This is a genomic window from Stenotrophomonas sp. GD04145 (assembly GCF_029835135.1).
Classification (GTDB): Bacteria; Pseudomonadota; Gammaproteobacteria; order Xanthomonadales; family Xanthomonadaceae; genus Stenotrophomonas; species Stenotrophomonas maltophilia_P.
Genome location: NZ_JAODZG010000008.1, coordinates 57,672 through 146,686 on the forward strand (window position 1 = coordinate 57,672; position 89,015 = coordinate 146,686).

77 protein-coding genes and 3 pseudogenes (1 of these 80 only partly in view) are annotated in these 89,015 nt (G+C 65.8%); 43 read left to right on the forward strand and 37 right to left on the reverse strand.

Features of this window, described 5'->3' with window-relative positions:
- The 8 genes in view from N7367_RS06620 to N7367_RS06655 are tightly spaced (at most 28 nt apart) and all read right to left on the reverse strand, a layout consistent with a single transcriptional unit that may run on beyond the window.
- On the reverse strand, positions 1–817 hold the 5' portion of the coding sequence (locus N7367_RS06620; protein WP_279942023.1) for a hypothetical protein. Its footprint begins 1,364 nt before the window's first position; only the first 817 of its 2,181 coding nucleotides appear in the window; it begins with the start codon at positions 815–817; the stop codon falls past the left edge of the window.
- On the reverse strand, positions 814–1,941 hold the full coding sequence (locus N7367_RS06625) for a BatA domain-containing protein (RefSeq protein WP_279942024.1): 1,128 nt from the start codon (positions 1,939–1,941) through the stop codon (positions 814–816). The genes N7367_RS06620 and N7367_RS06625 overlap by 4 nt, the downstream gene beginning before the upstream one ends.
- A complete protein-coding gene (locus N7367_RS06630) occupies positions 1,938–2,831 on the reverse strand; it encodes a DUF58 domain-containing protein (protein ID WP_279942025.1) in 894 nt (297 codons plus the stop codon). Before N7367_RS06630 ends, N7367_RS06625 begins: the two co-directional genes overlap by 4 nt.
- A 7-nt stretch (positions 2,832–2,838) precedes the next feature.
- Positions 2,839–3,822 (reverse strand): MoxR family ATPase, encoded by a 984-nt coding sequence (locus N7367_RS06635; protein ID WP_279942026.1) that lies wholly within the window; start codon positions 3,820–3,822, stop codon positions 2,839–2,841.
- Between the two features lie 15 nt (positions 3,823–3,837).
- On the reverse strand, positions 3,838–4,545 hold the full coding sequence (locus tag N7367_RS06640; RefSeq protein ID WP_065174125.1) for a DUF4159 domain-containing protein: 708 nt from the start codon (positions 4,543–4,545) through the stop codon (positions 3,838–3,840).
- Positions 4,545–5,879, reverse strand: coding sequence for a TldD/PmbA family protein (locus tag N7367_RS06645; protein ID WP_053515946.1), 1,335 nt, complete (start codon positions 5,877–5,879; stop codon positions 4,545–4,547). Before N7367_RS06645 ends, N7367_RS06640 begins: the two co-directional genes overlap by 1 nt.
- 21 nt (positions 5,880–5,900) lie before the next feature.
- Positions 5,901–7,535, reverse strand: coding sequence for a TldD/PmbA family protein (locus N7367_RS06650; RefSeq protein WP_279942027.1), 1,635 nt, complete (start codon positions 7,533–7,535; stop codon positions 5,901–5,903).
- Between the two features lie 28 nt (positions 7,536–7,563).
- Positions 7,564–9,195: a TldD/PmbA family protein gene (locus N7367_RS06655; protein WP_279942028.1), complete on the reverse strand. Its 1,632-nt coding sequence runs from the start codon at positions 9,193–9,195 to the stop codon at positions 7,564–7,566.
- A gap of 652 nt (positions 9,196–9,847) precedes the next feature.
- Here N7367_RS06655 and N7367_RS06660 point away from each other — a divergent pair.
- The gene (locus N7367_RS06660) at positions 9,848–10,462 is read left to right on the forward strand and encodes a DUF938 domain-containing protein (RefSeq protein WP_279942029.1); all 615 of its coding nucleotides are present in this window, start codon (positions 9,848–9,850) and stop codon (positions 10,460–10,462) included.
- 39 nt (positions 10,463–10,501) lie between these two features.
- Here the strand turns inward: N7367_RS06660 and N7367_RS06665 are convergent, their stop codons facing one another.
- Positions 10,502–14,188: an indolepyruvate ferredoxin oxidoreductase family protein gene (locus N7367_RS06665; RefSeq protein WP_053519983.1), complete on the reverse strand. Its 3,687-nt coding sequence runs from the start codon at positions 14,186–14,188 to the stop codon at positions 10,502–10,504.
- A gap of 172 nt (positions 14,189–14,360) precedes the next feature.
- Here N7367_RS06665 and N7367_RS06670 point away from each other — a divergent pair, with 172 nt between their 5' ends.
- Positions 14,361–14,999: a tetratricopeptide repeat protein gene (locus N7367_RS06670; RefSeq protein WP_065182080.1), complete on the forward strand. Its 639-nt coding sequence runs from the start codon at positions 14,361–14,363 to the stop codon at positions 14,997–14,999.
- 72 nt (positions 15,000–15,071) lie between these two features.
- On the opposite strand, the gene N7367_RS06675 is transcribed toward N7367_RS06670, so the two are convergent.
- Positions 15,072–16,556, reverse strand: coding sequence for an AAA family ATPase (locus N7367_RS06675; protein ID WP_065182079.1), 1,485 nt, complete (start codon positions 16,554–16,556; stop codon positions 15,072–15,074).
- A 123-nt stretch (positions 16,557–16,679) separates the two neighbouring features.
- On the opposite strand from N7367_RS06675, the gene N7367_RS06680 reads away from it, so the two are divergent.
- The 9 genes from N7367_RS06680 (at position 16,680) to N7367_RS06720 (ending at position 25,675) form a co-directional block, all read left to right on the forward strand.
- Positions 16,680–17,309, forward strand: coding sequence for a ParA family protein (locus tag N7367_RS06680; RefSeq protein WP_053519980.1), 630 nt, complete (start codon positions 16,680–16,682; stop codon positions 17,307–17,309).
- 51 nt (positions 17,310–17,360) lie between these two features.
- The gene (locus N7367_RS06685) at positions 17,361–17,837 is read left to right on the forward strand and encodes a histidine phosphatase family protein (RefSeq protein ID WP_065174130.1); all 477 of its coding nucleotides are present in this window, start codon (positions 17,361–17,363) and stop codon (positions 17,835–17,837) included.
- Positions 17,838–17,841: 4 nt separating this feature from the next.
- The gene (locus N7367_RS06690) at positions 17,842–18,459 is read left to right on the forward strand and encodes a YceI family protein (protein WP_164152954.1); all 618 of its coding nucleotides are present in this window, start codon (positions 17,842–17,844) and stop codon (positions 18,457–18,459) included.
- Complete coding sequence (locus N7367_RS06695; RefSeq protein WP_065174132.1) at positions 18,456–20,528, forward strand: phospholipase D family protein; 2,073 nt, start codon at positions 18,456–18,458, stop codon at positions 20,526–20,528. Before N7367_RS06690 ends, N7367_RS06695 begins: the two co-directional genes overlap by 4 nt.
- Positions 20,529–20,538: 10 nt before the next feature.
- Entirely contained in the window at positions 20,539–20,973 is a 435-nt protein-coding gene (locus N7367_RS06700; protein ID WP_053519976.1) for a hotdog fold thioesterase, read from the forward strand.
- Between the two features lie 120 nt (positions 20,974–21,093).
- Positions 21,094–21,885 (forward strand): lysophospholipid acyltransferase family protein, encoded by a 792-nt coding sequence (locus N7367_RS06705; RefSeq protein ID WP_053519975.1) that lies wholly within the window; start codon positions 21,094–21,096, stop codon positions 21,883–21,885.
- A gap of 7 nt (positions 21,886–21,892) precedes the next feature.
- Positions 21,893–22,927, forward strand: a complete 1,035-nt coding sequence (locus tag N7367_RS06710) for an alpha/beta fold hydrolase (RefSeq protein ID WP_279942052.1) — start codon at positions 21,893–21,895, stop codon at positions 22,925–22,927.
- Positions 22,928–22,983: 56 nt separating this feature from the next.
- Positions 22,984–25,053 carry a tetratricopeptide repeat protein gene (locus tag N7367_RS06715; protein ID WP_180876356.1) on the forward strand — a complete coding sequence of 690 codons (2,070 nt, stop codon included), beginning with the start codon at positions 22,984–22,986 and terminating at the stop codon, positions 25,051–25,053.
- 10 nt (positions 25,054–25,063) lie between these two features.
- Positions 25,064–25,675, forward strand: a complete 612-nt coding sequence (locus N7367_RS06720) for a YbhB/YbcL family Raf kinase inhibitor-like protein (protein ID WP_279942030.1) — start codon at positions 25,064–25,066, stop codon at positions 25,673–25,675.
- An 83-nt stretch (positions 25,676–25,758) separates the two neighbouring features.
- Here the strand turns inward: N7367_RS06720 and N7367_RS06725 are convergent, their stop codons facing one another.
- On the reverse strand, positions 25,759–26,586 hold the full coding sequence (locus N7367_RS06725) for an META and DUF4377 domain-containing protein (RefSeq protein ID WP_053520265.1): 828 nt from the start codon (positions 26,584–26,586) through the stop codon (positions 25,759–25,761).
- 73 nt (positions 26,587–26,659) lie between these two features.
- Positions 26,660–27,454: an undecaprenyl-diphosphate phosphatase gene (locus N7367_RS06730; protein WP_053520271.1), complete on the reverse strand. Its 795-nt coding sequence runs from the start codon at positions 27,452–27,454 to the stop codon at positions 26,660–26,662.
- A gap of 219 nt (positions 27,455–27,673) precedes the next feature.
- On the opposite strand from N7367_RS06730, the gene glnA reads away from it, so the two are divergent.
- From glnA to N7367_RS06790, 12 genes are all read left to right on the forward strand, one after another.
- The gene (gene glnA / locus N7367_RS06735) at positions 27,674–29,083 is read left to right on the forward strand and encodes a type I glutamate--ammonia ligase (RefSeq protein WP_053520266.1); all 1,410 of its coding nucleotides are present in this window, start codon (positions 27,674–27,676) and stop codon (positions 29,081–29,083) included.
- Positions 29,084–29,402: 319 nt separating this feature from the next.
- Complete coding sequence (locus tag N7367_RS06740) at positions 29,403–29,741, forward strand: P-II family nitrogen regulator (protein ID WP_004134334.1); 339 nt, start codon at positions 29,403–29,405, stop codon at positions 29,739–29,741.
- Positions 29,742–29,763: 22 nt separating this feature from the next.
- On the forward strand, positions 29,764–31,191 hold the full coding sequence (gene amt / locus N7367_RS06745) for an ammonium transporter (protein WP_053520267.1): 1,428 nt from the start codon (positions 29,764–29,766) through the stop codon (positions 31,189–31,191).
- 137 nt (positions 31,192–31,328) lie between these two features.
- A complete protein-coding gene (locus tag N7367_RS06750; protein ID WP_065174137.1) occupies positions 31,329–32,075 on the forward strand; it encodes an N-acetylmuramoyl-L-alanine amidase in 747 nt (248 codons plus the stop codon).
- Positions 32,076–32,219: 144 nt separating this feature from the next.
- Positions 32,220–33,380, forward strand: a complete 1,161-nt coding sequence (locus N7367_RS06755; RefSeq protein WP_279942031.1) for an MltA domain-containing protein — start codon at positions 32,220–32,222, stop codon at positions 33,378–33,380.
- 163 nt (positions 33,381–33,543) lie between these two features.
- Positions 33,544–34,497 (forward strand): alpha/beta hydrolase, encoded by a 954-nt coding sequence (locus N7367_RS06760; protein WP_279942032.1) that lies wholly within the window; start codon positions 33,544–33,546, stop codon positions 34,495–34,497.
- 144 nt (positions 34,498–34,641) lie between these two features.
- Positions 34,642–34,923, forward strand: coding sequence for a hypothetical protein (locus N7367_RS06765; protein WP_053520269.1), 282 nt, complete (start codon positions 34,642–34,644; stop codon positions 34,921–34,923).
- Between the two features lie 82 nt (positions 34,924–35,005).
- The gene (locus N7367_RS06770; protein WP_279942033.1) at positions 35,006–37,051 is read left to right on the forward strand and encodes a TonB-dependent receptor; all 2,046 of its coding nucleotides are present in this window, start codon (positions 35,006–35,008) and stop codon (positions 37,049–37,051) included.
- Positions 37,052–37,116: 65 nt separating this feature from the next.
- Complete coding sequence (locus tag N7367_RS06775) at positions 37,117–38,178, forward strand: ATP-binding protein (RefSeq protein WP_053518064.1); 1,062 nt, start codon at positions 37,117–37,119, stop codon at positions 38,176–38,178.
- The gene (ntrC, locus tag N7367_RS06780) at positions 38,171–39,619 is read left to right on the forward strand and encodes a nitrogen regulation protein NR(I) (RefSeq protein ID WP_074902337.1); all 1,449 of its coding nucleotides are present in this window, start codon (positions 38,171–38,173) and stop codon (positions 39,617–39,619) included. Before N7367_RS06775 ends, ntrC begins: the two co-directional genes overlap by 8 nt.
- 93 nt (positions 39,620–39,712) lie before the next feature.
- A complete protein-coding gene (locus N7367_RS06785; RefSeq protein WP_053518061.1) occupies positions 39,713–40,279 on the forward strand; it encodes a superoxide dismutase family protein in 567 nt (188 codons plus the stop codon).
- A 32-nt stretch (positions 40,280–40,311) separates the two neighbouring features.
- Positions 40,312–40,932: a superoxide dismutase family protein gene (locus N7367_RS06790; protein WP_279942034.1), complete on the forward strand. Its 621-nt coding sequence runs from the start codon at positions 40,312–40,314 to the stop codon at positions 40,930–40,932.
- A 151-nt stretch (positions 40,933–41,083) separates the two neighbouring features.
- Here N7367_RS06790 and N7367_RS06795 read toward each other — a convergent pair whose 3' ends face one another.
- Positions 41,084–41,971: a hypothetical protein gene (locus tag N7367_RS06795; RefSeq protein WP_053518057.1), complete on the reverse strand. Its 888-nt coding sequence runs from the start codon at positions 41,969–41,971 to the stop codon at positions 41,084–41,086.
- A 93-nt stretch (positions 41,972–42,064) separates the two neighbouring features.
- Between N7367_RS06795 and N7367_RS06800 the strand changes: the two genes are divergently transcribed.
- Positions 42,065–43,360: an acetyl-CoA C-acetyltransferase gene (locus N7367_RS06800; protein ID WP_111186508.1), complete on the forward strand. Its 1,296-nt coding sequence runs from the start codon at positions 42,065–42,067 to the stop codon at positions 43,358–43,360.
- A gap of 97 nt (positions 43,361–43,457) precedes the next feature.
- On the opposite strand, the gene N7367_RS06805 is transcribed toward N7367_RS06800, so the two are convergent.
- The 3 genes from N7367_RS06805 to N7367_RS06815 form a co-directional block, all read right to left on the reverse strand.
- A complete protein-coding gene (locus N7367_RS06805) occupies positions 43,458–44,768 on the reverse strand; it encodes a heme biosynthesis HemY N-terminal domain-containing protein (protein WP_279942035.1) in 1,311 nt (436 codons plus the stop codon).
- A complete protein-coding gene (locus N7367_RS06810; RefSeq protein WP_279942037.1) occupies positions 44,765–45,751 on the reverse strand; it encodes a uroporphyrinogen-III C-methyltransferase in 987 nt (328 codons plus the stop codon). The genes N7367_RS06805 and N7367_RS06810 overlap by 4 nt, the downstream gene beginning before the upstream one ends.
- 104 nt (positions 45,752–45,855) lie before the next feature.
- Positions 45,856–46,662, reverse strand: a complete 807-nt coding sequence (locus tag N7367_RS06815) for a uroporphyrinogen-III synthase (RefSeq protein WP_053518049.1) — start codon at positions 46,660–46,662, stop codon at positions 45,856–45,858.
- A 35-nt stretch (positions 46,663–46,697) separates the two neighbouring features.
- On the opposite strand from N7367_RS06815, the gene N7367_RS06820 reads away from it, so the two are divergent.
- The 5 genes from N7367_RS06820 (at position 46,698) to N7367_RS06840 (ending at position 49,781) form a co-directional block, all read left to right on the forward strand.
- A complete protein-coding gene (locus N7367_RS06820) occupies positions 46,698–47,165 on the forward strand; it encodes a YiiD C-terminal domain-containing protein (protein ID WP_053518047.1) in 468 nt (155 codons plus the stop codon).
- A gap of 32 nt (positions 47,166–47,197) precedes the next feature.
- Positions 47,198–47,623: a hypothetical protein gene (locus N7367_RS06825; protein WP_053518045.1), complete on the forward strand. Its 426-nt coding sequence runs from the start codon at positions 47,198–47,200 to the stop codon at positions 47,621–47,623.
- A 56-nt stretch (positions 47,624–47,679) separates the two neighbouring features.
- On the forward strand, positions 47,680–48,117 hold the full coding sequence (locus N7367_RS06830; protein WP_053518043.1) for a rhodanese-like domain-containing protein: 438 nt from the start codon (positions 47,680–47,682) through the stop codon (positions 48,115–48,117).
- A gap of 100 nt (positions 48,118–48,217) precedes the next feature.
- Complete coding sequence (gene secB, locus N7367_RS06835; RefSeq protein ID WP_004153553.1) at positions 48,218–48,736, forward strand: protein-export chaperone SecB; 519 nt, start codon at positions 48,218–48,220, stop codon at positions 48,734–48,736.
- A 19-nt stretch (positions 48,737–48,755) separates the two neighbouring features.
- A complete protein-coding gene (locus tag N7367_RS06840) occupies positions 48,756–49,781 on the forward strand; it encodes an NAD(P)-dependent glycerol-3-phosphate dehydrogenase (protein WP_279942038.1) in 1,026 nt (341 codons plus the stop codon).
- Between the two features lie 151 nt (positions 49,782–49,932).
- Here the strand turns inward: N7367_RS06840 and N7367_RS06845 are convergent, their stop codons facing one another.
- From N7367_RS06845 to N7367_RS06860, 4 genes are all read right to left on the reverse strand, one after another.
- Positions 49,933–50,412, reverse strand: a complete 480-nt coding sequence (locus tag N7367_RS06845; RefSeq protein ID WP_180876373.1) for a nuclear transport factor 2 family protein — start codon at positions 50,410–50,412, stop codon at positions 49,933–49,935.
- Between the two features lie 96 nt (positions 50,413–50,508).
- On the reverse strand, positions 50,509–50,880 hold the full coding sequence (locus N7367_RS06850; RefSeq protein ID WP_279942041.1) for a hypothetical protein: 372 nt from the start codon (positions 50,878–50,880) through the stop codon (positions 50,509–50,511).
- A gap of 561 nt (positions 50,881–51,441) precedes the next feature.
- On the reverse strand, positions 51,442–52,227 hold the full coding sequence (locus N7367_RS06855) for an SDR family NAD(P)-dependent oxidoreductase (RefSeq protein ID WP_279942043.1): 786 nt from the start codon (positions 52,225–52,227) through the stop codon (positions 51,442–51,444).
- Between the two features lie 26 nt (positions 52,228–52,253).
- Entirely contained in the window at positions 52,254–53,240 is a 987-nt protein-coding gene (locus tag N7367_RS06860; RefSeq protein ID WP_279942044.1) for an oxidoreductase, read from the reverse strand.
- A 115-nt stretch (positions 53,241–53,355) separates the two neighbouring features.
- Between N7367_RS06860 and N7367_RS06865 the strand changes: the two are divergent.
- Both N7367_RS06865 and N7367_RS06870 read left to right on the forward strand, forming a co-directional pair.
- Positions 53,356–53,679, forward strand: a pseudogene (locus N7367_RS06865) (helix-turn-helix domain-containing protein); the annotation flags it as partial.
- 366 nt (positions 53,680–54,045) lie between these two features.
- The gene (locus N7367_RS06870) at positions 54,046–54,570 is read left to right on the forward strand and encodes a transporter (protein ID WP_128989278.1); all 525 of its coding nucleotides are present in this window, start codon (positions 54,046–54,048) and stop codon (positions 54,568–54,570) included.
- Between the two features lie 82 nt (positions 54,571–54,652).
- Here the strand turns inward: N7367_RS06870 and arsB are convergent, their stop codons facing one another.
- Genes arsB through N7367_RS06885 form a run of 3 tightly spaced genes read right to left on the reverse strand, consistent with a single transcriptional unit; the run spans position 54,653 to position 56,585 of the window.
- Complete coding sequence (arsB, locus tag N7367_RS06875; RefSeq protein WP_279942045.1) at positions 54,653–55,699, reverse strand: ACR3 family arsenite efflux transporter; 1,047 nt, start codon at positions 55,697–55,699, stop codon at positions 54,653–54,655.
- A gap of 14 nt (positions 55,700–55,713) precedes the next feature.
- Positions 55,714–56,217 (reverse strand): arsenate reductase ArsC, encoded by a 504-nt coding sequence (locus tag N7367_RS06880; protein WP_065182163.1) that lies wholly within the window; start codon positions 56,215–56,217, stop codon positions 55,714–55,716.
- 38 nt (positions 56,218–56,255) lie between these two features.
- A complete protein-coding gene (locus N7367_RS06885) occupies positions 56,256–56,585 on the reverse strand; it encodes a metalloregulator ArsR/SmtB family transcription factor (RefSeq protein WP_053518034.1) in 330 nt (109 codons plus the stop codon).
- Positions 56,586–56,602: 17 nt separating this feature from the next.
- On the opposite strand from N7367_RS06885, the gene arsH reads away from it, so the two are divergent.
- Positions 56,603–57,343: an arsenical resistance protein ArsH gene (gene arsH, locus N7367_RS06890; RefSeq protein WP_065182062.1), complete on the forward strand. Its 741-nt coding sequence runs from the start codon at positions 56,603–56,605 to the stop codon at positions 57,341–57,343.
- A gap of 34 nt (positions 57,344–57,377) precedes the next feature.
- Here arsH and N7367_RS06895 read toward each other — a convergent pair whose 3' ends face one another.
- The 9 genes from N7367_RS06895 to N7367_RS06935 all read right to left on the reverse strand — a co-directional run bounded on the left by N7367_RS06895 (position 57,378) and on the right by N7367_RS06935 (position 70,465).
- Positions 57,378–57,902 carry a DUF6622 family protein gene (locus N7367_RS06895; RefSeq protein WP_279942047.1) on the reverse strand — a complete coding sequence of 175 codons (525 nt, stop codon included), beginning with the start codon at positions 57,900–57,902 and terminating at the stop codon, positions 57,378–57,380.
- A 397-nt stretch (positions 57,903–58,299) separates the two neighbouring features.
- A complete protein-coding gene (locus N7367_RS06900; protein ID WP_149908951.1) occupies positions 58,300–60,099 on the reverse strand; it encodes an ATP-dependent helicase in 1,800 nt (599 codons plus the stop codon).
- Positions 60,096–61,022 (reverse strand): TOPRIM nucleotidyl transferase/hydrolase domain-containing protein, encoded by a 927-nt coding sequence (locus N7367_RS06905; RefSeq protein ID WP_224481832.1) that lies wholly within the window; start codon positions 61,020–61,022, stop codon positions 60,096–60,098. Before N7367_RS06905 ends, N7367_RS06900 begins: the two co-directional genes overlap by 4 nt.
- A 195-nt stretch (positions 61,023–61,217) precedes the next feature.
- Entirely contained in the window at positions 61,218–64,670 is a 3,453-nt protein-coding gene (locus N7367_RS06910) for a DEAD/DEAH box helicase family protein (protein ID WP_075077127.1), read from the reverse strand.
- Between the two features lie 13 nt (positions 64,671–64,683).
- Positions 64,684–66,693, reverse strand: a complete 2,010-nt coding sequence (locus N7367_RS06915) for an RNA-binding domain-containing protein (RefSeq protein ID WP_075077128.1) — start codon at positions 66,691–66,693, stop codon at positions 64,684–64,686.
- A 24-nt stretch (positions 66,694–66,717) separates the two neighbouring features.
- Complete coding sequence (locus N7367_RS06920) at positions 66,718–67,908, reverse strand: restriction endonuclease subunit S (RefSeq protein WP_075077129.1); 1,191 nt, start codon at positions 67,906–67,908, stop codon at positions 66,718–66,720.
- Positions 67,905–69,389, reverse strand: coding sequence for a class I SAM-dependent DNA methyltransferase (locus tag N7367_RS06925; RefSeq protein WP_075077130.1), 1,485 nt, complete (start codon positions 69,387–69,389; stop codon positions 67,905–67,907). The genes N7367_RS06920 and N7367_RS06925 overlap by 4 nt, the downstream gene beginning before the upstream one ends.
- Before the next feature lie 39 nt (positions 69,390–69,428).
- The gene (locus tag N7367_RS06930) at positions 69,429–70,058 is read right to left on the reverse strand and encodes a hypothetical protein (protein ID WP_075077131.1); all 630 of its coding nucleotides are present in this window, start codon (positions 70,056–70,058) and stop codon (positions 69,429–69,431) included.
- On the reverse strand, positions 70,055–70,465 hold the full coding sequence (locus N7367_RS06935; RefSeq protein WP_075077132.1) for a helix-turn-helix transcriptional regulator: 411 nt from the start codon (positions 70,463–70,465) through the stop codon (positions 70,055–70,057). Before N7367_RS06935 ends, N7367_RS06930 begins: the two co-directional genes overlap by 4 nt.
- Before the next feature lie 85 nt (positions 70,466–70,550).
- Here N7367_RS06935 and N7367_RS06940 point away from each other — a divergent pair, with 85 nt between their 5' ends.
- The 7 genes from N7367_RS06940 to N7367_RS06970 all read left to right on the forward strand — a co-directional run bounded on the left by N7367_RS06940 (position 70,551) and on the right by N7367_RS06970 (position 80,320).
- Entirely contained in the window at positions 70,551–70,835 is a 285-nt protein-coding gene (locus tag N7367_RS06940; RefSeq protein WP_075077137.1) for a DNA-binding protein, read from the forward strand.
- 223 nt (positions 70,836–71,058) lie between these two features.
- Positions 71,059–71,916, forward strand: a complete 858-nt coding sequence (locus N7367_RS06945) for a heteromeric transposase endonuclease subunit TnsA (protein ID WP_075077133.1) — start codon at positions 71,059–71,061, stop codon at positions 71,914–71,916.
- On the forward strand, positions 71,913–74,114 hold the full coding sequence (locus N7367_RS06950; protein ID WP_080469307.1) for a Mu transposase C-terminal domain-containing protein: 2,202 nt from the start codon (positions 71,913–71,915) through the stop codon (positions 74,112–74,114). Before N7367_RS06945 ends, N7367_RS06950 begins: the two co-directional genes overlap by 4 nt.
- Entirely contained in the window at positions 74,104–75,723 is a 1,620-nt protein-coding gene (locus N7367_RS06955; RefSeq protein ID WP_075077134.1) for an ATP-binding protein, read from the forward strand. Before N7367_RS06950 ends, N7367_RS06955 begins: the two co-directional genes overlap by 11 nt.
- Positions 75,724–75,725: 2 nt before the next feature.
- Positions 75,726–77,456, forward strand: coding sequence for a TnsD family Tn7-like transposition protein (locus N7367_RS06960; protein WP_075077135.1), 1,731 nt, complete (start codon positions 75,726–75,728; stop codon positions 77,454–77,456).
- Between the two features lie 5 nt (positions 77,457–77,461).
- Positions 77,462–79,078, forward strand: coding sequence for a hypothetical protein (locus N7367_RS06965; RefSeq protein ID WP_075077136.1), 1,617 nt, complete (start codon positions 77,462–77,464; stop codon positions 79,076–79,078).
- Between the two features lie 93 nt (positions 79,079–79,171).
- Complete coding sequence (locus N7367_RS06970; RefSeq protein WP_279942048.1) at positions 79,172–80,320, forward strand: transposase; 1,149 nt, start codon at positions 79,172–79,174, stop codon at positions 80,318–80,320.
- Positions 80,321–80,426: 106 nt separating this feature from the next.
- Here N7367_RS06970 and N7367_RS06975 read toward each other — a convergent pair whose 3' ends face one another.
- From N7367_RS06975 to N7367_RS06990, 4 genes and pseudogenes are all read right to left on the reverse strand, one after another.
- Positions 80,427–80,939 carry a TetR/AcrR family transcriptional regulator gene (locus tag N7367_RS06975; RefSeq protein WP_181453448.1) on the reverse strand — a complete coding sequence of 171 codons (513 nt, stop codon included), beginning with the start codon at positions 80,937–80,939 and terminating at the stop codon, positions 80,427–80,429.
- A gap of 108 nt (positions 80,940–81,047) precedes the next feature.
- Positions 81,048–81,935 carry a 3-hydroxyacyl-CoA dehydrogenase gene (locus N7367_RS06980; protein ID WP_016448220.1) on the reverse strand — a complete coding sequence of 296 codons (888 nt, stop codon included), beginning with the start codon at positions 81,933–81,935 and terminating at the stop codon, positions 81,048–81,050.
- Positions 81,932–83,713, reverse strand: a pseudogene (locus tag N7367_RS06985) (oleate hydratase). The gene N7367_RS06980 and the pseudogene N7367_RS06985 overlap by 4 nt, the downstream one beginning before the upstream one ends.
- A 187-nt stretch (positions 83,714–83,900) precedes the next feature.
- Positions 83,901–84,869, reverse strand: a complete 969-nt coding sequence (locus tag N7367_RS06990; RefSeq protein ID WP_075076220.1) for an IS5 family transposase — start codon at positions 84,867–84,869, stop codon at positions 83,901–83,903.
- A gap of 318 nt (positions 84,870–85,187) precedes the next feature.
- On the opposite strand from N7367_RS06990, the gene N7367_RS06995 reads away from it, so the two are divergent.
- Together N7367_RS06995 and N7367_RS07000 are read left to right on the forward strand one after the other, a co-directional pair.
- Entirely contained in the window at positions 85,188–85,979 is a 792-nt protein-coding gene (locus tag N7367_RS06995; RefSeq protein WP_023124372.1) for a 3-hydroxybutyrate dehydrogenase, read from the forward strand.
- Positions 85,980–86,017: 38 nt separating this feature from the next.
- Positions 86,018–87,214, forward strand: coding sequence for a patatin-like phospholipase family protein (locus tag N7367_RS07000; protein WP_023124371.1), 1,197 nt, complete (start codon positions 86,018–86,020; stop codon positions 87,212–87,214).
- 16 nt (positions 87,215–87,230) lie between these two features.
- Here the strand turns inward: N7367_RS07000 and N7367_RS07005 are convergent, their stop codons facing one another.
- The gene (locus N7367_RS07005) at positions 87,231–87,590 is read right to left on the reverse strand and encodes a CopD family protein (protein WP_049881948.1); all 360 of its coding nucleotides are present in this window, start codon (positions 87,588–87,590) and stop codon (positions 87,231–87,233) included.
- A 7-nt stretch (positions 87,591–87,597) separates the two neighbouring features.
- On the opposite strand from N7367_RS07005, the pseudogene N7367_RS07010 reads away from it, so the two are divergent.
- A pseudogene (locus N7367_RS07010) lies at positions 87,598–87,825 on the forward strand (TCP-1/cpn60 chaperonin family protein); the annotation flags it as partial.
- A gap of 224 nt (positions 87,826–88,049) precedes the next feature.
- A partial coding sequence (locus N7367_RS07015) for a transposase zinc-binding domain-containing protein (protein WP_279942053.1) occupies positions 88,050–89,015 on the forward strand: 966 nt, incomplete at its 3' end.

Here is an 89,015-nt window from a genome sequence, read left to right on the forward strand (position 1 = left end):
CGCGTACGGTCGGGGCACGGTCCGCCACCACGTCCAGGCGATACAGGCGTGTCGTGGCCAGTGCCGGTTCGCTGACCACGCGGTACAGCACCGGTGCACGGGCCACATCCTGCGCCTGCCAGTGGCCGTCGCGCTCGCTCAGCGGCACGCGCCGGCCATCGTGGAACTGCAGCCATGCGCTGCGAGGCGCACGATCAAAGCGCAGCGACCAGGACAAGCGGCTGTCGGCGGCGACCTTGGCATCGAGTGCGTTCTGGTTACGGGGTGGTTGACCCGTATAGGCCGGAGCCTCGATGCGCAGGCGGGTGGACTGCAGCTGCAACGGGCCCGCAACTGCCGGGGCAGCGGGGCGCGACGAGGACACGCCCGGCATGGACGGACCGGACCGTGGCCAGCCCAACGCAAGCAGTGCGACGGCGATCCCCCCGACCCAGCACAGCAGCAACGCGCCGCGCGGCCAGCGCGGACGCAGTTCCGGCATGGCGCGTTCGAGCGCGGCCTGCACATGGTCGCGCTGGCGCTGCTGCAGCGGATTGAGTGCGGCAGGATCGGCGAACAGGAGGTCGGCGCTGTCTTCGCTGGCCCCGCTGCCGTCAAGCCGGCGCTGCACCCAGCGGCGATCCAGGCGGCGGGCACGGACCGTGGCCAGCACCGTGCAGGCGAGCAGAGTGGCCGTCGCAACGATGCAGGCGATATCGAAACCGCCCAGGCGCAGTGCAAGCGTGGTCGCGGCCAGCGCCCACGGCAGTCCCAGCAGCAGAGTGATGGCGCCGCTACGGCGCCGTGCGCGCTGCCAGGCGCGTTGCAGCATCGTCATGCGGGCAGCCTCCGCCGCGCGCTGCTGGCCATCCAGCGCTCCAGTGCAAACAACAACACGATGGCCAGCAGCAGCCAGGCGGTGGGCTCACGCACGGCAGGCGTGGCAGCTGGCAGGGCGACCTGGCGCGGTGCGTGATCCTGCGCATCGCCTGAGCGCGGCGGCGGCGCGGGTTGCAACGCCTGCAGCAGGGTGTGCGGCAGGCGGGCATCGCGCAGCGCGGCATTGCCTGCGGCGTTCCATTCGCCGGGCAGGAACAGCAGGCGGCCGTGGCCAACGCGCTGCTGCCACAGCAGCGTGGCGCCTTCGGCGTCGCGCAGCAGCGCGCGTGCATCCGCTGCTGGCCGGGCGGCGGTCAGCACGCTGCCACCGTCCTGCAGCCATGCCTGCCAGTGAGCGGGCAGCGCATCGGCGCGGCTCCAGACACCGACTTCACCCGAAGCGGGCAGCGCATCCGCAGGCAAGGCGGGCGCGGGTGATCGGGTGCCCCATGCGCGCTGCAGCGCAGCCAGCCAGCGATGTGCCGCGGCCGGGGCATCAGCGTGCATTCGCAGTTGCGGCAGCGGGGTGGGCGCGGCCGTTGCGGCGGTCGCACGGGGATGTGTCTGCCATTGCACCGCCCGCGAGAGCTGCAGGCGCATGCCGTCGAGGCCGGGCAGCGGATCGGGCACGTGCACGGTCAGCGCGGTGCCGGCCGGCAGCTGCGCATCCAGTTCGCGCAGCAGGCTGGGCAGGGCCACATCCGTGGCCGGTGGTGGCTGGTCGATGGTGGGGAATCCGGGCGCAAGCCAGCGCCAGTTGTCGTCGCCGGCAGGAGCGCCGGCATGCAGCGCGGTCGCATCCAGACCGGGTGCGACGACCGTCCATGCGCCGGTAGCCGGCGCCGGTCCGGTCAATGCCGGCCGCGCCAGCAGCACGGCCAGCGCGGCAAGCAGCAGCAACCGCGCCAGCAGCAGCGGCCAGTCATCGAAGCGGATGCGCTGGCGCGGGCGGATCCGTGCACGCAGCCAGCGCAGCGCGGCGAAGTCCAGCGGCGTGTAGGGATGGCGACGCGCGAGATGGATCAGCAGCGGCAGCAGCCACGCCGCCAGTGCGGCCAGCCCGAGCGGAAACAGCAGGCTCACGCGCCGCCCCCGCGGCCGAACAGCGCCTGCAGCGGCTGGTCCACCGGTTGATCGAGCCAGCCGGTGGTACTGGCGATGCCACTGGCCTGCAGCCGCAGGTGCAGTGCTGTGTGTGCAGCGGTGAAACGCTGCAGGTAGTCGGCGCGGATCGCCGCGCCATCGCCGAGCAGTTCCTCGCCGGTTTCAGGGTCGCGGAACCGATGGCCGGCATCGAACGGGAAGTCGCGCTCGTCGGCGGTCAGCACCTGCAGCAGCAGTACCTCGCGGCGTGCACTGGCCAGCTGCTCCAGCAGCACGATGCCGGCGTCATCAAAGCCATCGCCGATGGCCAGCAGCAGGTCGCCCGGGCGAACGCGCTCCCACAGCGGGCGCAGCGTGTCACGGGCGGGCCAGCCGCCTCGTGGCTGCAGGGCACGCAGTTGCAGGTGCACGCGGTCGCGCTGGCGTGCGCCCTGCGCTGCGGGTACCAGCTGCAGGCCGTCGCCGGTGACGGTCAGCAGGCCGAAATGATCGCCCTGCTGCAGTGCCAGCTCGCAGACACAGGCGGCCAGCATGCGCATGTGATCCAGGCGGCTGCGTGCCGGCGCCCCACGGTCGGACTGGCCGGCCGATGCGGTGGCATCGAGCAGCAGCCATACCGTGATCGGGCTTTCGCGCTCCGACTCGCGCACGAAGAAGCGGTCCGAGCGCGCGTACAGTTTCCAGTCGATCTGGCGCAGTTCATCGCCGGGTTCGTAGGCGCGGTACTGGGCGAATTCCAGGCCGGCGCCACGACTGCGGCTCGCGTGCTGGCCGATGCCGCTCGCGCCGCTGGCCAGACGTGGCCGCAACCGCAGCGCGCGCAGGCGCGCTCGCAGTTCGGGAGGCAGGACCAGCGTGCCAGCACTCACGCGTGGATCACCCGGGGAACGGCACGGCGTGCAGCAGAGCGGCGACCACGTCGTCGGCGCGCTTCTGTTCGGCTTCGGCGGCGAACGACAGCAGCAGGCGGTGGCGCATCACCGGTGCAGCCAGGGCCTGCACGTCCTCGCGGGTGGCGGCGAAGCGGCCCTGCAGCAACGCGCGCGCCTTGGCCGCGAGCACCAGCGATTGCCCGGCGCGTGGTCCCGCACCCCACTTCACCCACTGGTTGATCGCCGCGGGCGCTTCCGGGCCGGGTCGGCTGGCACGCACCAGCCGCGTGATCCAGGCCAGCACATCGGGGCTGACGTGCACCTGGCGCACTGCCGCCTGCAGGGCGATGACCGCAGCGGCGTCCATCACCTTCGGCACCGCCGCGCCGGCACCGCCGGTGGTCTGTTCCAGGATCTGGCGCTCCTCGGCCTCGCTGGGGTAATCGACCAGGACGTGCAGCAGGAAGCGGTCCAGCTGGGCCTCCGGCAGCGGATAGGTACCGGCCTGTTCGATCGGATTCTGCGTGGCCAGCACGAAGAACGGCGCGGGCAGCGCATAGGTGGTGCCGGCATAGCTGACGGTGCGTTCCTGCATGGCTTCCAGCAGCGCGGCCTGGGTCTTGGGCGGCGTGCGGTTGAGCTCATCCGCCAGCAGCAGATTGGTGAAGACCGGCCCCTGCTGGAAGCGGAAATGACGATGGCCGGTGCCGTGGTCTTCCTCCAGCAGCTCGGTACCCAGAATGTCGCTGGGCATCAGGTCCGGCGTGAACTGCACGCGTCGGAACTGCAGCTCCAGCGCCTGCCCCAGCGAACGCACCAGCAGGGTCTTGCCCAGGCCGGGCGCGCCTTCCAGCAGGCAGTGGCCGCCGGCCAGCAGTCCGATCAGCAGCTGCTCGACCACCGTGTGCTGGCCGACCACGGCACGGGCCAGGGCGGCGCGCAGATCGTGCAGGCGCGGCAGCAGGGAATCGAGATCAGGGCGGGTCATGGGGGGGGCTCTCACTCAATTGTTCAATGCGTACATCACGATGTTGACGCCGAAGCGCGTGTTGTCCTCGGCCAGGAAGCGCTTGTTGCGCCAGTCGTAATCCCACTCGCAGCCATAATCCTTGTTGCTGTACAGCACGCCCAGGCGGCCATCGACCTCGATGCCCTTCAGATAGTCGTGTACCAGATCGTCGCCCCAGCCGTTCAACTCGAAGCTGGTGGCCGGTGGTCCATCGGGGAAGCGGAAGAAGCTGCGGTACAGCGCGTGGCTGTTGGGCAGCTTCTGCAGCGCCCTGGGCCCGAACAGGCGGCCCATCTGCGCCTCGAAGGAGGTTGCGAACAGGCCATCGATGTCATGGTTGCAGTCATCGACGAAGACGAAGCCTCCGTTGCGCACGTAGCGGACGAAGTTCTGCCGCTCGGCCGCGTTGAATTCCACCAGCGTGTGCCCGGCCAGGTAGCAGAAGGGCGCTTCCAGCATGCGTGGGTCGGCCAGTGCCACCACGTGTTCCTGCGGGTCCACGCGCAGCGAGGTGTAGTCGATCAGCGAAGTGATCAGGTTGGACGGCATGCGCGCGTCCACGTCCCAGTCGCCCGAGTCGTACTGCAGGCGGGTGAACCAGAAGTCGTAGCGCGAACTGCGCGGGCCTGCCTGTGCCCAGGCCGGAAGCGCGGCCGCCGAAGCGGCAGCAGCCAACCAGCGCAGGCAGGCCCGGCGATCCATCAGACGGCGTCGGACAACGAGGTGAAGGTGAAATCGCGCAGCTTCATCGGCGGGATCATCATCACGAAGCTCGACTCGTCGCCGGCCACGCGCACCGGCTTGCCCAGCTCTTCGATGTTGTTGAGCATGATCACCGGCGATTCGTTGAAGCGGAAGTTCTTCACCGGGTGCTTGATCTGGCCGTTCTCGATGTAGAAGGTGCCGTCACGGGTCAGGCCGGTCAGCAGCACGGTCTGCGGATCGACCATGCGGATGTACCAGGTGCGGGTGACCAGGATGCCCTTCTGGGTGCCACGCACCAGCTCGGCGGTGCTCTTCTCGCCACCGCTCATCAGCAGGTTGCCCGGCGTGGCCTTGGCGGTCTTGCCCTGCTTCTGCGCCCAGAAGCGCGAGTAGTCCAGGTTGGCCACCTTGCCGTTCTCGATGATGGCCAGGCGCTCGCGCGGCATGCCCTCGTTGTCCCACGGCAGCACCGGCGCTTCCGGGTGCCACGGATCGGCATACATGTTCACGCGTGGGTCGTAGACCTGCTCACCGAGCTTGTTGCCGCCGCCCTTCTTCGACAGGAAGCTGCGGCCTTCGTCGGCCGAGCGCGCACTGAAGAAATTCATCATGAAGCTGATCAGGCCTGCGGCCGCGGCCGGCTCCAGGATGACCGTGTACTTGCCCGGCTCCAGCGCCTTGGCTTCGGCCGATTCGGTGGCCTTGCGCATGGCGATGCGGACATCCTGGTCGGCCTTGAAGTCCGCCGCGTCCTTCAGGTTGCGGCCGACCCAGCCCGATCCGCGGCCGTCCTCGGTACGCACGGTGCAGGTGTAGTCGAAGTTGGTGGTGCGCTGGTAACCGAAGTTGCCGTTGCTGTTGGCAGTGGCGTAGAAGCCCTGGCCATCTTCAAGGAAGCCTGCGGCAATCAGTCCGTTGCCACGGCAGGGCGCGATCGAATCGGCGGCCACCTTGGCGCGGAATGCCGGATCGATGGCGGCGGTGGACTCGCTGAAGGTCGGGCTCGGCCGGTAGGTCTGCTTGCCGATGGCGGGCATGAACTCCGGGTTCTCCGGTGCCAGGCGGGCCAGATCCTCGGCGCGGCGCACCACGCGTTCCAGTGCGGCGTCGTCGAACTCGTTGATCGAGGCGGTGCCCACGCGCTTGCCGAAGGCCACGGTAACGGCCAGTTCGGTGTTGTCCACGATGCCGCTGGTGGAGACGTTGTTCAGGGCGAAACGGATGTTGCCGGCGATCGATCCCGCCAGCACGGCGGTGCATTCATCGGCCTTGGACAGGGCGATGACCTTGTCGAGGATGGCCTTGGCCTGGGCTTCGGTGAAGATACTCATGGTGTAAGGGCTCCTGACCGGTCAGCCGAGGCTGCGTGCGGTGTTGATGACATTGATGCCGTTGAAGCGTGCGGTCGACGAGCCGTGCGAAACCGCCGAGACCTGGCCCGGCTGGCCCTTGCCGTCGAAGAACGAGCCGCCCAGGCGGTAATCGCGTTCGTCGGCCACGGCGGTGCAGGCGTTCCAGAACTCCGGCGTGCGGATCTGGTAGGCCACGTCCTCCAGCATGCGGGTGATCTGGCCGTTCTTGATCTCGTAGAACAGCTGGCCGCCGAACTGGGCGTTGTAGCGCTGCTGGTCGATCGAGAACGAGCCGTCGCCGATGATGTAGATGCCGTTCTCCACGTCCTTGATCAGGTCCGGCACGCTCAGCGGCGTCTTTCCCGGTGCCATCGACACGTTGGCCATGCGCTGGAACTGCACGCTGGACCACGAGTCGGCATAGCAGCAGCCATCGGACTCGGTCTTGCCGAGGATGTGGGCCTGGTCGCGGATGGTCTGGTAGTCGACCAGCTTGCCGTTGCTGATCAGGTCCCAGCGCTTGCACTTCACGCCTTCATCGTCGTACGCGACCGCGCCGAGGCTGCCCGGCTGGGTCTTGTCGGCGAACACGTTCACCAGCTCGCTGCCGTACTGGAAGCGCTGCTCGCGCTTGTCCAGGGTGGCGAAGCTGGTGCCGGCGTAGTTGGCCTCGTAGCCGAGCACGCGGTCCAGCTCCAGCGGATGGCCGATCGACTCGTGGATGGTCAGCCAGGTGTGCGACGGGTCCAGCACCAGGTCGTACTTGCCCGGCTTCACCGACGGCGCCTTCAGTTTCTCCTGCGCCTGCTTGGCGGCCGCGATGGCGTCCTCCTTCATGTCGTAGGAGGAACTGTAGTTGACCACGCCGTTGGGGCTGACGACCTTGCCGGCGGCGGCGCCGTCCAGATACTCGTAGCCCAGGCCCATCGGCGCAGACAGGCCTTCGCGGGTGCGGAACTTGCCACTGGTCTTGTCGATGGCGGTGACGGTCATCGGTGCCCAGATGCGGTGCACGTCCTGGTCGATGTAGGAGCCATCGGTGGACGCGAAGTACTTCTGTTCATTGACCAGGAACAGCATCGAATTGACGAAGCTGGCACCGGCGCCGATCGCTGCGGCATTGACGTCCAGCAGCAGGTCGACCTTCTCCTTGATCGGCACCTCCATCGCATTCTTGCGGATCGGCGTGCGCCAGCTGACCTCGCCCACGCCGGGCGTGCTGGCCAGCTGCACCGGCGCGCTCTGCACGCCTGCGTTGGCCTTGGCGATGGCCGCGGCCTGCTGCGCGGCCCTGGCCACGTCGGCGGTACCCAACGCGTTGGTGGCGGCGAAGCCCCAGGCACCGTTGACGATTACGCGGATGCCCACACCGGTGGACTCGGTGTTCACCACGTTCTGCACCTTGTCTTCGCGGGTGATCACGAACTGCCGCAGATAGCGGCCGATGCGCACGTCGCAGTGGGTGGCGCCGGCACTGCGGGCGGCCTGCAGGGCAGCGTCGGCCAGGCGCTTCTTCAGCGCGGGGTCAAGGCTGGACTGCAGCTGCTCGGCGGCGATCACCTTGCCGAAGAAGGACGGCACGATCAGGCCGCCCGCGGTAAGGCCGGTCAGGGCCAGGAAGTCACGTCTGTGCAAGGCTGCTCTCCATAAACGATGGGGTGGCTCAAGCGCCGAGACTGCGCGCGGTGTTGATGATGTTGATGCCGTTGAAGCGGGTGGTGGACGAACCGTGCGACACCGCCGAGACCTGGCCCGGCTGGCCCTTGCCGTCGAAGAACGAGCCGCCAAGGCGGAAGTCGCGTTCGTCGCAGATGGCTGTACAGGCGTTCCAGAACTCCGGCGTGCGGATCTGGTAGGCCGCGTCCTCGACCATGCCGGCGATCTTTCCGTCCTTGATCTGGTAGTACAGCTGGCCGCCGAACTGCGCGTTGTAGCGCTGCTGGTCGATGGAATAGGAACCACGGCCGTGGATGTAGATGCCGTTCTCCACGTCCTTGATCATGTCCTCCACGCTCAGTGGCTGCTTGCCCGGCGCCAGTGAGACATTGGCCATGCGCTGGAACTGCACGCTGGACCAGGAATCGGCGTAGCTGCAGCCATGCGACGCATTGCGGCCGAGGATGTGTGCCTCATCGCGCGTGGCCTGGTAATCGACCAGGATGCCGTCGCGGACCAGGTCCCAGCGCAGCGTCTTGACGCCCTCGTCGTCATAGCCGACGGCACCGAGGCTGCCCGGTTGGGTCTTGTCGGCAAAGAAGTTGACGATGTCGCTGCCCCAGCGGAAGCCAGCATCGCGCTTGTCCAGGGTGGCGAAGCTGGTGCCGGCGTAGTTGGCCTCGTAGCCCAGCACGCGGTCCAGCTCCAACGGATGGCCGACGTTCTCGTGGATGGTCAGGAACAGGTTGGAGGGATCCAGTACCAGATCGTACTTGCCGGGCTTCACCGACGGCGCCTTCAGCTTCTCGCGCGCATGCCGCGCCGCTGCGATCGCATCTTCAACCGGATCGTAGGAGTCGCGGTAGGCGGTGATGCCGCCGGGCAGCTGCACCTTGCCGCGCGCGTCGCCATCGAGGAACTCGTAGCCCATGCCCATCGGCGAGGACAGACCGGCGCGGGTGCGGAACTTGCCGGTGGCCTTGTCGATGGCGGTGGCCGTGAAGGGCAGCCAGATGCGATGGATGTCCTGATCGATGAACGAGCCGTCGCTGGAGGCGAAGTACTTCTGTTCGTTGACCAGGAACAGGGTGGAATTGATGTAGTCGGCACCGGCGTTCATCGCCGCCGCATTCAGGCTCAGCAGCAGGTCGACCTTGTCCTGGATCGGCACCGCCATCGCGTTCTTGCGGATCGGGGTCTTCCAGCTCACATCGCCGACGCCGGTGACCGGTGCCAGCTGCACCGGCCGGCTCTGCAGGGGGGCGTTGGCGCGTGCGATGGCGGCGGCCTGCCCGACGGCGGCCAGGACCGCGGCGGGGGTCTGCTCGCGGGTGGCGGCGAAGCCCCATGCACCGTTGACGATGACCCGGATGCCGATGCCGGACGACTCGCTGTTGGTGACGTTCTGCACCCGCGCTTCGCGGGTGATCACGGCCTGGTTGAGGTAGCGGCCGATGCGCACATCGCAGTAGGTCGCCCCGGCCCGCTTGGCAGCGGCCAGCGCGGCCTCGGCCAGCACCTTCCTGCGGGCCATGTCGCCCGGTTCGAGCAGCTGCTCGGCGGCGATCAACCGCGCGTGCGGCAGCAGCAGGCCGGCCATGCCCAGACCGGATAAAGCCAGGAACTCACGTCGTTGCACAGCGCTCTCTCTCACTCGCGTGCGGCCGGCAACGGGCCAAGCCGATCACGTCAACTGCTCGACTTTCGCCAGCGGAGGGCAATCAGCACAAGTGACTGCAGTCATGGGTGGGGCGCGGCAGGGCTTGCAGCCCTGCACCTGCTGGAATCAACGTCAACGTCAAAAGCGGACTATCCGTGGGATGGCGGGGTGGGTCCGGTTGCGGGGGACGGCGTGAATACGTCCCTGTAGCCTCGGTCGCGCCATCCATGGCGCTCACGCCCCCGCAACCGGACCCACCCCGCCTTCGACAGTTGGCCGGCGGCCAGCAGATCCACGCCATGCGTGGATGAAAGCTGTTGGATATCGAATCAAATTCCGGGGTCAGATCCGCTCTCCTGCGGAAAACGGATCTGACCCCAAGAGTATTTCCGACAGATCGCGGCCAACTGTCGAAGGCGGGGCGCTGTGGGTTTGCGGGGTGTGAGCCGCATGGATGCGGCGACCAAGCCCCCATGGATGGGTTTACGGCGCCCCCGCAAACCCACAGTGCCCCGCCCTCCCACGGAATGCCGCGTTTGACGTTGATGTTGCTTCGGTGGGTGCAGGGCGCAGCCCTGCCGGACACCCTCCCTCGTGCACAATGGCCCGACCCCGTCCGGATGCCATCCCGATGTCGAGCAAGCCGTATTCAGAAGCCTGCGAACGCAACCGCGAACCGATCGCTGCCGCGCTCGATCCGTGGATGGGCGACCGCCACCGGGTACTGGAGATCGGCAGCGGCACCGGCCAGCACGCCGTGTTCTTCGCCGAACGCTGGCCCTGGCTGCGCTGGCAGCCCAGTGATCACCCGGACCATCTGCCGGGTATCGAGGCGTGGCGCGCCGAGGCGGCACTGCTGAACCTGCTGCCGCCGGTGGCGCTGCAGGTGGAACTGGCACCGGCAGCAGGGCTGTCGCTGCCGGTGGGCAGCCTGTTCGACGCCGCATTCAGTGCCAATACGCTGCACATCATGAGCTGGGAGCACGTGCAGGCGCTGTTTGCTGCGTTGCCGTCGGTGCTGCGACACGGCGCACTGCTGGCGGTGTATGGCCCCTTCAACTATGGCGGCCGCTACACCAGTGACAGCAATGCGCAGTTCGATGCCTGGCTGAAGGCGCGGGATCCGCGCAGCGGCATCCGCGACGCGGAGGCCGTGCAGGCGCTGGCCGCGGAAAGCGGCTTCACCCGCCTGCGCGATGTGGCGATGCCGGCCAACAACCGCCTGTTGGTGTGGCGGTTGGGCTAGGCAACCGCCACAGCTCACAGTGGCCGGCGCTGCTCCGGCTTACGCCACCTGCACGATATGCAGCGCCTTCGGGTTGCGCCACTGCGCCAGCAGCGCAGCTTCCCGCGCCTTGGCGCTCTCCACATGCGCTTCCTTGACGTGGCCGAAGCCGCGGATGTGCTCGGGGATGCTGGCGATCTCCACGGCCAACGCCAGGCGACCGTCATCCAGCCCGTCCAGCAGCAGCTGCACGGTGGCTTCGTAGTCGCCGATCAGCTTGCGCTCCATGCGGCGCTCGGCAGTGCGGCCGAACACATCGAAGGCACCGCCCCGCAGGAACTTCAGCTTCGCCAGCAGGCCGAACGCCTTGAACATCCACGGGCCGTACTCCTTTTTCTGCAGCCGGCCCTGTTCATCCTTCTTCGCGAACAGCGGCGGTGCCAGATGGAAGCGCAGCTGGTAGTCACCTTCGAACTGCTGCTGCAGCCGGCGCTGGAAATCGCCGCTGGTGTACAGGCGGGCGACTTCGTATTCGTCCTTGTAGGCCATCAGCTTGAACAGATAGCGGGCCACGGTCTCGGTCAGCGCGGTCGAGCCGCCGATGCGCTCGCGTTCGGCGGCGCGCACGCGTTCGACCACGCTGCGGTAGCGATCGGCGTAGGCGGCGTCCTGGTAGTCGACCAGGAACGCGGCGCGGCGTTCGATCATTTCATCCAGCGAGCGCGACAGGCGCGCGTCGTCCAGCGGCAGGAAGGCAACCTCGCCGCCATGCGAGGGCAGGCCACGCAGTTCGCGTTCGTCGCCAGTGTTGCGTGGCGCAGCGGTGGCACCCCACTCGTTGCCTTCCCACTCGCCCGGTGGCAGGGGATGCAGCGGGCCGGGCGTGGATTCGGTATCGGTATGGCGGTTGCGCACCAGGCCGGCGGCCTCCTGCACGGCCTGCGGATCGATCGCCGCCAGCCGGCCCCAGGCGAAGGCCTGCTGGTTCATCGCCACCGCCGCGCCGTTGAGCTCGATGGCACGCATCAGCGATTCGAACGACAGCGGCACCAGGCCCTGCTGCCAGGCGTAGCCGAGGATGAACAGGTTCGCGGCGATCGCATCGCCCAGCAGCGCCGTGGCCAGCTGGGTGGCATCGAGCAGCAGCGGCTCATCGCCGCCCAGCGCCACGCGCACGCCGGCGATGATGTCGGCCGCCGGGAACTGCATGTCGGGACGGGTGGTGAACGTGCCCGGCATCGCTTCGTAGGTGTTGAGCACGACCTGCGAGCGGCCTGCGCGCACCTTCGACAGTGCCCAGTAATCGTTGACCACCACCATGTCGCAGCCCAGTACGAGGTCGGCCTCACCGGCGGCGATGCGCACGGCGTGGATGTCCTCCGGCCGGCGTGCGATGCGGATGTGGGTGGTCACCGCGCCGCCCTTCTGCGCCAGGCCGGTCTGGTCGAGCACCGTGGCGCCCTTGCCCTCCAGGTGGCCGGCCATGCCCAGCAACGCGCCGATGGTGACCACGCCGGTACCGCCCACGCCGGTGATGAGGATGTTCCAGGGCTGCTCCAGGCTGCCGCGCACCGTCGGCGCCGGCAGGTTGTCCAGCAGGGACGATGCATCGCGCCGGCTGCCCTTTCGCGGCTTCCCGCCGTGCACCGTGACGAAACTCGGGCAGAAGCCATTCACGCACGAGTAGTCCTTGTTGCAGTTGGACTGGTCGATCTCGCGCTTGCGTCCGAACTCGGTTTCCTTCGGCAGCACCGAGACGCAGAAGCTCTTCTTGCCACAGTCGCCGCAGCCCTCGCAGACCAGCGAGTTGATCATCACGCGCTTGGCCGGATCTTCCAGCTTGCCGCGCTTGCGGCGCCGCCGCTTCTCGGTGGCGCAGGTCTGTTCGTAGATCAGGATCGAGACCCCCTTCACCTCGCGCAGGCGCTTCTGCACCTCGTCCAGCGCGCTGCGGTCGTGGAACTCGACGTCACTGGGGAAATGCTCGCGCTGGCGTGTCCACTTGGCGATGTCGTCGGACAGCACCACGATGGTGTGGATGCCTTCGGCGCGCATCTGCCGGGCGATATCCGGCACGCTGAGCGGGCCATCCACCGGCTGGCCACCGGTCATCGCCACCGCATCGTTGTAGAGGATCTTGTAGGTGATGTTGACGCCGGCCGCGATCGCCTGGCGGATCGCCAGCGAGCCGCTGTGGAAATAGGTGCCGTCGCCCAGATTCTGGAACACGTGTGGGGTATCGGTGAACGGCGCCTGCCCTGCCCAGGTCACGCCTTCGCCACCCATGTGGGTGAACGTGTCGGTGCTGCGGTCCATCCAGGTCACCATGTAATGGCAACCGATGCCGGCCAACGCACGTGAACCGTCCGGCACCGTGGTGGAGGTGTTGTGCGGGCAGCCCGAGCAGTAGTGCGGTACGCGCGGGAAGCTGGCGCGCGGCAACGCGAGCTCGGCCTCCTTCTGCTGCATCCACTGCAGGCGCTGTTCGATCGACTCGTTGTTGAAGAACCGCTGGATGCGCCGGCCGATCACGCCGGCGATGGTGGCCGGGGTCAGCTCGCCGGTGGACGGCAGGATCCATTCACCGGCTTCGTCGTACTTGCCGACGATGGACGGGCGCGGGCCCCAGCTGGCCGGCCAGTTGAAGAACTGCTCCTTCATCTGCCGCTCGATGAAGGCGCGCTTCTCCTCCACCACGATGATGTCGTCCAGGCCCTGCGCGAAGCGGGCGATGCCTTCCGGCTCCAGCGGCCAGGTCATGCCGACCTTGTAGACGCGGATGCCGATGTCGGCGCAGGCGGCCTCGTCCAGGCCCAGGTACTCCAGTGCCTGCAGCACATCCAGGTAGCTCTTGCCGGTGGTGACGATGCCCAGCCGTGCACGCGGCGCGTCCATCACCACCCGGTCGATGCCGTTGGCGCGGGCGAAGGCCTGCGCGGCCTTCACGGCATAGCGGTGCAGGCGCATCTCCTGGTCCAGCGGCGGGTCCGGCCAACGGATGTTGAGGCCGCCGGCCGGCATCGGGAAGTCGTCCGGCAGCACGATGCGACGCGCCAGCGGATCCACGTCGACCGATGCCGACGATTCCACCGTCTCGGCGATGGTCTTGAAGCCGACCCAGCGCCCGGTATACCGGCTCATCGCCCAGCCGAGCAGGCCCATGTCGAGAATGTCCTGCACGCCCGCCGGATTCAGCACCGGCATCATCGCGCTGACGAATTCGTCCTCGCTGCCGTGCGGCAGGGTGGAACTGCGGCAGGCATGGTCATCGGCCGCCAGCGCCAGCACGCCGCCATGACGGGACGTGCCTGCCGCATTGGCGTGCTTGAAGACGTCGCCGCAGCGGTCCACGCCCGGGCCCTTGCCGTACCACATGCCGAACACGCCCTGCACGTTGGCGCCGGGGAACAGGTTGGTCTGCTGGGTGCCCCAGACCATGGTGGCGCCCAGGTCCTCGTTCAGGCCGGGGGTGAACTTCACCCGCGCGGCCTCCAGGTGCGTGCGGGCGCGCCACAGCTCCAGATCGAAGCCGCCCAGGGGGCTGCCGCGATAGCCGCTGATGAACCCCGCGCTGTCGATGCCTTCGGCGGCATCCCGCAGCCGCTGCATCAGCGGCAGCCGCACCAGCGCCTGCACCCCGCTCAGGTAGATCCGTCCCTCGTTGCGGGTGTACTTGTGATCGAGCGTGTAATCACGGTCGATCAGGTCGGCGGAAGAGGGCGAGGTGAGTTGCGCGGTACTGGTCATGGCTGGCCCGGTCAGGATCGGCTGGCACCGGCCGCGTGCAGGCACGCGACGGGGAAGGCGCGAATTGTAGCAGTGAGGCCGCGCAGGCCCCGGCACTCGCGCCGGCGGCCATGCTGCGGTTAGGATCGGGAGGAGAGAGAGGGGCTGCGGTCGCAGCCCGGGGGAAGAAGGAATGTCAGTGGCAGTAAAGATCCTGACCGGCATCCTGCTGGTCTCGGGGGCGGCCTCCGCGTGGGCGGCGCCGGTATTGCCGGCGCCACAGGAGTTCTATTTCGACAACGATGCCGCGGCTGCGCCGATGGTGGTCGTGCAGCAGTCGCAGGGCGATGCTCTGGTGGCGCAGCTGCTCAAGCAGCGCGAGCGTGGCCGGCGCGTGGTGGAAGCGACCGTGCAGCTGGCCTCGGTGGCGATCGCGCAGGGCCGTACCGAACTTGGCGAGCAGCTGTACCGCGAAGCATTGAAGGATGCCCCGGTGCAGAGCAGCGTCGGTCGCGGCGTACGCTGGAACTATGGTTGGGACCTGCTGCGGCAGGGGCAGCCGGAGGCCGCGCTGGAGCAGTGGCAGGCCGCCGCCGGCAGTACGCTCAGCAAGCCGAGCTGGTTGCCGCCAAGCTACGCGTTGGCACTGTGGCGCCTGGGGCAGAAGGAGCAGGCCGTGCAGTGGTACGCCGCTGCCGTGCGCACCGAACCGTCGCAGTGGAGCGACAGCAGCCGCTACGCGCAGCTGCTGCCGCAGTGGCGCGAGGACGAGCGCGCGTCGCTGGCCGAAGTACAGCAGGCCTGGGCTGCCGCGCCGCCGGCCTGGCCCTGAGGGCAGGCGTGGTGCCGGGGTGCACCCGGCACCTGCAGAGGGCAACAGCCTGCGGCGCGGGTGGCAGACCGCTCAGTCGTCCGCAGACACCGTGCGACCGGACGCCCACTCGCGCAACGCCGCCACCTGCTCGGCCATCAGCACCGACAAGGGCCGTGTCGCTCGGATCTCGCCCATCAGCGTTTCGGTATCCAGCGGCCTGTTCTCGGCATGGGCCGCATACAGCCCGGCCACGATGGCCTGCTCGATCTCCGCACCGGAGAACCCGTTGGACGCTGCGGCAAGCGCCGGCAGCGCGAAGTCGTCTGCAGTGAGCTGGCGTCGCCCCAGGTGCAGGCGCAGCAGTTCCACCCGCACCTCGGGCGAGGGCAGGTCGACGAAGAAGATCTCGTCGAAGCGTCCCTTGCGCAGCAGCTCCGCGGGCAGCTCATGCACCTGGTTGGCGGTAGCGACGATGAACACCGGCGCCTTGCGTTCGGCCATCCAGGTCAGCAGGTAGCCAAGCACGCGGCGCGATACCCCACCGTCGTCGCCACCACTGGCCAGGCCCTTCTCGATCTCGTCCATCCACAGCACGCAGGGCGCCAGCTGCTCGGCCGAGGCCAGGGCCTGGCGCAGGTTGGACTCGGTCTCGCCGTGGTACTTGTTGTACAGCGCGCCCACGTCCAGGCGCAGCAGCGGTACGCCGAACCCGGCGGCGGTGGCCTTGGCCAGCATCGACTTGCCGCAGCCCTGCACGCCCAGCAACAGCATGCCGCGCGGTGGATCCAGCCCTGCCGGTGCCGAGCCGGCGATGAACGCGACACGGCGCTGGTTGATCCAGCGCTTGAGCCGGTTGGCGCCGGCCACGTCGCCGAAGCGCGCGCTGTCATGCTCGAAGAACAGGTGGCCGCTGCGGTTGAGCAGCTCGAACTTCAGCCGCGCCAGCTGCGGCAGGTCGTCGTCGCGCAGCGCACCGTCGGCGTAGATGAGCTGCCGGGCGATGCGCCGGGCGTCGACCAGGCTCAGGCCCTGCAGGTTCTTCAGGATCTTCTTCACCGCCTCGCTGTCGACCTCCACGCGGCGGCCACCGTGCTCGCGTGCATAGGCATCGGCCTCTTCGCGCAGCATCTTCAGCAGCGCATTGGCGTCGGGCAGGCGCGGGTTGAAGCGCACCGCCAGAGCTTCCAGCTCGGCCGGCAGCTCGACCTTGGCGCCGATCAGCACCAGCACATGGGGTTCGCTGTGGCGGCGCTGGATCAGGTCGCGCAACGCGCGCTGGTGGCTGGCATAGCCCAGATAGGGATGGAAATCGAGCAGCAGGTACACCCCGCGCTGGTCGGCCTGGCGGATCATCTGCAGCGCCGCGCTGGCATCGGGCGGTCCGACCGGCGCATCCTCGCTGTCCAGATCGATGCGGCGCAGGCCCTCGGTGATCGACCAGCGGTGCAGGGCCCGCCATACATGCATCAGTGTCTGCCGGAACAACTCGACGATGCGGCCCTCGTCCTGGGTCTCCACCACGATCAGGGGGGTGTTGGCGCGGATCAGCGCGCTCAGGTCCTGCAGTTCGCTCATGCGGGTTCGATCCTTCGGGGGCGTCACCATAGCAAAGCCGATGCCGACAGGTTCAGCGCGGCTCTACCTCCCGTCACCATCGCCGGTGTACGCTCGGGGCACGTACCCGGAAGCGAGGCTGGCATGAAGACGATCCTGGTGGCCGGTTCCAAGGGCGGGGTGGGCAAGACCACCGTCGCCACCCACCTGGCCGCGTACGCGGCATTGCAGGGCAAGGCCACGGTGATCGCCGATGCCGACCCGCAGGGCTCCAGCACCCGCTGGGCACAGCGCCGCGCCGGCCTGGAAAGCGCGGTGCTGCCGATCGACGTGTACCGGAAGAAGCAATGGGCCCAGAAGCTGCCCGATGGCACCGAGACCGTCATCATCGATGCGCCTGCCGGCGCGTTGGCCGACGATATCCCCCATTTCCTTGATGCCGCCGATGCGGTGGTGGTGCCGGTGCTGCCCTCGGCGCTGGACATCGAAGCCATCGTCGGCTTCCTCAACAGCCTGGCCCAGGTGCCGCGCGTGCACAGCCGCAAGCTGCCGGTGGGGCTGGTGCTCAACCGCACCAAGCCCTGGACCCAGACCTCGCAGCAGGCGCTGCAGATGCTGGCCGAATGGCCGTACCCGGTGGTCGCACAGCTGCGCGACAGCCAGAGCTACGTGGTCATGACCGGCCTGGGCCGCAGCCTGTTCGACTATCGCTCCGCCCAGGTGCGCGAGCACCAGGCCGACTGGGAACCTCTGCTGTCCTGGCTGAAGCTGTGACCGTTCACGCCTGGGCCCTTGCTCCACTCCCCGATTCCATGGATATCCGCGATGCGTGAACTGATCCTGCTGCGCCATGCCCACGCCGAACCGGCCACCCCGGGCCAGGCCGACCTCGACCGGCCCCTGTCGCCGGTCGGGCTTGCCGAAGCCGAAGCCGCCGGCCGCTGGCTGAAGGAGAACAAGCTGCTGCCGGATTGCGTGCTGTGCTCGCCTGCGCGGCGGACCCGCGAAACCCTGGAAGCGGTGATGGCGGCCATCGGCTATGTCGAAAAGCGCCTGGAAGACCGCATCTACGAAGCCACCCCGGGCACCCTGGCGGCACTGGTGGATGAACGCCGCGATCTCGACCGCGTGCTGGTCGTGGGCCACAACCCCGGCCTGGAACGGCTGGTGGCCCTGATGACTGAAGGCAGCAGCAGCGATTACCGCGGCATGCCGCCGGCCGGCATCGCGGTGCTCGGCTTCCCGCGCGAAGCGGCGATCGAGCCGGGCGTGGCCAGCCTGAACGCCTTCTGGTGGCCGTGAGCCGATGAGCCTGCGGTGGCCCGGCCGCTGCCTGTTGCCCCTGCTGCTGGCACTCGCCCCGGCCTGGGCGGGCGTGCCCCAGCCAACCACGTTGCCTCCGGTGCGCGCCGATGGCCCCCGCGTGCTGCTGCTCGACAGCCAGCATTCGCGCATCGGCTTCGAAGTACGCACCCGCTTCGGGCAGCGCATCGAGGGGGTGTTCCCGCAGTTCGAGGGGCGCATCGAGGTGCTCTCCGACGGCCGCCACCAGGTGCACCTGAAGATGTTCACCCGTTCGGTGGAGATTCCCGGCAAGGCCCGCTACACCGGCTGGATGCGGGGCGAGGAGTTCTTCGACGCCGGGCGGCACCCCATGGTGGAGTTCGATTCGCTGCCCTACTGGCCCGACACGGTGGCCGAAGGCGGCGACATCGAAGGCCGTCTGACCCTGCGCGGGGTCAGCCATCCTGAATCGCTGCGGGTCGAGAAGGCGCAGTGCGCCCGACCCGGCTATGATTGCGACGTCGTCAGCCGCGGTACCGTGCAACGAGGCCGGTATGGCATGGACAGCTGGCAGCTTGCCTTGAGTGACCGAGTGACCTTCGTATTGCGAGCGCGCCTGAGCGAGGCGCCGAAACCGTGAATCTGCTGCTGCGGGTGCTGGCGCTGGCAACGGTGTTGCTTGGCAGTGGCTGTGCGTCGCTGTCGCACGCCGAGCGCGACCGTGCCGAAGCGATTGCCGTGCAGGCGCGTTCCACCGAGGTCGACTGCCAGCGTGCCGACCGCTGCGCGCAGGAGTCGCCGCTGCGTGCGCTCGCCGGCCGCGCATTCAGCGAGTCCACCGAAACCCGTCCCCGTCATTACGCCACCCTGCTGGACGAGGGGGAGGGCGCACTGGTCGCGCGCCTGAACCTGTTGCGCAGTGCCACCCGCAGCATCGATCTGCAGACCTATATCTTCGACAAGGACGACAGTGCCCGGCTGGTCATCGATGAACTGCTCGCCGCCTCGAAGCGGGGAGTGAAGGTGCGGCTGCTGATCGACCAGCTCTCGGCCATCTCCGACCTGCAGATTCTCGGCGCCCTGTCCGGCGCCCACGAGAACTTCCAGCTGCGGGTGTACAACCCCACCTTCGGCAAGGCGCGGCTGAACTACTTCGACTATGCCGGCAGCGTGCTGTGCTGTTTCCGCCGCTTCAACCAGCGCATGCACAACAAGCTGCTGGTGATTGATGACGCAATCGGCGTGGTTGGCGGCCGCAACTACCAGGACGACTATTACGACTGGGACCGCGAGTACAACTTCCGCGATCGCGACGTATTGATCGCCGGCCCGGAAGTGCGCGAGATGGCGGCCAACTTCGATGCGTTCTGGCGCGCCCGCCGCAGCGTGCCGGCCGAACGCCTGAACGACGTCGGACGCACGCTGCTGCGCGAGGGCGTGCCGGCCCTGCCGCCCGCCACCTTCCGCCGTCCCGAGCGGGTGCAGCGGGTCAGCGCGGAGGCCAACGACATGGACTTCGTCACCCGCTCCTTCGTCGACACCGCGTTGCCGGTGGCGTCGGTGCGCTACGTCGCCGACCTGCCGCGAAAGCATCGGCGCGAAAAGGTCGATGCGCCGCTGGCCAGCCAGCACGTCACCGAGCCACAGCTCGACGCACTGATCGCCAGCGCGCAGCACGAAGTGATCCTGCAGACGCCGTACCTGGTGCTGTCCAAACCCGCGCAGACATTGTTCCGCGATCTGCGCAAGCGTCCGCAGCCGCCGCGCGTGCTGGTGTCCACCAACAGCCTGGCGGCCACCGACAACCCGATCGTCTACGCGCTGTCGTACAAGTACAAGCGGCGCAACATGCGTGAGCTGGGCTTCAACATCTTCGAATACAAGCCGTTCCCGCTCGATGCGCCGGTCGACTACCGCAACCTGCTGCCGGACCCGATCGAGGCGCCGCCGGGCCAGGACAGTGGCGGACGCAATCCGCTGATCGGCGGCAGCGCTGCCGGCAGCAATGCCCGCAGCGGCGGCACGTCCACCGCCACCGACGCCACCGCCACCACGAGTGGCGCCGACGAAGCGCCGGCGGTTTTCCGCCCCCGCACCGGCAGCGCCTACGAGAATGCGCGGGCGCGCCGCCGCGCCGCCGGCAGTGAAGTGGAAACGCGTCTGCTGCGCACCGAGACGCGGCCCTCGTTCCTGGGCAGCAAGGCGGTCAACAAGCCGCTGCCTGTGACCCGCAAGGGTGCGCGCATGGGGTTGCACGCGAAGTCGCTGGTCGTCGACCGCCGCATCGGCGTGGTCGGCACCCACAACTTCGATCCGCGCAGCGAGAACTACAACACCGAAGGAGCGGTGATCATCGACGATCCGGTGTTCGCCGAGCAGCTGGCGCAGAGCATCCTGCGCGACATCCACCCGCAGAACTCCTGGACGGTCGCGCCACGCGCCAAGCCGCCGGTGCTGTCCGGGCTCAACTACAGCGTCGGCAAGGCCTCTGAGGCGCTGCCGATCCTCGATTTCTGGCCGTGGCGCTACGCCACCGACTACGAGTTCAAGCCGGGTCCGGACTGCCCGCAGCCGCTGCCCCGGCAGAGCCCGGACTTCCACCAGTGCTACGTCGCCGTGGGTGACTTCCCCGAAGTCAACGTCGGACCGAAGTGGTTGCTGGTACGCATGCTGACCGCATTCGGCGCCGGCCTCGTCCCCATCCTCTGAAGGTGCCCGCATGACCCAGGTGTTCCGCGAAGCCGTATCCCTCGAGCAGCTCAACGCGCTCAGCCGCAACACGGCCATCGCGTCGCTGGGCATCGTCTTCAGCGCTGCCGGTGAAGACTGGCTGCAGGCCACCATGCCGGTGGACGAGCGCACCCGCCAGCCCTACGGCATCCTGCACGGCGGCGCATCGGTGGTGCTGGCCGAGACCCTGGGCAGCAGCGCGGGCAATCTGTGCGTGGAGGCCGGCAAGCAGATCTGCGTGGGCCTGGAAATCAATGCCAACCACGTGCGCGCGGTGCGTTCGGGCACCGTCACCGGTACCGCACGCGCGCTGCACGTGGGTCGCAGCACGCAGCTGTGGGAGATCCGCATCGAGGACGAGCAGGGCCGGCTGGTGTGCATCTCGCGGCTGACCCTGGCCGTGGTGGCTGCCGGCCACGGCTGAGCCCCTGGCCAGGCCCGCGACAGCGGCGGAACCCAGCGTTCCCCGCCGATTGCCCCGATCAAGCGGATTTATGGCCTGAACCAGCTGGCAGCGATGGCAGCCCTCCGGTATCGTGCGCGGATGACTTCCCCCACTCCGGCCCCCCGCGGCGGCGTGGCGCGTGTGTGCCGTTACCTGTACCGCGTACCGCTGCTGTTGGTCCACATCCTCGTGTTCCTGCCGCTCACCCTGCTGGGCATGCTCGCGCCGTGGGCGAACCTGCGCGTGGGCCAGGACCGTCTCGGTGCCAAAGTGGTGAACGCGTGGCAGGGCGGCCTGATGTGGATCTTCGGTTTCCGCCTGGTGCGCTTCGGCCAGCCGCTGCCCGGCGCGGTGCTGTTCGTCGCCAACCACGTCAGCTGGGTCGACATCAGCATCCTGCACAGCCAGCGCATGATGGGCTTCGTCGCCAAGCGCGAGATCGCCGGCTGGCCGGTGGTCGGCTGGCTGGCCGCGCGCGGCCAGACCATCTTCCACCAGCGTGGCAACACCGAGTCGCTCGGTGGGGTGATGCAGGTGATGGCCGATCGCCTGCGTGAAGGCAAGGCCGTGGGCGTGTTCCCGGAGGGGCGCACCCGCGGGGGCCACGAAGTGGGCCCGTTCCACGCCCGGATCTTCCAGGCGGCAGTCGAGACCGGTGTGCCGGTGCAGCCGGTGGCGCTGGTGTACGGAACGAAGGGCGACGCGCAGACGATCGTGGCCTTCGGCCCGGGCGAGAGTTTCTTCGCCAATTTCCTGCGCCTGCTCGGTGAGCCGGCGCGACGTGCGGAAGTGCACTTCCTGGCACCGATCGGTGCCCAGGACCTGGAAGGCCGTCGGCGCATCGCGGAAACCTCGCGCGCGCGCATCGTGGCGGCCATGAGCGGGGAGTGAGGCCGTGGTGGCCCTGGTCCCGCCACCGCCTGTCGACGCATCCGCGTCGATGCTGACTGCGGCCGATTACCAGCCGCCGCGCTGGCTGCGCAATCCCCACCTGCAGTCGATGCTCAGTTCCAGCCGCATGCGCCTGCAGCGCGGCCTGCTGCTGCTGGCCGCCACCGGCGCAGTCAGCGAGGAAATGATCCTCGATGGTGGCGAGGGCGTGCGCCTGCAGGGCTGGCACAGCCACGTCGAGGGGCGCGAGCCGCGTGGCATCGCACTGCTGCTGCATGGCTGGGAAGGCAGCGCCGAGTCCAGCTACATGCGCATGGCCGCCGCGCGCATGCTCGAGCAGGGCTTCGACGTGGTGCGGCTGAACTTCCGTGACCATGGCAACACCCATCACCTCAACCCCGGCATCTTCCATTCCAACCTGATCGACGAAGTGGTGCATGCCGCGGGCGACGTCGCCCAGCGCTGGCCGCACCTGCCGCTGGTCGCCGCTGGCTACTCGCTGGGAGGCAACTTCGTGCTGCGCCTGGCCCTGCGTGCGCCGGCAGCCGGCGTGCCGCTGCTGCGGGTGGCCTCGGTGTGCCCGGTGCTGGACCCGGCGTTGACCATGGAGAGCATCGAGAACGGCCCGGCGATGTACGACTGGTATTTCCGCCGCAAGTGGACCGTCTCGCTGCGCCGCAAGCGCGACCTGTTCCCCGAGTTGAGTGACTGCGACGATCGCGTGCTGAAGCTGGACATCCGCGCGCTGACCACATGGCTGGTCGAGCGCCATACCACCTTCGGTTCGCTGCAGGCGTATTTCGACGGCTACTCGATTGCCGGTGATCGCCTGTCCGGGCTGCAGGTGCCGGCCGACATCCTGATGGCACAGGATGATCCGGTGATCCCGTATTCCACATTCCGCGACTGGCAGCTGCCACGCCAGGCGCATCTGGAAACGGCGTGCTGGGGCGGTCACTGCGGTTTCCTGGAAAACTGGCGTGGTGACGGCTTCTCCGAGCGCTGGGTGGCGCAGCGCCTGCGGCGGGTTCTGCAGGCCTGAACCGGGACCGGCGCGCAGGCCGCTACAATGCGGGTTTGCCCTTGAACCGGACCGCCATGCAAGACCAGATCATCCAAGCGTTGCGCCAGAACGAGGCCGGCCAGGCCGTGCAGCTGGCCCAGGCGTGGACCCGTGACGAACCCGGCCTGGCCGCAGCCCACCGCTGGCTGGCGCTTGCGCTGCAGCAGCAGGGCAAGCCCGGCGACGCGATGGACGCCCTGCAGCAGGCGCTGCGGCTGGCCCCCGACGATGCCCAGCTGCATCTGCAGCATGCCGGCCTGCTGTTGGCGCTGCGCGAATACCAGGGCGCCGACGAGGCGCTGCTGCGTACCACCGATCTCAATCCGAACGCATTTTCCGCCTACCTTATGCAGGCGCACCTGGCGATCGGCCGCAATGACTTCGACGAAGCCCAGCGCCTGTCGACCCTGGCCGCGCGCGTCGAACCGGATCACCCCGATCTGCTGCACATCGACGGCATGATCGCCCTGCGCCGTGACGATCCTGATCGCGCGCTGGCGCTGCTGTCGCAGGCCAACCAGGCCCAGCCGAATGATCCGCGCGTGCTGTATGCACTGGGCTTTGCCTATCTGGGCAAGGACATGCTGGCATTCGCCGAGCAGGCCTTCCGCCGCGTGCTGGAGCTCAACCCGTCGCTGTCGTCCCTGCACGGGCTGGTCGTGCAGCTGGCGTTGCGGCAGGGCAATCTCGAGGCCGCCGCCGAGGCCATGCAGGTGGCGCTGCAGCAGCCAGGCATGGACCACGCATCGCTGCGGCGCCTGGCCGGTGAGCTGGCGCTGCGCAGCGGGCAGCCCTTGCAGGCGCTGGAACACCTGCTGCCGCTGCTGGAATCGCAGCCGGCAGACCGGCAGATGCTGCAGCTGCTGCTGATGTCGTGGCAGCGGCTGGGCCGCGAGGAAGAAGCACGCGCACGCCTGGATGCGGCGCTGGAAAACAACCCGCAGCTGCATGACCTGTGGCTGGCACGCCTGTCGGTGGAAGAGGTGGGCAGCGATGCGGCGGTTGCCGTGGTCGAGCGCTGGATCGAAGCGATGCCTGGCCATGTGCCCGCCCTGGAGGCGCGTCTGCGGCTGCACGACATGGCGGGTGAGCACGCACAGGCTGAAGGCATCGCAGAACGCATCGTCAGCCTCGAGCCGGGCCGTGTCAGCGCCGAGTCCCGCCTTGTCGAGGGCCTGCTGCAGCGCGACCCCGCTGCTGCCGTCGCCCGCGTGCAGGCGCTGATCGAACAGGCCGCGGAGGGCCATCGCGCTGACCTGCGCACCTGGCTGGGCGAGATCCAGGATCGCGCCGGGCAACCGGATGCCGCCCTGGCAACCTGGCTGGCGCTGCAGGCCGACCAGGCGCCGCAGCGCCTGCCGCTGCCGCCGCAGGCGAAGGCACCGCCGAGCTGGCCGGACAAGGGCAGTGTCGACGAATCCAACACGTCGGCGCCGATCTTCCTGTGGGGCGCACCGGGTTCGGGCGTGGAGCGCGTGGCGACCGGCCTGGCCGCTGCCAGCCCGGTGCTGCGCAGTGATCGCTACACCAGCAACCCGCCGGATGACGCGTTCCAGAACTACCACACGTTGCAGGACCTGGCGTCCGGCGTGCTGACGCCGGAGCGGCTGGTGCAGCGTTGGCGCGAGCAGCTGCCGGCGCGCGGCGTGCAGGGCGACACGATCATCGACTGGCTGCTGTGGTGGGACAACGCGCTGCTGTGGGCCCTGCGCCCGCAGCTGCCGCAGGGCCGCCTGCTGATCGTGCTGCGTGATCCGCGCGACATGCTGCTGGACTGGGTGGCCTATGGCGCTGCCGCGCCGCTGGCGATGACCTCGCTGGCCGAGGCCGGCGAATGGCTGGCGCGTGCGCTGGCCCAGGTTGCGACCCTCAACGAGGAAGATCTGTACCCGCATGTGCTGCTGCGGATCGACCACATCGGCAATGATGCACAGGCGATGGCCGAGCTGCTGGGACGCCTGTTCGAGCGCCCCATGCCCGTGGCAGCCCAGCTTGGCGTGCCGCGCTTCCCGCCGGGCCACTGGCGCCACTACCGCGACGTGATGAGCGCCGCTTTCGCCCAGCTGACACCGATCGCGGTGCGCCTGGGCTACCCGGAAGAGTGAGGACCGTCCGATGAAACTGAGCAGCCACAGCCTGACCAACGGCGCACCGATCGACCGCGAACTCGCCGCCGGCGACACCGCCGGTTTCGCGCCCGACCGCAATCCCCACCTGGCCTGGAGCGATGTGCCCGAGGGCACCCGCTCGTTCGTGCTGATCTGCGTGGACCCGGATGTGCCGACCGTGCCGGACACCGTCGGCCGCAGCGATATGACGGTGCCACGCGACCAGCCGCGCTGCGACTTCGTGCACTGGGTGATGGCCGACATCCCTGCCAGCGTGCACGAGATCGCCGCGGGCAGCTGCAGCGATGGCTTCGTGGTCAAGGGCAAGGCCGCACCGGCCGGTCCGGCCGGCAGCCGGCAGGGCCTGAACGACTTCACCGGCTGGTTCGCCGGCAATCCGGACATGGCCGGTGATTACCTGGGCTACGACGGCCCGTACCCGCCGTTCAACGACGAGCGGCTGCACCGCTACTTCTTCCGTGTGTTCGCGCTGGACGTGGCTGCGCTGGCGTTGCCGGAGCGCTTCACCGCCGCGGATGTCCATCGCGCCATGCATGGCCATGTGCTGGCCGAGGCGGCGCTGCACGGCACCTACACGTTGAATCCGGCGCTGGCCTGACCGCGCAGCGTGTTTCTGCAGCGCCGGGCAGTACGCCCGGCGGCAATGAAGAAGGGCGGCCCTGCGGCCGCCCTTCTGCATGCTTACTTCTTCTCGACGGCCGACTCGACCACCATGTCCAGCACATACGCCTGCGACGGCGCATCGGCCGGCGGGTTCTTCACCTCGTAGCGCTTCACCCGCACGACGTTGCGCACGCCGTCTTCGTGGGTGTAGCCCTCGATGTTGCCGTAGAAGTTCTCGAACTTGCCCGGCTCGCCCTGCTTGAGGCCCTTGTCGTCATACTTCACCTCGCGGACCTGCAGGCACTGGTAGTCCGGGATCAGCGGGTGCGAGCACTTCTCGGTCCGGGCGGCCACTTCCAGGAACACGGTTTCGCCGGCGCCGCCATAGCGGGTTTCAGCGGTGGGTTCCGGAGCGAAGACCAGCGTGTCGCCCTGTGCGCTGGTCAGGGTCAGCGTGCCGGCGGCATCCTGCTCCGCCTTCAGTTCGCCCTGCAGGCGGCTGGATACGGCCTCGTCCAGCGCCATCAGCGACTTGTCCGCGCAGGCCATCATCGTCGAGGCCATCGCGCTGACACTCAGCTTTCCGTCGGCCAGGGTGTAACCGCCACTCATGCGGTTGCAGGTATTGCTGACCGACAGGCGGCCATCGACGAAGTCCAGGGTGACCGGCTTGTCTTCACGGGCGAACAGCGCGTCGATGCGCTTGCCGTCGGCGGCCGTGGCCTTCTGCAGCCGCCAGTGCTGGCTCTGCAGGCGCTGCGCGTCCAGGTGCGCCAGCGTCTGCTGGTCTGCCGCCTTGGTCGCCGCCGGGGCCACGTCGTCGCCGCCGGTTCCGGCCGGGGCCGGGGTCTGGCTGCAGGCGGCCAGCAGGGCCAGCGGGAGGAGCAGGGTGAGCTTGCGGTTCATGGTGATTCTCCTTGGGGAACCGAGGGGGAAACGGGGCGGGGCCGGCAACGGGGTTGCCGTTCCCCGCCGCTGTTCAGGTGCCGGACGGCAACCACAGCAGCAGTGCGGCACCCAGCGCGATGCGGTACAGGGCGAACGCGGTGAAGCGGTGCGATTTGATGTAGCCCAGCAGCCACTTCACTACGATGAAGCCGGTGATGACGGCGGCAACGAACGCCACGCCGACATCGGCCCAGTTCTCGCTGGCCAGTTGTCCCTTCTTGGCCAGCTCGAGGAACGCATAGGCGCTGGCGGCGAACATGGTGGGAATGCCGACCAGGAACACGAACTCGGCGGCGGCTGCGCGACGGCTCAGGCCCAGCAGCATGGCCAGGAAGATGGCCGACGCCGAGCGCGAGGTGCCGGGGAACACGCCGGCCACCACCTGTGCCAGACCGACACCGATCGCCACCGTCCAGGTGACCTGGTCGCGGTCGGGCAGGCGCGCGGTATACAGCTCCACCAGCAGCATCCAGATGCCGCCGATGATCAGCGCCCAGGCGATCGGGCTGACCGTTTCCGGAAGTTCCCAGCCGAGCAGGCGCACCGGCAGCCCGACCACGGCGGTGACCAGGAATGCCGCGCCCAGCTTGAACACGTAGTCGCGGTTCTCGCGCTGCCCCAGGCCGGTGGCCAGACTCCACAGGCGCTGGCGGAACACCAGCACCACGGCCAGGATCGCGCCGGCCTGGATGATGATGTTGAAGAAATCCGAACGTGCGCCCAGCCAATGCTGGGCGATCAGCAGGTGGCCGGTACTGGAGATCGGCAGGAATTCGGTCAAGCCTTCGAGGATGCCCAGCAGCAGGGCGGAGAGCAGGTCGGACATGGACAGTGCGGGCGCGTGCGGCGGAAGAAGGTCGAGAGGATAGACCATCCATGCCGCACCAAAGGGGTGCATCCGCGTGCCTGCGCACCCCTTTGGTGCAGGCTGTGCCGCACTGACGCAGTGCACGCTGTGTGAAATCAAGGACTTGCAGGGCGCAAAAAGTTGGCACGGTCATTGCTGTACCTCAGCAGGCATTCATTCCCATCCGAGGTCGTACCGATGTCCGTGGAAAACGTTGAGAAGCTGATCAAGGACAACCAGATCGAGTTCGTCGATCTGCGCTTTGTCGACATGCGCGGTGTCGAACAGCATGTCACCTTCCCGGTCAGCATCGTCGAAGCGTCGCTGTTCGAAGAAGGCAAGATGTTCGATGGCAGCTCGATCGCCGGCTGGAAGGGCATCAACGAATCGGACATGGTCCTGCTGCCGGATCCGTCCAGCGCCTATGTCGATCCGTTCTACGCCGATCCCACTCTGGTGATCAGCTGCGACATCCTCGATCCGGCCACCATGCAGGCCTACGGCCGCTGCCCGCGCGGCATCGCCAAGCGCGCCGAGGCCTACCTGAAGTCCTCGGGCATCGCCGAATCGGCGTTCTTCGGCCCGGAGCCGGAATTCTTCATCTTCGACTCGGTCCGTTTCGCCAATGAAATGGGCAACACCTTCTTCAAGGTCGACTCGGAAGAAGCCGCCTGGAACAGCGGCGCGAAGTACGACGGCGCCAACAGCGGCTACCGCCCGGGCGTGAAGGGCGGCTACTTCCCGGTGCCGCCGACCGACACCCTGCACGACCTGCGTGCGGAAATGTGCAAGACGCTGGAACAGGTCGGCATCGAAGTGGAAGTGCAGCACCACGAGGTGGCCACCGCCGGCCAGTGCGAGATCGGCACCAAGTTCAGCACCCTGGTGCAGAAGGCCGATGAGCTGCTGCGCATGAAGTACGTCATCAAGAACGTCGCGCACCGCAACGGCAAGACCGTCACCTTCATGCCCAAGCCGATCGTCGGCGACAACGGCAGCGGCATGCACGTGCACCAGTCGCTGTCCAAGGGCGGCGCCAACCTGTTCTCCGGCGACGGTTACGGCGGCCTGAGCCAGCTGGCGCTGTGGTACATCGGCGGCATCTTCAAGCATGCCCGCGCCATCAATGCCTTCGCCAACTCGGGCACCAACAGCTACAAGCGCCTGGTGCCGGGCTTCGAAGCACCGGTGATGCTGGCCTATTCGGCGCGCAACCGTTCGGCGTCGTGCCGCATTCCGTGGGTCTCCAACCCGAAGGCACGCCGCATCGAAATGCGCTTCCCCGACCCGATCCAGTCCGGCTACCTGACCTTCACCGCGCTGATGATGGCCGGCCTGGACGGCATCAAGAACCAGATCGACCCGGGCGCACCGAGCGACAAGGACCTGTACGACCTGCCGCCGGAAGAAGAGAAGCTGATTCCGCAGGTCTGCTCCTCGCTGGACCAGGCGCTGGAAGCGCTGGACAAGGACCGTGAGTTCCTGAAGGCCGGCGGCGTGATGAGCGATGACTTCATCGACGGCTACATCGCGCTGAAGATGCAGGAAGTGACCAAGTTCCGCGCGGCGACCCACCCGCTGGAATACCAGCTGTACTACGCCAGTTGACCGGGCGGCGATGGCGGCGGGCTTCCCCCTCCCACCCGCCGCCATCGCCTCCGATCTTTGCGGCTGGGGAGCCGCAGGGTGGGCTCCGGCCCACCGTGGTAGAGCGGACCGTGGGTCCGTTGATCCAGGGGCAAGAGAGACCGGATACGCGACATGGGCCGCCCTCCCTCCCGCGTCGGTCGTGCAAGGAGAGAGGCACGACCGTCCCGGCCCCGTTCGTGTCCGGTGCAACAGCCACGGCCATCGATGTGATGGCCCGTGGTTGCCTGATGCCATCGCGCGTTGGCGCGCTGGCCCCATCCACCATCGGGACATGCGCATGAAACTGATCTCCGCCATCATCCGACCGTTCAAGCTCGACGAGGTCCGCGAGGCACTCTCCGATGCTGGCGTGTCGGGCATCACCGTGACCGAAGTGAAAGGCTTCGGCCGCCAGAAGGGCCATACCGAGCTGTACCGCGGCGCAGAGTACGTCGTCGATTTCCTGCCCAAGATCAAGATCGAAACCGTGGTCACCGACGAGCGCGCCGATGCGGTGATCGAGGCGATCCAATCGTCGGCAGGTACCGGCAAGATCGGTGACGGCAAGATCTTCGTCACCGCCGTCGAACAGGTCATCCGCATCCGCACCGGCGAAATCGGTGCAGACGCGCTGTAACCCCCTTCCGGAGACTCCCCCAATGAAGATGCGCCTTCTTACCGGGTGGCAAGCCCGGTTCCATCTCGTGTGCCTGCTGATGCTGCTCAGCGCGCTGGCCGCGGGCGTCTGGCCGGGCAACGCCCACGCCCAGGCCCAGGTGACACCGTTGAGCAGTGAACCGGTAGCGGTCGAGCCGCTGCAGGCACCGGCCGCCGCCGCTCCCGCGGCTGCCGAGGCTGCGGCCCCGGCATTCGATCACGGTGACGTCGCCTGGATGCTGACCTCCACCCTGCTGGTGCTGTTGATGGTGGTGCCGGGCCTGGCCCTGTTCTACGGCGGCCTGGTGCGTTCGAAGAACGTGCTGTCCGTGCTGAGCCAGATCCTGGTGGTGTTCTCGCTGGTGCTGCTGCTGTGGGTGTCCTACGGCTACAGCGCGGTGTTCAGCGCCGGCAATCCGTTCTTCGGTTCATTCACCGAGTTCGCGTTCCTGAAGGGCTTCACGCCCGACTCGGTGGGCAACACGCCGATCGCGGGCCTGCCGGATTATCTGTTCGTCGCCTTCCAGTCGACTTTCGCCGGCATCACCACCGCGCTGATCGTCGGTGCCTTCGCCGAGCGCATCAAGTTCCGTGCGGTGCTGCTGTTCTCGGCATTGTGGTTCACCTTCAGCTACATCCCGATGGCGCATATCGTCTGGGGCGGTGGCTACCTGGGTGAGCTGGGCGCGATCGACTTCGCTGGCGGTACCGTGGTGCACATCAACGCCGGCGTTGCCGGCCTGGTCGCCGCGTGGTTCGTCGGCAAGCGCCTTGGCTACGGCCAGACCGCGCTGAAGCCGCACAACGTACCGTTCACCTACATCGGCGCGATGCTGCTGTGGGTGGGCTGGTTCGGCTTCAACGCCGGCTCCGCCGCCGCGGCCGATACCGTGGCATCGCTGGCCTTCCTCAACACCGTGCTGGCCACCGCCGCCGCAGTGCTGGGCTGGACGCTGGTGGAAGCCATCGGCAAGGGCAAGCCGTCGGCGCTGGGTGCGGCCTCCGGCGCGGTGGCCGGCCTGGTCGGCATCACGCCCGCGTGCGGCACGGTCGGGCCGCTGGGTGCCATCGTCATTGGTTTCGTCGCCGGCACCGTCTGCGTGTGGGGCGTCACCGGTCTCAAGCGCCTGCTGAAGGTGGATGACACGGCCGACGTGTTCGGCGTGCACGGCGTCGGCGGCATCGTCGGCGCGATCCTCACCGGTGTGTTCAGTGCGCAGTCGCTGGGCGGCACCAAGGCCGATCTGGATATCGGCCACCAGGTGTGGGTGCAGGTGGTCAGCGTCGGCCTGACGGTGGTCTGGTCCGCCGTGGTGACCGCGGTCATCCTGCTGCTGGTGAAGGTGGTGGTCGGCCTGCGCGTGACCGAAGAGGCCGAACGTACCGGCCTGGACGTCACCTCGCACGGCGAATCCGCGTACGAGGCCTGATGCAGGGGCGGGCGGTCCGGAAGGGCCGCCCGCACGCTGTGCAGCCGGGCCATGCCCGGCTGCGTCCGTCAGGGCACCGGCCACGCGCCGCGTGCGCCTCCATGCACGATCCATCCCGATCGCGCACAATCAGGGGCATGCACCCGATCCGCACGTCCCTGCTGCTCTCGGCCTGCCTGCTGCTGGCCGCCTGTGCGTCCGCTCCGCCGGAGCCGCGCAATCCGCTCGCGACCTGGGTGCCCTCGCCGAACCACAACGCGCGGGGTCCGGTCATCATCGTCATCCACCACACCGAACAGGATTCGGTGCAGCAGAGCCTGCGCACGCTGCGCACCGCCAACAGTGGCGGCCGGGTCAGCGCGCATTACCTGATCGGCGCCGATGGCCATCGCTACCAGCTGGTGAGCGATCAACGTCGTGCCTGGCATGCCGGCACGGGCCGATGGGGCACCATCACCGATCTCAACTCGGCGTCCATCGGCATCGAGCTGGACAACAACGGCCGCACACCCTTCAGCGCGGCGCAGATCGAATCGTTGATCGTGCTGCTGCGCGACCTCACCGCGCGCCTGGACATTCCGCCGCGGCAGGTCATCGGCCACGCCGACCTGGCGCCGACGCGCAAGCAGGATCCCAGCCGTTTCTTCCCGTGGCAGCAACTTGCAGAGGCCGGCTTCGGCATGTGGCCGCGTGCCAGCGATGGTCCCGCACCGGAAGGCTTCGATGCCTGGAATGCGCTGGCCCGCTTCGGTTACCCGCTGGAGGATAGGGACGCGGCGGTAGCTGCGTTCCACCGTCGATTCCGTGGCAGCGATGATCTGCCGAAGACGCTGGATGCGGAAGACGCGCGCATCCTGTACTCGCTGCTGCTGCAGACGCCGTGACCGCCAGCGCCGGGTCGGAATGCCGGTAGCGCCGGGCCGTGCCCGGCGAGCGCACAGCGCGGGATCCGCTTTCCGCCGGCCATGGGCCCGCGCTTCACCTGCATGAGGTTGCCGGGCCAGCACCCGCCCCACTACATTGCGACCATGATCACTGTTAAGTCGTTGCCGCGCGCGCTGCTCCTCCTGCTCGGTGCAGCCCTGCTCGCCGCGTGTTCCACCACCGGCACCCGCCCAGGCGCACCTGCCGCTGCCACGCCCGCTGCGGCCACCTACGCCAGGGTTGAATGGAGTGCGCTGCCACCGGTCTCGGACAGCGACCTGCAGGCCGGCTTCGTCGCCTGGCGCAGCAGCTGCACCCGCCTGAAGAACGATGCGGTCTGGGCCAGACCCTGCGCCACAGCCGCTGCGGTTTCAGACAAGGACCCGGTCGCCATCCGCCAGTTCCTGCAGCGTGATCTGGACGTCTATGCGCTGCGTGCGGGTGGCCAGCATGCCGAAGGCCTGATCACCGGCTACTACGAGCCGATCTACCCCGGCAGCCTCAGCCGCACGGACACGGCAACAGTGCCGGTCTATGGCACCCCCGATGATCTGATCGTGGTGCAGCTGGACAGCGTCTACCCCGAACTGAAGGGCAAGCGCCTGCGCGGCCGCCTGGACGGCAAGGTACTCAAGCCCTATGACGACGCAGGCACCATCGCCGGCAAGGGTGCCAAGGCGCCGGTACTGGCCTGGCTGACCGATCCGATGGACCTGCAGCTGCTGCAGATCCAGGGCTCGGGCCGGGTGCGCCTGGCCGATGGCACGCAGGTGCGGCTGGCCTACGCCGAGCAGAACGGCCATCCCTATCGCGCCATCGGCCGCTGGCTGGTGGAGCAGGGCGAGCTGCGCAAGGAAGACGTCACCATGGACGCCATCCGCACGTGGGCGAAGGCCAATCCCGCGCGTGTTCCGGAGCTGCTGCGCAGCAATCCCAGCTACGTGTTCTTCGTGCGCAGCGCCGACAGCCCGGAAGGCCCGCGCGGTTCGTTGAACGTACCGCTGACTGCCGGCTACAGCGTTGCCGTGGATCGCACCGTGGTACCGCTGGGCAGCCTGCTGTGGCTGTCGACCACCCGTCCGGACGGCACGCCGCTGGTACGCCCGGTGGCCGCGCAGGATACCGGTGGCGCCATTGCCGGCGAAGTCCGCGCCGACCTGTACTGGGGCACCGGTGACGCCGCCGGGAAGCTGGCCGGCGACATGAAGCAGCAGGGCAGCCTGTGGATGCTGTGGCCGAAGGACGTGACGCTGCCGGCCCGCTGACCGCAGACCGGGCCGCGGCGATGCCCGCGCGAGGTAGCGTTCGCGGGCCATGGGGATTGGCGGACGAATGGTCAAATTTTAAGGATTTTATGTAGCAAACAGTCCCGAAAAGGGGCGCAAAGTGGACCTGTCGAAACCCACTCACTTCGCAGGAGATTCCACCATGAACACCGTCACCCGCACCCTGGCCGCCACTGCCCTGGCTCTGTCCCTGCAGGCCGGCCTGTCCGCCCAGGCTGCGCAAGCGGCGCCCGCCACCGCCGTCACCGCCGTCGCCCGTACCGCCAGCACCCTCACCACCGCCGATGGCGTGCAGCTCTACTACAAGGACTGGGGTCCGAAGGATGGCCCGGTGGTCACCTTCAGCCACGGCTGGCCGCTGGACTCGGACAGCTGGGAATCGCAGATGATCTTCCTGGCCGACCATGGCTACCGCGTGATCGCGCATGACCGCCGCGGTCATGGACGCTCCAGCCAGCCGTGGGAAGGCAACGACATGGACCACTATGCCGATGACCTGGCCACGGTGATCAACACGCTGGATCTGCATGACGTGACGCTGGTGGGCTTCTCCACCGGGGGGGGCGAAGTGGCGCGCTACATCGGCCGCCATGGCACCGGCCGGGTGAAGAAGGCCGTGCTGATCAGCTCGGTGCCGCCGCTCATGCTCAAGACCGCCGACAACCCCGGCGGCGTACCGATCGAAGTGTTCGATGGCCTGCGCAAGGCGCAGCTGGAAAACCGCTCGCAGCTGTACCGCGACATTCCCTCCGGCCCGTTCTATGGCTTCAACCGCCCGGGCGCGAAGGTTTCGCAGGCCATGATCGACGCCTGGTGGGCGCAGGGCATGCTGGGCGGGCACAAGAACACCTACGATTCGATCGCCGCATTCTCGGCAACCGATTTCCGCCAGGACCTGAAGAAGTTCGACGTGCCGACGCTGGTGATCCACGGTGATGACGATCAGATCGTGCCCATCGACGTTGCCGGCCGCATGTCGGCCAAGCTGATCAAGGGCGCCCGCCTGATCGTCTACCCGGGTGCGCCGCATGGCCTGACCGAAACCCACAAGGACAAGGTCAACCAGGACCTGCTGGCCTTCCTGCAGCAGAAGTGAGTGCAGGGCCCCGGCGGTGAGCCGGGGCCTTCTGCCGTGATCGACGGGCGCATGGCAGGTCATCGCCGGGCCCCTGCGGTGCCCGCTGGGCGATAATGCCGCCCTCTGAACTCTCCGGCTGCCTCCACAGCCAGGACTCCGGCAATGAAGAACGCAAAGAAGTACTACAAGCACTGGGCCGAATCGGGCCTCGGCAAGGGCAACGTGCTGATGGAAGCACGGGGCGACAGGATCGTCCGCCAGGTGGAGATCTACGGCTCCAAGCTGGTATGGGCCGATGAAAACGGCCAGAGCGATGACCGTTTCATGCTGGCTGACCAGCCCGTCTCGTTCCTGGATTTCGATTCCGACGACGAGATCAGCGCGCGCGAATTTGAAATCGCGTGGAAGAAGGCCAGGGAAGCGACCGGCTATCCGTCTGCCTGACGCCCGGCAAACCGGCGTCCCCGATGGCTGCCAGAACTGAAATGTTATAAAGTTTCATTTTTGGAACTCCATCTCCTTCCCCATGAAGACCCCCACGCTGCTGGCCGCCCTGGCGGCGGCTCCCCTTGCCCCTGACGCATTGGCGCAGTCAGCCGACGCGGCGCTCACCCTGGGCAAGGTCGATGTCCACCAGCACCGGGAAGGCGCCCTCAGCGCGCACCAGGTACTCACCTCCGTCGACGTTCTGGGCGCAGACCAGATTGAAGACCGCACCGTGTCCCACAGCTGGGAACTGCTGGGGCAGATGCCCGGCATCCAGCTGACCGAAACACGCCAGGGTGCCGAGTCGGGCAAGGTCAGCTTCCGCGCCTTCAATGGCGAGGGTTACCTCAATGCCATCAAGACCCTGATCGATGGCATCCCGAGCAACGTCAACAGCGGCAACCAGCGCTTCATCGACATGCTGTTCCCGCTGGAAATCAGCTACATCGAGGTGGTGCGCGGGACCAACGATCCGCGTTATGGGCTGCACAACATCGGCGGCAACGTGAACTTCGGTACCCGCCAGGGCGGCAGTTACACCGATGCACGGCTGGCCTATGGCAGCTACAACACGCGCGATGCGCAGCTGGCGGTGGGCCGCGAATCCAACGGCTTCGCGCAGAACTACTTCATCGGCACCCAGGCCAGCGACGGTTATCGCGAGCACGACACCTCCAGGAAGTATTCGCTGGGTGGCAAGTGGTTCTACGGTTCACTGGACGATGGCCTGCGCGTGGGCCTGACCGCGCGCGCCTATCACCACGAGGCGGACGAGCCCGGCTTCATGACGGCCGAGGAACTGCGCACGCACCGCCGTGGCAGCGACCTGCGCAACGCCCATGACGGCGACGACCGCGACATGCGCCAGTTCGCCGCGCATCTGGACCTGAAGCTGTCCGACGCGCTCGTTCTCGGCACCCGGCTGTACTACAACCGTTACCAGGACGATCGGCGCGTGACCTTCAGCGACCTGCCCACCGGCAACCTGCCGCGCCAGCGGCGGCTGTGGGACGAGCGCCAGGCCGGCCTGCTCACCACGCTTACTTGGCAGCCCGCAGCCACGCTGACGGTGGAGGGCGGGTTGAACTACGAGCAGCAGGACAACGGTTACATCCGCGAGCGGTATGCCTACGCCGAACCCACCGATTTCACCCGCCCGCCGGCCCGCGTGCAGAACGACGACCGCCATAGCTTCGACAACGTGGGCGCTTATCTGCAGGCCATCTATCAGCCAGCCGCCGCCTGGAAGATCGTGCCGGCCTATCGCGTGGACCGCTTCAGTGGCCGCACGCGGTTGATGGATGGCACCCGCGGGCGGCTGCAGGACTACGGCACCATCGGCCAGCCCAAGCTGAGCGTCATCCACAGCCTGGGCGACACCACCCACGTCTACGCGAACTGGGGCCGCACGTTCCAGGTGCTGACCGGCGCCACCGCGCCGGCCTATCTCACGCCCGGGCAGACGCCGATGCGTCCTTCCACCAACACCGGCATGGAGCTGGGCCTGAAGTTCCAGCCCTTTGACGGCGCCCAGGCCCGCCTGGCGGCATGGCAGCAGGATGCGGAGAACGAGGTATCCAACATGCCGGCCACCGGCACCACCGTCACCCTGGGCAAGACCCGGCGCCGTGGCGTGGACGCGCAGTTGAGCCTGCAGGTGGGCGACGACTGGACAGTGTGGGCCTCGCATGCGTACCAGGAAGCGAAGATCACCCGCGACAACCGCGCCCCCGGCGTGTCCCTGCAGGGTCGCGAAGTGGCCGCCACCCCGCGCCACATCAGCAACCTGGGCGTGGACTACCAGGCCAGCCAGGCACTGCGGCTGGGTCTGCAGGCGCGCGCGCAGGGCGACTACTACCTGGAAGAGCGCAACGTGGCCGGCAGGTTCGGCGGCTTCGCCGTGCTCGACCTTACTGCCGCGTACCGGATCAATCCGCGCTGGAGCGTGGACCTGCAGCTGAAGAACGTCACCGGACGCGAGTACGCCTACGCGTGGTACGACAGCTTCTTCTGGGACAGTGCCCGGCCGATGTTCTCGCCTGCCCCCGGCCGCATCGTCTTCGTCGGCCTCAGCATGAAGCTGTAGCCCGGCGGGGCGCTTCGGGCTGCGGAAGGAACGCATCTGCCACGCTTTTGCACTACATTGGTGCAATGTCCGACCCCGCGCCGCCACCGTCCCTCGATGCCCTGGGTACCCCCTTGGCCTGGGCCGCTGCCGACGGCCGCATCACCGGCTGCAATCCGGCCTTCGGCCGCTGGCTGGGCGTCAGCGGCCGTCGCCTGCTGGGCCAGCCCCTGGCGGCGCTGGAGGTGCAGGGCGAGGCGCTGGCCCACTTCCTGGCCCGCGACGAGCGTGACAGCCTGCGCCTGCACCGGCTGGCACTGGCGGTACCGGGAGAGGCACCCCGCTTCGCCGAAGGCTGGATGAGCCGCCGTGATGATGGCGGCTGGCTGCTGGAGGCGCATCCGGTCGATGAGTTCCCCGGGCTTGACCCCACCCAGGCCTTGCCGAGCGCACTCAGCGCGGCACTGAAGGGCCTGGCCCACGAACTGCGCAACCCGCTGGCTGGCCTGAAAGGCGCGGCGCAGCTGCTGGCGCGCCGTGCCGCACAGCGCGATGCCAGCGAGCGCGAACTGATCGAACTGATCGGTTCGGAGATCGAACGCCTCAACGGGTTGCTTGACCAGCTGCTGTCGCCGGCGCCGGCCGCACCGCATGCCGCCTTGAACATCCATGCAGCACTGGAGCGCGTGCTGCGCCTGGCCGAGAACGAAGCGGGCTGGGCGGTGCGCCTGCAACGCGACTACGACCCCAGCATTCCCGAGCTGGATGGCGACGCCGACCGCCTTACCCAGGCAGTGTGGAACCTGGTGCGCAATGCGATCCAGGCCGGCGCGGGCACCATCACCCTGCGCACGCGTGTGGAGCATGGTGCGCGGGTTGCCGAGCGGCTGCATACGCTGGCGCTGCGGCTGGAGATCGCCGACGACGGTCGCGGCGTACCCGAGGAGCTGGCCGAACACCTGTTCCTGCCTCTGGTCAGTGGTCGCGCCGAAGGCACCGGCCTGGGCCTGGCGTTGGCCCAGCAGGTCGCGCGCGAGCATCGCGGCACGCTGACCTACCGCTCGCGGCCCGGCCACACCGTATTCACCCTGCTGCTGCCGATCGGCAGCGGCACCGTTCCGGCCGAGGAGGCCCCGCGCGATGTCTGACGCGTCCCCTTCACCCCAGCGGATCTGGGTGGTCGACGATGACCGCGCCGTGCGCTTCGTGCTGTGCACCGCGCTGCGCGAGGCGGGCTACCGGGTCGATGATTTCGACAGCGCCGCCGCCGCCCTGCAGGCGCTGGCCGAGGGCTCTCCGCCGGCACTGTTGTTCACCGATGTGCGCATGCCCGGCGATGACGGCCTGGTGTTGCTCGACAAGCTCAAGGCTGCCTTGCCACAGCTGCCGGTGGTGGTGATGTCGGCCTACACCGATGTCGCCAGCACGGCGGGCGCCTTCCGCGGCGGCGCGCACGAATTCCTGTCCAAGCCGTTCGATCTGGATGACGCCGTAGCGCTGGCCCAGCGCGTGCTGCCGGCGGTCGCGCCGGCACTGGCCGCGCCGGTACCAGCCACGGAGGCCTCCGCCGACCCGTCGCCGCAGCTGGTTGGCGATACGCCGCCGATGCGCGCGCTGTTCCGCGCCATCGGCCGGCTCGCGCAGGCGCCGCTGGCAGTGCTCATCACCGGTGAAACCGGCACCGGCAAGGAACTGGTGGCCAACGCGCTGCACCGCGAATCGCCGCGTGCGCAGGGCCCGTTCGTGGCATTGAACACCGCCGCCATTCCCGCCGAGCTGCTGGAGAGTGAACTGTTCGGCCATGAAGCCGGTGCGTTCACCGGCGCACAGCGCCGGCACATCGGCCGCTTCGAGCAGGCCGACGGTGGCACCCTGTTCCTCGATGAAATCGGCGACATGCCCCTGCCGCTGCAGACGCGCCTGCTGCGCGTGCTGGCGCAGGGCGAGTTCTTCCGTGTCGGCGGTCGCGAACTGATCCGTGTCGATGTGCGCGTGATCGCAGCGACCCACCAGGACCTGGAAGGACGGGTGGCGCAGGGGCTGTTCCGCGCCGACCTGCTGCATCGCCTGGACGTGGTGCGCCTGCAGCTGCCGCCGCTGCGTGAGCGCCGCGAGGACATCGCGCAGCTGGCCACCACCTTCCTGGCGGCGGCCGCACGCCGGCTGGATACGCCGACCAAGCGCTTGACCGCCGCTGCCTTGCAGGCGCTGCGCGAGCACGACTGGCCGGGCAATGTGCGCGAACTGGAGAACGTGTGCTGGCGGATGGCCGCACTGGCCGCCGCCGACACCATCGGCGTGGCCGACGTGGATACCGCGCTCAACCGGGCACGCACCCGGCGCAGCAGCACCGGCGGCACCGACCCGGGGCAGTGGGAGGCGCTGCTGTCGGAGTGGGCGCGGCGGCAACTGGCGGAGGGCGTGGAAGGGCTGCATGCGCAGGTGCGCGAGCGCGTCGATCACGCCCTGCTGGACGCTGCCCTGCAGATCACCCACGGTCGCCGCGCGGAAGCAGCGTCGCGGCTGGGCCTGGGCCGCAACACGCTGACCCGCAAGCTGGGCGCAGGCCGCCGCCGCGGCCCCCATTGAACGGTCCCTGCACGCGATCCTCGCATCCGCTTGCCGAACCGTTGATCCCTCATGGACGATGCCGTCCGTAGTGTCACCTGCAAGGAGTCTTCGATGCGCCTGTTACCTGCCCTTCTTCCGCTGTCCGCCGCCGCGCTGCTGTCCGCGTGTGGCAGTACGCCGAAGCCGCAGCCCACGCCACCGCCGCCGGTCGTGACCAGTACCGCACAGCAGGCCGAGGCGAATCTGGCCCCGGCGTCGGCCAGCATCGTCAGTGGCCGGCTGGTGCTGAAGGTCGAACCGGCAGGCGTACATATCACCGGCCTGGTCGGTGGCCTGCAGCCGATGCAGCAGGCAGGCTTCCATATCCACGAGCGTGGTGATTGCAGCGCTGTGGATGCCAGCAGTGCGGGCAATCACTTCAATCCCGGCGGCGTCGCGCACGGTCGCGCCGGTGCCGGCACGCATCACCTGGGCGACATCGACAACCTGCGTGCCGATGCCCAGGGCCGCGCCAACGTCGACATCCACCTCAAGGGCGTTACTCTGGGCGGAGGCGCCGCCACCGATATCGCAGGACGCGCATTGGTCGTGCATGCCAATGCCGATGACTATCGCAGCCAGCCTGCCGGCAATGCCGGCGTTCGCATCGCCTGCGGCGTGATCCGCGTGACGCGCTGATCGCCGCCGGCCATCTTCCAAGGAGAGCATCCATGCGTCTGATCCATACTTCGCTGTTCGCGGCCATCGCCGCCCTGGGCCTGGCGGCCTGCGGCAAGCCGGCCGACACCCCGCAGACCGAGACGCCGCCGGCCGCGCCGGCCGAGAGCGCAACCACCGAACCGGCGCCCGCTGCAGAACCGGCGTCCGCCGCCGATGCCTCGGCCACGGCCGAGCTGGCACCCACCCAGGGCAACGAGACCAAGGGCAGCGTCACCTTCAAGCGGGTTGACGGCAAAGTGCACGTCACGGGCCAGATCAGTGGCCTGAAGCCCGGCAGCGAACACGGTTTCCACATCCACGAGAAGGGCGACTGCAGTGCGCCGGACGGCACCAGCGCCGGCGGTCATTTCAACCCGGGCAAGCAGGACCATGGCAGCGTGGCCAGTGATCCGCACCACGGTGGCGACATGCCCAACATCAAGGCCGACGACAAGGGCGTGGCCACCATCGATGGCCCGGTGTCGAGCAACGTGAACATCGGCAAGGGCGATGATTTCGACATCATCGGCCGTGGCCTGATCGTCCACGCCGATCCGGATGACTACACCAGCCAGCCGACCGGCAACGCCGGTGCGCGCCTGGCCTGCGCAGTGATCCAGAAGGCCCCGTAAGGCCGGCCCCGCTGGATTGGAAAACGCCGGCGCAGGCCGGCGTTTTTCTTTGCATCCCTTTCTGTAGAGCCGAGCCCAGGCTCGGCTGCTTTTCCGGCGGCCTGAGCCGAGCATGGGCTCGGCTCTACAACACGCGGCCGCCGTTTCCTTTTCAGCGCGCCAGCAACTCGCGCGCGTCCTGTCCCGCCTCGCAATGCACGAACAGCACCGGCACACCGTGTGCTTCCAGCACCGCGGCCATCTGCCGCTGGCGCATCAGGAACTGCTCATAGATGCCCTGCAGGCGATCGCAGTCGCCACTGTCATGGCTGTAGTGGGCGCACCAGCCGGCCGGATCGAACAGTGCCATGCGCGCCTCGCCATGGCTGTAGCGCAGCAACGGCTCCGGTGCGGCCTCAAGCCATTCATCCTCGCCCGGCGCCATGATCGCGGTCTCGATCAACGGCCACAGCGCGGCCAGGCCCTGGTTGTCGTACTGCATCGACATCATCGCGGCCAGGTCGTTCACGGTGAAATAGCGCGCATGCTCGATGCGGGCACCGAAACTGTTCTGCGCCATCAGCGCGGTATCGGCATGGGCCATGCCATTGGCCAGCAGCACCTCTTCCAACGCATCGGCCACCGCACGGGTGGTCGCCACATCACTGCCGGTCAGCAGGAACGGCAGCACACGCAGGCCGCCACCCACCAGCGTCGAATCGGCCTGGAACGGCAGCGGCACATCGCCATTGGCATCGGTACCGAAGGCCAGCAGCCGCGGGCCCTGGTTGCGGCCCGGCGCGCGCATCTGCAGTTCTTCCAGACGGCGATGGATCGGCCAGCCCGGGCGCAGCACTTCGGCCGGGTCGAAATGGGCGGCGGCCAGGACCAGGTCCAGCTCGGCCACGGCCGGCACCAGCTTGGACAGGTCGCGGCCGACGCGCTCGGCCAGTTCACCGGCCTGGTCTGCGCTGAGTACCGCCTGGCGGGGGATCTCGCCGCCGGCCAGTTCCAGGGCCAGCACGCCAAGGGCATTCATCGCGGGGTCGGGTTTGCTCATGGTTCCACGGTTGGCCCATCACAGGGCGGCAGCTACACTTGGCCCCATTATGCCTGCTCTGTCGTGCAGGCCATGTTGCAGACACCCTCATCCATGCCAGGTATCTCCATGCCCAACGCTCGTCCCGTCGCCATTCTCGGTGGCGTCCGCATTCCGTTCTGCCGCCAGAACACCGCGTATTCGGATGTCGGCAACCTCGGCATGTCGGTACGCACGCTGGGTGCGCTGGTCGAACGCTTCGGCCTGCACGGCCAGCAGCTGGGTGAAGTGGCGATGGGTGCGGTGATCAAGCACTCCAGCGACTGGAACCTGGGCCGCGAAGCCACGCTGTCCTCCGGACTGTCGCCGCTCACCCCGGGCATCACCCTGCAGCGCGCCTGCGGCACGTCGCTGGACAGCATCATCACCGTCGCCAACAAGATTGCCCTGGGCCAGATCGAATCGGGCATCGGCGGCGGGTCGGACACCACTTCCGACGTGCCGATCGTGTACGGCAAGAAGCTGCGTGCACGCCTGCTGGCCGCCAACCGCGCCAAGAGCACCGGCGACAAGATCCGCGCGCTGACTTCCGGCTTCAAGTTCTCCGAACTCAAGCCCGAGTTCCCGGGCGTGGCCGAACCGCGCACCGGCAAGAGCATGGGCGACCATTGCGAGGACATGGCCAAGGAATGGAACATCTCGCGCGACTCGCAGGACGAGTGGGCGGTGTCCTCGCACAAGAAGCTGGCCGCCGCCTATGAGCGTGGCTTCTTCAACGACCTGATCGCGCCGTTCCGCGGCGTGGAGCGCGACAACATCCTGCGCCCGGATACCTCGCTGGAAAAGCTGGCCACGCTGAAGCCTGCGTTCGACAAGGTGTCCGGCCGCGGCACCCTGACCGCCGCCAACTCCACGCCGCTCACCGATGGTGCCGCGGCGGTGCTGCTGGCCAGCGAGGAATGGGCCCGCGCCCACGGGCACGAGCCGCAGGCCTACCTGCGCGATGCGCATGTCTCGGCCGTCGATTTCGTGCACGGCGAAGGCCTGCTGATGGCACCGACCGTGGCCGTGCCTGAGATGCTCAAGCGCAATGGCCTGACCCTGCAGGACTTCGACATCTACGAAATCCACGAAGCGTTTGCCGCACAGGTGCTGTGCACCCTGCGCGCGTGGGAGAGCGAGGATTACTGCCGCAACCGGCTGGGCCTGGAGGCACCGCTGGGCCGCATCGATCCGGACAAGATCAATCTGCTGGGCTCGTCGCTGGCTACAGGTCACCCGTTTGCCGCTACCGGTGCGCGTGTGATCGCCACGGCCGCAAAGCAGCTGGCCGAACGCGGCGGCGGCCGCGCGCTGGTGTCGATCTGCACGGCAGGCGGCATGGGCGTGGTGGCGATCGTCGAGCGCTGATCGCTGCAGAAGGCTGTACATGGAAAAGCCGCCCGGATGGGCGGCTTTTTCGTTGCGGACCCGGTGGGGTGCCGACCCTTCGCCGGCACTGCACCGGTCAGGGAAGACGGGGGTTGCCGAACTCGTCGCGCTCTTCGTTGGCGTTGTACACCGGGGGTTGCGGCACCGTCGGCAGATCTTCCACGGTGGCGCGCGGCGGCACTTCATCGGCACCGGCCCCTGCCGTGCGCACCAGCGCCACACTGTCCTCGCCGCGCTGCAGGCGCAGCGCGTTGGCCAGGCACTGTGCAGCCAGGGCATGTTCACCCCGCTGGGCGAACAGCTCACCCAGCGCTTCCCAGGCCGGGGCACCGGCGCCGCTGGCGATCGCTTCGTGCAGGAACGTATCGGCAGCGTCCCATTGCTGCTGGGCCAGGGCGACGCGGCCCTGTGCCAGGCGCAGCGCCGCCGAATCGTCATGCACGTTGCGCCAACGCTGCAGGTTGGCCTGGCGGGTGGCGAGGCGTTCGGCGGGCAGGCGGCCATACAGGGCCACCAGTTCGTCGTCCCAACGCTGGTCCAGGGCGTGCTCCAGCGCCAGCAGCGCCGGCTCGTCCCAGTTCAGCGCCACCGCGCGGCTGGCATAGGCGCCCACCACGTCGGGGGTCGGCCGCAGCGCTTTCGGCGTGGCTTCCCACTGCGCGGCCAACGCATTGACGTCGGCCGCTTCCAGCAGCGCCTGCGCGGCCAGGCGCGCTTCCAGTTCGCTGTTGGATTCGGCCGGCAGCACCTTGCTCTGACGCAGGGCGCCCAGCTGTCCATACGCTTCGTGCGCACGACCGGCGCGGGCCAGTGCCTCGGTGCGCAGCCACAGGCCACGCGGCGGAAGCGGCTGGATCGCGGCCACGTCCAGCACGTTGATCGCGTCCACCGGCAGGTCGCGCGCCAGCAGTTGCTCGGCGCGCAGCAGCGCCTGCAGGGTGGCATCGGATTCACCCAGCCGCTGCAGCAGCGCCTCACCTGCGCTGGCGTCAGCACGTGCCTGTGCACTGCGCACGGCATTGGCCAGCGCCACCGCGCTCAGTTCCGGATCCTTGGCGGCGCCGTCGAGCAGCTTTTCCGCACGCTGCCACTGGCCGTGCTCGTAAGCCTGCAGGCCATCGATCAGGCGCACCCGGCCCTGCTTGCGGCGGTAGCGGCCCCACGCACGGAACGGTGCGGCGATCAGGCTCCACAGCAGCCACAGCACCAGGACTGCAATCACAGTCAGCAGCGCCACCTTCGGCAGGTTGCTGTGATAGTCGTAGCCGCCATAGCGCAGAATCACTTCGCCATAGCGGTTGAGATCGTCGGTGCCGAGCCATTGCGCGGCGACCACACCAATGGCCACGGCCAGCAACAGCACGACCAGGGATTGCAGGGGTTTCATTCGGGTAGCCTCCGGTCGGTCTGGGTGCGCAGCTGTTGCAGGGTGCTGCCTAGGACGGTGTTGCTGGTCTGCAAGGGAAGCTCGCGCAAGGCCTGCAGTTCAGCACGCTGCGCGCGCAGGGCCGGTGAATCCGGCCAGCGCCGCTGTGCCCACTGCTCCACGCGCGACAGCGCGGCGTCACGGCCGGCACGGTCGCCGCGCTCGATCGCCGCCCGGGCCAGGGTCAGTTCCAGTTGCAGTGCATCGTCGGCGTTGCGCCGTTCGGCGGCGGTCAGCGGACCGTTCTGGCGGCTCGGGCTGATATCGACGAAGGGCGCCAAAGCGGCCTGCCACCACGGTCGCGTCTGGTCGCCGGCCGGCGTACTGGCCACCTGGGTCGGCAGCCCCTGCAGGGCGCCGGCCAACGCATCCAGTCGCTGCAGCGCCTGAACGCGGGGTCCGGCACCCAACGCATCGAGGGCATCGCGCTCCTGTACCAGCGCCTGGCGCAGGTTCAGTCCCTCGCTGTCGGGCAGCGCGGCCAGCGCGGTCGCGGCCTGTGCATAAAGACGGCGGGCACCTTCGACATCGTCGGCGTAGTTCAAGCGCTGTGCGGCCTGGGTCAGCAGCAGTTCGGCCTCGTCGCGCTGCACGGCCTGCCGGCCCTGGTTGGCGCTGTCGGCGAGCTTGGCGAGGTTTTCCTCCAGCAGCGCGCTGCGCTGCGACAGGCCCAGCATCTCGTCGCGCAGCACACGGTTGGTTGCGGCCGCGTCCTGCAGGCGTTGGCTGGTTGCGCGCTGGTCGCGACGCAGCGCATCCAGCGTGGCCTCCAGGCCCTGCAACTGCACCGCCATCGTCCGCGACTGTGCTTCCTGCTCATGCTGTTGCTGCTGCCAGAAACGCCAACCGGCATAGCCCCCTGCACCGAGCACGGCCACCACCGCCAGCGGCAGCAGCCAGCGCAGGGAGCGGCGGGGTGGGGAAACGGGGGCGGTGTCGTTCATCAGGCTTCCTTGTCGGCGGCGTCGCCGGAAGGGTTCCGGCAGGCAGCGTCAGGCACAGCATCCCTGTTGCCGACGACAGCGGCAAGCGTGACCCACGTCCCTGTTCAGGTCGCTGCCGGCCCGGTGAGCGTGGTGTGTGCAGCGGCGATCAACTGCGGGGTGGTCGGCCCCGCGCTGCGTACCACCCGCAGGCCCAGCGCCTGCGCCTGCACGCCCAGCCGTTCGCTGGCGACCAGCGCGGTGGCATGGGCCTGCAGCCGCTGCTGCCACTGCGGCGACAGCTGCTCCCACACACGTTGCAGGGCTTCACCGCTGCTGACCGCCATCAGCCAGGGCGCAGAACACTCTCCCAGCCGTGACAGGGCGCGAGGCGACAGGCGCAGTGGTTGGCGCCGATAGACGTCGGCACGTTCGATGCTGGCACCCGCCGCCTGCAGCCGGGCGGCAATCAGGCCCCGGCCACCGGGCGCGGTGACCAGCCCGATCCGCAGGCCCTGTACCGCCGCCAGTACAGGCAGGGCCAGCAACCCCTCGCTGTCCATCCGCTGCGGCGCGTGGACCTCGCTGATGCCGTGCGCCTGCAACGCGCGTGTGGTGCCCTCGCCAACCGTCAGCCACGGGCTGTGCTGCGCCGGGCGCAGCGGCAGCAGCGCGGCAGCCGCCGTGACGGCTGCGGGGCTGGTGAACACCACCCGATCGCAGTTCAGCGCGCGTTGCAGCTGGCGCACCACGGCAGGGCCCTGCAAGCGTTGCAGCCGCCACGGCGACAGCGCCACCAGCTGCCCGCCGAGCCCAGCAACGGCGCGGCGCAGCGCCGCATGCTGGCCCTGCGGACGCAGCGAGATCAGCGTCCAGCCCGCGCCGCGGCACGCGCTGCCAGTGGGTATCGTATGGTCATCCATTGCCTGCATTATGCGGGCCCGCCGTTGTCGTGGTTGCTGCTCCGATGTCCGTTGATGCCCTGAGCTCCTCGTTGGCCTCCCTGCAGGAGGTGCTGGACTGCATGCCTGCGGTCCGTGCCATGCAGATCCGCCTGGACGGCTATGCCGATGGCGTGCTGCGCATCACCGCGCCGCTGACGGCGAACGTCAACGACAAGGGCAACGCCTTCGGTGGCAGCCTGGCCTCGGTGCTGACCCTGTCCGGCTGGGCGCTGGTCAGCCTGCGCCTGCGCCTGGCCGGCCACGACGCCGAGGTCTACGTGGCCGACAGCAACCTGCGCTACCTGGCACCGGTCTATGAAGACCTGCACGCGCAGGCCGAGGCGGCCGAAAGCGGTGCCTGGGACACCTTCCTGGCCACCTTCCGCCAGCGTCGCAAGGCCCGCATCAGCATCATCGCCACCCAGCCGGCCGCCGACGGCCGGGCCGCTGCCGAGTTCAGCGGTCGCTTCGTTGCCTTCGCCAAAGGGTAGGATGGCAGGCTGACGCCCTGCGGAAACCCCTGATGCGCCGCCTCATCCAGATCCTGTTGTGTTCCCTGCTGCTGGTCAGCGCCATGGCCGGTGCCGACGAGCTGAGCCGCAAGCAGCGCAAGATGCTGGAAGAGACCCAGATCGCCTACGGAGCGACGATCCGCTGGGGCAGCATGGACGACGCCATCGGCTACCTGGATCCGGTGCTGCGCAAGGAAAAGCCGCCCACCGAGTTCGAGCTCAACCGTTATGCACAGCTGCGGGTGTCCTCCTACCGCGAGCGCAGCAGCGCCTCGCTGCCCGATGGCCAGGTCGAGCGCCGGGTGGAAATCGGCGTCATCAACCAGAACACCCAGGCAGAGCGCACCGTGGTGGTGACCGAGCGGTGGCGCTGGGATGCCGAGGCCAAGCGCTGGTGGCAGGCCGGTGGCCTGCCGGATCTGTGGCAGGGGCAGTGACGGGCCGCGTCCGGCTTGTGCGACAATCGGCGCCCGCTTATCGACCCGTGACCTGAGTGAATTACGAAGAGTTGCTGGCCTTTGCAGGCCGAAACCCGATGCTGTCCGCGGCCCTGGTCGGCCTGACCGTGGCCCTCATCGTCACCGAAATCCGCCGCCTGTTCCGGGGCTTCAAGGGCATCAAGCCCGCCGAACTGACCCAGCTGATGAATGCGGGCGGCACGGTGGTGGTGGACCTGTCCGCCAGCGGTGACTTCGAAAAGGGCCACATCGCCGGCAGCCGCAATGCGCAGGCCAGCGCGTTCGGCCCGGAGCACAAGCTCGTGGCCAGCGCCAAGCAGGCGCCGGTGGTTCTGGTGTGCCGCAACGGCAACGCATCGGAAACCGCCGCCAAGGCGCTGAAGAAGGCCGGTTTCGAAAAGGTCTTCGTGCTCGAGGGCGGCATTCCCGCCTGGCAGCAGGCCGAACTGCCGCTGGTCAAGGGCCGCAACTGATTGCCGCAGGTGGCGGATCCGGCCTTGTATGGGCCTGATGCCGCCCCCATCGCAGTAATTCGACCCTAGTTTTCATTGCATTCACCTGGAGTTACTGGAAATGTCCGAAGAGATCACCAACGGCGCCGCTGCGCCGGTCGATGCCGCTACCGGCCCCGCTTTCACCGTCGAGAAGATCTACGTCAAGGACGTCTCCTTCGAGTCGCCGAACGCACCGACCATCTTCAATGACCAGGTGCAGCCGGAGCTGCAGCTGAATCTGAACCAGCAGGTGCAGCGCCTGGGCGAGAACGCGTTCGAAGTCGTGCTGGCCGTCACCCTGACCTGCCAGGCCGGTGAGCGCACCGCCTACGTGGCCGAAGTGAAGCAGGCCGGCGTGTTCGGCCTGGTCGGCCTGGACCCGCAGTCGATCGACGTGCTGCTCGGCACCCAGTGCCCGAACATCCTGTTCCCGTACGTGCGCCAGCTGGTCAGCGATCTGATCCAGGCCGGCGGCTTCCCGCCGTTCTTCCTGCAGCCGATCAACTTCGAAGGCCTGTACGCAGAAACCCTGCGCCAGCGCCAGGAGCAGGGCGACGCACCGTCGCTGGCTGACTCCGAGCCGGCCGGCAACGCCTGAATCCGCCGCGACGTCACGGATGAGCACTACCGCTGACAAGATCGCCGTGCTGGGCGCCGGTTCCTGGGGAACCGCGCTGGCCAGCCTGCTCGCCCGGCACGGTCATCCGACCGTGCTGTGGGGGCGTGATGCCGCCGTGGTCGAGGCCATCGACCAGCGCCACGAGAATCCGCGCTACCTGCCGGGCATCCCGCTGCCGGACAGCCTGCATGCCACCACCGACCTGGCGTCGGCGGTGCACGGTGCCGCCTGGATCCTGGTGGTGACCCCGTCGCACGCGTTCAACGAGACCGTGCGCGCGCTGGCGCCGCTGCGTCCGGCCGGTGCCGGCGTGGCCTGGGCGACCAAGGGTTTCGAGCCCGGCTCCGGCCGTTTCCTGCATGAAGTCGCGCGCGAGATCCTCGGCGAGGACGTGCCGCTGGCTGTCGTCACCGGGCCGTCGTTCGCCAAGGAAGTCACCCAGGGCCTGCCCACCGCGATCACCGTGCACGGCGACGTGCCGGCGTTCGCGCAGACCGTGGCCGAAGCCATGCATGGCCCGGCGTTCCGTGCCTACACCGGCGACGACATGGTCGGTGCCGAGCTGGGGGGCGCGATGAAGAACGTGCTGGCCGTGGCCACCGGCGTTGCCGATGGCATGCAGCTGGGCCTCAACGCCCGTGCCGGCCTGATCACCCGCGGCCTTAACGAGATGCTGCGGCTGGCCGCGGCAATCGGTGCCAAGCCGGAAACCCTGATGGGTCTGGCGGGCCTGGGCGATCTGGTGCTGACCTGCACCGGCGACCTGTCGCGCAACCGCCGCCTGGGCCTGGCCCTGGGCCGCGGGCAGACGCTGCGGGATGCCGTGCGCGAGATCGGGCAGGTGGTTGAATCGGTGCAGACGGCCGATGAGGTGATGCGTCAGGCACGCCGACACGGCATCGACCTGCCGATCTCCGATGGCGTACGCGCCGTACTGCACGGCGAGCAGACCCCGGCAGAGGGCCTGCGCGCATTGCTGGCGCGCGAACAGAAACCGGAATATCCGGACACGCTGTTCAAGTAACCGAAAACCCCGGCCAAGCGCCGGGGTTTTTTCATCAGGGAGTACCCCATGCGGGTGCCGGACCGGACACAGGCTTTGGTGGGTGCCAAGCTTGCTTGGCATCACGCGTGCAGCATATCCACGCATGGCGTGGATCCACTGCAACGCCCGATCACCGCGCCCGTGGCGGCGCGTTGCCGTTGTCCATGTCCGAGAAGATCAGCCAGGGTCCATCGCCCGCGCGCGTCAGCGTCAGCGTGAACTTTCCGGTATCGCCGACGTTGCCGCCAAACGTGTAGGCACCAATGATGTAGGCCGTGCTCCTGTCCACCGCGTACGCCAGCGCACGCAGGCGCAGCGGGCTTCCGCCCTGTCCGGCGTAGGCGGCCGCGATCGCGTCGCGCCCGCGCACCGGCGGCTGGTGGCTTTGCAGAATGAATCCGTCTTCGGCGAACAGCGCCGCCAGTGCCTTGCCATCGCCCGCGCTCCACGCCCGCTCGTAGTCGCGCAGCACGCGATCCAGTGCCGCAGGCAGTGCCACGTCGGGCAGGCGTTCAGCGGGCGGCGGTGCGCTGCTGGCGTGTTGCGCAAGGGCAGGACCGGCCAGCAGCACGGTGGCAAGAAGGATCGCGGCATGGAAGGGTCGGCGCATGCGAAGAGTCCCGGGCGGTGGCAGAAGCCTGGCCTCAAGAATAACCACACGGGCCGGCCCCGGATCACGCGGCCGAGGGTGCGCGAAACCTCCCTGTCAGCCCGGCCGCAGCAAGGTGCCGGCCTGCACTGACAGTGACAGGCAGGCCATCACCAGTCCTTCCATCACGCGATCGCCCACGTACTGCTCCTCCGGCCCGTTCTGCCGGACACGCTCGGCGGCCAGCAGCATCTCCAGCGCCACCCGCAGGCCGGCGTGCGCGCAGTCGACATCGGCCAGCGCCAGCTGACGGCCAGGCAGCGGATGGCGTTCCGGCCAGGGCAGGCCATCGGCGGCTGCGCCGCTGCCGATCCGCTTCAGCGTGGCGATGAAGGTGTTGGGGTCGGACGGGGTCTGTTGGGGGGGCGCATCGGCATCGTTGGCCGGCGCGCTGTCGGAATGCGGAGGGGGAAACTCGGGTGTGGTCATTGATGAGGCTCCGTGCAGGACAGACGGTAGCCGCCACGGATAAAGGTGGCGGGCGGAGACGTGGCTCGAAAACCGGGAGGTTGCTAGGCCGGCAGGCACAAGGCCTCCACGCTCCGCCCGCCATGGCCGGCGGACGCGTTGCCAGCCGGCACCACACGAGGTGACACCGGCTGGCAACCGTAATCAAGCAACTCCACGGGTTTTCGATGCCCGGCCACCTTTTGGGGTGGCACCGCATCTGTACCTGTGTCACTGCGCAACGCCAATGAGCCGAGTTGTATTCAACCCACGATGCTCGACGCTTTCAGCATCCTCGCACACGGTTAAGTAGTCGCAGACGTTGATGGCGCAAGGGCCTCACGCGTTCGGGGAATTTGCGACACGAGTCGTGGTTGAGTGCTTAAGGGCGCCACGAAACCTGGACGATTGCGACAGGTGAGACGAGCGCAGATCGCCTGCGCGGCTTTCGTCAGAACGCAAGAGTCGCGCTCGCCATGACGTGCTTCCGACTGCGTCGACATCCATGCGTAGATCCGCTGAGTCAGTCATCGGTGCGTCCTCTCAGCGAAGGTAGCGAGCGGCGACCTCACTGCGTGAGAGGTTGGGCGCCATTGCCAGGCGGGCCTGCTGAAGGGCCAGGTACTGTGCTTCGTCAGGCAACGGAGGGATGGTTACCGTTTCGCGGCGGTCGAAGCCCACCAGCGCAGCATCGACCATCGCACCAGCCTCCATCAGGAAGCCAGGTGGAAACTCGTCCATGCTCCGCCCCGCCTTTTCCCAGAGTTCCGTGCGGGTCGCGCCAGGCAGGACTGCCTGGACGTAGATTCCGCGAGGCCCCAGTTGCGCCGCCAGCGCTTGACTGAGATTCAATAGATAGGCCTTGGTCCCGCTGTAGACGCCTTCGAACATCTCTGGCGCCAGTGCAAGCACGGACGACAGATTGATGATCGCGCCTTCGCCTCTGCGCAGGAACGCGCGGGCTGCCGCAGCACACAAGCGGGTCGGTGCGGTGACATTCAACGCGATGATTCTCTCCAGCGCTGCCGGCTCGTTCTCGAGCATTCCGCCTTTGAGTGACATACCGGCATTGTTCACCACAAGGCCGATATCACCTTGATCGATGCGTGCTTCGACCACGGCAAGCCCTTCCGGCAGCGTCAGGTCAACGGGGATGATCTCCACCGGCACGCCGGTCTCAGCCCGAAGCGCATCGGCGAGCGAGCCGAGCCGCTGTGCGTCGCGCGCGACCAGTACCAGGCCGTAGCCGCGACGCGCGAGGCGGTCCGCGTACACCGCTCCGATTCCAGTGGAGGCGCCAGTGACGAGTGCAACAGATTGGGAACTCATCGTCTTATCCTGATTGGAGTGATTCATCAGCGATTGACATCGACCAAGGTACGGCCTTTCGAATTGCCTTGAAGCATCTGCGCGGCGGCAGCCGGAACATCGCCCAGACTGATCTCCCGGGTGGTTGATGCCAGCTTGGCCAGGTCCAGGTCAGCGGCAAGCCGCCGCCATGCTTGCTCGCGCAGTTCAGCGGGTGCGCGGACGGAATCAATACCGGCAAGGGTCACTCCGCGCAGAATGAAGGGCAGAACCGTACCTTGCAGCTCGCGCCCGCCGACGAACCCGCAGGTAGTGGCGATACCGAGATACCGCGTCTGCGCCAGGGCGTTGACCAGAGTACGGCCGCCAACCGCGTCTACCGTAGCCGCCCAACGCTCGGCTTGAACCGGGGGAGCCTCTGCGGACAGCGTCGAGCGATCAATTATGTCAGCAGCGCCCAGCGACTTCAGATAGTTCGCCTCGCTTGCTTTGCCTGTAGACGCCACAACTCGATAGCCCAGGCCGGATAGAAGGGCCACTGCGACGGATCCGACACCACCCGATGCACCCGTGACCAGTACGTCCCCATCGCCTGGCTTGACGCCGTGTCGTTCAATTTCCAGCACGCTGAGCATGGCCGTGAGGCCTGCGGTTCCGATTGCCATGGCCGAACGTGCGTCGATGGCAGCCGGAAGCTTTACCAGCCAGTCGGCCGGAACTCGAGCAAGCTGCGAGAAGCCGCCATGGTGGGTCTGGCTGAGATCCCAGCCCGTTGCCACAACCGTGTCTCCCGCGCTGAAGCGCGGGTCTGCCGAAGACTCGACCGTGCCGGCGAAATCAATGCCTGGAATCAGCGGAAACTTCTGGATGATCTGCATGCCGGCCAGGGCGATCGCATCCTTGTAGTTCAGGTTGGACCACGCCACCCGTACGGTGACGGCATCATCTCCCAATGAAGACTCTTCCAACTGCTGAACGTCTGTGGTGACCGGACGGTCTGCGGATCGGTCGGAGACCAGAGCACTGAATGACACGGCGTATCCTTGGGGTGTGTGTGGTGCGAATATAGGCGTGCTCGGCGATGTTCGTAAGAACGTACATTTATCGCCCTTACTATCATCCGTGTGCCTATGAGCCTGGAGAAGACGCATGCGTACCAAACGACTGGATCCCAAAAGCGGGTGTGCCGTAGAGCTGACCCTCTCCGTCATTGGTGGGGTCTGGAAACCACTGTTGCTGTTTCACCTGCTCATGGGAAAGAAGCGTTTCATGGAATTGACCCGGCTGATTCCCACCGCAACCCAGAGAATGTTGACGCTCCAGCTGCGGGAGCTGGAAGCCGACGGCCTCATCAATCGCCATGTATATGCTGAAGTTCCGCCTCGTGTTGAGTATGAAGCGACCGAACTTGCGCGCACTCTTGCGCCAGTAATGCTGAGCCTGCGGGAATGGGGAGAGAATTACAGAGAATATGAGCAGCGGTTACCGCCAATTGAATGCGGCTGCGATGCTTCGGCAAACGCAGTGAAGCGCAGGAAGAAAGGGGCGCAGAGTGCCGCCATGGAGGGTGAGGGCACCGTACATGCCGCGCAGAAGGTCGCTCATTGAGTACGTCCGCTTCTGGCCGCAAGCGACCCTCGACGGGCGTTGGACTTCGGGTTCGAGGACTACAGGACTGAAGAGAGACTGCGTTGTCTCCTCGGCCTTGGGCGAACAAGCCCCAGACGATGCTCATGCCTGGGCAGTGTTCCCATCCCCCTTTGGCTTTCATGCGCATCGTTGCGGCGCATGCTCTTCCCTCTTTCGTTGTCGTCAGCGCAGCTGCGCAGGAGACGTCTGATGCCGGGGTTGACCGATGGGAAGCAACAACAGCGTGATGCACAGTGGTCCAAAGTCTCGAGGTTGTTCTGGCCTGCAATGGCAATGAGCGTTGCACTCACCGCCTGCGCGGAGTTGCTTCATCGGACAGGCGTCTATCCTCAATCGGTCTTCACTGCGAGCGATGTCGATGCACGCACGTCGTTGTACGTGGGACTGATGTACGTGTTCCTGGTTCCGACGTTGTTTCTTCGAATGAGAGAACTGCTCTCACACTATCCGGTTCCTTGGAACCCCCGCGGAAAGCGTTGGTTGCTGGGCCTTTTCTCGCTCATTCTCTGCACCGGAATGATCATGCTGCCGGTGATCGTGCTTGCTGTGGGAGATGACGCTGCTGGTCGCGGCCGGAGCGTGTACCGACTGTTCACCGGTAGCCTGTTCGGCACCTGTTTAGTGGGTGGCGTACTCGCATATGGGGCTGCCATGGCAGCCTGGCTACTATCCGCAACCCCCAGGTTGCTGTTTCCGAAGCCTCCGTCCCGGTAACTGCCCTGCCGACAGCCCGCGCCGGTGGAGACGCGCAAGGAGATCGGGGTTCCGCCTCCGCCCAGAAGCAGGCATCGGCCCTCTACGACTGCCCGCGGTTACCCGCACCCTGCTTCTCGTACCAGCCTTCAGTACGGTTCACGATACGAACGACCGACAACATCACCGGCACCTCGATCAGCACACCGACAACGGTGGCCAGTGCGGCGCCCGAATGCACCCCGAAGAGCCCGACGGCGGTTGCGACCGCCAGCTCGAAGAAGTTGCTCGCGCCGATCAGCGCCGACGGGCCGGCCACGCAATGGGCGACGCCCAGACGACGGTTGAGCAGATAGGCCAGGCCCGAAGTGAAATAGACCTGGATCAGGATGGGCACGGCGATCAGCGCGATGACCAGCGGCTGCTCGACGATCTGCTGACCTTGAAAGCCGAACAGCAGCACCAGTGTCAGTAGAAGGGCCGACAGCGAAACCGGGCCGAGTCGGGCCAGCGCCAGCTGCAGACCCGCCTCGCCGCTGCGCGAAAGCATCCGGCGCCGCAGCAGGGTGGCAACACCGACAGGTGCAACGATGTACAAACCCACTGACAGCAGCAGGGTGTCCCAGGGAACAGTGATCGCGGACATGCCGAGCAGCAACGCGACCACCGGCGCATAGGCCACCACCATGATCGCGTCGTTCAGCGCGACCTGGCTCAACGTGAAGTTCGCATCGCCGCGGCACAGGTTGCTCCACACGAACACCATCGCGGTGCAGGGCGCGGCTGCCAGCAGGATCAGGCCGGCGATATAGCTGTCGATCTGGCCGGCTGGCAGCCATTCCGCGAAGAGGTGACGCAGGAATACCCAGCCCAGCAGTGCCATCGAAAAGGGCTTGACCGCCCAGTTGATGAACAACGTTACGCCGATGCCTTTCCAGTGCTGCTGCAACTGGCGCATTGCGCCGTAGTCGACCTTCAGCAGCATCGGGATGATCATCAGCCAGATCAGTGCCGCGACCGGCAGGTTGACCTTGGCCACTTCGGCGGACGCCAGTGCCGCAAAGGCGCCGGGCAGGAGGTGTCCCAGCAGGGTACCGGCCGCGATGCACAGCGCGACCCACAGGGTGAGGTAGCGCTCGAACAGGCGCATGCGCGCGGGCGCCGTCACGGTGTGCTGTCGGTCGGCTGCAACCGGCCGATCTGATCCAGAGCGTTCTGCATTGCCTCGCGGTCGGACCACAACGATCCGGGCAGATCGATCAACGCACGCAGCCGCGATTTCACGATGGCATGCGCGCGTGCAAACGCGGCTGCTTTCTCGGCATCGCTGCCTGCAACTGCGGCCGGATCCGGCTGGCCCCAGTGGCTGCGAATGAAGTCGCCAAACACCACCGGGCAGGCGTCTGCCGCAGCCGAATCGCACACGGTGATCACCAGGTCCATGGGCGCAGCATCCACGAACTCATCCCACGATTTGCTGCGCAGCCCATCGATGGTGATTCCTTCGGCCTGCAGCTGTGCGAGCGCGAATGGGTTGACCTGGCCGGTGGGGTGGCTGCCTGCGCTGAATGCATTGAAACGTTCAGCGCCCCAGGCTCGCAGCGTGGCCTCGGCAAGGACGCTGCGCGCGCTGTTGCCGGTACAGAGGAACAGGACGTTGCGTGTCATGGTGCAGTCGTTGTGATGGCAGGAGGTTGGATCGGGCTTCAGCACTTGCATGCGGGCGCAGTGGGCCCGCACTCCTCGCTCGGCGAACCCGCGCAGCAGTTGTGCGTGAGGTACTCGATCAAGCCGGTCATGGCGGCGAAGTTGGCGCGGTAACAGACATTGCGGCCCTGGCTCTCGTTCTCCACCAGGCCGGCCTGTACCAGCTCCTTCAGGTGGAAGCTGAGTGTGGCCGGTGGCACCTGCAGGGCCGCCGCGATGTCACCGGCCACGCGCCCCGCTGGACCGGCTTCCACCAGCAGGCGGAAGGCCGCCAGGCGGGTGGCGTGGCCCAGCGCGGTGAGCGCGACGATTGCATTTGACGTTTCCATATTTCTAGAATAGTCGAATGAATAAGACGATCGCAAGTACCCAGCTGCCGAATCTGAGGGAAGCCTCGCTGCCCCAGCCCGACCCCAGCCTGCTCGCCGCGGGGAATCTGGGACCGCCCCGCATCCTGCTGCTCTACGGTTCGCTGAGGCCGCAGTCGTTCAGCCGCAAGCTGGCCCTGGAAGCCGAGCGGCTCCTGCAGCATCTGGGTTGCGAAACCCGGGTGTTCGATCCGCATGCGCTTCCGATGGTGGACAGCGTGGACAGGAGCCACCCCGAAGTGCAGCGACTGCGCGCGTGGTCGCAGTGGTCTGAGGGGCAGGTGTGGGTCAGCCCGGAACGGCACGGTACCGTCACCGGCGTGTTCAAGAACCAGATCGACTGGTTGCCGCTGGAGGACGGCAGCGTGCGGCCCACGCAGGGCAGAACGTTGGCCGTGATGCAGGTGAGTGGCGGCTCCCAATCGTTCAACACCGTCAACACCCTGAGGGTGTTGGGGCGCTGGATGCGCATGCTGACCATCCCCAACCAGTCTTCGGTGGCCAAGGCCTGGCAGGAGTTCGATGAGGACGGACGAATGAAGCCCTCGCCATACTACGACCGGGTGGTGGATGTCATGGAGGAACTGGTGAAGTTCACCCTGTTGACGCGGGGCCGGGCGGACTACCTGGTGGATCGCTACAGCGAGCGCAAGGGCGACGCTGCAGCGGCAGTGCTGGCGCAGGCCGCAGGGGCGACGACCGCAGCCGGCACCGGGTGACGGCGCCGTGCGCCGCCTCCCGGGTACGCCAGCCTCAGCCCGCAGCCCCCATCCGGGTGCTCCCCTCAAGGCGCGCCGCCGACAGATACCGGCAGTAGCGGCCGATGAAGATGCCGGTGAATCCACCGGACAGCAGCAGGTAGGCAGCGCTGAAACCTGCGTTGGCGCTCAGCGCGGGCGACACTGCGAGCGCCGTTTCGAAGCCATACTTCACCAGGAACGTGATGAGCAGCAGCGGCAGCAGGCTGTAATCCGCGCTGCGCCACAGCCGTCCCGTCGCACTGTTCATGGCTACACGCGCCCGGCGCAGCAACAGCCAACCCAGGCCCGTTCCTGCGCCGATGCCGACCAGCCACTCGCCCCAGGCCGACCACGATGCGCCGTAGCGGTGGCTGATGGACCACACCCCCCATGCCGCGAACACCGCCGGCACGATCGCCAGCGTGGGCAGCGAGGTTTCGCCGGGCTTCATGGCCGCGATGCCCCGGGTGATGAGAAACACCATCAGCACCCAGACCCAGGTCGGAGTATGCGAAAGGAGTTGCTGGAACAGGCTCATGACAGGTCCCCTTGGGTGAGTGCCGGCGCAGTGGCGCCGGGCGGTGACGCGTACTATTCGCGCCGGAGCCTTCCCAAACCAGTGACAGGTGTCAGCCGCTTGAAAGGACATGACGGGTAGGGTGAGGCGGGCATACAGCAGCAGCGCTGTTAGACGGGCAACCAAAGGTTTGTCGCCATCCGCAACCATAGGTTGAGCAAATTTCCTGCTTCCATTGGCGCAACTATGGTTGCCAAGCACTCATAGTCTCCCCGCTGACCGGCAGGAACCCAGTTCCATCAAGGGAAACGTATTCAAGTCCGATCTAGCGGAAACCTATGCTTGCTCCCATTCAGCTTCATCTCCTGCGCTGACGTTGATTCCAGTGCCGCGTTGGGTTGCTATCCAATGCGCCCATTCAGGGGGAACCGTTGCCCTGTCCGGCCGTTGGGGCTGCAGCCGTAGCGGTTGCGTCCTTGAAGCCCTTTGCATGGAGATCGGCACGAAGGCTCTTCAAAGCTGTTACAGGGACAGCCAACCACAGCAGATCCCTTGCCCGGGTCACAGCCACGTACCCGATTCGCCCGTCCTCGGTGGAACCTCCGCCTAGCAGTGCAGATACATGCGGTTTCGTTGCCATGTAGAGGACGGCATCCAGGCTTTCGCCCTTGACCTGATGCACGGTACTGATTCTGACCCGCAAGGGCTGATCGGCACCTAGGTCAGGCGGGCTCATTAGCGGTGAGCCGGGCAAACTCCTCTTCGAGAGCCGAGCACCGAGCGTGGACGATGTATGGTTGAGACCGTGGGCTGTGCTCAGATTGGTCATCAGGACCCTTACACGTTGCAACATTGCCGGCTGCCAATCGCTAATAGCGGGCAGCGCCGCGCTGGGCAGGCCCGAGACCGGATCTCGCGTAAAAGCCCAGATGACACGACGAAGTGCTCGTTCCTCTGGGTACCTGACAGGCTGAGTCAGGCGAGCAACGATGCCCTTGGGCGCGTTGTCGATCAAACCCATGATGGCAGTTGCCACGAGTCTGAATGCTGTTGAGTAGTCGGAGTGGATATCGCGCGCCATCGCTGCCTGGGCAAGGATCTTGGTCGTTCCCACGCCAGGCGCACCCTCATGCCCAGCCAGCTCGTTGGCCCACTTGCGTGCGCGGCAGAGCACGGCGGAGCGTGCTGGGTCCAACCCAGCGGAGACCAGTGTTGCCTGGAAGGCCGCCACGACCTTTTTCGTATCGGCAGTCGTGTACGGAACGAAGTAGGCCCCGTGGAGCGTAGGTGGCGCTGTCCTATCCGGATCGTCCGTGCGCGCCGAGATTGCGTTGGCGAGATCGAGTACGGCCGGTACGGACCGATAGTTCCTCGTCAGGGCGGCCGCAGAAACACCGGGTTTGCTGTGGTAGCTGGACAGGAACGAGCCGGTCGCGCCCATGAACTCGTAGATGCCTTGATTGGGATCCCCAATAAGGGAAATCTGAGAGCCTGCTTGGCTGAGCCTCTCAATGATCACCTGGTGCAGGATGCCGATATCCTGGGCTTCATCAATGAGGATATGGGGATAGCGACGCGCAAGGACTCGGAGGATCTCGGGTTGTTCGCGGAGGGTAAGGTCGACCCAGTAGCGGGCCAGCTCATGGGTGTAAGCCCCCAGTTTTCCCAAGGCTGCGGCAACCTTTGGGCCATTGTTGATCCTCGCCAGCATGCCGGAGTTCTGATAGAAAAAGCCCGTTTCAGCCCCAGAAGGGCCTATGACAACGCGATGGATATGCCCTTGGGGCACTGGGTAGTTATCGGTTCTCGGCGATTCCACCCAGAAGCGATAGTCCTTTCCTAAAAGGAATGACTCGCTCCCTGATAGCAAGAACGGGGTCGTGGTACACCCCATCGTCCGATGGGCGTGGGGTCGCAGAATATTTGTCGTAATGAACCCGTCCAATGTGTCGATCTCGACACGCTGGTGGGACGGGATCTTGAGCGATCCCATTGCGAGTGCCCGGTACTCGCGCCTGAAGGTCTCCACGGCGATGTTCGAGAAGGACAGGAGCGCAACCCGGCCCCGGTGATCACCGAGGCATTGACGTATGTGGGCCAGCCTGCGTACAGCCGTGAAGGTCTTCCCACTTCCCGCGCAAGCGATGACCGACATCGGATGCAATGGTGCCGTGATGATCTCACGCTGTTCAGCTGAAGGAGTAGTATCCGTGCTCATTCGTCTTCAGCCTTCTTCGGGCCAAGCTGACAAGCGTGTTCGACTGCAGACTGGATGTACTCCGGAACAGTGAAATCTTCCTTTTTCGCCTTGGCGATCAGGTACGCCAAAGCTTGTGCAAAGCGCCCCTTCTGGACGTTTCCGTTCTTCCGCTCGAACATTCCGCTGAACAGTACGCGAGCCTTCTCTGCATCTCCCGTAGCGGCGTCTACCTTCTTCTCCAGGTTCGCAGAGATCTTCGGGTGTAGCTCCTTAAGCGCCGCAAGCATGATCTTGCGATTGCTGGCGTACAAGGCCAAGTCATACTCAAGCGTCTTTAGCCCATGGAAGATCTTGAGATATGAATCCTCGAACTTGAGCATACTCAAGGTATTGGCGGACACCTGCACCTTGTCGCCGATCGAAGGGTAGACAGGAGCCGCCTTCTTCTTTCCACTAGAGGTCCCATCTTCCGGCGCATGGTCGTCCGCTTCTGCGCTGCCATCGCCCTCTTCCTCTTCATCCTCTTCACTCGGACCTGTTGGGTCTGCATCCGTAAGCACGGAAACAGGAATCTTCAGCGCCTTCTCGCCGAACAGTGGAATGAATGAGTCGAAGTTGAGGCCTTCAACGCTGATGAGGCTTACCCCATGCTTACGTAGATCGTGACCGCACTTCTCGGCGAGCACACTGACAAGGACCAATTCCGCAGCGCCCTCGACCAGGATTGCGCGGCGTGCAAAGAAGAGCTCAGCCCGAGTGACGTCCAAATAGCGCTCAAGCTTCTCACGCTTTCCGACAGAAAACTTGATGTCTCGGGGAAAAAAAGTCTCCACCTTGATTCCGGTGTCGACAAGACAGGTGAGACTGTCGAGGTTGGCGATGCTGGCAAAGTTGGGTGAGTGGCTGGTAACGAACAGCTGGACAGGCTTCTCTTTGTCCACTGCCTTGATGGTCTCAAAGTATCCCAGGAGTGTAGAAAAGTAACAAAGCTCTATCTCAGGCAATAAAGTTTTATCCCAAGAAATAAAGTTCTATCTTGGGCAATAAAGTTCCATCCTGAGAATTGAGCTTTTTCAGCCGGCTGGGCCTGTTGGACAAGGCGATATGGGTTGCTTCGCAGGTGGAGGCATTGCTGTTTAGGCGGCGAACCGACTGATCTGCGCGAGCGTGCCGATGATCGCGTCGGCATCTGCATCTCCGAAGGCGCCATCCAGCCCTTCGTAATGGATGCCGGTGAAGGGCGGCTCGTAGAGCTGACCCGGCTCGATGACGCCATTGCTGACCAGCCGGTCGATGATCATCTCCACGAAACGGATCTGCTGGCTGCTGTAGCGGCTGTCGTCCAGGAATCGGGCAAAGGCTTCCTTCGCCGCACCTCGGTCCAGCCCGACCAGGGAGCGAATGAACAGTGGCAATGGCTGCTCGTTGCCGAATGACTGCTCGAATCGTTCCCGGCTCTCCACCTCGGGCGCCTCGTACACGAAGCGTTCCAGCTCGGCCAGGTCGGTTGGCGTCAGTGGCCTGTTGTGACGCAGCTTGGCTATGGCCACATGGTGTTCGTTGGCTCGGATCCATGCCTCCACCTTGCGTCGATACTGGGCCAGGTTGATGCCTGTGCTGAAGTCAGCAAGAGCGATGGGCGTTGCTTCGCCGATCTCGTCATCCAGCACGGTGTAGACGGGCTTTGATGACCTGCGCTCGATGAACTGGATCAGGCCGCGCAGCCTACGCCGCACGCGCTCCACCATGGCAACGGTGATGTCCTTCCAAAATTCTCCGGTCTGGAGTTCCTGGATCAAGGGCAACTCGGCCTGCACGGCCGGGATCGCCTGCATGGTTTCCAGATCCGAGGCCAGTTCGATGATGCGATCGCGGTTGCGCATGAAGTCCGACGTGGAGCGGACGATCGCCAATTGCAGGTTCACGCACACCAGATCGAACAGTCTGGCGGTGACGTGCTCATGGGTCTGTTCGCTCGGAAGACCGGCTACGCGATCGCGCAGGTCGACCAGATCGGCGCCGCTCAGTGTGTCCCATGCCTCGCGCGCGGAGAACCGGGTCACGTGCGCGTGTTCCGTGCGCACGATGAAGTTCACCGGGTTCATCGTGGCCACTTCGCTGTGCAACGTGTCTAGCAGCCAGGTGCGAACGTCGCTGCCGTCGTAACCTGCCTGCGCCTCGGCTTGCCGATCACCTTGCTCACCCAGCAGCGAGAGCAGGTCGAGTCTGGCCCGGAACAATCGCCGTCCCAGTGGCTCGCTCAATCCACCGGCAGCACCCTTCGGGTGTTCGTTGAAGTACTCGAAGTTGCCGCAGAAATCGAAGATGAAGAACTCTTTCTTGTCTTGCCCTGGACCGAACAGGCCCGGGCACAGGCGCGTGCCGCGCCCGATCATCTGCAGGAATTTCACCTTCGACCGAACGGCCTTGAAGAACACTAGGTTCAGCACTTCGGGCACGTCGATTCCCGTGTCCAGCATGTCCACCGAGATCGCGATCTGCGGCATCTTCGTGGGGATGCTGAAGCTGTCAATCAGGCTCTGCGCATATCTCACCGAATGGGTGATGACGCGTGCGAACTCACCCTTGTATTGCGGATAGTGATGGTCGAATCGTCGTGAAATGAATTCAGCATGCTGCTGGTTCACGGCAAAGATGATGGTCTTGCCCAGCGTGTCGCCGCCATCCACCTTGAGGCCGTGCTGCATTAGGTGCTGCAGCATTTTGTCCACGGTGTCTTCGTTGAACAGCTTCTTGTTGATCTCCGAGGCATGCACCTCGTCGGGTGGGTGATCGTCTTCACGGTCGCCCCAGTCCAGTGATTCCCAATGCTCCTTTTCTTCCTCGCTCAACTGGTCGTAGCGAATGCCGTCGCGCACGAACTTCAAGGGCACTGACTGCGCACGCGGCGGCACCAGGAAGCCGTCGGCCACGGCCTCGTCCAGCCCGTAGGCATCGGTCGGCACGCCGGTTTCCAGCCCGAACAGGTGGTAGGTGTCGCGATCCACCTCGTCGCGTGGGGTGGCGGTGAGGCCCACCAGGTAGCTGTCGAAGTAGCGGAAGATCGCGCCGTACTTCTGGTACACGCTGCGGTGCGCTTCATCGATGATGATCAGGTCGAAGTGGCCCACGCCGTAACGGCGGCGGCCATCGGCGATCTCGTCGATCAGGTTCATCATCGTCGGATAGGTGGACAGGTACACGCGGCCCTGTCCGTCCTTCTCCGTCACCAGGTTGACCGGGCTGGAATCGGGCAGATGTGTCTTGAAGGCATTGGCGGCCTGTTTCACCAGCGCCACGCGGTCGGCCAGGAACAGCACGCGCTTGGCCCAGTCGGCCCGCATCAGAAGGTCCACCAGCGCGATCGACATGCGGGTCTTGCCGGTGCCGGTGGCCATGGTCAGCAGGCCGGCGCGACGGCCCTGCGCCAGCGACTCCGCCATCGCCTTGATTGCGCGCAACTGGTAGGCGCGCCCGGCAATATCCGTGTTCACCTTCAGGTGGCGCGGGTCCTGCTGCAGTTCACGCCGGGTGACGGCCAGCGCAAGTTCTTCGGCGGTGTAGAAGCCTTGCACCTCGCGTGGCGGCGCACGCCGGTCGTCCCATAGCCAGGTGCTATGGCCGTTGGTGTAGAAGACCAGCGGCCGCTGCCCGGTCATCTGTTCCAGGCAATCGGCGTACAGCTTCGCCTGCTGCCGGCCCACATCCGGGTCGCTGAAGCTGCGCTTGGCTTCCACTACAGCCAGTGGCTTGCCGTCGGCGCCATAGAGCACGTAGTCGGCGAAACCTTCGCCCGGCGTGTTTGGCATGCCGACTAAGGGCACTTCGATGGCGGCGTTCCGGCCGATCTCCCAGCCGGCTTCGCGCAGCAATACGTCGATGAAGTGCTTGCGGGTATCGGCCTCGTTGTAGTCGTGGCCGTCCGGCACGGCGATGTTGGCCGCCTTGGCTTCGGCCAGCTCCGCGCGGCGCGCGGCCAGTTCCGCGTCCAGTTGCGCCAGGAGTGCCTCGCGTTCGGCCAGCGTGGCCGCCTGCTCCGCGACGCGGGTCTCCCGTTCTTCCAGCGATGCATGCAGTTCGCCGATCTGCTGCTGGAACTTCGCCTCCTGCTTCTTCAGCTCGTCGCGAGTGAAGGCCACCGCCTCGTCGGCCCGCACCAACGTCGGCACCTGCTTTTCATCCCACTCGGCAACGATGCTCTTGGGGTCGCTGGCGCGGGTATAGGTGCGTGCCAACCAGAACAGCACGTGGAACAGCTCGCGCACCAGGCGCATGGCATCGCCGCTGCCGATGCGCTGGTTGCCGTGCACGGCCTGGTTGCCGACCTTCTGGATCAGCCGCATCTTGTCGTGCACGTAGGGTGGTACCAGCTTCGCGAAGGGCACCTGCGTCAGCAGCACGTTCAGCCCGTTCTCGTAGGGCATGCGTAGGTCGCGATCGTTCTGGTACAGCCAGTGCACCGCCTGTTCCAGCGCATGGCGGGTGCGCATGCAGCAGGCGCGGGGATCGGAATGCACCAGTTGCTCCGCGCCACGCGCCGGCTCGAACAGCGGCTTGAACTCGGCTTGCAGGAACTGGAAATTGCTCATGATCGTCCTGAGCTCAGGGCTGGGTGGCGCGATAAGCCTGCATGGCGTGCGTGGGTGCGGTCGGGAACGCGAAGCGTAGGCGGCCCGCCTGCACCAGTGGCCTCAGGTAATGCTTTCTGAGTGCATCGGGATCGCGATCGACCAATGTCGCGATGCAGGTGCCGGTGATGTAGTGGCCTGCGCACAGGGCGACGATCACGTCTTCCATCGCTGCCTTCGGGATCTTCTTGCGGCTCCGGGGCGACGCGGCCATGCCCTCCAGTGCGGTGCGGAATGCCGGAGCGAGCTGCTCCAAGGCGTCCAGGACAGGGGCATCCAACTGCCTGCTGATCAATCGTCCGGCTTCATCTCTTTGATTTTCAATAGCTTGGCCGGGCTCCGCCGGCTGCAAATGTCCGGAGCCGGCGGGCAAATGTCCGGAGCGGCCCGGCAAATGTCCGGAGCCGGAGCCCAAATGTGCGGAGCGGTTGGGCACAACGGCGGAACCTTCGCCGAACACTTCCTCCGGCCGGGGAAGGGCCGCCCCGGGCAGGCAGTAGACGGCTCCGCGGCCCGGATTGTGGCTTTCCAGAAAGCCTTCCTTGACCAGGGACTGGAGCAGGCGGGTCGCGTCCACCGGGTGCAGCCCCGTCATCTCGATCACCCGGGCATGGGTCACGGTCTTCTCCGAGGCCGCAGCCGCCAGCGTCAGGCGCTCGTTGCGCTGAAGCGCGTCGAAACCGGCGCCAAAGGTCTTCCGCAACCCGGCCAGCAGGTCTTCCGGCAGCAGATCGACCATGCGCAGTTCCAGCAGCGTCTGGTTGTACGGCTCCATGCGCTCGTACAGCGCCGGCGCCCGCCAGTGCTGGCCCGCCCAGCCGTCGTAGATCTTGGGGATGCCGGAACCCGCCTGCTCGCCCACGCCAACCAGCCGGAACATCTTGTGCAAGGTCCGGTTGCGGCAGTCGTGTTCGCCGCCATGGATGGCGATATCGCGCGGAATCCGCATCAGCCCGGGATTGCGGAAACCGAACATGTCCGGCCGCTTCACCACCAGCACCGACGCCCGCTCGGAATAATCCGCATGCACCAGCACGTTGGCCAGTGCCTCGCGCAGCGCCACGTGCACGGGCGTCTCGTCCTGGCGCTCGCCCTTCTCCAGCGAGAACGGGACTTTCAGGTCCGCGGTGAGCTTCAGGTAGACCTTGCGATAGAAATCGTAGAGGTTGCCCGACCATTTGCCGTCCAGCGTGATCCGGTCCACCCAGCGGCGCTCGATCCGGGCTTCCGGCCGCTCCTGATAATCGAGCATGTAGTTCGGCAGGGTTTCCTGGAGGGTGGACATCCAGCCGAACATCAGCACGCCAGCCAGCGTCAGGCCGCTCTCGCCGATTTCCCGGTCCTGTCGCCAGCCACCGATCTGACGCAGGAAGTCCAGATCGTCCAGCGCATTCCACGGATGTGCCGGTTCGCGGTTGGCGAACACCTGGCGATAGGCACGAAACGTCTCCATGCACAGGTCGGACAGGCCATAGCCACGGAGGATGCGGCTGTCGCGGCTGTCCTCGACCTGCTCGGCCAGCATGCGCTTGACGTCTTCGTTGGCCACCGTGCGGTCGCCCTCGTTGAGCCGCAGGTAGGTATGGCCCATCGGGTTGCCGTGCAGGAACACTGGCCGCTGCTTACGATTGGCACGCGGAATGCAGATGACCAGCAGCGTGCCTTCCGGCAATGCCAGCTCGGTGACATCGGCATCCGACAGCAGGTTGATGCTGACCTTCTGCCGGTTGTTCAGCCCGTCGAACAGTTCCTTGCGCACCTTCGCCACATTGGCGATGCCTTCCACCTCGAAGCCGTCGTTGCGCTCGCGCAGACCCAGCACCACCACGCCGCCGCCGGTATTGGCGAAGGCGCTATAGGTGGGCCAGAAGTCGTCCGGCAGCGCACCTTGCCCATCGCGGCCACGCGCCAGCTTGCATTCCAGGTCCACCGACTCGCGCAGCAGTTGAATGTCGGCCAGCGATTGGATGTCGAAGGGGCTCATAGGCTGGAGCGGTGTCCGGATTGGTCAGAGCGTGCCGGCGAAGGCGCGGTGTTGCAGGCTGGCGAAGAGGGTGTCGAGTTGGGTGGCGTGGCGTTGCAAGGCATGCCTATGTTGTTCGATATGCTCGACAAGCCTGCTGAATTTTTCTTGCAAAGAGAATGGCGGAAGTTCAATCAACGCATTGTTGAGTTTCGCTTTGGAAATGTTGGGCATCGAACCCGCAGACCCACCAGCGAGGCTTTGTACTTCACTTCTCTTCCTCGGATAAGTCAGCAAGGACTGAAGATATCTTGGGTGAGCGAGTGCTGGCTCTTTGAGCCGGAGACGGAAAATCAGATCAGGCAAAAGCAGGCGTTCGGGAGTTCTATGCACGTATGCGCATGCTGCGACAAGCTCATACGTATTCTTTCGTGTGAATAGTAAGTCGCCTACTTTAACCTCCAGCCTTTCATCGAACGATGTTTCATTCGGCAATGCCTTGTTTGCTGAAGGGTCAAATCTACAGCGTGTGACCGCCCCGAGTTTGAGAACACCCCACTCATTCTCGTTCTTGGCTCGATCCAAGCAAACAGGGCTGTTGCCGCTTTCGATGCGTTCAAGGATTTCACTGAACGGAACCCGTGGCCAACTTTTCGGATTCGAGACAGGGTCGCCGAACATGTCGAGGAATATGGATTGCAGCAGTTGGTCGAGCTTGGCGATGGCGGCGCGGCGCTTGCCGCGCAGCACGTCGGTCTTGTCCAGAATCGCCGCGATGCGGCGTTGTTCTGCAATCGCCGGGAGTTGAACTGGGATCTTCTCCAGCTCAGATGTCTTGATGGATGGGTAGGCGTCGTTCTCTATCAGTCGAGACGGAGGGTTGTACTCAAACCAGCGAAGCAGGTACGCAGGATCGACATCCGCGGATGGCAGGACGGCCGCAAGATGGCTGACTACGTGGCATTCGCGGCGCAATCGATAGACCCGACCAAGCTTCGCGGACATACCGCTTTTTGCGAAAACGATGGTGTCCTTTGGGAATTTCTTCAGACGAAACTTGACGGCCTGATCCGAAGGCACAAGTTCCAATGATTCTTCACTGCCACCCGCACAAAGTCGCTCCAGACTTCCAGCACGAACGAATGGGGTGCCAGACGATCCAAAAGCGGTACTTTCCTGGGGTGCGGACTGCCCCGTTGTGACATGGCAAACGTCACCGAGTGGGACTGTTCTCACGACAACATCCCTTCCAGTTCGGCTACACCGGCAGCAATCTCCGCCTCCAGCGCCTTCAACTCCGCAATGATCTTCTTCGGCGGGTCGTGTTCCACCGCCTCATGCACCACCTGCTTGTAGCGGTTGATGGACAGATCGTAGCCGTTACCGACGATCTCGGCCTTGGGCACGAGGAAACTCTGCTCGGTTCGCTCGCGCTTGGCTTCGGCCTTGCGATGGTGCCAGCGATTGAGGATGTCGGGCAGGTTGTTGCTATCGTGCTTGTCGGGAGCCAGCGGGTTGCGCTTGTCGTCCAGACTGTAGCCGTCGGCCTGCATGTCGTAGAACCAGACGTTGTCGGTGCCGCCGCTGTCGGTCTTGGTGAACAACAAAATGGCAGTGGACACCCCGGCATAGGGGCGGAACACGCCGGACGGCATGGAGACGATCCCGTCCAGCCGCTGGTCTTCCACCAGCATGCGGCGCAGTTCCTTGTGGGCCTTCGATGAGCCGAACAGCACGCCATCGGGCACGATGACCGCAGCCCGGCCGCCGGGTTTCAGCAAGCGCAGGAACAGGGCGAGGAACAGCAGCTCGGTCTTCTTGGTCTTGACGATCTGCAATAGGTCCTTGGCGGTGCTTTCGTAGTCCAGGCTGCCGGCAAACGGCGGATTGGCGAGGATCAGACTGTACTGCCCGGCCACGCCGGCATGGCCCTCGCTGAGCGAGTCGCGGTTCTCGATGCTGGGCTGCTCGATGCCGTGCAGCAGCATGTTCATCGCACCCACGCGCAGCATGGTGCTGTCGAAGTCGAAGCCGTGGAAGGTGTCTGCGTTGAAGCGTTTGGCGGACTTCCTGTCCTTGTAGATGGCCACGCCGTGGTGATCACGCAGGTACTCGGCGGCAGCCACAAGAAAGCCCGCAGTGCCGCAGGCCGGATCGCAAATGGTGTCTTCAGGTGTGGGCGCCATCATGTCCACCATCAGCTTGATGATGTGGCGCGGTGTGCGGAACTGCCCGTTTTGCCCTGCACTGGCGATTTTGCCGAGCATGTATTCGTACAGATCGCCCTTGGTGTCGCGATCGTCCATGGGTACGTCGTCGATCATGTCCACCACCTTGGCCAGCAATGCCGGCGTGGGGATGGTGAACCGTGCATCCTTCATGTGCCGCGCATAGGCGGATTCACCGCCATGGCCGCCAAGGGTCTTGATGAAGGGAAACACGTCCTCGGAGACGACCCGATAGAGCTCGGCCGGATCACCCAGTTCCTTGAACTTCGACCAGCGCAGCTTCTGCTGGCGCTTGTTGAAAATCGGATCCTCAACCTCGCTCTTGGTACGGGCTGCCTTTTTCTCGCGGCGGGTCTGCTCCTCATCCAGTCGTTTGATGAACAGCAGGTAGGTCATCTGTTCGATGACCTCCATCGGGTTGGAAATGCCGCCGCTCCAGAACGCATCCCAGATGCGGTCGATCTGGGACTTGAGGGTACCTGTCATCATGTCGTGCGGCGTTCCTGTTCGATGAGGAGAAAGACGGTTTCAATACGGTGCAATGTTGCGGACTTCTGCGCGTGATCGCGTTGTACTTGCGATGCAAATCGCATCGAGCTTCTGGCCATGCTCAGCGATGATTTGCTGGGGGCGTGATGTATAAAGCGACCATCCGTAGTAAAGAAAGCAGTAGACGAAGGCGACCGCCAAGATGACCGTGATCTTCAGCCACGTCGGGCCCGGCGCCGTGACAGCCAACAGGCACATCAGAAACATGTGCACACCGACGATGGTCGCGAGAACGGTGTTCAGAACAGTCACGATGAAGGGGCGGCGCAGATGAACCTGTCCATCCCGAATTCTCAGATCGGTGTTGAGAACAAGAAGGCGGATGGCATGCATGGGAACACCCGCATCCAGGGCCTGTTCCGCAATCCGCATCACAGGCCCCGGTGCCGAGCGCCAGTAACGAACCGCAAAGTCGGCTCTGCGATATCGCTCGGTCGCCTGCCGTACCTGCATGGACCGGTCACCATGTTGATCCAGCGCATGCTGCAGTTGCCGTTCTGCAATCCAGCGCGTCATTGACCAGTACCAACGTCCGGCGAAGAACGGATCCAGCGCTTGCCCGATCCGTTGAATTGCTTGCAGTGCCGCGCGTGGCATGAGTCTGTTCATGGACGCATAAACCTCACCAGCCGTTCCTTCAGCTCAGTGCTCGACTCCGGCTTTCCGGTTTGCGAGAGAGTCGCGCAGAGGAAAGAGAAAAATCGCTCGCGCTCGGCGTAGGGAAGAGGGTTGCCGGCGTCGTCCCTGGCGAACTCGTCAACGGTACGGAACGCTGCTACGTAGAGATCTGTGGAGTTTGGCGTTGCCGATGCACGGCTGACGCTATTGCCTAGGACGAGGTGGCCCACATCGACACCGTGTTCCTTGAGGCGTAGGAGGTAATTGAGGTCGGGTACCCGGGCGTCCTGCTCGTAGAGGTGCTGGGACACGCGCTTGACCCCGCCCAGTTCCGCGAACTGTTCCTGGGTGAGGCGTAGTCGATCCCTAGCTTCCCTGAGACGCCTGCCAAAGCTCAAGTTCCAGTCTCCCCGGCTTGCCAAAGCCTGATGAATACACTAAAAGGAACTCAATGTTTACAAATGTGAACTTTTGAGTGCCGCCATGAATGCAAGCATACCCGGGGCCAAGGCCGATGCGATACGGCAGGAGTTCGCCCGCCGGGGTGTATCGATCAGCGCATGGGCGCGCGCCCATGGCTACTCGAAGCAACTCGTCTACCAGGTGCTTGCCGGGCGGAAGCGGTGCGTCCGCGGGCAGTGCCATGAGATCGCTGTGCGTCTGGGATTGAAAGACGGGGTGATCGGCAGCGTAGCCGACATCGACGCGCTGGGCGTCGGCGCCGGTTCGCCACGGCCCTGCACTGACAAGGAGGGAGGTGCTCAATGAGCTAGTGCCTGTCAGGCAATAGAAAAACTCGGGGCATAAGAAAACCGCCGACCAGGGCGGTTTTCTTGGGCAAAGCATGTGAATCAAGCGTGGCGCTTGGTCAGGAGTCTGCTTGACTCCGAAAAACGTGTCAAGTCTCCCGGGATCACATCTCGATTCCAGTTAGATGGAGGCAGTCATGGGCGCAGCCCAAGGAGCCATCCGTCACCTCGTGAGGTGACGGATGGCGAAGCGCAGATACGACTTCGACGAAGCCAAGATCACCCGCTATCAGAAGGAAGGGCGTGGCACCGGGAACGGCAAGGAATACAAGCCGTGGTTGACCATTCACGACGTCCCATCGCTGGGGCTTGCCTCGAGAACTTTCGGATTCAAGACAGGGCGGGAACACCATTGCCTGTCGAATCTGGAGTCGGGGTTCCTTCGTATGTTGGAGTGGTCGGATTCGGTGTTCGATATTCGCGAACAGTTTCCGCTGGACCGGGAAGTCACGCGCATGCTGGCCGGGAAGATGGGCATTGAGCATCCGCGCGATCCACGTACACGAGTTGACGTAGTTATGACGACGGATTTCTTGGTGGATATCCGAGTCGATGGCCGGGCCAGATCCGTCGCCTACGCGATAAAGCCCGCCCAGGAGATTGAGGACGACAAGACGGGTCCGAGGACGATCGACAAGCTCGAACTGGAACGTCGCTATTGGAGCCGCGACCGGATTCCCTGGTATCTGGTGACGGACCGGGAGCTTCCGAAGCAACGGATCCGCAACCTGGCATGGCTGCACGAAATGCGCTCGCTCCAACACGAATTTGCGCCGCATCCGGACTATTGGACGGACCGGTGCGAACAGTTCCTCGTACAGTGCCAGCGAGTCCGTGGCGGTTCGATCAGGGACTTCTTCATGCACTTGGAGGGCACGTGCCGGTTCGCGGCCGGCGAGCCTCTGAAGGTGCTGCGCCATCTGGCGGCCAACAAGCGAGTGGTCATCGACTTGGACAGGGAGTTTTCGGATCGAGACCGGTTTGATGTGCTGCGTGTCTCCGCTCAGGAGCAGCCCCGGCTGCAGGTGGTGGGCGCATGATGCTGAAGGTGGGAGATGTTCTCGATCTAGAGCCTGGTTCAAACAAGTGGGTCAGAATCGTGTGGATGGCGGCCGAGGGAACAACGCTGGCCATTTACCCGCTGGATGCGGATCGGGCCTTTCCGGACCTGGTTCCGGCCGAGCCGCTGGTAGCTGGACTCCGTGCGAGAGAGGTGGCGCTTGTGGAGGACCCTTTCATGGTCGTTGCCATGGAAGACAAGTTGAAACAAACGCATAGGAGCCGGCGCGACCGTGCCTGGAAAATAATACAGCCGCTGGTGGCTGAGGTGCCGTACATCTTCAGTGCAGACCGGCGCGGCGCCTTGATCTCGGACGCTGTTGAGAAGGCCAGGAAGGGCGATGACCCCGACATCAAACGAATCACCACGGCACAGGTCTATGTGTACCTCCGACGCTACTGGCAACGTGGGATGACGGCCAACGCCCTGCTTCCGGATTACGAAAGATCCGGTGGCCGGGGTAAGACTCGAAAGGCAGGAGAGAAGAAACGAGGTCGACCACGGAAATTCGGCAAGCAAGTGGGCACCAACGTGACCCCCGATATCCGAAGGGTGTTCTCTATAGCCTATGACCGCTACTACGCCAGTCAGGTCCATGGGAAATACACGCTACGTGGCGCCTACAAAAAGATGATCTCCGAGTTCTTTTCGGTGAAAGGCACCGATCCGGAGACTGGCAGGATCGTGCATATCCGGCAGGAGCAAATCGAGGCGCAGGGAGGAATTCCGTCTTTCGATCAATTTCAGTACTGGTCCAACAAGGATCACCTTCGCCTGGAGATCAAGCGCAAGCGGATGGGAGCGAAGCGCTATGACAAGGATATGCGTGGTCTGCTGGGAACCTCGAACGCGCAGGTGATCGGGCCCGGGAGCCGCTACCAGATCGACGCCACGATCTCGGATGTCTACCTGGTCTCGCGGCTGGATCCGAGCCTGATCATCGGTCGTCCGGTCGTTTACGTTGTGATCGATGTCTTCAGCCGCCTGATCACCGGGATCTACATCGGCTTGGAGGGGCCTTCCTGGGTGTCGGCGATGATGGCCTTGGCCAACACCGCGACGGACAAGGTGGCTTACTGCGCCCAGTTCGGCATCGCCATCCAGCCTGAAGATTGGCCGGCGCACCACCTGCCGGGCATCCTGCTGGGCGACCGCGGCGAGATCGAAAGTGAGAAAATCGACACCCTGATCAACAGCTTCAACGTCACAGTCGAGAATACGAGTTCCTACCGCGCCGATTGGAAAGGCGTCGTGGAAAGTCGCTTTCGCTTGCTTCCGGCGAAGTTCAAGGCGTACACGCCGGGCTACATCGACGTCGACTACCGGCAGCGGGGCGGAACCGACTACCGCCTCGACGCGGTGTTGAACCTGGATGATTTCACCGAGATCATCATCAACTGCGTCCTCCACTACAACAACTCGCACGAGATCAAGTGCTACGACTATGACCGGGACGTCAGGGCCGACGGTGTTCCATCCATTCCCTGCGATCTGTGGGAGTGGGGCATTCGCCACCGTTCTGGCGCACTGAGGACCTTTCCACAGGAACTGGTGAAGTTCAGCCTGATGCCGAAGGGTCAGGCGTCCGTTACCGAAACCGGAATCGCATTCAGGGGCCGCTATTACACCTGCAAGCGCGCGATGGAGGATCGCTGGTTCGACAAGGCCCGCCAGGATGGTCGTTGGAAGGTGGTCGTGTCATACGACCCGCGCGACATGGACACGATCTACCTGCACCCGGCGGGGGTCAAGATGGCATTCGAGGAATGCACGTTGACCGACCGTAGCCGCGCCGATCGGCATCTATCCGCATGGGAAATCGACCAGGTCGATCAGCGCGATAAGCATCGCCGGGCGGATGGACGCACAGATGCGGTATTGGCGTCGATGGACACCGACGCCGCTAACGAGCAGGTCATCAAGAAGGCCTTGGCGCGACGTGGGCCGCCGAGCCAGGCCAGCGCGGCCAGCCGGACCGCAAACATCCGCGATAACCGCGCAGAGGAAAAGGATGCCAATCGTGCCAGGGAGACTTTCAGGCTCGGCGAGGACGTGTCCGGGCCGACTGGGCCGAGCGCCAACGTGGTGCCGATTCGAGGCAGGCCAGCACCGACGGACGATACCGACTACAGCCTGCCGACTATCGACGAAATCCTGAGGGACGACGATGACCAGTGACTGCGTGGCGTTTTCACTGCCTGAGTATGACGACAACCCTTTTATTGCCCAGTTGCCTCCGATCATGGGCCAGAAAGATCTGTACAAATCGTTGGTAAGTGCGCCTATCTTCCGGGAATCGGAGCCGGGATTTCCGGCGCACCTGCGCAAGCACTGTATCGCCAGACTCTCCAAGTGTTTCCTGCCGCTGGCCCGTCAGGTCGAGTTGGCGGATCGGTTCGGCATGCTTTTGCGACAGGGTTACCTCGGTCGCAACCCACTGACTCACGACTACCTGCATCACCTGCACAACGGGATCGAGCGGATCGAAGCCGGATCGCTGGAGGTCCCGGTATCCCAGCCGGTGCAGAACACAGCCAACAGCTTCGCGCTGCTGGGATGTCCCGGCGTAGGCAAGACAGTGGCGATGAACCAGGTGCTGGCGCAGTACCCGCAGGTGATCCAACACGATGCTCCCTTCAGCCTTACACAGGTCGTCTGGTTGCGACTGGAAGCGCCGGCGCTGGGATCTCTTCGCAATTTGTGTATCGATTTCTTCCATACGGTCGATCGGCTGATCCACACCGATTACGTCAAACGATACGCGACCAAGACGACCGTCGAGCAGATGGTTGCGTACATGGCACAGGTGGCCAACCTGCATGCGCTGGGCGTGTTAGTCATCGACGAGATCCAACATCTGCGGGGTGCCAAGGTTGGTGCTGCGGCGCTGATGAAGTTCCTGGTCCGGCTGGTCAACACCATTGGCGTACCGGTGATTCCGATCGGCACGTTGAGTGCCCTGCCGATTCTGCAGGGAAGCTTCAGCCAGGCACGCCGCAACACGGGTTTGGGCTCCATGCTGTGGGACCGGATGGATCCGGGCGCTACTTGGAACAGCTTTCTCGAACAACTCTGGGGGTATCAATGGACCAACCCGCGCACAACGCTGACGGATGAGCTGAACGCTGCTATCTATGACGAAAGCCAAGGGGTGGCGGATCTGGCGGTCAAGCTGGTCATGCTCGCGCAGATGCGACTGGTCGGGATCAGTGAAATGCGCAAGGGCCAGTCCGAAAAGATCACGACGGAGTTGATTCGGGTCGTGGCCAAGGAGGAACTCGCGATGGTCGCGCCGATGATCACGGCGTTGCGCGAGAACGACACGGTCAAGGCCGCCAAGTTCGATGACCTGCGCTCACTGAATGAGCACGTTGGACTGGTACTCAGCAGGGCGATCGGTGGTGGCCGTGCGCAGGACAGCGTTGAAGCGCCACCGCCTGCTGCGACGGCTGCAGCACCGGCGTCGGCATCCATGGAGGCGGTGCTCCTCACCTCGTTGAAAGGGATGGGTGTGGCCGAAGACGTTGCCAAGGCACTGGTGGCGGAGGCAGTTGCCAACAATCCGTCCGGCGACCCGCTGACGCTGATGCAGACGATCACGGCGACGTTGAAGGCAAGTCCGCCTGTCGTAAAACCACCGAAGCCGAAGAAGGTTCCTGTTGACGAGCTCCCCGACGAAGATTTGCGTCGGATCGTCGCCAACGGCAAGCAGGCGGGTGCGGCGGCCTACGACGCGCTGTTGGCTGCTGGCGTAGTGCGTCCACCGATGCTGGATTTCGCGGCTTGACGATGTTGGGCTACTTCCCGCAGGTGTATCCGCAGGAGCTGCTGTACAGCGTACTCGCGCGATATCACCGGCACATGGGTGCGCCGTCGTTCATCCAGTCCATGGAATCGCTGTTTGGGCGCAGGCTCGTCATCGCGAACCCGGATCTGCCCGAACACATCGACGCCCTCGCGGCGCGCATTCCACCCGGTCGCCACCTGGCCGCGGATCGGATCATCGACACGATGACACTGTATCCGTACTACACGGCATACCAGAGTCAGGATGTCAGGCAGCAGGTTCGCCACGCCATGCGGGTTGGCGAAGATGGCAGCGTGCTGCTGCGGCTCGGAATCGCGGCGTTTCGCGCGGGGAGGGTCACGCAGCTGCGGTTCTGCGGAAGCTGCCTCGCGCAAATGCGCGAGCGCTACGGCGAACTGTATTGGCGCCGGGACCATCAGTTGCCCAGCGCGCTGGTCTGTCCGGAACACGCCAAGCTGCTACAGGTTGGTACGGTACGGCTGACTGGATGTAGCCGTCACCGCTTCGTGCCAGCGGATCGGCAGACCTGCCCTTGGCGCGCACCGGCAGTGATTCAGGACGTCGCGACACCGATTGTCGAGACGCTCCATCGGTTGGCGGTGGCTAGTGCGGCGTTGCTCGATGATCCCGGTCCTCCTGTGACGCCGCAGGCGCTGACGGCGTTCTACAGCAGTGCGGTGCAACGGACCGGTCTGGCATCGCTGAACGGCCGAGTCGACCAACGCCAGTTCGATCAAGCGTTTCGGCACCACTATCGCGGTGGCCTGCCCATGCTGCCCGGCGTGATGACGGGCAGTCGGTTCACCGGGGACTGGCTGGCGGCATTTGTTCGCAAACACCGTAAGGCGCGCCACCCGCTCCAACACCTGATGGTGCGTGACTTCCTGGCGTCGAGAGACTCTGCGGGACGGCCGTTTGGTGAAGGCCCATGGCCCTGCTGCAATCCGCTGGCGAGCCACCGGGGTGAGGCGGTGGTGTCCGACTGTCGATTTCACCGCAATCGGGCGCATTGGGTCGGCGTGTTCACCTGCTCATGTGGGTATGCCTATACGCGCAGCTTCCATCCGGACACGGGCAAGGTTGGAGCGCCGCGGTTTCAGGCGTTCGGCCCATCGCTCGGATCCGTGCTGGGCGAAATGGTCGCTGCCGGCTGCTCCTTGCGGGAGATCGCCCGCAGGCTGGAGATCGATCCCAAGACGGTCCTCAAGCTGGCGGCCGAGTTTGGCATCAGAACCCGCTGGAAAGCAGTGTCGGACAGATCACCCGGATCGCCCAGGAAAACTCCTACAGCCGTCGCGAGATCGCCAGAGCCCAGCAGGAGGCGATCAGCCCGCTGTCCCCGGAGGAACTGGGTCGAGATCGACACGCAAGTGGCCACCAAGGTTCGGGAGGCCGCGGAACTGATCCGGGCCGAGACCCCGTTGGTGCGCGTCACGACAACGGCCGTCGAGCGTCGGTTCTGGAATCGTGGCTGGATCTGCAAACGGGCTACCAAGTTGCCGGTATCGATGCAGGCGTTGGGTGACGTGGCTGAGTCGCTGGAATCGTTTCAGCGCCGACGAGCGTGGTGGACGATCCTGAACATGGATCGTGCCGATGAGCCGCTTCAGGTGTGGCGGATCCTCCGTAAGGCAGGTCTCACCGACCGGCACACCTCAATGGTAGAGGGTCTGCTGGCCACCCACTTCAATCGGGGGCAGGCCGCCGCATGAGGCGCATGGTCTTCCGCTCGATCGCCAAGCTGGGAAGCGCGCCGATGGAACTATTCTGGTTGGCGGGCCTGGTACGGAACGAGCGCAACGAGTGGAATGTCCTGGCGGTCTATAGGAACACTGAGACAGGCGAGCTAAGCCGCCTCGAGCAACCCATCGGCATGTTGCCGATCATGAGCGTGGGCATTCGGTTCGAGCACGGCGTGCTGAAGGTCGACGAGTTGCCCGGCGAAGTCATGGAGATCGTGATCCCGGATATGGGGCGCCCGGACATCATCACTTCGGCCGAGGTCCCGTTCGAGCTCTATCCTTTGCCGCAGGGAAAGTCCGGAACCCAGCGGCTGTTTCGTTATCGAACGCAAGGCGTCGAGGTTCTGATCCCGGTCATTGAGCTGGTCCGGGCATTGTTCCTGCACAACCGGACACTGGCCCTGGCCCTGATGCGGCCGAGCGGACTGGAGCAGTTGTTCGTGCCGCAGCATCCGGGGCAGCGGGAGATCGCTATGGTGCAATTCACGCGGGAGATGCCCAAGAGCGTGATCGGAAAGGCATTGGCACTGGAGTTCGCCTGGATCGTTCTGGACCGAGATGCTCGGCGCTCCTGGGACAGCGTCCAGCGGCTGACGGCAGGACAGCGCCACGTCCTGTTCGACCCACCCTCGATCCGGAGCTCGAACTGGGTATTTCGCGGGGTGCGTCACGGCAACCAGTGGCTGGTGCAGGAACTCAAGTTCGTCGGCGGCAGACGCCTGCCGTTCGCCAAACTGGAATACAGCCACCCGGCCTTCACGAAGGTTACGGCTCTGTTGTCTGGAGGGGGCGGGGATCCTGCGCCGGGTCCATCGGCACCGGAAGGCGATGAAGAAGCTTCAACCGTGAAGGACTTCGACGTCGATGATGGCGAAGAAGGCAGCACCAGCTACCGGGGCCCGCAGATCGTGGACGCCCCGGCCCGAAGATCTGCCTTCGAGAACTCTGTGATAGTGGCCAAGGCGGCCGCGGAGGTGAAACATCATGGCAAGAAGCCCGGCAATAAGGCCGCAAAACGCCCGAAGAACAAGCGAACCCGCATCGTCGAGGTCAGCTCGGGCGAGCGCGCGGGCACCGCCAAGCTACCTCCGCTGGAGTTCCGTTTGCTACATGCGGCACCAGACGTGGAAATGGGTGATCTCGATGCGCTCGATGAAACCGTACGCCACATGCGCGACCAACTACCCGACGTACACTTCGCGATGACACTTGTGCAACTCAAACAAGGTCATGCGTCCTCGACCATTGGTGCTAGGCCCCGTCCTGCCATGGTGGTGACGATAGACCCACACAACCAAGAGATCATTGTTCTCATCGACATCGAGCGCACCGGTGTTATAGCCCTGTCGTTGATGTCCATGAGATTCCCGCGTGGGTCGTCACCCCACGTGATCGAGGATGCAGTTGGCAAGATGCTCGACGGTTGGGTCGAGCTCGGCGGTCACTGGTCTACGGAGTTAGAGAAGACGCTTGAAGATATCTGTGCCTGTGAGCGCGTTCCCAGGGTGCTGATCCCAAGGGAGAAATTTCGACACAGCGCAAAGATGTGGGCCAATCGGTTAATGGATCGATTAGGCTTAACCAGCAGTTGAGCGGCTGCTTCCGACCCGAAGCGGACATTCGCATGATTTGAATCGAAAAGGCCCGCATCTCTGCTGGGCCTCCGCATTCTGAGCGATCAGGAAGTGAACCTGACCCCGTTGTTCCTCCCCTACCCGTTGCGCTTCCTGTTCGCCAGCAAGCCGGAGGCCATCAGCCCGGTGCTGGGCATCGTGCATCGTGTGATCGCCGGTTGGCTTGCCGATCAGGCCGGCGTGCCGCGGGATACGGCGCAATGCGGCGTGGTGACCCTGATCCAGCGCTTCGGCAGCGCGCTGAATCTCAACATCCACTTCCACATGCTGTGGCTCGACGGCGTGTACGAGGACACCACCGAGCGTCCGCAGCGCAAGCCGCGCCTGCACCGCACCCGTGCGCCCACATCGGCGCAACTGACGGAACTGGCCAACACCATCGCGCATCGCGTGTGCCGGCACCTGTCGCGCCGCGGCTGGCTCGAAGGCGAAGACGAATCCGTGTTCCTGTCCGACAGCGCGGGTAGCGACGACGGCATGGATGGGCTGCGGATGAGTTCGATGACCTACCGCATCGCCACCGGTCGCGACGCTGGCCGCAAGGTCGTCACCCTGAAAACGCTACCCGGTGATGCGGGTTCTCTGGACGGCGACGCCGGCAAGGTCGGCGGCTTCTCGCTGCATGCCGGCGTGGCCGCGGAAGCACACGAAAGCCACAAGCTCGAAAAGCTGTGCCGCTACATCACGCGCCCGGCGATCAGCGAGCAGCGGCTATCGATCTCGCCACAGGGCAGGGTGCGTTACCAGCTCAAGACGCCGTGGCGCAATGGCACCACGCATGTCGAATGGGATGCGGTGGACTTCATCGCCAAGCTGGCGGCGCTGGTGCCGCCACCCCGCGCGCATCTCACCCGCTTCCACGGCGTATTCGCCCCGAATGCAAACCTGCGTGCGCAGCTGACGCCATCGGGGCGCGGCAAGCGGCCTGCGAGCGATGCAGTGCCGGTGGACGTCAGCGCCCACGACGAGCCGCGCAGCCCCGAGCAGAAGCGCCGTGCGATGAGCTGGGCGCAACGGCTCAAGCGGGTCTTTTCCATCGACATCACCACCTGCGCCCACTGCGGCGGCGCGGTACGGATCGTCGCCAGCATCGAGGAACCCAAAACCATCCGCGCCATCCTCGCCCACTTCGAGAAGCACGGCGCGCTGGAGCAAGCGCACTACCGGCCCGCAGCGCGCGCGCCGCCGCCGGCCGCGTGACGAGGTGCCGGCCACGCAGCCGGCAGCCAAGCCAGAGTCCGATCCGATGCGGCCACGACCCCGCAGGGCTGCGCTCGGCCCTGTGCCGGGATTCGGTGAGAAATGGCTACGCACTGAGCCGCTGCGTGGCCCCGCGATGTCGAAAACCCACGCATGAACCCCCGATCTGTGCCCGATCTGTGCCCAAAGCGGCGCTTGCGTGGCCGCGTCCTACCCGCCAGACTCGCCAAAAAGGGCGGTTGAACTTCCTATACCCCAGCTCCATGGCGATGCGCGCCCATTCGCCCCGATGGTGGATGGTGTCCAGCCAATCCAGGATGCACGCCAGGGTGCCGTCGAGACCTGCGTCGCCGCAGGTCGCCAGCATCTGCTCCAGGCTGGCGGCCTTCTGTTCGAGGTTGCGCTCCATCACCTCCAGCAGCAGCTCCTCGCGATCGGCGAAGTTGGAGTAGAAGGCCCCCTGCGTATAGCCGGCACGCGTGCAGACGGCGCGCAGCGACAGCGCCGGGATCGAGTGCTCCACGATCAGCGCCTCGGCGGCATCCAGCAGCGCCGCGCGCGTGCGGGCCTGCGATTCACTGCGGTTGAGCGGACGTGCGTGGCGTTGGGCTTGGCTCACGGCCGGCTCCGGCGCGACGGGGCGGCAGTATGCCACCGCCTTGCACAGGACGCCGTCAGCGTGCGGTGACCGTTCCCGACGGAGCACGCACGGGCGGCGGACATGGCGTCAATCATCGTAGAAGCCACCCCCCGCACCGGCGCCCAGGCGACCCTTGTCGATGTAGTTCACCTTGAGATATTCGGCCCAGCCCTGCGTTGCGGGATTTGCGCTTGCGATGTTGTACGCCGTGCGCAGGCCGACAATGTCGTAGATCTGGAACGGCCCCAGCTTGGCGCCGGTCCCGATTCGCCAGGTCTTGTCGATGTCCTCCGGACTCGCCACACCTTTCAACAACAAGGCGGCGGCCGCGTTGAGCAACGGCACCAGCAGCGAATTCAGCACGTAACCCGGCTGCTCCTTGTGCAGTCGGATCGGTTCCATGCCGATTTCCGCAGCGAAGCGCGCCACCTGCTCGAACACCTCAGGATCGGTCTGCGGCGTACCCATCACTTCCGCTGTGTTCTGGCGCCAGATGTGATTGGCGAAATGCAACGCCAGGAACTTCTCCGGCCGGCCCGTCGCATCCGCGAATGCACTGGGCAGCAGCGTGGAGGAGTTGGTGGCGAAGATGGTGCCTTCGCGCGCCAGCCTGGCGAGTTCGGCATAGACTGAGCGCTTGAGTTCCAGCTTCTCCGGCACCGCTTCAATTACCAGGTCCGCGTCGCGCACGGCCTGCGCAAGGTCGCTGCTCAGTGCGATGGCCGCCGCGACCCTGGTGGTCGCCTCGGGCGTCGTCCCCGGCAGGTCGGCGGCATATGTCTGAGCCAATCGCGTCAGGGCGTCGCGGGCACGCTCCAGCGCTGCTGCGTCAATGTCGTACGCCGTGACGCTCTTGCCGTGAAAGGCGCACTGGAAGGCGATCTGCGCGCCGAGCACGCCAGTGCCCAGCACGGTCACCCGCTGCAGGCCGGAGGGCGAGGCGACGGTCTTTGTGGTGTCCTGTGTCATGTTCATGCGTCCTCCCCGGCCAGCAGGCCGGCGTCGTGGAGCAATGCACCGATCTCGGTGCGGTCGAGCCTGGCCAACACGCGGTCGCGCAGGAACGACGGGCCCGGCAACGCCAATTCTTCGCCATCGCGCAGCTGGTGCAGTGCATCCAGCAGGGTGCGGATGTCGTAGGTGGAATTGAACACTTCCGGCACGCCGCGTTCAATGCCCAACAGCGTGTAGACCGCTTCCATCGGCGTGCGCACCGAGTACTCGGTGGTGAAGATACAGTCGCGTTGCTTCGACTCCGCGAACTGGCCGATGAATGCGAAGTTCACAGCGCCCGCTGGCACCACGTCAGGGCGATCACCGGCTTGACGCGGCATGAAGAAGGCGGTGATGTACGGCATCATCACCGGCACGGTGTTGGCTCCCGTGGCTGCAAGCTCCGCGATGTCCTCAACCGACACACCCATGTGATACAGCCATTCCTGGGTGATTTCCTCGCCGGTGCAGTCCTGCATCGGCTTCTTGACGTAATCCCCCGGCACGTCCGCGAACAGGCCATAGAACCAGATCACGACCTGGTCCTTGGGCTGCTTCTTGAAGTGCGGCTGGCGGTTCACCGTCCAGCTCAGCAGCCAGCTGGAATCCTTGGCGGTGACAATCCCGCCGGTCACCACCTTGCCGCTGAACGGGTCGCGCTTGGCGATCTTCTCGATGTACTTCGGGATGCGCGCGTCCAGCGTGGTGATGGTGGCGGATTCCCATTTGGTCTCCGGAATGTGCGTGCCGAACACGTCGGGCCGCCCGAACGACGGATCCTTGGCCGCGATGCGCCGCCACAGATCCCAAGCCGGTGCCGGGCCTTCGTCCAGCAGCGCCGCGGTCTTGTGGTCGCCCTCGTTGCTGTTTTCCACCAGCGAGCCGATGGTCATGAACAACAGGTCATCGGGGCCGAGTGCCATGCCACCGGGCTGGCCGTCGCGGTTTCAGTGGATGCGCGTGGCCTGCTTGCGTCCGTTGGTGGCATCGATGTCGAAATCGACATCTGTCACCTCGGTGCAGTACTGGAACACCACGCCCTGGTCCTTCAACCACTTCACCAATGGCAGCACCAGCGATTCGTACTGGTTGAAGCGGGTGAACTTCAACGCGGAAAGATCCGCCAGACCGCCGATGTGGTGGATGAAGCGGTGCAGATAGAGCTTCATTTCCAGCGCCGAATGCCACTCTTCGAACGCGAACATGGTGCGCCAGTACATCCAGAAGTTGCTGGCGAGGAAGTCCTCACCGAACACCTCGTTGATGCGCTTGTTCTCCATCTCCTCGCGCGTGGCCATGAAGACCTTGAGCATGTCCTTCTGCGCGGCCTTGCTGAGCGTGAACTTGCCCATGTCGGGCGCAGGCTTGCCCTGTTCGATGGTGGCGCGCTGCAGGGAGAAATTGGGGTCGTCCTTGTTCAGCCAGTAGAACTCGTCGAGCACGCTGGCCCCCTCGACTTCCAGCGACGGAATGCTGCGGAACAGATCCCACAGGCATTCGAAATGGTTCTCCATCTCGCGGCCGCCGCGGATCACGAAGCCCTTGTCCGGCTTCTCAAGTCCATCCAGTGCGCCGCCCGGCACGTCGATGCGTTCCAGGATGGTGATGCGCTCGCCCGGCATCTGGCCATCGCGGATCAGGAAGGCGGCGCCGGCCAGCGAGGCCAGGCCGGAGCCGACGAACCATGCGGATTTGCCGTCGACCCCGTCTGGCTTGCGCGGGCGGGCGAAGGCTTCGTAATTGCCACTGCTGTAATACATGTACGGACTCCAGTCGGGGAAGTTCAAGGTCATCGATCTAGGGATCATCTGAATAACACGCCCTGATGCTGCTTTTGCCGCCACACGAGCATCAATATTGTGTCGGGCAGCGATTTTCATCGATTTCAGGTCGGATTTCGGCCGTTTCCGGCCTGTTCTGGCGGGCTTCCCCGCCATCCAGGCGCAACTATCCCGCAGCCGCCAATAAATCTCGCCGCGCCATCCACAGGTTCGACAGCGCGAACAGTGTCAGCACCTGCGCAGTGTTCTTTGCCAGCCCGCGGTAACGCACTTTGGCGTAACCGAACTGGCGCTTCACCACCCGGAACGGGTGCTCAACCTTCGCGCGCACGCTGGCCTTGTAGCGCTCCCAGCGCTCGGCGTATTTGCGGTCACGCTTGTTCTTCATCGCCCGCAGCTTCGACGGCTTCTCCGCGATCAGGAAGCCGACGGCAACGTGCTGCAGCTCTTCGCGCTTGTCGGCGCCGGTGTAGCCACTGTCGCCGCACACCGTATCCTCCTTGCCATGCAGCAGCTTGTGCACCTGGGTCACGTCGCCGACGTTCGCGGCCGTGCACTCCACGTGGTGCACCAGCCCCGAATACTCGTCCACGCCAATGTGCGCCTTCATCCCGAAGTGCCACTGGTTGCCCTTCTTCGTCTGGTGCATCTCCGGATCGCGCTTGCCATCCTTGTTCTTCGTCGAGCTTGGCGCGGCAATGATCGTGGCGTCCACGATCGTGCCCGCGCGCAGGCTCTGGCCCTTGCGTGCCAGGTGCGCGTTCACCCGCGCCAGGATCTTCGGCGCCAGGTCATGCGTCTCCAGCAGACGCCGGAAGTTGAGGATCGTGGTCTCGTCGGGGATGTCGTCCAAACCGCTCAGCTCGGCGAACCGGCGCATCACCGCTGTGTCGTAAAGCGCCTCTTCCATGGCCGGGTCGCTGAGCGCGTACCACTGCTGAAGGAAGTGAACCCGCAGCATCGTTGACAGCGGATACGGCTGCCGGCCAGGGCGACCCATCTTCGGATAGTGCGGCTCAATCAGCTTCAGCAGCGCCTTCCACGGCACCACCTGATCCATCTCGGCCAGGAAGATCTCCTTGCGGGTCCGCTTGCGCTTGCCCATGCCTTCGGCATCACCGAACGTCAGCTGTATCGATCGTCACCCTCATCGCGTTGCGCTATTGTCGCCCACTTCGGGGGAGTTGTTCAGAGTTTCCCTAGCGAAAGGTCACTCCCACGGTAATGTATATCATCTGATATTTGAATTCCATTTGAGATCTATATGGCTGTCCGGACGGCTTTTCGCGGCCCGCAAATGATCTGGGCACCCGAAGGTGCCCAGAGGTAAGCGCGTTTGATGGCGGGGACGATGCCGGTGCCGGGCCGCTTCGCCACGCCTTGATGCCCTTTCGGCCGATGGCGGCCGGCCACGCGCTGGGCGATCATCGACGACCCGCCTGAGGAGAGCCCCATGTCCCGAATCGAACTTGATGGCAAGGTCTGCCTGGTCACCGGTGCCGCCAGCGGCATCGGCAAGCACATCGCCGAAACCTATGCCGCCGCCGGTGGCCGCGTCGCGATCGCCGACCTGAAGCTGGACGCCGCGGAAGCCACCGCCGCCGCGATCCGCGAATCCGGCGGCCAGGCGATGGCCGTGGCGATGGACGTCACCAGCGAATCGCAGGTGGTCGAAGGCGTCGCGCAGATCGCCGCCGAATGGGGCCGGGTGGACGTGCTGGTCTCCAATGCCGGCATCCAGATCATCAACAAGATCACCGAGTTCTCGTTCGAGGACTGGAAGAAGATGCTCGCCATCCACCTCGACGGCGCCTTCCTGACCACCCGCGAGTGCATGAAGGACATGGAGAAGCGCGGTGCGCCCGGCGCGATCATCCTGATGGGCTCGGTGCACTCGCATCTGGCCTCGCCGCTGAAGGCGCCCTACGTCACCGCCAAGCACGGCCTGCTCGGCCTCGCCCGCACCATCGCCAAGGAAGGCGGCAAGCTCGGCATCCGCTCCAACGTGATCTGCCCGGGCTTCGTGCGCACCCCGCTGGTGGACAAGCAGATCCCGGAGCAGGCCAAGGAGTTCGGCATCAGCGAAGAGGAAGTGATCCAGAAGATCATGCTGAAGGACACCGTCGATGGCGAATTCACCACGCTCGACGACGTGGCCAACGTGGCGCTGACCCTGGCCGCTTTCGAGACCAACGCGCTCACCGGCCAGAGCATCGTGGTGAGCCACGGCTGGTTCATGCAGTGAAGCGGTCGGCCACGCACGCCGTGGCATGATCCCTCGCCATGGACACGTCCCCGCAACTGCTCGAGAAGGTCGCTCAATATCCCGCCATCGCCCTGGTGCTCCAGGGCGGCGGCGCGCTCGGCGCCTACCAGTGCGGCGTCTATCAGGCGCTCAACGAGGCCGGCATCCGCCCCAACTGGTACGCCGGCATCTCGATCGGCGCGATCAACGCGGCGATCATCGCCGGCAACCGGCCGCAGGATCGCATCGAACGGCTGCGTGATTTCTGGGAAACGATCTGCGAACCCGCGGGCCTCGCCAGCTGGCCGGCGATGGGCGTGCGCGCCGGGCTTTCGATGCTGCCGATGAACCCGGCTCTGGAAACCTGGGCCGCGACGATGAGCGCCCTGGCCGCCTTGTGGCAGGGCCAGCGCGGCTTCTTCACCCCGTGGCCGGCCTCGCCCTTCATGCGCTGCGACGGCACGCCGCAGGCCACCAGTTTCTACGACACCACGCCGCTGTTGGCAACGCTCGAGCGGCTGGTGGATTTCGACCGCATCAACGATGACCGCACGGTGCGCCTGACCGTTGGCGTCACCGACGTGGAGAGCGGCAACTTCCGCTATTTCGACAGCCGCGACACCCGGATCGGGCCGAAGCACATCCTCGCCTCAGGCTCGCTGCCGCCGGCCTTCGCGCCGGTAGAGATCGAGGGCCGCCATTACTGGGACGGCGGCGTGGTCTCGAACACGCCGCTGGAACACATCCTCGACGAATGGCCGCGCGAAGACACGCTGGCCTTCCAGGTGGACCTGTGGAGCGCGCGCGGGCAGCGGCCGCAGACGATGATGGACGTGCTCGAACGCGGCAAGGACATCCAGTATTCCAGCCGCACCCGCCACGGCACCGATACGGTCGCGCGCACCCAGCAGTTGCGGACCGCGCTGAACGACCTCATCGCCCGCCTGCCCGAAGGCGGACTGCCCGAAAGTGCCCGCGAGGCACTGGCGCCGTGGCTGGACGATCGCGTCATCAACATCGTCCACCTGATCTACCAGGCCAAGCCGCACGAACAGCAGTTCAAGGACTATGCGTTCGGCCGCATCAGCATGGAGAGCCATTGGCAGAGCGGGCTGGCCGATACCCGGCAGACGCTGTCACACCCCGGCTGGTTCGACCTGCCCGACCGCGACCACGGCTACGCGGTACACGACGTGCACCGCGTCACGCAGAAGAAGCATCTGACGCGCTTCTGATCGGTTCGGGCCCGCCTCAGAACGGCTTGCCGACCACCAGATAGACGATGCCGACCAGGAGCACCAGCGGGATCTCGTTGATCCAGCGCAATGCACGTGCCGACGGCAGCGGACGCCCGGCTTCGGCAGCCTTCAGCCAACGCCCGATGACGATGCTGAAGACGAACACCAGCGTGACCAGCAACAGCTTGGCGTGCAGCCAGCCGCCGGCGAAACCGAAGTGCAGCCACAGCGTGAGCCCCATCAGCAGCGCGATGCCGAACAGCACGTGCCCGAAGCGGGAGAGCCTGCGCCCCATCAACACCAGTCGCTCGCGCACGGCCGGGTGTTCGCCTGCCTCGGCCAGGTTCACGAGGATGCGCGGCAGGTACAGCACCGTCGCCGATGGCCAGGGCGCGTTCGGCTACAACGCCGCCAACGGCGAGTTCGGCGACATGATCGAGTTCGGCATCCTGGACCCGACCAAGGTCACCCGCACCGCGCTGCAGAACGCGGCGTCCATCGCCGGCCTGATGATCACCACCGAAGCGATGGTGGCAGAGCTGCCGAAGAAGGAAGAGCCGGCGATGCCGGGCGGCGGCATGGGCGGCATGGGCGGCATGGATTTCTAAGCCCCGCGATCCATCAAGCAAGACCACAAAGCCCGGCCTCGTGCCGGGCTTTGTGCGTTCTGGCGTCCGAGGCGGGAGACTTCCTACCCGCCCCGCGGCAATGTCTGACGCGAAGATCAGAAAACGCCGATATGAACGCGTGCTCGCGGGCGCAACCCTGAGCAGCCGTCCCTGCAACGGAGCGCTGCGTGCCGCGCCTGACCGCACCCCGGCGGCAGGCCGAGGTGTGCGCGCCACTGCCGGCCGCCCACGCCGCTGCGCGTTACGCGCGCCACCTGCCCGAGCGCACGCTGCTGTACGCGCTAGTGCAGGCGCACTACCCGGACTTCATCGCGCGTCTTGAGGCCGAAGACCGCCCGCTGCCCGAGTATGTGCGCGAGGAGTTCGAGACCTACCTGCGCTGCGGCGTGCTCGAGCACGGCTTCCTGCGCGTGGTGTGCGAGCAGTGCCGGGCCGAGAGGCTGGTGGCCTTCTCCTGCAAGAAGCGCGGCTTCTGCCCCAGCTGCGGGGCGCGGCGCATGGCCGAGAGCGCGCGGCACCTGGTGGAGGAGGTGTTTGGCCCGCGGCCGGTGCGGCAATGGGTGCTGAGTTTTCCGTACCCGCTGCGCTTCCTGTTCGCCAGCAAGCCGGAGGCCATCGGCCCGGTGCTGGTGATCGTGCAGCGCGTCATCGCCGGCTGGTTAGCCGATCAAGTCGGCGTCGACCACGCCAGCGCGCAATGCGGCGTGGTGACCCTGATCCAGCGCTTCGGCAGCGCGCTGAACCTGAATGTTCACTTCCACATGCTGTGGCTCGACGGCGTGTACGACGCGAACGTCGAGCCCCCGCGGCGCAAGCCGCGCCTGCGCCGCGCCCGTGCCCCCACCTCTGCGCAACTGACGCAGCTCGCCAACACCATCGCGCATCGCGTGTGCCGGCACCTGTCGCGCCGCGGCTGGCTCGAAGGCGAAGACGAATCCGTGTTCCTGTCCGACAGCGCGGGTAGCGACGACGGCATGGATGGGCTGCGGATGAGTTCGATGACCTACCGCATCGCCACCGGTCGCGACGCTGGCCGCAAGGTCGTCACGCTGCAAACATTGCCCGGTGACGCAGGCTCGCTGGAGGGCGACGCCGGCAAGGTCGGCGGCTTCTCGCTGCATGCCGGCGTGGCCGCGGAAGCACACGAGAGCCACAAGCTCGAAAAGCTG

Bases quoted from the DNA above. Each gene is read 5' to 3' on its own strand.
- N7367_RS06750 (WP_065174137.1), top strand. From the start codon at position 31,329: ATGCACCCGATCCGCACGTCCCTGCTGCTCTCGGCCTGCCTGCTGCTG.
- N7367_RS06900 (WP_149908951.1), bottom strand. From the start codon at position 60,099: ATGAGCACGGATACTACTCCTTCAGCTGAACAGCGTGAGATCATCACG.
- arsH (WP_065182062.1), top strand. From the start codon at position 56,603: ATGAATAAGACGATCGCAAGTACCCAGCTGCCGAATCTGAGGGAAGCC.
- N7367_RS06855 (WP_279942043.1), bottom strand. From the start codon at position 52,227: ATGAGTTCCCAATCTGTTGCACTCGTCACTGGCGCCTCCACTGGAATC.
- N7367_RS06800 (WP_111186508.1), top strand. From the start codon at position 42,065: ATGCCAGGTATCTCCATGCCCAACGCTCGTCCCGTCGCCATTCTCGGT.
- N7367_RS06810 (WP_279942037.1), bottom strand. From the start codon at position 45,751: ATGAACGACACCGCCCCCGTTTCCCCACCCCGCCGCTCCCTGCGCTGG.
- N7367_RS06825 (WP_053518045.1), top strand. From the start codon at position 47,198: ATGCGCCGCCTCATCCAGATCCTGTTGTGTTCCCTGCTGCTGGTCAGC.
- N7367_RS06910 (WP_075077127.1), bottom strand. From the start codon at position 64,670: ATGAGCAATTTCCAGTTCCTGCAAGCCGAGTTCAAGCCGCTGTTCGAG.
- N7367_RS07000 (WP_023124371.1), top strand. From the start codon at position 86,018: ATGGACACGTCCCCGCAACTGCTCGAGAAGGTCGCTCAATATCCCGCC.
- N7367_RS06815 (WP_053518049.1), bottom strand. From the start codon at position 46,662: ATGCAGGCAATGGATGACCATACGATACCCACTGGCAGCGCGTGCCGC.
- N7367_RS06755 (WP_279942031.1), top strand. From the start codon at position 32,220: ATGATCACTGTTAAGTCGTTGCCGCGCGCGCTGCTCCTCCTGCTCGGT.
- N7367_RS06715 (WP_180876356.1), top strand. From the start codon at position 22,984: ATGCAAGACCAGATCATCCAAGCGTTGCGCCAGAACGAGGCCGGCCAG.
- N7367_RS06880 (WP_065182163.1), bottom strand. From the start codon at position 56,217: ATGACACGCAACGTCCTGTTCCTCTGTACCGGCAACAGCGCGCGCAGC.
- N7367_RS06805 (WP_279942035.1), bottom strand. From the start codon at position 44,768: ATGAAACCCCTGCAATCCCTGGTCGTGCTGTTGCTGGCCGTGGCCATT.
- N7367_RS06995 (WP_023124372.1), top strand. From the start codon at position 85,188: ATGTCCCGAATCGAACTTGATGGCAAGGTCTGCCTGGTCACCGGTGCC.
- N7367_RS06760 (WP_279942032.1), top strand. From the start codon at position 33,544: ATGAACACCGTCACCCGCACCCTGGCCGCCACTGCCCTGGCTCTGTCC.
- N7367_RS06955 (WP_075077134.1), top strand. From the start codon at position 74,104: ATGACCAGTGACTGCGTGGCGTTTTCACTGCCTGAGTATGACGACAAC.
- N7367_RS06885 (WP_053518034.1), bottom strand. From the start codon at position 56,585: ATGGAAACGTCAAATGCAATCGTCGCGCTCACCGCGCTGGGCCACGCC.
- N7367_RS06660 (WP_279942029.1), top strand. From the start codon at position 9,848: ATGTCGAGCAAGCCGTATTCAGAAGCCTGCGAACGCAACCGCGAACCG.
- N7367_RS06680 (WP_053519980.1), top strand. From the start codon at position 16,680: ATGAAGACGATCCTGGTGGCCGGTTCCAAGGGCGGGGTGGGCAAGACC.
- N7367_RS06665 (WP_053519983.1), bottom strand. From the start codon at position 14,188: ATGACCAGTACCGCGCAACTCACCTCGCCCTCTTCCGCCGACCTGATC.
- N7367_RS06965 (WP_075077136.1), top strand. From the start codon at position 77,462: ATGGTCTTCCGCTCGATCGCCAAGCTGGGAAGCGCGCCGATGGAACTA.
- N7367_RS06925 (WP_075077130.1), bottom strand. From the start codon at position 69,389: ATGATGACAGGTACCCTCAAGTCCCAGATCGACCGCATCTGGGATGCG.
- N7367_RS06930 (WP_075077131.1), bottom strand. From the start codon at position 70,058: ATGAACAGACTCATGCCACGCGCGGCACTGCAAGCAATTCAACGGATC.
- N7367_RS06850 (WP_279942041.1), bottom strand. From the start codon at position 50,880: ATGACCACACCCGAGTTTCCCCCTCCGCATTCCGACAGCGCGCCGGCC.
- N7367_RS06720 (WP_279942030.1), top strand. From the start codon at position 25,064: ATGAAACTGAGCAGCCACAGCCTGACCAACGGCGCACCGATCGACCGC.
- N7367_RS06640 (WP_065174125.1), bottom strand. From the start codon at position 4,545: ATGGATCGCCGGGCCTGCCTGCGCTGGTTGGCTGCTGCCGCTTCGGCG.
- N7367_RS06740 (WP_004134334.1), top strand. From the start codon at position 29,403: ATGAAACTGATCTCCGCCATCATCCGACCGTTCAAGCTCGACGAGGTC.
- N7367_RS06940 (WP_075077137.1), top strand. From the start codon at position 70,551: ATGAATGCAAGCATACCCGGGGCCAAGGCCGATGCGATACGGCAGGAG.
- N7367_RS06675 (WP_065182079.1), bottom strand. From the start codon at position 16,556: ATGAGCGAACTGCAGGACCTGAGCGCGCTGATCCGCGCCAACACCCCC.
- N7367_RS06765 (WP_053520269.1), top strand. From the start codon at position 34,642: ATGAAGAACGCAAAGAAGTACTACAAGCACTGGGCCGAATCGGGCCTC.
- N7367_RS06730 (WP_053520271.1), bottom strand. From the start codon at position 27,454: ATGTCCGACCTGCTCTCCGCCCTGCTGCTGGGCATCCTCGAAGGCTTG.
- N7367_RS06785 (WP_053518061.1), top strand. From the start codon at position 39,713: ATGCGCCTGTTACCTGCCCTTCTTCCGCTGTCCGCCGCCGCGCTGCTG.
- glnA (WP_053520266.1), top strand. From the start codon at position 27,674: ATGTCCGTGGAAAACGTTGAGAAGCTGATCAAGGACAACCAGATCGAG.
- N7367_RS06915 (WP_075077128.1), bottom strand. From the start codon at position 66,693: ATGAGCCCCTTCGACATCCAATCGCTGGCCGACATTCAACTGCTGCGC.
- ntrC (WP_074902337.1), top strand. From the start codon at position 38,171: ATGTCTGACGCGTCCCCTTCACCCCAGCGGATCTGGGTGGTCGACGAT.
- N7367_RS06645 (WP_053515946.1), bottom strand. From the start codon at position 5,879: ATGAGTATCTTCACCGAAGCCCAGGCCAAGGCCATCCTCGACAAGGTC.
- N7367_RS06795 (WP_053518057.1), bottom strand. From the start codon at position 41,971: ATGAGCAAACCCGACCCCGCGATGAATGCCCTTGGCGTGCTGGCCCTG.
- N7367_RS06685 (WP_065174130.1), top strand. From the start codon at position 17,361: ATGCGTGAACTGATCCTGCTGCGCCATGCCCACGCCGAACCGGCCACC.
- N7367_RS06770 (WP_279942033.1), top strand. From the start codon at position 35,006: ATGAAGACCCCCACGCTGCTGGCCGCCCTGGCGGCGGCTCCCCTTGCC.
- amt (WP_053520267.1), top strand. From the start codon at position 29,764: ATGAAGATGCGCCTTCTTACCGGGTGGCAAGCCCGGTTCCATCTCGTG.
- arsB (WP_279942045.1), bottom strand. From the start codon at position 55,699: ATGCGCCTGTTCGAGCGCTACCTCACCCTGTGGGTCGCGCTGTGCATC.
- N7367_RS06980 (WP_016448220.1), bottom strand. From the start codon at position 81,935: ATGAACATGACACAGGACACCACAAAGACCGTCGCCTCGCCCTCCGGC.
- N7367_RS06700 (WP_053519976.1), top strand. From the start codon at position 20,539: ATGACCCAGGTGTTCCGCGAAGCCGTATCCCTCGAGCAGCTCAACGCG.
- N7367_RS06870 (WP_128989278.1), top strand. From the start codon at position 54,046: ATGCCGGGGTTGACCGATGGGAAGCAACAACAGCGTGATGCACAGTGG.
- N7367_RS06820 (WP_053518047.1), top strand. From the start codon at position 46,698: ATGTCCGTTGATGCCCTGAGCTCCTCGTTGGCCTCCCTGCAGGAGGTG.
- N7367_RS06670 (WP_065182080.1), top strand. From the start codon at position 14,361: ATGTCAGTGGCAGTAAAGATCCTGACCGGCATCCTGCTGGTCTCGGGG.
- N7367_RS06950 (WP_080469307.1), top strand. From the start codon at position 71,913: ATGATGCTGAAGGTGGGAGATGTTCTCGATCTAGAGCCTGGTTCAAAC.
- N7367_RS06840 (WP_279942038.1), top strand. From the start codon at position 48,756: ATGAGCACTACCGCTGACAAGATCGCCGTGCTGGGCGCCGGTTCCTGG.
- N7367_RS06705 (WP_053519975.1), top strand. From the start codon at position 21,094: ATGACTTCCCCCACTCCGGCCCCCCGCGGCGGCGTGGCGCGTGTGTGC.
- N7367_RS06845 (WP_180876373.1), bottom strand. From the start codon at position 50,412: ATGCGCCGACCCTTCCATGCCGCGATCCTTCTTGCCACCGTGCTGCTG.
- N7367_RS06690 (WP_164152954.1), top strand. From the start codon at position 17,842: ATGAGCCTGCGGTGGCCCGGCCGCTGCCTGTTGCCCCTGCTGCTGGCA.
- N7367_RS06775 (WP_053518064.1), top strand. From the start codon at position 37,117: ATGTCCGACCCCGCGCCGCCACCGTCCCTCGATGCCCTGGGTACCCCC.
- N7367_RS06725 (WP_053520265.1), bottom strand. From the start codon at position 26,586: ATGAACCGCAAGCTCACCCTGCTCCTCCCGCTGGCCCTGCTGGCCGCC.
- N7367_RS06960 (WP_075077135.1), top strand. From the start codon at position 75,726: ATGTTGGGCTACTTCCCGCAGGTGTATCCGCAGGAGCTGCTGTACAGC.
- N7367_RS06635 (WP_279942026.1), bottom strand. From the start codon at position 3,822: ATGACCCGCCCTGATCTCGATTCCCTGCTGCCGCGCCTGCACGATCTG.
- N7367_RS06895 (WP_279942047.1), bottom strand. From the start codon at position 57,902: ATGAGCCTGTTCCAGCAACTCCTTTCGCATACTCCGACCTGGGTCTGG.
- N7367_RS06945 (WP_075077133.1), top strand. From the start codon at position 71,059: ATGGCGAAGCGCAGATACGACTTCGACGAAGCCAAGATCACCCGCTAT.
- secB (WP_004153553.1), top strand. From the start codon at position 48,218: ATGTCCGAAGAGATCACCAACGGCGCCGCTGCGCCGGTCGATGCCGCT.
- N7367_RS06790 (WP_279942034.1), top strand. From the start codon at position 40,312: ATGCGTCTGATCCATACTTCGCTGTTCGCGGCCATCGCCGCCCTGGGC.